103 protein-coding genes (1 of these 103 cut by a window edge) are annotated in these 112,203 nt (G+C 68.3%); 45 read left to right on the top strand and 58 right to left on the bottom strand.

The features are described from left to right. The first annotated feature begins 138 nt into the window (after positions 1–138). Positions 139–591, top strand: coding sequence for a RidA family protein (locus AC1Q7H_RS08490; RefSeq protein WP_010810824.1), 453 nt, complete (start codon positions 139–141; stop codon positions 589–591). A 157-nt stretch (positions 592–748) separates the two neighbouring features. On the opposite strand, the gene AC1Q7H_RS08495 is transcribed toward AC1Q7H_RS08490, so the two are convergent. Further along, positions 749–1,135 carry a nuclear transport factor 2 family protein gene (locus AC1Q7H_RS08495; RefSeq protein ID WP_013953899.1) on the bottom strand — a complete coding sequence of 129 codons (387 nt, stop codon included), beginning with the start codon at positions 1,133–1,135 and terminating at the stop codon, positions 749–751. A 107-nt stretch (positions 1,136–1,242) separates the two neighbouring features. After that, the gene (locus tag AC1Q7H_RS08500; protein WP_153954124.1) at positions 1,243–2,136 is read right to left on the bottom strand and encodes a LysR family transcriptional regulator; all 894 of its coding nucleotides are present in this window, start codon (positions 2,134–2,136) and stop codon (positions 1,243–1,245) included. A gap of 87 nt (positions 2,137–2,223) precedes the next feature. Here AC1Q7H_RS08500 and AC1Q7H_RS08505 point away from each other — a divergent pair, with 87 nt between their 5' ends. Next, a complete protein-coding gene (locus AC1Q7H_RS08505; RefSeq protein WP_013953897.1) occupies positions 2,224–3,000 on the top strand; it encodes an NAD(P)H-dependent oxidoreductase in 777 nt (258 codons plus the stop codon). Positions 3,001–3,030: 30 nt separating this feature from the next. Here AC1Q7H_RS08505 and AC1Q7H_RS08510 read toward each other — a convergent pair whose 3' ends face one another. Together AC1Q7H_RS08510 and AC1Q7H_RS08515 are read right to left on the bottom strand one after the other, a co-directional pair. Continuing rightward, positions 3,031–4,020 (bottom strand): Bug family tripartite tricarboxylate transporter substrate binding protein, encoded by a 990-nt coding sequence (locus tag AC1Q7H_RS08510; protein WP_153954125.1) that lies wholly within the window; start codon positions 4,018–4,020, stop codon positions 3,031–3,033. 80 nt (positions 4,021–4,100) lie between these two features. Then, positions 4,101–5,555 carry an amidase gene (locus AC1Q7H_RS08515; RefSeq protein WP_153954126.1) on the bottom strand — a complete coding sequence of 485 codons (1,455 nt, stop codon included), beginning with the start codon at positions 5,553–5,555 and terminating at the stop codon, positions 4,101–4,103. Positions 5,556–5,673: 118 nt separating this feature from the next. Here AC1Q7H_RS08515 and AC1Q7H_RS08520 point away from each other — a divergent pair, with 118 nt between their 5' ends. Then, entirely contained in the window at positions 5,674–6,600 is a 927-nt protein-coding gene (locus AC1Q7H_RS08520; RefSeq protein ID WP_013953894.1) for a LysR substrate-binding domain-containing protein, read from the top strand. Between the two features lie 36 nt (positions 6,601–6,636). On the opposite strand, the gene AC1Q7H_RS08525 is transcribed toward AC1Q7H_RS08520, so the two are convergent. Continuing rightward, positions 6,637–7,572, bottom strand: a complete 936-nt coding sequence (locus AC1Q7H_RS08525) for a BON domain-containing protein (RefSeq protein WP_153954127.1) — start codon at positions 7,570–7,572, stop codon at positions 6,637–6,639. Between the two features lie 309 nt (positions 7,573–7,881). Beyond that, positions 7,882–8,496, bottom strand: coding sequence for an OB-fold protein (locus AC1Q7H_RS08530; protein ID WP_153954128.1), 615 nt, complete (start codon positions 8,494–8,496; stop codon positions 7,882–7,884). Positions 8,497–8,890: 394 nt separating this feature from the next. Here AC1Q7H_RS08530 and AC1Q7H_RS08535 point away from each other — a divergent pair, with 394 nt between their 5' ends. Both AC1Q7H_RS08535 and AC1Q7H_RS08540 read left to right on the top strand, forming a co-directional pair. Continuing rightward, a complete protein-coding gene (locus tag AC1Q7H_RS08535; RefSeq protein ID WP_013953891.1) occupies positions 8,891–9,565 on the top strand; it encodes a response regulator in 675 nt (224 codons plus the stop codon). 48 nt (positions 9,566–9,613) lie between these two features. Continuing rightward, positions 9,614–11,461, top strand: a complete 1,848-nt coding sequence (locus AC1Q7H_RS08540) for a sensor histidine kinase (RefSeq protein ID WP_492377925.1) — start codon at positions 9,614–9,616, stop codon at positions 11,459–11,461. Between the two features lie 54 nt (positions 11,462–11,515). Here AC1Q7H_RS08540 and AC1Q7H_RS08545 read toward each other — a convergent pair whose 3' ends face one another. Then, the gene (locus AC1Q7H_RS08545; protein ID WP_153954131.1) at positions 11,516–12,736 is read right to left on the bottom strand and encodes an MFS transporter; all 1,221 of its coding nucleotides are present in this window, start codon (positions 12,734–12,736) and stop codon (positions 11,516–11,518) included. A gap of 106 nt (positions 12,737–12,842) precedes the next feature. Between AC1Q7H_RS08545 and AC1Q7H_RS08550 the strand changes: the two genes are divergently transcribed. Next, positions 12,843–13,865 carry a LysR family transcriptional regulator gene (locus AC1Q7H_RS08550; protein WP_013953888.1) on the top strand — a complete coding sequence of 341 codons (1,023 nt, stop codon included), beginning with the start codon at positions 12,843–12,845 and terminating at the stop codon, positions 13,863–13,865. A 265-nt stretch (positions 13,866–14,130) separates the two neighbouring features. Next, a complete protein-coding gene (locus AC1Q7H_RS08555) occupies positions 14,131–16,080 on the top strand; it encodes a methyl-accepting chemotaxis protein (protein WP_153954133.1) in 1,950 nt (649 codons plus the stop codon). 15 nt (positions 16,081–16,095) lie between these two features. On the opposite strand, the gene AC1Q7H_RS08560 is transcribed toward AC1Q7H_RS08555, so the two are convergent. Further along, positions 16,096–16,296, bottom strand: a complete 201-nt coding sequence (locus AC1Q7H_RS08560; RefSeq protein ID WP_041228724.1) for a DUF2905 domain-containing protein — start codon at positions 16,294–16,296, stop codon at positions 16,096–16,098. A gap of 469 nt (positions 16,297–16,765) precedes the next feature. Between AC1Q7H_RS08560 and AC1Q7H_RS08565 the strand changes: the two genes are divergently transcribed. After that, positions 16,766–18,148, top strand: coding sequence for an MFS transporter (locus AC1Q7H_RS08565; protein ID WP_211979443.1), 1,383 nt, complete (start codon positions 16,766–16,768; stop codon positions 18,146–18,148). Here AC1Q7H_RS08565 and AC1Q7H_RS08570 read toward each other — a convergent pair. Continuing rightward, positions 18,142–19,095: a LysR substrate-binding domain-containing protein gene (locus AC1Q7H_RS08570; protein ID WP_013953883.1), complete on the bottom strand. Its 954-nt coding sequence runs from the start codon at positions 19,093–19,095 to the stop codon at positions 18,142–18,144. The two genes, AC1Q7H_RS08565 and AC1Q7H_RS08570, sit on opposite strands and share 7 nt — an antisense overlap. Positions 19,096–19,189: 94 nt before the next feature. On the opposite strand from AC1Q7H_RS08570, the gene pcaH reads away from it, so the two are divergent. From pcaH to pcaDC, 4 genes are all read left to right on the top strand, one after another. After that, on the top strand, positions 19,190–19,891 hold the full coding sequence (gene pcaH / locus AC1Q7H_RS08575; RefSeq protein ID WP_013953882.1) for a protocatechuate 3,4-dioxygenase subunit beta: 702 nt from the start codon (positions 19,190–19,192) through the stop codon (positions 19,889–19,891). Between the two features lie 4 nt (positions 19,892–19,895). Next, entirely contained in the window at positions 19,896–20,465 is a 570-nt protein-coding gene (gene pcaG, locus AC1Q7H_RS08580; RefSeq protein ID WP_013953881.1) for a protocatechuate 3,4-dioxygenase subunit alpha, read from the top strand. Between the two features lie 107 nt (positions 20,466–20,572). Continuing rightward, positions 20,573–21,928: a 3-carboxy-cis,cis-muconate cycloisomerase gene (locus tag AC1Q7H_RS08585; RefSeq protein ID WP_228772415.1), complete on the top strand. Its 1,356-nt coding sequence runs from the start codon at positions 20,573–20,575 to the stop codon at positions 21,926–21,928. Positions 21,929–21,998: 70 nt separating this feature from the next. Beyond that, positions 21,999–23,174, top strand: coding sequence for a bifunctional 3-oxoadipate enol-lactonase/4-carboxymuconolactone decarboxylase PcaDC (gene pcaDC, locus AC1Q7H_RS08590; protein WP_153954135.1), 1,176 nt, complete (start codon positions 21,999–22,001; stop codon positions 23,172–23,174). Between the two features lie 4 nt (positions 23,175–23,178). Here the strand turns inward: pcaDC and AC1Q7H_RS08595 are convergent, their stop codons facing one another. Continuing rightward, a complete protein-coding gene (locus AC1Q7H_RS08595; protein WP_211979441.1) occupies positions 23,179–24,084 on the bottom strand; it encodes a helix-turn-helix domain-containing protein in 906 nt (301 codons plus the stop codon). A gap of 126 nt (positions 24,085–24,210) precedes the next feature. Here AC1Q7H_RS08595 and pobA point away from each other — a divergent pair, with 126 nt between their 5' ends. Next, the gene (gene pobA, locus AC1Q7H_RS08600) at positions 24,211–25,380 is read left to right on the top strand and encodes a 4-hydroxybenzoate 3-monooxygenase (RefSeq protein ID WP_492381119.1); all 1,170 of its coding nucleotides are present in this window, start codon (positions 24,211–24,213) and stop codon (positions 25,378–25,380) included. A gap of 126 nt (positions 25,381–25,506) precedes the next feature. Here the strand turns inward: pobA and cobA are convergent, their stop codons facing one another. The 12 genes from cobA to AC1Q7H_RS08660 form a co-directional block, all read right to left on the bottom strand. Further along, a complete protein-coding gene (gene cobA, locus AC1Q7H_RS08605) occupies positions 25,507–26,280 on the bottom strand; it encodes a uroporphyrinogen-III C-methyltransferase (protein ID WP_153954137.1) in 774 nt (257 codons plus the stop codon). Between the two features lie 35 nt (positions 26,281–26,315). Further along, positions 26,316–27,815 carry a cytochrome D1 domain-containing protein gene (locus AC1Q7H_RS08610; RefSeq protein ID WP_492377930.1) on the bottom strand — a complete coding sequence of 500 codons (1,500 nt, stop codon included), beginning with the start codon at positions 27,813–27,815 and terminating at the stop codon, positions 26,316–26,318. Beyond that, positions 27,812–28,975, bottom strand: coding sequence for a heme d1 biosynthesis radical SAM protein NirJ (gene nirJ / locus AC1Q7H_RS08615; protein ID WP_492381120.1), 1,164 nt, complete (start codon positions 28,973–28,975; stop codon positions 27,812–27,814). The genes AC1Q7H_RS08610 and nirJ overlap by 4 nt, the downstream gene beginning before the upstream one ends. Positions 28,976–28,987: 12 nt before the next feature. Further along, entirely contained in the window at positions 28,988–29,488 is a 501-nt protein-coding gene (ahbB, locus tag AC1Q7H_RS08620) for a siroheme decarboxylase subunit beta (protein ID WP_013953873.1), read from the bottom strand. After that, positions 29,488–29,952, bottom strand: a complete 465-nt coding sequence (locus AC1Q7H_RS08625) for an AsnC family transcriptional regulator (RefSeq protein ID WP_153954140.1) — start codon at positions 29,950–29,952, stop codon at positions 29,488–29,490. Before AC1Q7H_RS08625 ends, ahbB (AC1Q7H_RS08620) begins: the two co-directional genes overlap by 1 nt. After that, positions 29,949–30,938, bottom strand: a complete 990-nt coding sequence (gene ahbB, locus AC1Q7H_RS08630) for a siroheme decarboxylase subunit beta (RefSeq protein ID WP_013953871.1) — start codon at positions 30,936–30,938, stop codon at positions 29,949–29,951. Before ahbB (AC1Q7H_RS08630) ends, AC1Q7H_RS08625 begins: the two co-directional genes overlap by 4 nt. 7 nt (positions 30,939–30,945) lie before the next feature. After that, on the bottom strand, positions 30,946–32,181 hold the full coding sequence (locus AC1Q7H_RS08635) for a cytochrome D1 domain-containing protein (protein WP_492381121.1): 1,236 nt from the start codon (positions 32,179–32,181) through the stop codon (positions 30,946–30,948). Further along, the gene (locus AC1Q7H_RS08640; RefSeq protein ID WP_153954142.1) at positions 32,121–32,483 is read right to left on the bottom strand and encodes a c-type cytochrome; all 363 of its coding nucleotides are present in this window, start codon (positions 32,481–32,483) and stop codon (positions 32,121–32,123) included. Before AC1Q7H_RS08640 ends, AC1Q7H_RS08635 begins: the two co-directional genes overlap by 61 nt. A 12-nt stretch (positions 32,484–32,495) precedes the next feature. Continuing rightward, positions 32,496–34,160: a nitrite reductase gene (locus AC1Q7H_RS08645; RefSeq protein ID WP_153954143.1), complete on the bottom strand. Its 1,665-nt coding sequence runs from the start codon at positions 34,158–34,160 to the stop codon at positions 32,496–32,498. 220 nt (positions 34,161–34,380) lie between these two features. After that, positions 34,381–35,025: a 3-isopropylmalate dehydratase small subunit gene (gene leuD, locus AC1Q7H_RS08650; protein WP_153954144.1), complete on the bottom strand. Its 645-nt coding sequence runs from the start codon at positions 35,023–35,025 to the stop codon at positions 34,381–34,383. Further along, positions 35,018–36,436: a 3-isopropylmalate dehydratase large subunit gene (leuC, locus tag AC1Q7H_RS08655; RefSeq protein WP_013953866.1), complete on the bottom strand. Its 1,419-nt coding sequence runs from the start codon at positions 36,434–36,436 to the stop codon at positions 35,018–35,020. Before leuC ends, leuD begins: the two co-directional genes overlap by 8 nt. A 20-nt stretch (positions 36,437–36,456) precedes the next feature. Continuing rightward, the gene (locus tag AC1Q7H_RS08660) at positions 36,457–37,419 is read right to left on the bottom strand and encodes a tripartite tricarboxylate transporter substrate binding protein (RefSeq protein ID WP_211979436.1); all 963 of its coding nucleotides are present in this window, start codon (positions 37,417–37,419) and stop codon (positions 36,457–36,459) included. Between the two features lie 102 nt (positions 37,420–37,521). Between AC1Q7H_RS08660 and AC1Q7H_RS08665 the strand changes: the two genes are divergently transcribed. Beyond that, positions 37,522–38,448 carry a LysR family transcriptional regulator gene (locus AC1Q7H_RS08665; RefSeq protein ID WP_013953864.1) on the top strand — a complete coding sequence of 309 codons (927 nt, stop codon included), beginning with the start codon at positions 37,522–37,524 and terminating at the stop codon, positions 38,446–38,448. Between the two features lie 117 nt (positions 38,449–38,565). Continuing rightward, entirely contained in the window at positions 38,566–39,138 is a 573-nt protein-coding gene (locus tag AC1Q7H_RS08670; protein WP_041228722.1) for a DUF2889 domain-containing protein, read from the top strand. Here the strand turns inward: AC1Q7H_RS08670 and mobB are convergent. The 9 genes from mobB to AC1Q7H_RS08715 form a co-directional block, all read right to left on the bottom strand. Next, complete coding sequence (gene mobB, locus AC1Q7H_RS08675; protein ID WP_013953862.1) at positions 39,104–39,661, bottom strand: molybdopterin-guanine dinucleotide biosynthesis protein B; 558 nt, start codon at positions 39,659–39,661, stop codon at positions 39,104–39,106. The two genes, AC1Q7H_RS08670 and mobB, sit on opposite strands and share 35 nt — an antisense overlap. Before the next feature lie 4 nt (positions 39,662–39,665). Further along, positions 39,666–40,373 carry a carbonic anhydrase gene (locus AC1Q7H_RS08680; RefSeq protein ID WP_153954147.1) on the bottom strand — a complete coding sequence of 236 codons (708 nt, stop codon included), beginning with the start codon at positions 40,371–40,373 and terminating at the stop codon, positions 39,666–39,668. 15 nt (positions 40,374–40,388) lie between these two features. After that, the gene (locus AC1Q7H_RS08685) at positions 40,389–41,141 is read right to left on the bottom strand and encodes a peptidylprolyl isomerase (RefSeq protein WP_013953860.1); all 753 of its coding nucleotides are present in this window, start codon (positions 41,139–41,141) and stop codon (positions 40,389–40,391) included. A gap of 27 nt (positions 41,142–41,168) precedes the next feature. After that, positions 41,169–41,852 carry a respiratory nitrate reductase subunit gamma gene (gene narI / locus AC1Q7H_RS08690; protein ID WP_153954148.1) on the bottom strand — a complete coding sequence of 228 codons (684 nt, stop codon included), beginning with the start codon at positions 41,850–41,852 and terminating at the stop codon, positions 41,169–41,171. 48 nt (positions 41,853–41,900) lie between these two features. Then, positions 41,901–42,575 carry a nitrate reductase molybdenum cofactor assembly chaperone gene (gene narJ / locus AC1Q7H_RS08695; protein ID WP_153954149.1) on the bottom strand — a complete coding sequence of 225 codons (675 nt, stop codon included), beginning with the start codon at positions 42,573–42,575 and terminating at the stop codon, positions 41,901–41,903. Positions 42,576–42,604: 29 nt separating this feature from the next. Then, positions 42,605–44,155, bottom strand: a complete 1,551-nt coding sequence (narH, locus tag AC1Q7H_RS08700) for a nitrate reductase subunit beta (RefSeq protein WP_013953857.1) — start codon at positions 44,153–44,155, stop codon at positions 42,605–42,607. Continuing rightward, positions 44,152–47,889, bottom strand: coding sequence for a nitrate reductase subunit alpha (locus tag AC1Q7H_RS08705; RefSeq protein ID WP_492377932.1), 3,738 nt, complete (start codon positions 47,887–47,889; stop codon positions 44,152–44,154). Before AC1Q7H_RS08705 ends, narH begins: the two co-directional genes overlap by 4 nt. Positions 47,890–48,077: 188 nt before the next feature. Beyond that, positions 48,078–49,463, bottom strand: a complete 1,386-nt coding sequence (locus AC1Q7H_RS08710; protein WP_013953855.1) for a NarK family nitrate/nitrite MFS transporter — start codon at positions 49,461–49,463, stop codon at positions 48,078–48,080. A gap of 36 nt (positions 49,464–49,499) precedes the next feature. Continuing rightward, on the bottom strand, positions 49,500–50,780 hold the full coding sequence (locus AC1Q7H_RS08715) for an MFS transporter (protein ID WP_013953854.1): 1,281 nt from the start codon (positions 50,778–50,780) through the stop codon (positions 49,500–49,502). A gap of 259 nt (positions 50,781–51,039) precedes the next feature. On the opposite strand from AC1Q7H_RS08715, the gene AC1Q7H_RS08720 reads away from it, so the two are divergent. Next, the gene (locus AC1Q7H_RS08720; protein ID WP_153954150.1) at positions 51,040–52,266 is read left to right on the top strand and encodes an NnrS family protein; all 1,227 of its coding nucleotides are present in this window, start codon (positions 51,040–51,042) and stop codon (positions 52,264–52,266) included. Between the two features lie 21 nt (positions 52,267–52,287). Continuing rightward, positions 52,288–52,452 carry a hypothetical protein gene (locus tag AC1Q7H_RS08725; protein ID WP_420872283.1) on the top strand — a complete coding sequence of 55 codons (165 nt, stop codon included), beginning with the start codon at positions 52,288–52,290 and terminating at the stop codon, positions 52,450–52,452. Between the two features lie 11 nt (positions 52,453–52,463). Here AC1Q7H_RS08725 and AC1Q7H_RS08730 read toward each other — a convergent pair whose 3' ends face one another. Continuing rightward, on the bottom strand, positions 52,464–53,486 hold the full coding sequence (locus tag AC1Q7H_RS08730; RefSeq protein ID WP_228772408.1) for an AraC family transcriptional regulator: 1,023 nt from the start codon (positions 53,484–53,486) through the stop codon (positions 52,464–52,466). A 445-nt stretch (positions 53,487–53,931) separates the two neighbouring features. Between AC1Q7H_RS08730 and AC1Q7H_RS08735 the strand changes: the two genes are divergently transcribed. Further along, positions 53,932–54,549 carry a hypothetical protein gene (locus tag AC1Q7H_RS08735; RefSeq protein ID WP_228772409.1) on the top strand — a complete coding sequence of 206 codons (618 nt, stop codon included), beginning with the start codon at positions 53,932–53,934 and terminating at the stop codon, positions 54,547–54,549. A gap of 77 nt (positions 54,550–54,626) precedes the next feature. Here the strand turns inward: AC1Q7H_RS08735 and AC1Q7H_RS08740 are convergent, their stop codons facing one another. After that, entirely contained in the window at positions 54,627–54,935 is a 309-nt protein-coding gene (locus AC1Q7H_RS08740) for an H-NS histone family protein (protein WP_010810880.1), read from the bottom strand. 283 nt (positions 54,936–55,218) lie between these two features. On the opposite strand from AC1Q7H_RS08740, the gene AC1Q7H_RS08745 reads away from it, so the two are divergent. After that, positions 55,219–55,629, top strand: a complete 411-nt coding sequence (locus tag AC1Q7H_RS08745; protein WP_013953848.1) for a VOC family protein — start codon at positions 55,219–55,221, stop codon at positions 55,627–55,629. A 181-nt stretch (positions 55,630–55,810) separates the two neighbouring features. Here the strand turns inward: AC1Q7H_RS08745 and AC1Q7H_RS08750 are convergent, their stop codons facing one another. After that, on the bottom strand, positions 55,811–57,205 hold the full coding sequence (locus AC1Q7H_RS08750) for an NCS2 family permease (RefSeq protein WP_013953847.1): 1,395 nt from the start codon (positions 57,203–57,205) through the stop codon (positions 55,811–55,813). Positions 57,206–57,672: 467 nt separating this feature from the next. Here AC1Q7H_RS08750 and AC1Q7H_RS08755 point away from each other — a divergent pair, with 467 nt between their 5' ends. Further along, positions 57,673–57,879 (top strand): hypothetical protein, encoded by a 207-nt coding sequence (locus AC1Q7H_RS08755; RefSeq protein WP_013953846.1) that lies wholly within the window; start codon positions 57,673–57,675, stop codon positions 57,877–57,879. A gap of 14 nt (positions 57,880–57,893) precedes the next feature. Here the strand turns inward: AC1Q7H_RS08755 and AC1Q7H_RS08760 are convergent, their stop codons facing one another. Both AC1Q7H_RS08760 and AC1Q7H_RS08765 read right to left on the bottom strand, forming a co-directional pair. Continuing rightward, complete coding sequence (locus AC1Q7H_RS08760) at positions 57,894–58,517, bottom strand: hypothetical protein (protein ID WP_013953845.1); 624 nt, start codon at positions 58,515–58,517, stop codon at positions 57,894–57,896. A 167-nt stretch (positions 58,518–58,684) separates the two neighbouring features. Further along, a complete protein-coding gene (locus tag AC1Q7H_RS08765) occupies positions 58,685–58,870 on the bottom strand; it encodes a hypothetical protein (protein ID WP_013953844.1) in 186 nt (61 codons plus the stop codon). 222 nt (positions 58,871–59,092) lie between these two features. Here AC1Q7H_RS08765 and AC1Q7H_RS08770 point away from each other — a divergent pair, with 222 nt between their 5' ends. The 3 genes from AC1Q7H_RS08770 (at position 59,093) to AC1Q7H_RS08780 (ending at position 61,738) form a co-directional block, all read left to right on the top strand. After that, complete coding sequence (locus tag AC1Q7H_RS08770; RefSeq protein ID WP_249221138.1) at positions 59,093–60,253, top strand: beta propeller repeat protein; 1,161 nt, start codon at positions 59,093–59,095, stop codon at positions 60,251–60,253. Between the two features lie 27 nt (positions 60,254–60,280). Beyond that, positions 60,281–60,541 (top strand): MoaD/ThiS family protein, encoded by a 261-nt coding sequence (locus tag AC1Q7H_RS08775; RefSeq protein WP_013953842.1) that lies wholly within the window; start codon positions 60,281–60,283, stop codon positions 60,539–60,541. A gap of 228 nt (positions 60,542–60,769) precedes the next feature. Next, complete coding sequence (locus tag AC1Q7H_RS08780; RefSeq protein WP_153954152.1) at positions 60,770–61,738, top strand: chemotaxis protein; 969 nt, start codon at positions 60,770–60,772, stop codon at positions 61,736–61,738. 278 nt (positions 61,739–62,016) lie between these two features. Here the strand turns inward: AC1Q7H_RS08780 and AC1Q7H_RS08785 are convergent, their stop codons facing one another. Together AC1Q7H_RS08785 and AC1Q7H_RS08790 are read right to left on the bottom strand one after the other, a co-directional pair. Then, entirely contained in the window at positions 62,017–62,673 is a 657-nt protein-coding gene (locus AC1Q7H_RS08785) for a peroxiredoxin (RefSeq protein ID WP_013953840.1), read from the bottom strand. Between the two features lie 94 nt (positions 62,674–62,767). Then, the gene (locus tag AC1Q7H_RS08790) at positions 62,768–63,205 is read right to left on the bottom strand and encodes a universal stress protein (RefSeq protein ID WP_153954153.1); all 438 of its coding nucleotides are present in this window, start codon (positions 63,203–63,205) and stop codon (positions 62,768–62,770) included. Positions 63,206–63,417: 212 nt separating this feature from the next. Between AC1Q7H_RS08790 and AC1Q7H_RS08795 the strand changes: the two genes are divergently transcribed. Next, the gene (locus tag AC1Q7H_RS08795) at positions 63,418–65,091 is read left to right on the top strand and encodes a SulP family inorganic anion transporter (protein WP_153954154.1); all 1,674 of its coding nucleotides are present in this window, start codon (positions 63,418–63,420) and stop codon (positions 65,089–65,091) included. A 1-nt stretch (position 65,092) separates the two neighbouring features. Here AC1Q7H_RS08795 and AC1Q7H_RS08800 read toward each other — a convergent pair whose 3' ends face one another. From AC1Q7H_RS08800 to AC1Q7H_RS08820, 5 genes are all read right to left on the bottom strand, one after another. Then, on the bottom strand, positions 65,093–65,287 hold the full coding sequence (locus tag AC1Q7H_RS08800) for a hypothetical protein (protein WP_013953837.1): 195 nt from the start codon (positions 65,285–65,287) through the stop codon (positions 65,093–65,095). A gap of 190 nt (positions 65,288–65,477) precedes the next feature. Continuing rightward, the gene (locus AC1Q7H_RS08805) at positions 65,478–66,596 is read right to left on the bottom strand and encodes a dihydrolipoamide acetyltransferase family protein (RefSeq protein ID WP_153954155.1); all 1,119 of its coding nucleotides are present in this window, start codon (positions 66,594–66,596) and stop codon (positions 65,478–65,480) included. A 34-nt stretch (positions 66,597–66,630) separates the two neighbouring features. After that, positions 66,631–67,608, bottom strand: coding sequence for an alpha-ketoacid dehydrogenase subunit beta (locus AC1Q7H_RS08810; protein WP_013953835.1), 978 nt, complete (start codon positions 67,606–67,608; stop codon positions 66,631–66,633). Positions 67,609–67,653: 45 nt separating this feature from the next. Then, a complete protein-coding gene (gene pdhA / locus AC1Q7H_RS08815) occupies positions 67,654–68,739 on the bottom strand; it encodes a pyruvate dehydrogenase (acetyl-transferring) E1 component subunit alpha (RefSeq protein WP_013953834.1) in 1,086 nt (361 codons plus the stop codon). Between the two features lie 255 nt (positions 68,740–68,994). Further along, a complete protein-coding gene (locus tag AC1Q7H_RS08820) occupies positions 68,995–69,816 on the bottom strand; it encodes a MetQ/NlpA family ABC transporter substrate-binding protein (RefSeq protein ID WP_492381122.1) in 822 nt (273 codons plus the stop codon). A gap of 184 nt (positions 69,817–70,000) precedes the next feature. Between AC1Q7H_RS08820 and AC1Q7H_RS08825 the strand changes: the two genes are divergently transcribed. Genes AC1Q7H_RS08825 through AC1Q7H_RS08835 form a run of 3 tightly spaced genes read left to right on the top strand, consistent with a single transcriptional unit; the run spans position 70,001 to position 71,611 of the window. Continuing rightward, positions 70,001–70,366, top strand: a complete 366-nt coding sequence (locus AC1Q7H_RS08825; protein ID WP_013953832.1) for a hypothetical protein — start codon at positions 70,001–70,003, stop codon at positions 70,364–70,366. 40 nt (positions 70,367–70,406) lie between these two features. Next, complete coding sequence (locus AC1Q7H_RS08830) at positions 70,407–70,655, top strand: hypothetical protein (RefSeq protein WP_153954157.1); 249 nt, start codon at positions 70,407–70,409, stop codon at positions 70,653–70,655. Continuing rightward, positions 70,652–71,611, top strand: a complete 960-nt coding sequence (locus AC1Q7H_RS08835) for a lysylphosphatidylglycerol synthase domain-containing protein (RefSeq protein WP_013953831.1) — start codon at positions 70,652–70,654, stop codon at positions 71,609–71,611. Before AC1Q7H_RS08830 ends, AC1Q7H_RS08835 begins: the two co-directional genes overlap by 4 nt. 105 nt (positions 71,612–71,716) lie before the next feature. On the opposite strand, the gene AC1Q7H_RS08840 is transcribed toward AC1Q7H_RS08835, so the two are convergent. The 7 genes from AC1Q7H_RS08840 to AC1Q7H_RS08870 all read right to left on the bottom strand — a co-directional run bounded on the left by AC1Q7H_RS08840 (position 71,717) and on the right by AC1Q7H_RS08870 (position 79,226). Next, positions 71,717–72,988 carry an O-acetylhomoserine aminocarboxypropyltransferase/cysteine synthase family protein gene (locus AC1Q7H_RS08840; protein WP_013953830.1) on the bottom strand — a complete coding sequence of 424 codons (1,272 nt, stop codon included), beginning with the start codon at positions 72,986–72,988 and terminating at the stop codon, positions 71,717–71,719. 230 nt (positions 72,989–73,218) lie between these two features. Next, positions 73,219–74,592, bottom strand: a complete 1,374-nt coding sequence (locus AC1Q7H_RS08845; RefSeq protein ID WP_211979430.1) for an LLM class flavin-dependent oxidoreductase — start codon at positions 74,590–74,592, stop codon at positions 73,219–73,221. 31 nt (positions 74,593–74,623) lie between these two features. Next, on the bottom strand, positions 74,624–75,586 hold the full coding sequence (locus AC1Q7H_RS08850; protein WP_153953284.1) for a TauD/TfdA dioxygenase family protein: 963 nt from the start codon (positions 75,584–75,586) through the stop codon (positions 74,624–74,626). 30 nt (positions 75,587–75,616) lie between these two features. After that, complete coding sequence (locus AC1Q7H_RS08855) at positions 75,617–76,411, bottom strand: ABC transporter ATP-binding protein (protein WP_013953827.1); 795 nt, start codon at positions 76,409–76,411, stop codon at positions 75,617–75,619. 33 nt (positions 76,412–76,444) lie between these two features. Then, positions 76,445–77,242, bottom strand: a complete 798-nt coding sequence (locus AC1Q7H_RS08860; RefSeq protein WP_492381123.1) for an ABC transporter permease — start codon at positions 77,240–77,242, stop codon at positions 76,445–76,447. A gap of 12 nt (positions 77,243–77,254) precedes the next feature. Then, a complete protein-coding gene (locus AC1Q7H_RS08865; protein WP_013953825.1) occupies positions 77,255–78,091 on the bottom strand; it encodes an ABC transporter permease in 837 nt (278 codons plus the stop codon). Positions 78,092–78,095: 4 nt separating this feature from the next. Beyond that, on the bottom strand, positions 78,096–79,226 hold the full coding sequence (locus tag AC1Q7H_RS08870; RefSeq protein ID WP_013953824.1) for an ABC transporter substrate-binding protein: 1,131 nt from the start codon (positions 79,224–79,226) through the stop codon (positions 78,096–78,098). A 215-nt stretch (positions 79,227–79,441) separates the two neighbouring features. Here AC1Q7H_RS08870 and soxC point away from each other — a divergent pair, with 215 nt between their 5' ends. The 7 genes from soxC to AC1Q7H_RS08905 all read left to right on the top strand — a co-directional run bounded on the left by soxC (position 79,442) and on the right by AC1Q7H_RS08905 (position 86,005). After that, positions 79,442–80,683: a sulfite dehydrogenase gene (gene soxC / locus AC1Q7H_RS08875; RefSeq protein ID WP_153953286.1), complete on the top strand. Its 1,242-nt coding sequence runs from the start codon at positions 79,442–79,444 to the stop codon at positions 80,681–80,683. Further along, positions 80,670–81,257 (top strand): c-type cytochrome, encoded by a 588-nt coding sequence (locus tag AC1Q7H_RS08880; protein ID WP_492381124.1) that lies wholly within the window; start codon positions 80,670–80,672, stop codon positions 81,255–81,257. The genes soxC and AC1Q7H_RS08880 overlap by 14 nt, the downstream gene beginning before the upstream one ends. A gap of 153 nt (positions 81,258–81,410) precedes the next feature. Next, positions 81,411–82,340: a TauD/TfdA dioxygenase family protein gene (locus tag AC1Q7H_RS08885; protein WP_041228944.1), complete on the top strand. Its 930-nt coding sequence runs from the start codon at positions 81,411–81,413 to the stop codon at positions 82,338–82,340. A 79-nt stretch (positions 82,341–82,419) separates the two neighbouring features. Continuing rightward, positions 82,420–83,430 (top strand): ABC transporter substrate-binding protein, encoded by a 1,011-nt coding sequence (locus AC1Q7H_RS08890; RefSeq protein ID WP_492381125.1) that lies wholly within the window; start codon positions 82,420–82,422, stop codon positions 83,428–83,430. A gap of 2 nt (positions 83,431–83,432) precedes the next feature. After that, positions 83,433–84,269 carry an ABC transporter ATP-binding protein gene (locus tag AC1Q7H_RS08895; RefSeq protein WP_492381126.1) on the top strand — a complete coding sequence of 279 codons (837 nt, stop codon included), beginning with the start codon at positions 83,433–83,435 and terminating at the stop codon, positions 84,267–84,269. 16 nt (positions 84,270–84,285) lie between these two features. Continuing rightward, positions 84,286–85,167, top strand: a complete 882-nt coding sequence (locus AC1Q7H_RS08900; RefSeq protein ID WP_013953818.1) for an ABC transporter permease — start codon at positions 84,286–84,288, stop codon at positions 85,165–85,167. 67 nt (positions 85,168–85,234) lie between these two features. Beyond that, positions 85,235–86,005: a class I SAM-dependent methyltransferase gene (locus AC1Q7H_RS08905; protein WP_013953817.1), complete on the top strand. Its 771-nt coding sequence runs from the start codon at positions 85,235–85,237 to the stop codon at positions 86,003–86,005. A 276-nt stretch (positions 86,006–86,281) separates the two neighbouring features. Here AC1Q7H_RS08905 and AC1Q7H_RS08910 read toward each other — a convergent pair whose 3' ends face one another. Beyond that, on the bottom strand, positions 86,282–86,515 hold the full coding sequence (locus tag AC1Q7H_RS08910) for a hypothetical protein (protein ID WP_010810922.1): 234 nt from the start codon (positions 86,513–86,515) through the stop codon (positions 86,282–86,284). A 450-nt stretch (positions 86,516–86,965) separates the two neighbouring features. Here AC1Q7H_RS08910 and AC1Q7H_RS08915 point away from each other — a divergent pair, with 450 nt between their 5' ends. Both AC1Q7H_RS08915 and AC1Q7H_RS08920 read left to right on the top strand, forming a co-directional pair. Then, positions 86,966–87,715 carry an IclR family transcriptional regulator gene (locus AC1Q7H_RS08915; protein ID WP_013953816.1) on the top strand — a complete coding sequence of 250 codons (750 nt, stop codon included), beginning with the start codon at positions 86,966–86,968 and terminating at the stop codon, positions 87,713–87,715. A 204-nt stretch (positions 87,716–87,919) separates the two neighbouring features. Next, entirely contained in the window at positions 87,920–89,173 is a 1,254-nt protein-coding gene (locus AC1Q7H_RS08920; RefSeq protein ID WP_249679014.1) for a GGDEF domain-containing protein, read from the top strand. A 5-nt stretch (positions 89,174–89,178) separates the two neighbouring features. Here the strand turns inward: AC1Q7H_RS08920 and AC1Q7H_RS08925 are convergent, their stop codons facing one another. The 3 genes from AC1Q7H_RS08925 to nfsB form a co-directional block, all read right to left on the bottom strand. Further along, positions 89,179–90,063 (bottom strand): citryl-CoA lyase, encoded by an 885-nt coding sequence (locus AC1Q7H_RS08925; RefSeq protein ID WP_013953814.1) that lies wholly within the window; start codon positions 90,061–90,063, stop codon positions 89,179–89,181. Then, entirely contained in the window at positions 90,060–91,259 is a 1,200-nt protein-coding gene (locus AC1Q7H_RS08930; RefSeq protein ID WP_013953813.1) for a CaiB/BaiF CoA transferase family protein, read from the bottom strand. The genes AC1Q7H_RS08925 and AC1Q7H_RS08930 overlap by 4 nt, the downstream gene beginning before the upstream one ends. Positions 91,260–91,404: 145 nt before the next feature. Further along, entirely contained in the window at positions 91,405–92,049 is a 645-nt protein-coding gene (nfsB, locus tag AC1Q7H_RS08935; RefSeq protein ID WP_492381127.1) for an oxygen-insensitive NAD(P)H nitroreductase, read from the bottom strand. A 251-nt stretch (positions 92,050–92,300) separates the two neighbouring features. Between nfsB and AC1Q7H_RS08940 the strand changes: the two genes are divergently transcribed. Continuing rightward, complete coding sequence (locus AC1Q7H_RS08940; RefSeq protein WP_013953811.1) at positions 92,301–93,560, top strand: Hsp70 family protein; 1,260 nt, start codon at positions 92,301–92,303, stop codon at positions 93,558–93,560. A gap of 18 nt (positions 93,561–93,578) precedes the next feature. On the opposite strand, the gene AC1Q7H_RS08945 is transcribed toward AC1Q7H_RS08940, so the two are convergent. From AC1Q7H_RS08945 to AC1Q7H_RS08960, 4 genes are all read right to left on the bottom strand, one after another. Then, a complete protein-coding gene (locus tag AC1Q7H_RS08945) occupies positions 93,579–94,265 on the bottom strand; it encodes a phosphorylase (protein WP_013953810.1) in 687 nt (228 codons plus the stop codon). Continuing rightward, on the bottom strand, positions 94,262–96,280 hold the full coding sequence (gene shc, locus AC1Q7H_RS08950) for a squalene--hopene cyclase (RefSeq protein WP_492381128.1): 2,019 nt from the start codon (positions 96,278–96,280) through the stop codon (positions 94,262–94,264). Before shc ends, AC1Q7H_RS08945 begins: the two co-directional genes overlap by 4 nt. A gap of 59 nt (positions 96,281–96,339) precedes the next feature. Beyond that, positions 96,340–97,209 (bottom strand): presqualene diphosphate synthase HpnD, encoded by an 870-nt coding sequence (hpnD, locus tag AC1Q7H_RS08955; protein ID WP_013953808.1) that lies wholly within the window; start codon positions 97,207–97,209, stop codon positions 96,340–96,342. Between the two features lie 227 nt (positions 97,210–97,436). Next, complete coding sequence (locus tag AC1Q7H_RS08960; protein WP_010810931.1) at positions 97,437–97,640, bottom strand: cold-shock protein; 204 nt, start codon at positions 97,638–97,640, stop codon at positions 97,437–97,439. A 1,016-nt stretch (positions 97,641–98,656) separates the two neighbouring features. Between AC1Q7H_RS08960 and AC1Q7H_RS08965 the strand changes: the two genes are divergently transcribed. The 8 genes from AC1Q7H_RS08965 to AC1Q7H_RS09000 all read left to right on the top strand — a co-directional run. Further along, the gene (locus AC1Q7H_RS08965; protein ID WP_492377943.1) at positions 98,657–101,557 is read left to right on the top strand and encodes a bifunctional glycoside hydrolase/polysaccharide deacetylase family protein; all 2,901 of its coding nucleotides are present in this window, start codon (positions 98,657–98,659) and stop codon (positions 101,555–101,557) included. Continuing rightward, entirely contained in the window at positions 101,520–105,608 is a 4,089-nt protein-coding gene (locus AC1Q7H_RS08970) for a tetratricopeptide repeat protein (protein ID WP_492381129.1), read from the top strand. The genes AC1Q7H_RS08965 and AC1Q7H_RS08970 overlap by 38 nt, the downstream gene beginning before the upstream one ends. 59 nt (positions 105,609–105,667) lie before the next feature. Beyond that, positions 105,668–106,234, top strand: coding sequence for a transporter (locus AC1Q7H_RS08975; RefSeq protein WP_041228943.1), 567 nt, complete (start codon positions 105,668–105,670; stop codon positions 106,232–106,234). 66 nt (positions 106,235–106,300) lie between these two features. After that, positions 106,301–107,740: a PelD GGDEF domain-containing protein gene (locus tag AC1Q7H_RS08980; protein WP_013953804.1), complete on the top strand. Its 1,440-nt coding sequence runs from the start codon at positions 106,301–106,303 to the stop codon at positions 107,738–107,740. After that, entirely contained in the window at positions 107,733–108,719 is a 987-nt protein-coding gene (locus AC1Q7H_RS08985) for a tetratricopeptide repeat protein (RefSeq protein WP_492377945.1), read from the top strand. The genes AC1Q7H_RS08980 and AC1Q7H_RS08985 overlap by 8 nt, the downstream gene beginning before the upstream one ends. Continuing rightward, positions 108,716–110,314, top strand: a complete 1,599-nt coding sequence (pelF, locus tag AC1Q7H_RS08990) for a GT4 family glycosyltransferase PelF (RefSeq protein WP_492377946.1) — start codon at positions 108,716–108,718, stop codon at positions 110,312–110,314. Before AC1Q7H_RS08985 ends, pelF begins: the two co-directional genes overlap by 4 nt. A 2-nt stretch (positions 110,315–110,316) precedes the next feature. After that, complete coding sequence (gene pelG, locus AC1Q7H_RS08995) at positions 110,317–111,687, top strand: exopolysaccharide Pel transporter PelG (RefSeq protein WP_013953801.1); 1,371 nt, start codon at positions 110,317–110,319, stop codon at positions 111,685–111,687. A gap of 310 nt (positions 111,688–111,997) precedes the next feature. Continuing rightward, positions 111,998–112,203, top strand: partial view of a response regulator transcription factor gene (locus tag AC1Q7H_RS09000; protein ID WP_013953800.1) — the 5' portion only. It continues 523 nt past the right edge of the window; the window shows 206 of its 729 coding nt (coding positions 1–206); its start codon is at positions 111,998–112,000; the stop codon falls past the right edge of the window.

A 112,203-nucleotide genomic window follows, 5' to 3' on the forward strand; every position in this document is an offset into this window, starting at 1 on the left:
CCATGCTACCACCAAGGCCGCGCTTGACCTCAAGCTAAGTTGAGGTTTGATACTTGCGACTCCACTGTTCGCCACGCCTCAAATACAGAGCTGATGATCATGTTCCCCTTCTCGCCCTCATCCTTGCGTTCACCCTCGATGCCCGCGCTGCCTTCCATGCCCACCATGCCGGTCGCCCGCCCCAATCCCTCGCTGAGCCTCATCAATCCCGAGGGGCTGTACGACCCGCGGCCCAACGGCTATTCGCATGTGGCCATGGTGGAAGGCCCGGCCCGCATCGTCTATATCGCGGGGCAGGGCGGTGAGGACGCGGCCGGTTGCCTGCCGCTCGATTTTCCGCGCCAGGTGGCGCGCGCCATGCAGAACCTGCGCATCGCGCTGCAAGCGGCAGGTGCCGACGTGGGCGATGTGGCTAAGCTCACGGTGCTGGTGGTCGACCACTCGCACGACCGCCTGCGCACCTTCGGCGCGGCGCTGCGCGAGATGTGGGGCGACAAGCCAACGCCGGCCTGCACGCTGATTCCGGTGCCGCGGCTGGCGCTGGACAATATGCTGTTCGAGATCGAAGCGACGGCGGTGCTGCCGGGCTGAACGCAACTCAACGACTGCGTGATTGCCGAAGTGGCGCGCGTGGTCGGGCGCGGGCGGATGAAGGCAATGTTCTTCGGGCCGATGTCAAAGGCAGGATTGCCTGCAGCCGCAAAGTAGGCCTGTGCTGCGGCGCTTTGCCGCAGCGGATGTCCTATCTTCAGCGCGGTGCGGCGCTGAAAGTCTTGTTGACGATCTTCCAGACGCCGTCGATCTCCAGCAGCGTCATATAGTCGGTGAAGGTCACGCCCGGGTATTCCAGCACCACCTTGGCGACGCCGGCATTGCCCACCACATCGAACTGCGTGATAAGGCGCTTGCGCTGCGCCTCGTCCGCCGCGGGATGGCCGGGGCAGCGCGCCGAGGTGAACTCCTCAACCGTCAGCGAATGCAGCTTGCCGTCACGGAACGAGACGATGCGCGCGTCGGCGGCAAACGCCTTGTACATGAATTCGGCCTTGCCGGTGATATGGCCCTGCAGATAGTCCTCGATCGGCGCGAGCGCGGCCACGTGGCGGGAAGTCAGGCCCGTTTCTGAATACGTCATGGTCTCCTCCAAAACTGGGGCGGCACCGGGTTATCCACCCCATGCCGCGGCGTTGAAAGCGTTGATTGTATTCTAGGTTTGTATGCAAAAGTACAGGGCGCTGTCGGCTAGACCAATGTGGCGATGAGTTCACGCAGCCAGCGGTGTGCCGGATCGCGATGCACGCGCTCTGGCCACAACATCGACATCTCATAGCCCGGCACTTCGACTGGCGGTTCCACCACCTTTACTGCCGGCACGCCGCGCACCAACCGCTCGGGCAGCATCGCCACCAGATCGGTGCTGGCGACGGCCGACGTGACAAACAGGAAGTGGGGCACGGACAGCACGACACGCCGCTGCATGCCGGCCAGCGCCAGCGCCTCGTCGGTGACGCCGTAAAAGCCGCCGCCGTCCGGCGACACGATCACGTGGTCGAGCGCGCAGAACTGCGCCAGCGTGGGCCGCCGCTTCAGCCGCGGATGACCGGCGCGACCCACCAGCACATAGCGCTCGGTGAACAGGGCGCGCCGGTGCAGGCCCGGCGGCGAGCCATCGGTGGTGTGGAGGGCCAGGTCCAGTTCGGCACGCTCGGCCTGCCGGGCGATGCGCGGCGGCACCATCTCCACTACGGCCAGGCGCGCGCCGGGAGCCGCCATGCGCAGCGCCTGCAGCGCCGGCAGCACGATGGTCAATTCGCCGTAGTCGGTCGCGGCCACGCGCCAGGTGTGGGTCGAGGCAGCGGGATCGAACGGACTATCGGACGAGACCGCGTGCTCCAGCGCGCCCAGCGCTTCACGCAACGGTTCGCGCAGCGATTCGGCCTTGGCGGTGGGGCGCATGCCGCGCGGGCCCGGCAACAGCAACGGGTCGCCGAAGTAATCACGCAGCCTGGACAGGTGGACGCTGACCGAAGGCTGTGACAGGTGCAGCCGCTGCGCCGCGCGGGTCACGTTGTGCTCGGACAGCAGCACATCCAGCGTCACCAGCAGGTTCAGGTCCAGCCGCCTGAGATTAGTCATGACAATACCAGGGATATTGGATATTCATTTCTAATATAGCGGACGACGGCCTATGCTGGCTTCACTCAATCATTGGAAGCCGCTGTCATGAACGTATTGCTTGTCTATGCCCATCCGGAACCGAGGTCGCTCAACGGGGCGATCCGCGACTTTGCCGTGCAGCGCTTGCGCGATGCCGGGCACCAGGTCCAGGTCTCGGACTTGTATGCGATGCAATGGAAGGCGCAGATCGACGGCGCCGACACCAAGGCGCAGCCGGGCGATGCGCCCTTCCACCCGTCACTGGATTCCAAACATGCCTTCGAGAACGGGCTGCAGAGCGATGACATTGCGCATGAGCAGGAAAAGCTGCGCTGGGCCGACACGGTCATCCTGCAGTTCCCGCTGTGGTGGTTCTCGATGCCGGCCATCCTGAAGGGCTGGGTCGAGCGCGTCTATGCCTATGGTTTTGCCTACGGCGTAGGTGAACACTCCGACGAGCGTTGGGGCGACCGCTATGGCGAAGGCAGTCTCGCTGGCAAGCGTGCCATGCTGGTCGTCACCACCGGCGGCTGGGAATCCCACTACAGCGCGCGAGGCATCAATGGCCCGATCGACGACATCCTGTTCCCGATCCACCACGGCATCCTGTACTACCCCGGGTTTGACGTGCTGCCGCCGTATCTGGTTTATCGGACCAGCAAGGTCGATGAGGCGCGCTTCGCGGAGATTCGCGAGGAACTGGGCCAGCGGCTGGATACCCTCAGGACTACCCCACCGATCCCGTTCCGGCGGCAGAACGCGGGGGACTACCGGATTCCGCAGCTGACGCTGCGCGAGGAGGTGGCGCCGGGAACGGTGGGGTTCGCGGCGCATGTGGAGTAAGGGCGGCAACCGATGGCCGCCCCGGTGGACTTAGTCCGCCCGAATATCCGCCCGCGCCGCCACCGCCCGCATCTCCGGCAATTCCTTCTCCACCCGCGCCTTCACTGCTGCGCCATTGCCATAAGCCGGCGTCAGCGCCAGTTCGACCATGCGCGCCTTGGTAGCCGGCGCGTTGGCGACGTCGGCCAGGGCCTTCTCCAGCTTCTGCTGCACCGGCGCGGGCAGGCCCGCGGGTGCCAGCAGCGCGAACCACGTGCCCATCTGGAAGCCGGGGTAGCCACTCTCCGCGACGGTAGGCACCTGCGGCAACGCTGGCAGTCGCTGCGGCGACAACACCGCCACCGGCCGGATCTTGCCGCCCTTGATCAGCGGCAGGGTGGCCACCACGGTATCGACCGCGACCGGCACCTGGCCGCCGGCCAGCGCGGTCAGGCTGGGGGCGCTGCCGTTGAAGGGCACGTGGACCATGCGGATGCCGGTGGCGGACTTGAGCATCTCCGCACCGAAATGCACCGAAGACCCCGCGCCGAACGAGCCATAGGAGAACTTGTCCGGGTGGGCTTTGGCCTGCGTCACCAGATCCTTGAGCGAGGTGATCTGCATGTCCGGGTTGGCCACCAGTACCAGGCTCATGTCGGCGACCAGGCCCAGCGGGGTGAAGCTCTTGATGGGGTCGTAGCCCAGGTGTTGGCGGATGGCCGGGTTCAGTGTCAGCGTGGTGCTGGCCGCCAGCAGCAGCGTGTAGCCGTCGGGCGCGGCCTTGGATACCTGGGTGGCGCCGATCACGGTGCTGGCGCCGGGCTTGTTCTCGACCACCACTGACTGGCCGAGTTTTTCGCCAAGGCCGACCGCCAGCAGGCGGCCCAGCACGTCAGTGGCGCCGCCCGCGGCGAACGGCACCACCAGCCGGATCGGGCGGTCCGGCCAGGATTGGGCCTGCGCGGCGGCGGGCGTTGTGGACAGCACCGCGGTCAGGGCGGCGGCGCAGGCGAGAAACAGCTTCGGGGGCATTGCGGTCATCGTTGGCACTCCTGCCGGCAGTTGTAGGAATAGAAGGCAATCGGAAGCAATACGAAGCGGGGCCAGGACTAGCCGAAGGCTCAATCGAGCCAGGGGCTGCGCACGCGCGAGAAGCCGCCGGCCTGGTCATAGGCATGGCCGAGCTGCAGCACGGCGGCGTCGGCCTGCGCCGGGCCGATGATCTGGATGCCGGCCGGCAGGCCCCGGGGGCTGAAGCCGGCTGGTGCGGCCAGGGCCGGCAGTCCGGCCATGGTGGCCGGCACCACCACCTGCATCCAGCGGTGGTAGGTGTCCATGTCGCGGCCGTCGATGACATGCGGCCAGTCCCAGTCGGCATTGAACGGGAACACCTGCGCGGCCGGCAGCACCAGGTAGTCGAAGCGCTCGAACAGCGCGCGCAGTGCCTGGTACCACGCGCTGCGCTCGCACAGGGCCTCGTACACGCGCGTGCCCGGCAGGGCCAGGCCTCGCTCGATCTCCCATGCGGCCTCGGGCTTGAGCAGCGCGCGCCTGGCCGGGTCGTGGTACAGCGCCGCGCTGGCGCCAGCCACCGAGAAGCTGCGCAGGTCGATCCACGCGCGCCACAGGCGCTCCAGGTCGAATTCGGGCAGCGCGGCGTCCACGGTGCAGCCGAGCGTGCGCAGGTGCGCGAGCGCCTGCTCGCAGGTATCGAGCACGCCGGCTTCGGTCGGCAGGTGGCCGCCCAGGTTGCCCAGCCAGCCGATGCGCACGCCGGCCCAGTCGCGTTCGGGCGGCAGCTTGAAGGTGCCGGGTGCTTCGGCGCGGTGCGTCAGCGGCAGGCGCGCGTCGAAGCCGGCCTGCACCGACAGCAGCAGGGCCAGGTCCGGCACGTTGCGCGCCATCGGGCCGGCCACGCTGAACTGCTGGAAGAAGACCTCGTCGCCCGGGCCGTGCGGCACGCAGCCGACCGAGGTACGCAGGCCATACACGTGGTTGAACGCCGCGGGCGTGCGCAGCGACCCCATCATGTCCGAGCCATCCGCCACCGGCAGCATGTGCAGCGCCACCGCCACCGCGGCGCCGCCGCTGCTGCCGCCGGCGGAGCGTGCCGGGTCGAAGGCGTTGCGAGTGGTGCCGTAAACCGGGTTGTAGGTATGGCCGCCCAGGCCGAACTCCGGCGAGTTGGTGCGCCCGACAAAGACCGCGCCGCCGGCGCGCATGCGCTCGAAGATCACGGCGTCGGCCTCGCTGACCTGCCCGGCGAAGATCGGCGAGCCCTTGGTGGTGACCATGCCCGCGGCCGGGCTGATGTCCTTGGGCGCCTGCGGGAAGCCATGCAGCGGGCCGCGGCTGGTGCCGCGTGCCAGTTCGGCGTCGAGCCCGGCGGCCTGCGCGCGCAGGGTGTCGCGCTCCATCGGCGCCACGATGGCATTGACGCGCGGGTTGTGGCGGTCGATCTGGCCAAGGAAGGCATCGAGCACTTCCACGCACGAGACCTCGCGTCCATGGATGGCGCGCGACAGGGCGACGGCATCGAGTTCGGTGATGGGATCAGGGGTCTGGGTGGGCGCCATGGCTCGGGTGTCTCCTGTGGTGTCGGGAAAAAGCATACGGGCGGCGCACGGTTTCCCGCAATCGATGTTTTTTTCAAATATCCTTGCGTAAAACGCAAACCAGCCGCCGGAGCCGCCCATGCTGTCGCATCGCCTGCAGGAAACCTCGCTGCGCTATTTCCTGGAGGTGATACGCAGCGGCTCGCTGACCGAGGCGGCGCAGCGGCTGAATGTCACCGTGTCGGCCGTGAGCCGCCAGGTCGGCGCGCTCGAGGCATTGCTCGGGGTGCCGCTGTTCGACCGCCGGCCGCGTGGCATGGTGGCCAGCGCGGCCGGGGAGTTGCTGGCGGCCTATGCCCTGCGCGGCGCGCTGGAAGCCGATCGGGTGGTGTCAGAGATTGCCGCGCTGCAGGGCCTGCGCCGGGGCCGGGTGCGGCTGGCCAGTTCGGCGGGATTTGCGATCGAGTTCCTGCCGCGCATCATTGCCGAGTTCCGCCAGCGCTATCCGGGCCTGCAGTTCCATGTGCGCGTGGCGCCGCCGGCCGAAGTCACCGGCATCGTGCTGCATGGCGATGCGGACATCGGTATCACCTATAGCCGCGCCGCGGAGCAGGGCATCCGGGTGGAGCACCGCCAGCCCGCGCCGGTGATTGCCATCATGCGTCCGGACCATCCGCTGGCGCGCTTTCGCAGCGTCACGCTGGCGCAGATGCAGCCTTACCCGCTGGCGCTGCCGGAGGGCGACAACACCGTGCGCCAGCTGTTCGACATCGCTTGTGGCGAACGCGGCATGGTGTTTGAACCGGTGCTGGTGACCAATCACTTCGAGACCCTGACCAACTTCGTGCTGCACGGTGGCGGGCTGTCGATCTCTGGCGCCGTCACCGTGGGCGACAGGTTGCGCCGCGGCGAACTGCGCGCCGCCTCGATCCGGGAGCGCGGCATGCGCAGCCGCGCGGTCGAACTGCAGACGCTGGCCGGCCGCACGCTGCCTGAGGGCGTGCGTGCGTTCCTGGGGTTTATCCGCGAACGGCTGGCGGCGGAGGTTGGTGTGGCGGGCGCCTAGGCCGAAGCTGGCCTGCGGCGCCCGCCATCGCTGGCGTCATCCGCGCCAGGTGCTGCCGGTCACATCGCCGGTGCTGCGGGCTTCGGGGAGCTCGCGGCGCACGCGGATGTCGTTGTTGACCTCCTTGACGCCGTAGGTGCCGTCGGCCAGGTCTTCGATATAGAACTTCTGGCCGCGGTCGCGCACGGTGCCGGTCAGTGACACCACGCCTTCGCTGACGTCCACACTGACGTCGCTGACGTCAACGCCGCGCGCATAGCTCAGCTGCTCGCAGATCTGGTCGCGGATGCGTTCGTCGCTGCGCTGGTAGCCGCGCGGGCCAGTGTGGCGTTCGGAGGTGCCGAACCAGTCGCCCACGGCTTCACCGATGCGGCGGCCCAGGTTGTAGAGCACGCCATGCGAGCCTTCGCGCTCGTCATCGAGATCGTCGGTTTCCCAACCGCGGCGCTGCGCATATTCCCGGTAGCCCGGGCTGTGACGCCGTGCCTCATAGCGCTGCTTTTCTTCCCAGTCCTCGTGCGGGTCGACCCAGTAGCGGGTGTCGCTGCGCAAGTCGCTGAAGTAGGTGTCATGGCCGCGCGCGTGAGGCGATTCACGCGGATCCCGTGCGCGTTCGGCGCTGCGGCGCCACTGGCGCTCGGCGTACTCGTCGTCGCGTTGCCATGCCTGCGGATCGCGCCATTCGCTGGCGCGTTCCCAGCCATAGCCGCCGTTCAGGCCGTAGCGCAGGTTGCTGCCGGAGCGTGCGCCGGAGGGGTGTTCCGGGTACCTGCGGGCGCCGTACGCTTCGTTGAAATCCCGGTCCGGGCGGGCGGAGCCGCCGTAGCTGGTCTGGCCCGGGGCCATTTGCTGGCGCCGACGCCGCGCTTGCCAGCGCTCCTGTTCGGATTCAGGTTGCCAGTCATCGTCTTCCCATGCCTGGCGGCGTTGGCGCGCGGCGCGCGCATTGCGCTCATCGTAGTAGTAGCCCATGCTGTTTTCCTGACAGTGTGCGTGTGGCGCCATGTGCGGGCGCAGGCGCACACGCCGTGCGCGAACCGCTGGCGGGTAATCAAGAAGGGGCAAGATTCGTACCGTGCGGCGGGATGCCCCGCGGACGGGGGTTTGCCGGCACTTTGGCGCATTGCCATCCATGCAAGGGTTTCAGAGCTTGTAAGGGATGCCGGTCCGGATGGGCGGGGCGTGCCGCAGTATCCACATGGCGCGAGGCAGGGCGCCACGCGCACCGGGGCAGGCGTGCTGGGCGGCCGTACTGCCGCCCGTCGCCACCTTTTTGCCGGTTTACTTCGTGCTGCTGGTCTTGGTCGACTTTGTCGATTTGGTCGACTTGGTGGCCATGGCTTTCGCAGGGGCGGCTGCGCTGCCAGCGGCCGTGGTCGCCGGGGCCGGTTCGATCTTCGACTTGGCGAACGCAAAATAGCATTCGGTATTGCTGTTGTTGTACGTTTCCGAATCGCTTGTGGCCAGCACGCCGGTGACGTTGATCTTGTCCCCGGTCTGCAGGTTGCTGATCTTCTTCTGGTTGACCATCAGCGCGTCGCGCATTAGCGCCTTGCCGGTGCACTGCGGATTGACCGAGTCCTTGAAGTAGACGGCAATGGTGTCGTCCGACTTGCGCAGGCCATCCACCTTGGTGATGCGGGCGACCGTACCCGTTACCAGGATCGCCTGCGAATCCCACTTCTTCTTCGCGGTGATTTCGTTCTTCTTCCAGTCCGACCAGATATCGCCCAGCGAAGCCGGCTTCGGATCCGCCAGCATGCGGAAGTCGCCGCTCAGAACGTCGCCGGTGCCGTCGAGCACGCCGCTGATGGAGGACATTGCGCCGTCCATCGATTCACACCCCGCCAGCAACCCGGCTAGCGCTAGCCCTACCACCAGTTTTCCCGTCTTCATTCTTTTTTTCTCCAGGTCCGCCAGCACCCTCGGCCAGCGCCGGGGCATTGTATTCGTACAGCCTGCAAAATCCAACAGAACTGGCAAAAACGCTCTATTTTCGGCAAAAATGGGGTGGCATCCCCCGAATGGGGCTGTCCCGGCGCAAGCTCAGGAGCCGGCCGGTTCGACGCCTCCCCAGAATATGGGATGGGCAACGACGCGCGGCTATGCGATGAGTAAGCGCGGGGGCGTTTACCCTGAAGGGATCCGCCCGGCCGTCCCATGCGCGGGCGGATATGTCAGAATCCGCCGTCGTGCCCGGAGCACAGCATGCAGTAGTACGGGCAGCAAGACTGGCCCGACAACGGGCAGCACAACGGGCAGCACAACGGCATGGCTCGGGAACACAGGCATGGCAAGCACAACAAGAGTCCTGATCGTCGAGGACGATCCCGCGGCACTGAGCCGGCTGGTGCAGGCCGTTGAGATGCATGCGCCGGCCACCGTGGTGGCAGGCTGTACCGCCAGTGCGGCGGAAGCCCTGGCCTGGCTGGCGCAGCACCAGCCCGACGTGCTGCTGTGCGATCTCGGCCTGCCGGACGGCAGCGGCATCGACGTGATCCGCGACGCGCGCGAGCGCTATCCCGCCTGCGACTGCATGGTGGTCACGGTGTTCGGCGACGACCAGCACGTGCTGGCCAGCATCGAGGCGGGCGCCATCGGCTACCTGCTCAAGGACGAAACCACGGACCGCATCGCCGCCTCCATCGGCGAGCTGCGCGCGGGCGGCTCGCCGATGAGCCCGCTGATCGCGCGACAGGTGGTGAACCGGCTGCGCGGCGCGCCGGCCGAGGCGGTTGCGCGCGATACCGCGGCCACCGGCGCCGTGGTGCTGTCGGTGCGCGAGAACGAGATCCTGGACCTGATCTCGCGCGGCTATACCTATGCCGAGACTGCCCGCTACCTGGGGCTGAGCGTGCATACCGTGCAATCGCACATCAAGAACATCTACGGCAAGCTGGCAGTACGCTCGCGCGGCGAGGCCGTGTTCGAGGCGGCCAAGCTGGGCCTGCTCAAGTCCTTGTGACCCCACCTAATGCTGCATCGGCCGCGCCACCTCCGGACCTTGCTTGCCGTGCTGCTGGCATGGGCCTGCCTGATGCTGTCCGGCATGGCGGCAGCCGCGGGCACGATGGAACTGGCCGCGGCCACGCGCTCGGCCACGCTGACCGACGGCACGGTGCTGCCGGCGCTCCCGCTGACGCTGCCTGATTACTGGGACCGGGAGATGCCGGGCAAGTCCGGCACGCTAGTCTACGAACTGCGCTTTGACCGCAACTGGCCCGCGGCTGACCCTGGGGGGCTGTTCGTACCATGGGCCGGCGGCAGCTACGAGGTGCGGCTCAATGGCGTGCTGATCGCTGCCGGCGGGCGCCTGGACGCACCCTCGTCGGCGCTGGCCAAGCGACCCTACTACGTGGCCATGCCGCCCGAGCTGGCAAGCACGCACGGCAACCTGCTGCGCATCACCGTGGCGGCGCGCGCCTATGCGCGCTCGGGCCTGCTGCTGGTGACGGTGGGCCCGGCCGCCGAAGTGCGCGCGCAGTTCGAGCAGGCCTTCCGCCTGCGCGTGGTCGGCCCGTTAATCGCGGCGGTGCTCAGCGTCGTGCTGGGCGGCCTCGCGCTGCTGATCTGGTGGCGCCAGCGCGATCCGCTGTTCGGCCTGTACGGGCTGGCCGAGGTCGCGTGGAGCGTGCGGCTGCTCGACTACTTTGTCGATGACCTGGCGATTCCCGCGGAACTGCGCAGCTATATCGTCGCCGCCGCGCGCGAGGTGTTCCTGGGCGCCATCGCCCGGTTCTGCCTGCTGGTGATCCGCGTGCCGTGGCGCTGGCTGCATCGCACGCTCAATGCCTACCTGTGGCTGGCGCTGCCGGTGATCGCGCCGCTGGCCGCCGTGTCAAGCCACCCGATGGTCTTTCCGCTGAGCTGGCTGGTCAAGGTGGGCATCATCCTGACCGTGGCCGGCGCGATGGTATGGGGCGCATTGCGCCGGCCCAGCCGCGAGGCAACGCTGCTGGCCGCCACCGTGGGCGTGTCGGCGGTGCTGTTCCTGGCGGACTGGATCAAGGTCTGGCTGACCGGCGACTACTACTGGGTCCATTCCATGACCCGCTATGTGTCGGTGCCGTTCAGCGTGGTGATGGCGTGGATGCTGGTGGAGCGCTACACCAGCGCGGTGCAGAGCCTGCAGGACGCCAACCAGGTGCTGACCGAGCGCGTCGCGCAGCGCGAGGCGCAGCTGCGCGCGGCCTTCGCACGCACGCAGAAGATCGCTGCCGAGGAGACCGCCCTGCGCGAGCGTGGCCGCATCCTGCGCGACATGCACGATGGCCTGGGCAGCCAGCTTGTCACCACGATCTCGATGCTGGAATCCGGCAAGGCCAGCTCGCCGGAAATCGCCGTGCAGGTCCGGCACGCCCTGGATTCGCTGAAGCTTTCCATCGACGCCATGCAGGACACCGGCGGCGACCTGGCGGCGGTGCTGGGCAACCTGCGCTACCGCCTGGGGCCGCGCATCGCCGATGGCGGCCTCGATATCCACTGGGAGGTCGAGCGCCTGCCCACGCTGGCGCATTTCACCGCGCGCAAGGTGCAGGAGCTGCAATACCTGCTGCTCGAAGGCATCACCAACGTGCTGCAGCACGCACGGGCAACCGCCCTTACCGTGACCGCCCATGCGGACATGGACGCGCAGGTGATCCGGATCACGCTGGCCGACAACGGCCGCGGCTTCGACACCGAGGCCACGCGCGGCGGGCGCGGGCTGCGCAATATGCAGGTGCGCGCGGCGGCCATCGACGGGCGGTTGCAGATCCGGTCGGCGCCGGGCAGTACGGCGCTGACGGTGGAGGTGCCGCTGGCGCCGGGAGACGGCGATGAGGCTGGCGCCGACCGGGAGGGCATCGCGCCCGCCGCGTAGAGGCCCGGGCGGGCTGGGCGCGAAGGCTCAGCATGCCAGGCCGGGGGCTGGCGCTCAGCGCGCGCCACGCCGCGGCGCCAGCCGCACGGCCAGCGCAGCCAGCGCGGCGGCGGTCGCCAGCGCGGCCACGCCGGTCCAGCCGAAACGCGCCAGTGCCAGGCTGCCGAGCGCGGCGCCGACGGCCATGCCGGTGAACATGCAGACGAACAGCACGGCATTCAGGCGGCTGCGCGCGCCCGGATCGATGCCATAGACGATGGTCTGGTGCGCGACCAGGGCGATCTGGACACCTAGGTCGAACCCGATGGCGCTGGCGCCGATCAGCCACAGCTGCGCATGCGGCGATACCAGCGGGGTCAGCAGCATGCCGGCAAACGACAGCGCCGCCAGTGCCGCGCCCAGCCGGGTCACCCGCTCCGGCCCGCTGCGGTCGGCAAGGCGCCCGGCAAGCGGCGCGCCCAGCGCGCCGGCGGCGCCGGCCAGGCCGAACGCGCCCGCGGCTTCACTGCCAAGATGGAACGGTGCGCCATGCAGCATCACCGCCAGCGTCGACCAGAACGCGCTGAAGCCCACCGACAGCAGCCCCTGCGCCAGCGCAGCGCGGCGCAAGGCGCCATGCTCGCGCCACAGGGCCGCCAGCGAGGCCAGCAGCGCACGATACGGCAGCACCGTGGTGGGCGTGAAGCGCGGCAACTGGCGCCGGGCAACCAGCGCGACCGCCGCGATGCTGGCCGCCGCAATCATGAACATGGCGCGCCAGCCGAAGTGGGCGGCGACGAAGCCGCTCACCACCCGCGACAGCAGGATGCCCAGCAGCAGTCCGGTCATGACCGTCCCGACCACCTTGCCGCGCTGCGCCGCGGGCGCCAGCGCCGCTGCAGCGGGCACGATGTCCTGGGCCATGGTGGCGGCCAGGCCCACCACCAGGCTGGATACCAGCAACGCGCCAATGCCGGGCGCCAGGCCCGCCAGCAGCAAGGCGCCGACCAGCGCCACCGCCTTGGCCACGATGATGCGGCGGCGGTCATAGCGGTCGCCCAGCGGCGCCAGCAGCAGGATGCCCAGCGCATAGCCGAGCTGCGTCAGGGTCGGGATGGCGCCGGTTGCTGAATCGGAAGCACGCAGGTCGGGTGCCATCACCCCGAGCATGGGCTGGCTGTAGTACAGCGAGGCGACTGAAAGGCCTGCGCCGACGGCAAGCAGCAGCACCAGGCGTGCCGGCAAGGACGGGCTGGCAACGGTGGCGGCGGATGGGGTGGCGGGAGCAGAGGACATGTTGGGGTTGCGTGGTCCGCAGGCGGGTTTGGATGGCTCGAAGTGTTGTCCACGCGGGCGGATTCTGGTAGACGTGCGGGATGAACAATGGTTATACGAGATACGTATGAAACGCCAGCCAGCATTGCCGCGAACTCCCGCCACGCAGGGCAGGGCAGCTGCCCGCGGCGCCACCAGTGCCGACCGCATCGAGCTGATGCAGACCTTTGTGCGCATCGTCGAGGCGGGCAGCCTGTCGATGGCGGCAGCGCAGCTGCAGACGACCCAGCCCACCGTCAGCCGGCGCCTGCAGACGCTGGAGCGGCTGCTCGGCGTGCGCCTGCTGCAGCGCTCCACGCATGCGATGAAGCTGACCGAGGACGGCGAACGCTGCTATGAGCGTGCCAAGGGGCTGGTGGCCGACTGGACCATGTTCGAGGCCGACGTGCGCGGGGTCGGGCATGCGCCGGCAGGCACGTTGCGCGTGGTGGTGCCGCACGCTTTCGGGCAGGAGCTGCTGGTCGGCCCGCTGGCCGGCTTCCTGCAGCAGTACCCCGAAGTCTCGGTGGAATGGCTGCTGCATGACCGTACCCCGGATTTCATCGCCGAGGCCATCGATTGCGCGATCCATGTAGGCGAGGTGCATGAACCCGGCGTGGTGGCGGTGCGGCTCGCCGACGTGCCGCGCGCGGTCATTGCCGCACCGTCGCTGTTTGAGGGTAAGCCGCTGCCACGCCGGCCGGAAGACCTGGAGGGCCTGCCATGGCTGGCGCTGCGCACCTTCTATCGCAATGAGGTCGTGCTGCAGAACACGCAGACGCAGGCGCGCCAAGGCATCGCATTCCAGCCGCGCATGAGCACGGACAGCCTCTACGCGCTGCATTCGGCGACCCGGCTGGGGCTGGGTGTTGCCGTCGGCTCGGCCTGGATCTTTGCCGACGACATTGCCAGCGGCAGGCTGCTGCACCTGCTGCCGCAGTGGCAGGCCGATCCCTTGCCGATCTACCTGGTCTACCCCTATGCGCGCTTCTATCCGGCGAAGCTCAGGTCGTTTGTCGATGCCATGCGGCAAGCCATTCCCACGCCGGGTATGGTCGGGAGCGCGGGCCCGCGGCGGCGCGAGCGCGGCGAGCGGACCCGTCGCGCATGAGCGCGCTAAGGGAGGCGCGGAAGACGACGCCGTCAAGGGCACAAGGCCGGACAGGCCGCTGTGACCCTTTGCCCAATGCCCCACACCTCTTCGGTGCAGGTGGGCAGGCAGCGGTGCCGACGCTGCCCGCAACCCGTGCTTTTTGCCCCACTTCAGCGCGTTTTCTGCACCGGATTTGCGCATTATCAAGGCCTTCGAAATCCGCGCTTCAGGCCTGCAAATCAAGGCCGATAGGAGGAAATCCAAGCCAGGTTCTGTGACCGCCATGAATCCCTTTTTCCTTCCCGCCGAGCGCCTGATGGCGCGCCTGAATATCAACCGCAAGCTCGCGCTGATCGCCGTGCTGTTCCTGGTGCCGCTATGCGGCGCGATGTACGTGGTGCTGAGCGATGCGGCGCGATCGATCCGCACCACCGGCGATGAAGTGCGGGGGCTTGCCGTGGCCGGGCATGCGCTCGACTTCATGCGCGAGACCCAGGTCCGGCGCGGCGCCGGCAATGCGGTGTTGTCGGGCAATGCGGCCTTTCGCGCCACCTTCGACGCGGCCGACAACAAGGCCGCGGCCAGCCTGGCGGGGCTGATGCGCAGCATCGCGGAGAATCCTGCCTTTGAACTGGCGGCCGGGGCGCGCAAGCTGGAGCAGGACTGGCAGCATCTGCGCGGGCTTGGCCTGGACACCACGGCGGGGCCGCTGTTCGAGCGCCACAGCGCGCTGGTGCGGCAGACGCAGGCGTTTATCGGCGACGTGGCCGAGCGCTCGCAGCTGGCGCTGGACAGTGAAGCGGGCTCGTACTACCTGCTCAACCTGTTGGTGGGCCCGATGCCGCGCCTGGCTGAGCTGAGCGCGCTGGCGCGCGGCCGCGGGGCCGGCATCATCGCGCAGGGCGGCTATGCCGATGCCGCGCAGCAGGCGGGCCTGGGCGCGCTCGCCGAGCAGATCCACGAGGGGCTGGAAACGGTGCGGCGCGACATCGCGCGCGTCGGGAACGCGGCACCCGCGTACCGGCCGCGCATCGATGCCGCGCTGGCGCGGCTCGCCGCGATGGACAACTTCCATCGCACGCTCAAGGTGCGGATGCTGGGCGCGACCGGCATCGATATCGATGCCAAGACCTACTTCGACGAGGCCACCGCGGCCATCGAAGGCGTGGCGGCCGCCAACAAGGCGTTTGCCGGGATCGTGGACACCATGCTGGCACAGCGTGTCGCGGCGCAGGAAGGGCAGTTCGTATTGCTGGCGGGCATTGCGCTGGTGACCGTGGCCGCAGCGTTCTACCTGTTCATCGGCTTCAGCCGCGGCATGCGCGGCGACGTGCGGCAGGTGGCGGAGATGGTCGAGCGCATCAACGCGGGCGACCTGACCCTGCGCATCGCGGTGCGCGGGCGCGACGAACTGAGCGAGATCAAGCGGCACCTGCTGTCGCTGGTGGACAGCTGGCGCGCGCTGATCGGCGACACCAAGGCCGGCGCGCACAACGTGCTGGCGGCGGCGGGCGATATCGCGCAGGGCAATATCGACCTGTCGCAGCGCACCGAGGAGCAGGCCTCGTCGCTGGAGCAGACCGCGGCCAGCATGGAGCAGCTGACTGCAACCGTGCAGCAGAACGCCAGCAATGCCGGCCAGGCCAGCGAGCTGGCGCGCGAGGCGTCTGGCGTGGCGCGCGCCGGCGGCGATGCGGTCGGGCGCATGCAGCAGACCATGCAGGAGATCGAGGCCGATTCGCGGCGCATCGTCGACATCATCGCGGTGATCGACGGCATTGCCTTCCAGACCAATATCCTGGCGCTGAACGCGGCGGTGGAGGCCGCGCGCGCGGGCGAGGCAGGCCGCGGCTTTGCCGTGGTGGCGACTGAAGTGCGCGGGCTGGCGCAGCGCGCCGGCAGCTCGGCCAAGGAGATCCGCACGCTGATCTCGCAATCGGCGCAGCGCGTGGCGTCGGGCAACACGCTGGCGCTGGACGTTGCCGCGACCATGGAGAACACCGTTGCCGCCATCGGCCGCGTGACGGCGATGATGGATGAGATCAGCCATGCCTCGCGCGAGCAGAGCAGCGGCATCGCCCAGGTCAACCAGGCGGTGACGCAGATGGATCAGGTCACGCAGCAGAACGCGGCGCTGGTGGAGGAGGCCGCCGCGGCGGCGCAGTCACTGCAGGAGCAGGCGCTGCATATGCAGCGGGCAGTGGCGGTGTTCCGGACCGAGGCGCATGCCTAGTGCACCTCGCAGTGCTCAGCGCCGGAAGACCCAGATCACGACCGACACCAGCACCGACACCAGGATGCAGGTCGTGATCGGAAAGTAGAAGCTGAACCCGTCCCGGACGATATGGATATCGCCGGGCAGCCGCCCGAGCGGCAGCTTCGACAGCCAGGGCCAGGCAGCGGCGGCTGCGATCAGCAGGCAGCCAAGGATGAGAAGCAGGCGTTGCATGATCGGATGGATTTGTTCGGGCCGGCGGCTTGTGGCGCCCCGGGTCCTGAGACGTTGGACAGGCACTTCGCCGCAGGATTGCATCGGCTCGGCGCACCGGGGGCAGGGACTATAGGTCGCGGGTTTCGGAATGTAAATTGAGAGTTGGCGCTCTTTGCATGAAATTTGGTTATACCGCCGGAATGCCGCAAGGTTAGTCTGATAGTAAATTTCACGATCAGCCGGTTTTCTGATAGAAAGCACTGTTCCGTGATCCAGATGTTCAGTCTGGTTCCACAAAAATGGCGCCTTCCGGCGAAATCCACACGCTGGATGGCCAATTTCCCGCCGGGTTAACGCTAATTCTGAGTCCCAACGCCCGTTGCCTAAGATTCCGTTCAATTGGAGAACAGCAGTTCGCAATTAGAACAATATCGCATGTCCGGCCCACAGGACGGCTCGTGCGATTTCCAGGCAAACGGAGACAGCAGTGCAACATCCCACCCAAACGAAGGGCGGCGTCACGGACGTCCAGGCCCTGATCGACGGACAGCGATTCACTGGTTACCAGTGGCTCATTCTTGTGCTGTGCTTCCTGATCGTTGCCATTGACGGTTTCGATACCGCCGCAATCGGATATATCGCGCCGGCGCTGGTGCAGGAATGGGGGATCGAGAAAGCCGCCCTCGGGCCCGTCATGAGCGCGGCGCTGTTCGGTCTTGCTTTCGGTGCGATCTTCGCCGGTCCGCTGGCTGACCGTGTCGGCCGCAAGAAGGTGCTGGTGCTGTCCGTCTTCTTCTTTGGCGCCTGCAGCCTCGCCACCGCGTTTGCGCCCACGCTGGGCTGGCTCACGGTCTGGCGCTTCCTGACCGGCCTGGGCCTGGGTGCCGCCATGCCCAATGCCGTGACGCTGACATCGGAGTTTGCGCCGCAACGCCGCCGTGCCGTGCTCGTGAACACCATGTTCTGCGGCTTTCCGCTTGGTTCCGCGGCCGGCGGCTTTGTCGCCGCCGCGATGATTCCGCACTTCGGCTGGCACAGCGTGCTGCTGCTTGGCGGCATCGTGCCGCTTGCGCTCGCGCTGTTGCTGGTGGTGCTGCTGCCGGAGTCCGTGCGCTACATGGTCCTGCGCAACTATCCTGCCACCCAGATCCGCAACGTGCTGCGGCGCGTGACTGGCGCAGACCTGTCCGAGGCCAACAACTTCATCATCGGCGAGCAGGCCCCTGCGACCCGATCCGCCATCGGCACCGTGCTGGCGCCCGGCTATCGCCTGGGCTCGGCGATGCTGTGGACCACTTACTTCATGGGCCTTGTCATCTTCTACCTGCTGACGAGCTGGATGCCGACGCTGATGAAGGACGCCGGTTTCTCGATCCAGCACGCGTCATTCCTGACGGCGCTGTTCCCGCTCGGCGGCGGCATCGGCACCATCGCGGCCGGCTGGTTCATGGACCGCTTCAATCCGAACAAGGTCATCGCCATCACCTACGCTGCAACCGGCGTACTGATCTACGCCGTGGGCCACGGCACCGGCAGCCAGGTGCTGCTGGGCGTGCTGATCTTCCTCGCCGGTACGGCCATGAACGGCGCCCAGTCTTCGATGCCTTCGCTGGCCGCGGCCTTTTACCCGACGCAGGGCCGCGCCACTGGCGTTGCCTGGATGCTTGGCATCGGCCGTTTCGGCGGCATCACCGGTGCGCTGCTCGGTGCCGAACTGCTGCGCCTGCACCTGGGCTTCGACACGATCTTTACGCTGCTCACCGTGCCGGCATTCCTTGCCGCCGGAGCGCTGCTGGTGAAGCATTTCAACAGCCGCCCCGTGGCTGCCGCCGACTCGGTCAATGGCGGCGCAAGCGTGGCAAGTCACTGAGCGGGAGCAGGCTGCGCCGCGGCGCGAATGCAGTTCGCCAGCGCCTCGGCCATCGGCGTGAGCGTGCGGTCGCCGTGCCGCAGCAGGCCGATCGGTTCCTCGGTGCCCTGCGTATCGATTGGCAGGAGTACCAGATCCCCCTCGGATACCGCACGGCTGGTGGCCGAGAGCGGCGCTGCCCACACGCTGTCGCTCTGCCGGGCCAGCAGCCGTCCGAGATAGGCGTCCGAAGTTTCCACGCAGCCGTCCGGCAGCGGCAGGCCGTGCCGGGCGAGCAGGCTTTCGGTGTTGTGGCGGGGAATCGAGCCTGCGGCCGGAATCACCAGCGGCCACGCCAGTGCGTCAACCAGCGTTGGCCGCGATACGGCGGCGAGGGGATGCCCGGGACGAACCGCCAGTGCCAGCGAGTCCGGGCCCAGCGACTCGAACCACAAGCTCTCCATGGCCACCGGGTCGTCCATCCGGCCAATGACCAGATCGAGCACATCCGCCTTGAGCTGGTCGATGAGGTTGCGGTTCATGCCGGTCTGCACGGCCAGACCGACCTCGGGATGCGCGGCGCGGAAACGCAGCAGGGCATCAGTCAACACCGCCGGCACCACGCTTGGCAGCGCACCTAGCCGGATGCGCTCCTGCGGCAGCGCATCCGCGCCGGCCATGCTGTCCGCCGCGGCATCGATATCCGCGAGGATGCGCAGGGCGTGGCGCAGGAAGCGCGTGCCGGCGGTGGTCAGTTCAGTGCCGGCCCGCTGCCGGACCAGCAGGCGGGTGCCGGCCAGTTCCTCGAGCTCGCTCAGTGTCTTGGAGACAGCCGGCTGCGTCAGCCCCAGGCGTTCGGCGGCGCGGCCCAGGTGCTGGGTCTGGGACACGGCCACGAAACAATAGAGGTGCCGCAGCCGCACGCGATTGCGGAAGATTTCGAGCGCGAGTGGGCCTTGGAGTTTCATGTCAAAAAGTTATCGTATTTCGACGAATTCTTAATTTACATGACTTTATGTGTTGTTTAAAGTCAAACCATTCCAATGACAAGGAGACTGCGCGATGACCCGTCTTGCCCAGTACCGCCGTCCCTACTGGGACACCCAGCCCGAATACCGCTTCGATCCCTATGCCTCGACGCAGAAGCGCTCGCCGGGCCAGCCGCTGATTGCGCTGCCGCAGTCGCTGTCTGAAGTGACCGGTCCCACCTTTGGCGCCGAGTTCGTCCGTGAAGGCGATAACGACCTCACCGTCGGCAACGGCGGCGAGCCCATCGGCGAGCGCATCCTCGTGACCGGCCGCGTGCTGGACGAGAATGGCAGGCCGGTGCCGAACGCGCTGATCGAGGTCTGGCAGGCCAATGCGGCCGGCCGCTACGTGCACAAGCGCGACCAGCATGATGCGCCGCTCGACCCGCATTTCTCGGGCGAGGGCCGCACCGTCACCGATGCCAGCGGGCGCTACCAGTTCAAGACCATCAAGCCGGGCGCCTATCCCTGGCGCAACCACCACAATGCCTGGCGGCCGCAGCATATCCACTTCTCGCTGTTCGGCAACGCCTACGCCACGCGGCTGGTGACGCAGATGTATTTCCCCGGCGATCCGCTGTTGCCGTTCGATCCGATCTTCAACTGCGTGCCGGACGAAAAGGCGCGCGACCGGCTTGTGGCCAGCCTCGACTGGGAGACGACCCAGCCCGAATACGCGCTCGGCTACCATTTCGATATCGTGCTGCGTGGCCGCGATGCCACGCCGATGGAGTAAGACCATGCTTTACGCCACCGCATCCCAGACCGTCGGCCCTTATCTCCATATCGGCCTGAACGGCCTGAACTGCGCCGACCTGACCGCCAGCGCGCCGGAACTGGCTGGCCAGCGCATCGTGATCGAAGGCCGCGTGACCGACGCCGACGGCGAGCCCGTGCCGGACGGCATGGTCGAGATCTGGCAGGCCAACCCCGCCGGCCGCTACCGCCACCCCGACGATGCGCGCGAGCTGCCGCTGGTGCCTGGCTTTACCGGCTTCGGCCGCGTGCCGACCGAGGCCGACGGCTCGTTCCGCTTTGTCACCGTCAAGCCCGGCACCGTGCCCGGTCCGGACGGCCGGCCGCAGGCGCCGCATATCATGGTGTCGGTGTTCATGCGCGGGCTGGTCAAGCATGTCGCCACGCGCATGTACTTCCCGGACGAAGCGGCCGCCAATGCTGCCGATGCCGTGCTGGCGCTGGTCCCCGCCGAGCGCCGCGGCACGCTGATTGCCAGCGATGCCGGCAACGGCACGCTGCGCTGGGACGTGGCGCTGCAGGGGCAGGGCGAGACGGTGTTCTTCGATATCTGAAGGCCCCGCTGCCGGCAACAGACGCATAATCGGGTGGCCGTCGATGTCACGGCCACTCACGCTACCCATCGCCCCCAATGCCAACCGCTATGCGTCTTACCGATCCCATGTCCGGCAGCCCGGCCGTGCTGGACATTTTCTCCGACGCCGGCACGGTGCAGCGTATGCTTGCCGTGGAGGCCGCGCTCGCGCGCGCCGAAGCCGACAGCGGCGTGATCCCTGCCGCGGCCGCGGCCGTGATTTCAGACGTCTGCCGCGACCCCGGCATCATTGACCGCGACGCGCTTGCGCAAGCCGCTGTCGCTGCCGGCAATCTCGCCATTCCCTTCGTCAGGCAACTGACCGCCGCCGTGGCCGCGCGCGATGCCGAGGCGGCGCGCTTTGTCCACTGGGGCGCCACCAGCCAGGACATCATCGACACCGCACTGGTGCTCCAGGCCGGCGACGCGCTGCGCGCGCTGGATGCCGACCTGGTGCGCCTGGGCGAAGCCTGCGCCGCGCTGGCTTCGGCGCATCGGGCCACGCCGATGGTCGCGCGCACCTGGCTCCAGCATGCCCTGCCAGCCAGCTTCGGCCTCAAGGCCGCGGGCTGGCTCGATGCGCTGCGCCGCGATCTCGGCCGTCTCGATGCCACCCGTGTCCAGACCCGCGTGCTGCAGTTCGGCGGCGCCGCCGGCACGCTCGCCAGCCTTGGCCAGGCCGCGCCCGCGGTGACCGCCGCGCTGGCCCGCGAACTGGACCTGGCCGCCCCTGTGCTGCCGTGGCACGCACATCGCGACCGCATGGCCGAGATCGCCACCACGCTGGGCATGCTGATCGGCACGCTCGGCAAGATGGCGCGCGATATCTCCCTGATGATGCAGACCGAGGTGGCGGAAGTGGCCGAGCCAGCCGGCCCCGGCCGCGGCGGCTCCAGCACCATGCCGCACAAGCGCAACCCGGTCGGCTGCGCGGCAGTGCTGACGGCCGCGGTGCGCGTGCCCCCGCTGGTGGCGACGATGCTGGCGGGCATGGTGCAGGAACATGAACGCGCCCTGGGCGGCTGGCAGGCAGAGTGGGACACGCTGCCGCAGATCGTGACGCTGGCCGCCGGCGCGCTGCGCCAGATGGGCGAGGTCGTGGCGGGGCTGCAGGTCGATACGGCGCGCATGCGTGCCAACCTCGGCCTCACCCATGGCCTGATCCTCGGCGAGGCGGCGATGCTTGAACTTGGCAGCAGGATCGGTCGGCTGCCAGCGCACCATCTGGTAGAGCGTGCCTCGCAACGTGCGGTGGCCGACGGCACCAGCCTGCGCGACGCGCTGGCCCTCACGCTGCAATCCGACCCGGCGCATGCCGGCCTGCTCGATGACGCCGTGCTGGACCGCCTTGCCGACCCGGCCAACTACGCGGGCCAGTCAGCTGCCTTTGCGGACGCCGCCGTGCAGGCCTGGCAATCCGCGCTGGCGGCGCGCCAGTCCTGAGACTGCCCTGAGCCCGGAACTACCGCGATGCGCCGGCCACGCCGCCGGCCGCGCACCCAAGGAGACTGTATTGCCCTACCTCGACCACGCCGGCGCCCGGCTCTTCTACACCGTTGACGGCCCCGATTCCGCGCCGGCCATCCTCTTCTCGAACTCGCTCGGCACCGACCACACCATGTGGGAGCCGCAGGCTGCCACGCTGGCCGGGCGCTTTCGCGTGGTGCGCTACGACACCCGCGGCCACGGCCGCTCGACCGCGCCTGGCGATGCCTTTACCGTGGCGCAGCTCGGGCAGGACGTCATCGCCATCCTGGATGCGCTGGGGATCGGGCAGGCGGTGTTCTGTGGCCTGTCGATGGGCGGGCTCACCGGGATGTGGCTGGGCATCCATGCGCCGCAGCGGTTCTCGCATATCGTGCTGGCCAATACCGCCGCGAAGATCGGCAATGCCGACGGCTGGAATACCCGCATCGACACCGTGCTGCGCGAAGGCATGGCCGTGATGGTCGCGCCTTCGGTCGAACGCTGGTTCACGCCGGGGTTTGCCGCCACGGCGGAGCGCGCCCTGGACGGCTTGCGCGATGTGCTGGCCGGGCTCGATCCGCGCGGCTATGCGGCCAATTGCGCGGCCGTGCGCGACGCCGATTTCCGCGAGTCGGTCGCGTCGATCCAAGTGCCGGTGCTGGTCATCGCCGGCAGCCAGGACCCGTCGACCCCTGCGCAGGAAGGCCGCGAGCTGGCTGATGCGATTCCCGGCGCCCGCTTTGTCGAACTGCCCGCCGCGCATATTTCCAGCTTCGAGCAGCCCGGCCGCTTCACGGCAGCGCTGCTCGATTTCGTGCGCGGCCGGCTGCCGGTGACCGATGATCATGCGCGCTACGACGCCGGCCTTGCCGTGCGGCGCGAGGTGCTGGGCAGCGCGCACGTGGACCGTTCGCTCGCGCGGCTGACCCCGCTCAACGAGGAATTCCAGAACCTCATCACGCGCTATGCCTGGGGCGAGATCTGGACGCGCGAAGGCCTGCCGCGGCATACGCGCAGCCTGCTGACCATCGCCATGATGGTGGCGCTGAACCGCCCGGAGGAGCTCAGGTTGCATCTGCGCGCCGCCGCCAACAATGGCGTGACGCGCGACGAGATCAAGGAGGTGCTGCTGCAGACCGCGATCTATTGCGGCGTGCCGGCGGCGAACTCGGCCTTTCATCTGGCCGAGGAGGTGTTCGCCGGGATGGACCAGGCCGGCTGACCGGTCACCCCGCCGCATCCGCGGGCGGCGGCATGGCTGCCGGCAGCCGCGCGCGCCCCGATTGCCGGAACTCTGTCGGCGACTGTCCTACCAGCCGCGCGAAGAAGCGCGAGAAGTAGGCGGCGTCGGAGAACCCGAGCGACAGGGCGATGTACTTGACCTCCAGGTCGCTGAAGAGCAAGTCGCGCTGCGCCTCGGCCAGCACGCGCGCATGGATCATCTGCAGGGCCGACTGCCCGCACGCCTGTCGGCACACGCGGTTGAGCTGTGTGGGCGTGATGCCGATGGCGCCGGCATAGTGCGCGATTTCCTTCTGCTCACGATAAGCTGACTCGAGCATCTGCTGAAAGTGCTGGAAGTGCCGCGCGGGCCGGCTGTTGCTGCGCACCGCGGCCGGCGCGGTGGCATTGGCCAGCCGCGCGATGCCGATCAGCAGCAGCGTCATCAACGCCGACAGCGACGCCCCCGGCCAGGCGGACACAGTTTCCATCTCGCCACGAACGAGCGCCAGCGTATCGGCCAGCGCGTGGCCCCGGCGCACGCGGTCGTGGCGCGGACGGGCGAACAGCGGCAGCGCATCCGGCACACCGGCCAGCAGCGTGCGCAGGTGGCTGTCGGTCATGGTCACAACCATGCCGTCGGTGTCCGGAGTGAAGACAAAGCCGTGGATGTGCCGTGGCGGCATCGTCACCAGCGAACCGCTGCGCAGCGGTTCGCGCCGCTCCTCCAGCAAGGCTTCGCCGGCGCCTGAGTGAATGTACAGAATTTGCAGGAAGCGCTCATGCCGGTGTGGCTTGATCTCCCACCCGTGCAGGCGGCTGCGCGCGGCGATGGACTCAAAATGCAGCTGGTTTGACAGCAATTCCGAGGGATTGGTGCCGTACAGCGAGTACGTCGGGACAGGTCTCACGGTGGCTTCAGTGTTTACCAGCGATGTTCCGATTGTCCTGTCATTGGTTCGATCTGTCCATTCCTTGGCGGGCCACCGCCGACTATCTTTAGCGGCAGAAGACGGATACCCACAAGGAGACAAGACATGCGCACCCAGGTTGCCATCATCGGCGCCGGCCCGGCCGGCCTGCTGCTCGGCCAGTTGCTGACACGCGCCGGCATCGACAACATCATCATCGAACAACGCAGCCCCGAATACGTGCTTGGCCGCATCCGCGCGGGCATCCTGGAGAGCGTCACCGTCGACGCTCTGGAACGCGCCGGCGTGGCCCGGCGGCTGCATGCGGAAGGCCTGGTCCACCACGGCATCGCACTGTCGTACGGCGGGCAGCGCCACCATATCGACCTGCATGCGCTGATCGGGCGCAGCGTCACCGTGTACGGGCAGACCGAGGTCACGCGCGACCTGATGGAAGCGCGCCGCGCCGACGGCACCCCCACCATCTATGAAGCGCAGGAAGTCAGCGTGCAGGGCTTCGACGGCAGCACGCCGTCGGTGCGCTATCGCAAGGATGGCGCCATGCACGAGGTTGCCTGCGACTACATCGCCGGCTGCGACGGCTTTCACGGCATCTGCCGCGAGAGCGTGCCGGTGGCGGCGCGGCAGGTGTTCGAGCGCGTCTATCCGTTTGGCTGGCTGGGGCTGTTGTCGGAGACGCCACCCGTTGCCGATGAGCTGGTCTACGCCAGCCATGAGCGCGGCTTCGCGCTGTGCAGCATGCGTTCACGCCACCGCAGCCGCTACTACGTGCAGGTGGCGTCGAGCGAGCGCGTGGAAGACTGGTCCGATGAGCGCTTCTGGCAGGAGCTGCGCAGCCGGCTCGATCCGCAGACGGCAAGCGCGCTGGTGACCGGGCCCAGCATCGAGAAGAGCATTGCGCCGCTGCGCAGCTTTGTGTGCGAGCCGATGCGTTTTGGCCGGCTGTTCCTGGCGGGCGACGCGGCGCATATCGTGCCGCCTACCGGGGCCAAGGGGTTGAACCTGGCGGCCAGTGATGTGCTGGCGTTGTCCGAGGGTTTTGAAGCCCGTTACCGCCATGCCGATGCCAGCGGCCTCGATGGCTATTCCGCGCGTTGCCTGCAGCGGGTGTGGAAGGCCGAGCGCTTCTCGTGGTGGATGACTTCGCTGTTGCACCGGTTTCCGGATGCGGATGCGTTCTCGTTGCGGATGCAGCGGGCGGAGCTGGAGTATTTGGTGGGGTCGGAGGCGGCGTCGCGGGCGCTGGCGGAGAATTATGTGGGGTTGCCGTATTGAGCTGAGTGCGCTGCGCGATTGCTGACAGCTTTTGCATGCTGCGGGTTTGCTCCCTCTCCCGCGAGCGGGAGAGGGAGCAAACAATCGGGTTCCCGGAACTCGGTAGCACCTTGCCGGCAGCCAACGCTACGCTACCAGCGCGCCGGCACCCGGCACCATCGCCTGCACCGCCTGCAGCGTGTCTCCGACCACCCCACCCACCAGCACCACGGCCGGGCTGGCCAGCCCCGCTGCGAGCGATTCGGCGAGCGTGCCGAGCGAGCCGGTCCAGCTGCGTGCCTGCTCGCTGCCGGCATGCATCACCACCGCCGCTGGCATGTCGCTGCACATGCCCGCCGCCAGCAAGCCGTCGCGGATCGCCGCGATCCGGCTCATGCCCATATAGATCACCAGCGTGGTGCCGCCACGCACCAGCGCCTGCCAGTCGGGCGAGCCGTGCGCGCTGGTATGGCCGGTGACAAAGGTCACGCCATGGCAGTGCGCGCGGTGGGTCAGCGCAATCCCCAGTGCCTGCGCGGCGGCCATGCCGCTGCTGATGCCGTTGACGATCTCGACGGCCATGCCCTGGCCGCGCAGGAAGGCCGCTTCTTCGCCGCCGCGCCCGAACAGCAGCGGATCTCCGCCCTTGACGCGCGCCACGTTGCGGCCGGCCAGCGCATGCTGCAGCGTCAGCTGCTGGATGCGTTCCTGGCTGACCGAGCAGCGCCCGCCGCGCTTGCCGACCCACTCCACATGGGTGCCGGGGCTGGCATAGCAGGACATCTCCGGCGCGACCAGGTCATCGACCAGCCAGACCTCGGCCGCGGCCAGCGCGCGCATGGCGCGTACCGTGACCAGGTCCGGGCTGCCGGGGCCGACGCCGACCAGCCAGACCTTGCCGGGCTTCAGGGGGGAATTCATCTTGGCCTCCTGCAATGGGGCATCACCACGCCGGCTCAGTGGCTGGTGCCGGCCGAGCGCGTGGTCTTGTTGAAGACGTTGTACTTGCCGATTGGCTTGTCCATCGGCAGGCGCCTGACCTCCTGCAAGGTGGCCGCGTCGTACACGACGATGGCGCCGTCGCGCTCCATCAGGCTGACCAGCGCGTAGCGCCCGTCGCGCGTGAATTCGACGTGGGCGGCGGTGCGCCCAGGGCTCGGCGTGACGCTGCCGACCACCCGTAGGCTTTGCTTGTCGATCACCTGCAGCGTGTCGCGCTTCGGGCTCATCATGGCGTCGGCCCAGGCGTAGGGGTTGTTTTCATGGCTGCGCAGGAAAAAGCCCGGGCCGTTGGTTGGTATGGTGGCGATCGTATGCCAGGCCTGCATGTCGATCACCGTGATGCGCCCCTGCCCGAGGTCGGGCGAGGCCATCACTTCACGGCCATCGCGCTGCCAGGTGATGCCGCTGCCCAGGTGCGGCATGCCGCCAAGCGCAAGCGCCGCAACCTTGCGGCCCTTCTGCAGGTCGATCACTTGTCCGCCACCTTTGCGCGAAGCGCCCAGGATATGGCGATAGGACTGGTCGAAGAAGAAGTCATCGAGCACATCATCCAGCACCACCACGCGCGGTGCCAGCGCGGGCAACGGCGCGCCGGCCGCATCGGCATACGGAATCTCCCAGACCTCGGCGATATCCTTCAGCGCGGCAAAAAAGCTGTGGCGCGGCGCGGCGTCGTAGACGGCGGAGACGCGCGAGGCCTCGCCATCGCGCCCCCTCACGTCGATCACCCGCGCCAGCGACAGGTCTTCGGCATGGAGCAGCACCAGCGTGCGCGGCAGCGTATTGCCGGCCAGCACCCAGCGGCCGTCGTCGCTGACGGCGACGTTGCGCGTGTTCACACCGGCCCGGATCTCCGCCACATAGGCCAGGTTCCACACGTCGTATTTGCTGACCCAGCCATCGCGGCTGGCCATGTAGACATAGCGGCCGTCGCGGCTGAACTTGGGGCCGCCGTGCAGCGCAAAGCGGGTGGCAAAGCGATGGACCGGTGCCAGCCGATCCCCGTCCAGCACGGTCACATGATGGCTGCCGGCCTCCACCACCACGAACAGGTTTTGCGGATCGGCGCTGAACACGGGCCGTGCCGGCAGGCTGCCGGGGGCGTGGTGGACGATATGGCTGGCGCGAATGGCCTCTGCGTTCCATTGCGGCGTGGCTGCGGGCGCCGTGCGCAGCCAGCGCGCCAGCGCCTGCAAGTCGGGTTCGGCCAGCGTGCCGGCGAATGCCGGCATCTGCGTGGCGGCACGGCCATCGTGCAGCACCTGGTCAAGTTCGCTGGCGCGCAGGCGTTCCAGGCTCTCCGGCAGCAGCGCGGGGCCCATGGCGCCGAGGCGGTCGGTGCCATGGCAGGTGGCGCAGTGCTGGCTGTAGACCGCCGCGGGTTCGGCGGCCATGGCGGATTGCGCGGCGCCGGCAAAGGCCAGGGCGATCAGCCATCGGAGCACGGTCTTCATGCTGCGACCTCCGTGCCCGGCGTATGCGCGATCTCGTCATCGCTCAGGTAGCAACCCGGGTCCTCCGCCCAGGGGTTGCCCGTCAGCGCAAAGGCGCGCACCCGGGTGTTGCCGTTGCAGATGGCGCGATATGCGCAGCCGGCGCAACGCCCCTGCAGCGGACGCGGCGTGCTGGCCAGGCCCGCCATCAGCGGATCGGCGCGGCTGGCCCAGATATCGCCGAACGGCCGCTCGCGCACATTGCCCACGGTCACGTGCCACCACATCGTGTCGGGATGGACATTGCCCAGGTTGTCGATATTGGCCACGCCGACGCCGGTGGCGTTGCCGCCCCAGTGTTCCAGCCGCTGGCGCAAATCGGCCAGGCGATGCGGCAGGCGCCTGGCGATCCAGTACAGCAGGTACACGCCATCCGCATCGTTGTTGCCGGTGACGAAGTCGCCCGCATGGCCCTGCTGCGTGCGCTGCCAGACGTGGTCGAACAGCCAGTCGAGCGCGGCGCGGGTGCGGGCATGGTGCGCGTCTTCGGCGCGATGGCTGCGCGCACGGCCGGCATAGTTGAAGTGAGACAGGTAGAACTTGTCGATGCCCTCGCATTCGGTCAGGGCCACCAAGTCGGGCAGTTGCGCCGCGTTGGCTTCGGTCAGCGTCATGCGCACGCCCACGCGCAGGCCGGCCGCACGCGCGGCGCGCAGGCCGGCCTGCGCCTGCGCGAAGGCGCCGTCGCTGCGGCGGAACCGGTCGTGCGTGGCGGGCAAGCCGTCCAGGCTGACGCCGACGTAGTCGAAGCCCGCTGCCGCGAGCCGGGCGGCATGCCCTGCATCAAGCAGCGTGCCGTTGGATGACAGCGACAGGTGGAAGCCGAGCGCGCGCGCCCGTGCGGCAATCTCATAGAGGTCAGGCCGCAGCAGCGGTTCGCCCCCGGACAGGATCAGCGCGGGCACGCGCGCATCGCGCAGCTGGTCGAGCACGCGCAGCGCCTCGGCGGTATCCAGCTCGCCCTTGAAGTCCGTGTCGGCGGAGGTGGCATAGCAATGCCGGCAGTTGAGGTTGCAGCGGCGGATCAGGTTCCAGATCACCACCGGGACGGCGGGCTTGCGCGGCGGCGGCACCGGGCCGGCATCGCGCAGGGCTTCCATGAAGCGGGACAGGCGGAACATGGGCGGGGTTTCCTATTGGTCTGGGCCGGGCGACGGCAGGCGCAGCCCGGTTTTCTTGAGGATGCGGGTGGACCACAGCACGTCGTGCGCGCGGCAGGCGTCGCCAAGCAGTGCCGCGATCGCGGCAACCTGCGGCGCGGCGTCTTCGCGGGAGCGCGCATGGACCATCGCGAACAGGTTGTAGGGCCAATTCGGCAAGTGGCGCGGACGGCGATAGCAATGGCTGACGAAGGGCAGGGCGCCGATGCGCTCGCCCAGCGTGTCAATGCACGCATCGTCCACGTCCCACACGGTCATGCCGTTGGCGCGCCAGCCCAGCCGGTAGTGGTTGGGCACGGCGCCGATACGGCGCAGCACGCCGCGCGCCTGCATCGCAGCCAGCCGCGTGATCACCTCGTGCTCGGTCAGGCCGAGTTCGCAGGCCACCGCCGCATAGGGCGCCGGCACCAGCGGCAGGCCGGCTTGCGTGGCGCGGATCAGCGCCAGGTCGACGGGATCGACAGGCTCGGACATCAGGCGGGCAGGTAGAGGTTGACGAAGAACTCGCGTTCCTTCGGGAACGGCAGGATCTCGACGCCGGCCGCCGCGGCAATGCGCGCGAGCACCGGTGCGACCTCCCCCGGCCTTGCCACCGCCAGCACGAACCACAGGTTCAGGTGATGCGTCCGCGCATAGTGGTGGGCGACCTCGGGGTGCGCGTTGACGGCGGCGATCACAGCTTCAATCCGTTCGGCTGGCGTATGGCAGGCGCACAGCACGAAGCTTCCGCCTGCGCGCTCGATCTGGTACAGCGGGCCGACGCGCGTCAGCACGCCTGCGGCAAGCAGCGCGCGCAGCCGCTCCAGCAGTTCGGCCTCGGTGATGCCGAGGGCCGATGCGGCTTCGGCATACGGATGCGGCACCAGTGGCAGGCCGCGCTGCAGCGCGTTGATGATGCGGCGGTCGAGCGGGTCGAGTGCTGCGATTGCACGGGTCATGCCGACACCTGCATGGCATAGCGTGTGCCGCGCTGCTTGTAGCAGCGCGTGCCGACCAGCACGGTCCCGGGCGCATGTTCCAGCCCGGCGGTGGCGTGGATGCGCGCCAGCGCGGGCTGCAAGTCCTCCGCATTGCGCGCATGGACCATCGCAAACAGGTTGTAGGGCCAGTCGGGCAGCCGGCGCGCGCGGCGGTAGCACAGGGTCACGCGCGCCTGCCGGGCCAACCGCATGCCGATGGCGTCCACGTGCGCGTCGGGCACGTCCCACACGCACATGGCGTTGTGGCCGAAGCCGAAGCGCCCATGCTGCAGCACCACGCCCAAGCGCCGGATCACGCCCTGCGCGGACCAGCGCGCCAGCCGCTCCAGGACCTGCGGCATCGGCATCCGCGCTTGCGCCGCCAGCGCGTGGAACGGGCGCGGCGTCAGCGGCAGGCCGGTTTCCAGTGCTGCCACCAGGCGCCAGTCGTCATCGTCCAGGGCGACAGGTGCGGCGGGAGCGGCCGCGCTGGCTGCGCGGCGGGCGCGTGCGCTGCCCGGGCGCGCGAGCGGGAAACCGAGGTCGATGTGATACTCGCGGGCCATGGGCAGGTCCAGCGGCGCCAGGCCGGTCATGTCCCCGATCGACGCCAGCGTGACGTCGAGCATGCGTCGCTCGCGCGCGCCCGCGACAAACCACAGGTTGTACGGGTGGCCGCTGCGCGCATAGTTGTGGCTGACCGCCGCGCAGGCGCTGACGCGCGCCGCCACGCGGTCCAGCTGGGCCGGCGGCACGGACAGCGCCGCCAGCGTGCTGACGCCGATCACGTTGGGCGCGAACACGGCGCCGACGCGGCTGATGCGCCCGCTGCCCAGGTCGCGCGCCAGCAGGCTCAGCAGCGTGTGTTCACACAGGCCGAGCTTGCCGGCCAGCGCCTGGTAGGGCCGCGGCTGCAGCGGGAAATCGCGCTGCAGGGTGTCGTAGAGGTTCAGTTCATCGTACATGGGGCCCTTACATGCCGAACCGTTGCGCGCGCACGGTGAAGAAGATGCCGCTGGGGTTGTCGGCGGGCAGCGTGGCAATGCGCGCCAGGCTGGCGGTGTCGTAGACCTCGACACGGTTGTCGTCGCGGCAGGACAGCCACAGCGACTCGCCCTTGGGTGTGAACTCCATGTGCAGCACGCCTCGGCAGGGATGCAGCGTGCGCACCACCTGGCGCGTGGCGGTGTCGATCACCTGCACCGTGTCGTTGTGGGGGAAGGCGAAGTTGACCCAGACCTGGCGCCCGTCTGGCCGTGCCATCACAAAGACCGGCTGGCCGGCCAGCGGCACGCGCGCGGCCTGCTGCCAGCCGTTGGCGGGGTCGGCCACCAACACCTCATGACGGCCGATCGCCGGCAGCCAGGCCATGCCCTGGGCCATGGCCCAGCCGCGCAGGTGCGGCATCTTGTAGACCGGCAGCGGCGCGCTGCCGCGGCCGTAGCCGGAGAGCACGCGGCGCGACAGCAGCGGCGCCTGCCACAGGTCGACCAGCGCCAGGCCGTCCTCACCGAACAGGCCGGCCAGGTACCAGCGGCCATCGGGCGTGACCAGTCCGTCGTACGGCTCGCGGCCGGCGGGCAGGCGTGTCACCTGCGGCCGGCGCGGATCGCTGGCGTCGATGATCCAGATCTCGCCGGATTCGAACAGGCTGGCGGCAAAGCGGCGGCCGGGCAGGTCGGCCAGGCCCACCACCTTGGAGCGGCGGCCGTCATTGCCGATCGCCGGCAGGTCAGCCAGCGGTTCAAGGGTCTGTGCGTCGAACAGGCGGATGCCGCCAGGCGCGTAGTTCTGCGCGGCCACCACGCGGCCATCCTGCGAGATCGCGCCGCCGATGCTGTTACCCGCCTGCAGCATGCGGTGGGTGATGCGGGCGCTGAGCAGGTCCACGCGCGTCAGTCCCCCGTCGCGGCCGAAGACATAGGCGTAGCGTGCATCGCGCGAGAACACCACGCTGGCGTGGGACAAGTCGCCGAGTCCTTCCACCGTTGCCAGCCGGGTCATGCCGGTGGTCTCGACAATCTGCAGCTGCCCGGCGGCGCGCTCCACCACCACGCCCAGGTCGCCGGTGCCGCGCACGGCGCTGGCACAACCCGCCACCAGCGCGGCGGCAACGGTGGCGCACAAGGCCGCGGCCAGGCCGCGGATCAGTTGCCTTGCGGCGAGGCGGCCGGTGGCTTGCCGGCCTGCAGTCGATCGATCAGCCATTGGGCTTCATCCTGCGTCATGAAGGGTTGCCAGGGCGGCATCGCGGTGCCGGGGCGGCCGTACAGCACGGTGGCGATCAGGCCCGCGGGCGGCTTGCCGGACAGCGCCTCGCGCGTCAACGGCGGGCCCAGCCCGCCGCGCAGCGTCATGCCATGGCAGGCGCCGCAGTCATCGCGCAGCCAGTGCGCAAGCTGCGCCTGCCGGGCAGGGGTGGGCTGGGCCGCCGCGCCGGGCGCTGCGCCCAGCAAGGCAGCTGCCAGCCCCGCCAGTGCAGCGCGCCGCCAGGCGATGTGATCACGCATGGTGGTGCCGGCTCAGTACACGTCGTGCTGCGTGTTGTAGGCGTTGAACTTGCCGGTCGGGGTGACCAGGCGCTTGTCCTTGATCACGGTCTTGAGCGTGCGGGTCTTGTCATCGACCACCACCAGCGCGGACTCGCCGTCCTTGGTGCCCCAGACCGAGAACCAGACCTCGTCGCCGGCCTTGTTGTATTCGGCCTGCACCACGCGCCTGGCGCCCGCGCCCTTCAGCTCGGCCCATTCAGCGATCGGCAGCACCTTGTAGCCGGCTTCCAGGTTGCGCGTGTCGAATACCGCCACCGACTGGTTGAGCTTGGCGTCAGGGTTCAGCGGCGTGTCGACCCACAGGTTGGACGACTTCGGGTGGGTCTTGATGAAGAGCGAGCCGCCGCCCTGGCCCTTGATGGTCTGCACCACCTTCCACGCCTGCGCCGGGTGTCCGACCGGATCGGTGCCGATCAGGCTGATCGTCTCGTCGCCAAGGTGGCTGGTGGTCCAGACCGGGCCGAACTTCGGATGCGTGAAGTTGGCGCCGCGTCCCGGATGCGGGGTCTTGCCCACGTTGATCAGTGCGGCCAGCTTGTTCTCCTTGGTGTCGACCACGGCGATCTTGTCGGACGCATTGGCGGCCACCAGGAAGTAGCGGCCGGTGGCGTCGAAGCCGCCGTCATGCAGGAACTTGGCTGAATCAATCGTGGTGGTCTTCAGGTTGGACAGGTCCGAGTAGTTGACCATCAGGATCTTGCCGGTCTCCTTGGCGTTGATCACGAACTCCGGATGGAAATGGCTGGCGACGATGGCCGCCACGCGCGGCTCGGGGTGGTATTCGTTGTCCACGGTCATGCCGCGCGTGGAGACCACCTTGAGCGGCTTGAGCGTGTCGCCTTCCATGATCACGTACTGCGGCGGCCAGTAGGACCCGGCCACGGCGTACTTGTCCTCATAGCCCTTGTACTTGGAGGTCTCGACCGAGCGCGCCTCCATGCCGACCTTCACTTCCGCGACGATATCGGGCTTGGGCAGCCACAGGTCGATCAGGTCCAGCCGCGCATCGCGGCCGATCACATACAGGTAGCGCCCGGACGCCGACATGCGCGAGATATGCACCGCGTAGCCGGTCTTGACGATATTGATGATCTGCTTGCTGTCGCCGTCGATCAGCGCCACCTCGCCGGCATCGCGCAGCGTGACCGAGAAGAGGTTGTCAAGGTTGTACTGGTTCATCTTCCTGGTCGGGCGCTGGGCCACCGGCAGGATGTCCTTGCGGCTTTTCTCGATATCGGCCAGCGAGTACTCGGGCGGGGTCGGCGGGTCGAGCTGGATATAGCGCGCCATCAGGTCGACTTCCGGGTCGGAGAGATCGCCCGAGGTGCCCCAGTTCGGCATGCCGGCGGGGCTGCCGTACTTGATGAAGGTCTTCAGGTACTCGGTGCCGCGCGCGCGGGTGATGTCCGGCGTCAGCGCCTTGCCGGTCGCGCCCTTGCGCAGCACGCCGTGGCAGCCGGCGCAGCGCTCGAAGTAGATCTGCCGGGCGTGGTCGAACTCAGCGGCAGTGAGGGTGGGGATGGCGGCCTTCTGTTCCGCCTTCGGTTCTGCCTTGGTGGCTGCATGTGGCAGCCCGAGCCAGAGTGAGAGCGGCAATGCCGCGATTGCCGGGTACAGCCAGTTTTTTGCTTTCATGGGTGCCGTGGATCAGCGGTGAGGAAAGCGGTTTCGCGGTGCCCATGCCTGGGTGGCGGGCACCTGTCGTCATGTGGGAAGCATGCGGACACACTGACGACATGGAATTGACTGGCATCAAACGGCGGCGGTGGTGCGGGAACGAAGTGTGGGTGGTTGATGTTTGTCGTTTGCGATGGTGCAAGCGCACCGTGGAGGCGATGCGCTTGCAAGGCAGGGTTCAGGTCGGGCCCAAGCGGTCGCGCGTGCGCCTGGCCACGTTCGTTGTCCACGGGAACGCGCCCCGGTACTGCTGGATGAACTGCTCGATCTCGCCGCGCTGCCGCAGCGACAGGCCGATCATGTCCAGCCCTTCGATAAACATGCGGCGGTGCCGTGCCGACAGGTCGAAGGCGTAGTCGCCAGACGGAGTGCGCACCCGCATCGCCTCGACATCGATGCTGATGGTGTTGCCCGCGTCCGCATCCACGTCGTTCATCAACGGCTCGATCACCTCACGCGGCAGCATCACCAGCAGCAGCCGGTTGTTCATCGCGTTCGAATAGAAGATCTCGCCGAAGCTCGGCGCAATCACGGCGCGGATGCCAAATTGCTGCAGGCCCCAGACGGCGTGCTCGCGGCTGGAGCCGCAGCCGAAGTTGGCGCCGCTCACCAGGATACTGGTGCCGGCGTACTCGGGCCGGTTCAGCACGAAGCCAGGGCGCGGCGCGCCGCTGGCATCGAAGCGGTGGTCGTAGAGGATGCCCTCGGCCAGCCCGGCCTTGTCGATCCCGCGCAGAAACTGCTTGGGGATGATCTGGTCGGTATCGAGGTTCTCGAAGCGGATGGCGGCGCCTTTGCCGGCGATGCAGGTGTGTTCAGGCATGGGTGATCTCCAACTTGCGGACGTCGGTGATGACGCCGGTGACCGCTGCCGCGGCGGCCATGGCCGGGCTCATCAGGTGGGTGATGGCACCGCGTCCCTGCCGGCCCTCGAAATTGCGGTTGGTGGTGGAAGCGCAGCGCACGCCGTCGGCGAGCACGTCGTCGTTCATGGCCAGGCACATCGAGCAGCCCGGTTGCCGCCATTCAAAGCCGGCGGCGGTGAGGATCCCGGCCAGGCCCTCGCGCTCGGCCTGGGCCTTGACCGCGCCCGACCCAGGCACCACCATGGCCCGGACCCCTGCAGCGACCTTGCGGCCGCGCACTACGCTGGCCACCGCGCGCAGGTCCTCGATGCGGCCGTTGGTGCAGGAGCCGATGAAGACGTGCTGGATCGGCGTGCCTGCCAGCGCGGCGCCCGGTTGCAGGTGCGTGTACGCCAGCGCGCGCTCGACCGAGCGCTGCTCGGCCTCGTCGATCTGGTCTTCCGGGAACGGGATCTGCCCGGAAACCGGCAGCACCTGGTCCGGGCTGGTGCCCCAGGTGACGTAGGGCTCGATCTCGCTCGCGTCGAACACGAAGTCCATGTCGAACACGGCGTCCGGATCGCTCTGCAGCGTGGCCCAGTAGCTGAGCGCGGCGTCGCGCTGCGGGCCTTCGATATCCACGGCGCGGCGCAGCACATAGTCGGTGGCGACCGCGTCCGGCGCGATCAGCGCGCCGCGCGCCGCGGCTTCCACGGTCATGTTGCACAGCGTGAAGCGGGCCTCGACGCTCAGGTCGCGGATCGCCGATCCGCAGTACTCCACCACGTAGCCGCGCGCACCTTGCGCGCCGATCGCGCCGATGATCCTGAGGATCAGGTCCTTGGCGGTGGTGCCGGCGGGCAGCTTGCCGTCCACGCGGATGCGCATGGTCCTGGCCATCCGGTAGACCAGCGTCTGGGTGGCCAGCACATGCTCGACCTCGGACGTGCCGATGCCGAAGCCCAGCGCGCCGAGCGCGCCGTAGGTGGTGGTATGGCTGTCGCCGCAGATCACCACCATGCCCGGCCGGATCATGCCGTGCTCGGGCGCGATCACGTGCTCGATGCCCTGCAGCGTGTCGTTGGTGTCGAACAGCGGGATCGCGTGCCGCTCGCAGTTGGCACGCAGGTTGGTGGCCTGCAGCGCCGAGGCCGGGTCCGCGATCACGCGGATCGCTGTGGGGTGCGTCGGGATGATATGGCTGACCACCGAGACGTTCTGTCCCGGCACCAGCACGCCGCGGCCCTGTTCATGCAACCCGGCGAAGGCCTGCGGGCTGGTGTACTCGTTCATCAGGTGCAGGTCGCAGTACAACAGCACATTGTCGTCGTCGATCCTGGCCACGGTATGGGAGTCGACCAGCTTCTGGTATAGCGTCTTGGGGGTCATGGCAACTGCCTTGTCTGTCGTTATTCCGCGGTGATGCCGCGCTGCCTGATCAGGTTGGCCCACACAGGCATCTCCTTTTCCAGGCGCTGGCGTGCCGCCTCGGGCGTGGTCGGGGTGGGCTCGAAGCCTTCCTTGAGCATGCGGTCACGGGTTGCCTGCGCGGCCAGCGCGGTGTTCAGTGCCGCGTTCAGCTTGTCGATCACGGGCTTGGGCGTGCCGGCCGGGGCAAACACCATGAACCAGGTCTCGAAGGCATAGCCGGGCAGGCCCGCCTCGGCCGCGGTCGGCACATTGGGCAACTGCGGCGAGCGCCTGGTGCCGGTGACGGCGAGCGCCTTGAGCTTGCCGCCCTGCACATGCTGCTGCGCGGCCGAGACCACCGGGAAGCTCATGTCCACCTGGCCCGCAATGGTGTCGACCAGGGCCGGGCCGCCGCCGCGGTACGGCACGTGGACGATGGAGACGTTGGCCACCGACTTGAACAGCTCGGCCGACATATGGAAGGTGCTGCCGTTGCCCGCGGACCCGTAGGTCAGCTTGCCCGGCGTAGCCTTGGCCGCCGCGATCAGTTCCTGCAGGTTCTTGGCGGGCACGTTGTTGTTGACCACCAGCACATGCTGCGAGCTGGCGACCATGCCGATGGGGGCCAGGTCTTTCAGCGTGTCGTAGGGCATGCGCGGGAACAGGCCCGGGTTGATCGCCAGGGACACGGTCTGCAGGCCGATGGTGTAGCCATCGGCGGCGGCCTTGGCCACGGCATCGACGCCGATATTGCCGCCGGCGCCGGCACGGTTCTCGACCACGATGGTGCCGCCCAGGCTCTTCGACCAGGCATCCGAGACCAGGCGCGCGGCGATGTCGGCGCTGCCGCCCGGGGCGTACGGCACGATCAGGCGTACCGGGCGCTGGGGATAGGACTGCGCCGCGGCCGTGCCGATCGACGCGGCACACAGCAGCAAGGCCGTGAGGTGGGCAACTTTCATGAGTGTCTCCTGGTTTAGGAATCGTTATGGAAACCATCGTATCATTCACTCAGAAGCACATAATTCAAACTCAGTTACTTCTTTGTTTCCTGGTATTCACTAATGGATAACCTCTCGGACGTCGCGTTCTTCGCGTGCATCAACAAGCACGGCAGCCTGGCCGGCGCAGCGCAGGAGCTTGGCGTGACGCCGCCCGCGGTCAGCAAGCGGCTGGCGGGGCTGGAGGCACGGCTGCGCGTCCGGTTGCTGCACCGGACCACGCGCCGCATCAGCCTGACGCCGGAAGGGGAAAGCTATCTGGTGGAAGGGGCGCGGATCCTTGCGGAGATGGAGGCGCTGGAGCGATCGATCGCGGGCACCGGCAGCACCCCGCACGGCTTGCTGAAGATCGGCGCAACGCTCGGCTTCGGACGGCGGCATATCGCGCCGGCACTGTCGGGGTTCTCGCGCCGCTTTCCGAATATCGAGGTCCAGCTCTACCTGAGCGACCGGCCCCTGAACCTGGTCGAGCAGGGCCTGGACGCCATGATCCACTTTGGAGAGATGCCGGACGTGCGGCTGACGGCGCGCCTGCTGGCCAGCAACCGCCGCCTGCTCTGTGCCGCGCCGTCCTACCTGGAAGCGCGGGGCGAGCCGTCGAGCCCGCGCGAGCTGGCGCGGCACAACTGCATCTTCATCCGCGAAGCCGACGAGACCTTCGGCACCTGGCACCTGCGCCATGGCGCACAGCAGGAGACCGTCAAGGTCCGCGGCACCATGAGTACCAATGACGGGGAATCGGCGCTGGCCTGGGCGCTGGATGGCCAGGGCCTGATCGTGCGCTCCGAGTGGGATGTTGCGGAGCACCTGCGCAGCGGCGCCCTGCGCCGGGTGCTGCCGCAATGGCAGTTCGCGCCCGCGGATATCCATCTCGTGTTCCCGGCGCGCAACCATCGTCCGGACAAGGTGCGGGCGCTGGTGGACTTCCTGCTGGACCACTTTGCCAGCCACCGTGCGTCCGGCGCGGGCAGCGCGGACAACTGCTGGTAGCCATCCGGCGGCGATCATGCGCGGTATCGGGGCCGCGCCACCCGATACTGGGGGGCGATTCCAGCGCCACTAGCGTCCATCATGACTGGCAATACCAGAAGCCTGATGGAAACGCGCATGGAAACAGCCCCCACGCCCCAACCCGGACGCACGCTGCGTCACACCCGCCAGATCGAATGCCGCGGTTATCTGCGCGACGATGGCCTCTATGACATCGAGGCCGATATGCATGATATTTCCGCCGACGCCACCGAATTGCCCTTTGTCAGCGTGCCCGAAGGTGGCCTCATTCACCAGATGCGCCTGTGCATGACCATCGACGCGGACCTGGTGATCCGGCGTTTCGAGGCCCGCACCGAGACCGGCCCGACGCCGTACTGCGCGGAAATCAACGCCGCCTATCGGCAGCTGGAGGGTCTGCGCATCGGCGGTGGCTTCCGGCAGCAGGCCAGGGCGCGCCTGGGGGGCGCCAAGGGTTGTACCCACCTGACGGAACTGCTGGGGCCCCTGGCCACCACCGCGATGCAGACCATGATGTCGGTCCAGCGCGAACAGACGCCGTGGGATGCCAAGCTGGCAGGAGACGAGCCCGTACCCCGGCCCTGGATACTGGACACCTGCCACGCCTACCGCAACGACGGCGAGGCCGTGAACGTCATATGGCCGTTGCACCGTCGCGCGAGCGACTGAACGCGGCAGCCGCGGTCGCCGCCCCCGCCTCGTCCTTCATGGCGAGGATGAAGCCCCCCACCTGTGCAATGTCATCAAGAGCCATGCAGGGCAGCACCGTGTCCATGCGCGCATCGGTGGCCAGCGCGATGATCGAAGGATCGCCCGGATAGTAAGGCGCGCGCCCGTGCGCCGGCCGGTAGACCTCGATGCGCGGAATCGCCTCGCGCCGGAAGCCTTCCACCAGCGTGATATTGGCCGGCCGCAGGCGCGCCACCTGCTCGGCCAGCGTCGGCTCGGCCTCGTCGGCCAGTTCGCGCACGATGGCAAAGCGATAGGGCGATGCCACCATCACCTCGGCCGCGCCGGCGGCGCGAAAGCGCGCGCTGTCCTTGCCCGGCGGTTCCAGTTCCAGCGGATGATGGCTGTGCTTGATCACGTTGACGGTCAGGCCCTGTGCGCGGAACCACGGCAGCAGCGCCGTGATCAGCGTGGTCTTGCCGCTGCCGGAGGTGCCGGTGATGCCTAGGATGAAGGGATGCATGGTGTCAGGGTTCGCAGGATTCGCGGAGTTCAGTTTGGGCGGGCAGCGGGCACACCAGCGGCAGGAAGCTGTCGGCACGCTGCGAATAGGCCAGCAGTGCGCCGGCCTGCAGGTCGAAATACCAGCCGTGCAGCGTCAGCCTGCCGGCCTCCAGCGCACGCCGCACGAATGGGAAAGTCTGCAGGTTGCGCAGCGACACCAGGGTCGCCGCCTGCTCGCAGCCGCGCTGGCGCTCGGCGGCGCTGGCCGTGGCCAGGGTTTCCTCTACCTGCCTGCGCGCCGGTGCGGCGATGCGCACCCAGGCGCCGATGTAGTCGGGGTCTTCGCCTTCATCGGGCGGATGGTCGCCGGCGTCGGCCGGCTGCGCCAGCAAGGCGCGGATGCCGCCGCAGCCGCCGTGGCCCATCACGATGATGCGGGCCACGCGCAGCTGCTGCACGGCAAACTGGATCGCTGCGGATACGCCGTGCAGGCTGCCTTCATGGCGGCCGGTGCAGGGCGGCACCAGGTTGCCGATATTGCGCACGGTAAAGAGCTCGCCCGGATCGCAGCCCAGCAGCAGGCCAGGATCGACGCGTGAATCGCTGCAGCCGATCAGCAGCGTGGGCGGGCGCTGGCCGGTGCGCAGCGTGTCGAACAGCCCGGGCTCGTCGTCGAAATAGCGTTGCTGGAAGCGTTCGAAACCTTTGAGCAGTTGTTCGATGTGATGCATGGCGGCATCCAGGCACTACTGCACCAGCGGGCTGTCGGCGCCTTCCAGCTCGATGCCTTCGATGCGCGCGCGCCCGATCAGCAGGCTGGCGTATTGCTTCCAGGCACGATCGCGCGCGGCGCTGGCCAGGGCGCGGGCAATGTCGCCGCGTACCGCATCAAAGGGCAGGCGCGTGCCGGGGCAGCGTTCCAGGACGCGCACGATATGCAGGCCGAAGCGGGTTTCCACCAACTGCGGCAGCACGCCGTCCTGCTGCGCGGCGAACAGCGCGCGCTCGAATTCCGGAGCGGTCTCGCCGCGGAACACGCGGCCAAGCCGGCCGCCGTTGGCGCCGCTCGGGCAATTGGACAGCGCGCGGGCGTGCTCGGGGAAGGTGGAAGGATCGCCCCGCACCAGTGCCAGCGTCTGCGCGGCGATCTCGCGCAGCGCGTCCAGCGGCACGCGCGGCGTGACCTGGAACAGGATATGGTCGGCCTCGACCCATTCGCCGTCGCGAAAGCGCTCCGGGCGGCTGTCGTAGTGGCGGCGGCAGCTGGCTTCGTCGGGCTCGGGGATGCCGGCCTCGCGTTCCAGCAGCGCCAGCGCCAGGGCGTCGTCGTCCAGCCCTTCGGCGGCGAGGCCGATGCGGTCGGCTTCGGCACGTACCAGCTGGCGCAGGATGGCCGAAATGGTGGCCAGCCGCGCCGGGTTGGCCGCATCGTGATGGTGGTCCAGTTCGCGTTCGATATCGGCGTCGCGCAGTTCCACGCCATTGACGGTGACAGGCATGCTGTTCTCCTTGTCGGGTTGCGGCGCTCAGCGGCTACGCACCAATTGCCAGGCGCGGCCGAGATAGCCGACCGAGGCAAAGCCGCTCCACACATGCACCAGCCGCGTGAACGGGAAGATCGCGAACAGCGTGATGCCCATGAACAGGTGCGCCTTGAACAGCAGCGGCGCATCCGCGACATAGCCGGCGGCGTCGCCGCGCAGCGTGACGATGTGCTGCGCCCAGGTCATCAGCTGCACCATCATGTGGCCGTCCATGTGGCTGGCGGATTCGAAGATGGTGGACAGGCCCAGCAGCAGCGTCACCAGCAGCCACAGCAGCAGCACCTTGTCGCCGGTGCGGGTGACCGCCGACACGCGGGCGTTGGTCAGGCGGCGGTGCAGCAGGATCAGCAGCCCGGCCAGGCACATGGTGCCCATCACGCCGCCGGCGGCCATCGCCACAGCCTGCTTGAAGCCGTGCGAGACACCCAGCGCATCCCACACCGCCACCGGCGTCAGCAGGCCAACCAGGTGCCCGAAGAACAGGCCCAGGATGCCGACATGGAACAGGATGTTGCCGGTGCGCAGGTTGCCGCGGTACAGCACCTGCGAGCTGTCGGTCTTCCAGGTGTACTGCTCGCGCTCGAAGCGCGCCAGGCTGCCGAACAGGAAGATGGCGGCAGCGATATACGGGTAGATGCCGAAGAGGAATTGGTGGATCGTTGCCATGGTGTGTTAACCCATTGTCTGGTGTTCAGTTTGCATTGCCATGCCCGGTCAGCAGGCAGCCGGCACTGGCGCCCTGACACGCGGATCGCGCGGATAGAATTTCACCGCTTGCGGACCCGTCTGCGGCGCCAGCAACGGTTCCACGCCGTCGGCTCCCGGCCCGAAGGTCTCCAGCGCCTCGTCCATGTCGCGCACCGGCGGTTCCTGCTGCGGTTGCGGCTGCACGTCGGTCAGCGTGCGCAGCACCGCGAACACGCTGGCGTAAGGGCTCTGGTTGCGCGTCAGGCGCTCGCCGATCGCGGCCAGCACGTGGATGGCCTCGCCCAGCAACTGCTCGGCGCGTGCTTCCTTGCCGTCGGCCACCAGTGCGCCGAGGAACTCCAGGAACAGCGGCACGTAGTCGGGCAGCTCGGACGCCGCGGGTTCAAAGCCGTCGCGCCGGTACTCGTCGATCAGGTCGACCATGGCCTGGCCGCGGTCGCGGCTCTCGCCGTGCACGTGCTCGAACAGGTGCAGCGAGTGCGCCGGGTTGCGGTCGAAGGTGGCGACGTAGTTCTCCTGCAGCGCGATCAGCGACTCGCTGCGCAGCAGGCCGGTCACGGGGGCCAGCAGCTCGCGCGCCTGCGGCCATTCGGCCAGCGCGGCATCGATCTCGGGCAGGGCGTCCAGCAGATCCTGCTCGGGATAGCCGAGCAGGGCGCTGAGGATGGGATAGAGGGGCATGTTGTTCTCCGTGCGGTTCGTGGGACGCATCAGCTCATCACGGCGTTCTTGCGCGACTTGGGCATGTCGACAAAGTGGACGCTGCCCTGCGGCTTCTTGCCGAACAGCGAGCCGTCCGAAGTACCGCCCGAGCAGCCGTTGCCAAAGGTGAAGCCGCAGCTGGCCTTGTCATTGAAGCTGTCCTCGACCATCTCCTTGTGCGAGGACGGAATCACGAAGCGGTCCTCGTAGTTGGCGATGGCCATGGTCTGGTACATGTCCTCGACTTGGGCGGGCGTCAGGCCCACCTGCTCCAGCACACCCAGGTCCTGCACACCGTCCACCACCTGCGAGCGCTTGTAGGCGCGCATCGCCAGCATGCGGTCCAGCGCGGACAGCACCGGCATCACATCACCCGCGGTCAGCAGGTTGGCCAGGTACTTGACCGGGATGCGCAGGCTCTTTACGTCCGGGATCACGCCGTTCAGGCCCATGTGGCCGGCCTCGGCCGCCGACTGGATCGGCGACAGCGGCGGGATGTACCAGACCATCGGCAGGGTGCGGTACTCCGGGTGCAGCGGAAAGGCAACCTTCCACTCGCACGCCATCTTGTAGACCGGAGACTTGCGCGCGGCATCCAGCCAGCTTTGCGGAATGCCCTGGCGCAGCGCCTCGGCCTGCACCGCCGGGTCGTGCGGATCGAGGAAGACGTCGAGCTGCGACTGGTACAGGTCGCGCTCATCGGCCACCGATGCCGCCTGCTCGATGCGGTCGGCGTCGTACAGCATCACGCCGAGGTAGCGGATGCGGCCGACGCAGGTCTCGGAGCAGACCGTGGGCTGGCCGGCCTCGATGCGTGGATAGCAGAATAGGCATTTCTCGGCCTTGCCGCTCTGCCAGTTGAAGTAGATCTTCTTGTACGGGCAGCCCGAGATGCACATGCGCCAGCCGCGGCACTTGTCCTGGTCGACCAGCACGATGCCGTCGTCCTCGCGCTTGTAGATCGAGCCCGAGGGGCACGAGGCCACGCAGGCCGGGTTCAGGCAGTGCTCGCACAGGCGCGGCAGGTACATCATGAAGGTGTTCTCGAAGGTCGAGTACATCTCCTTCTGCACGTCGTCGAAGAGCTTGTCGCGCCCGCGCGAGCTGAATTCGCCGCCGAGGTCGTCTTCCCAGTTCGGGCCCCACTCGATCTTTTCCATCTTGCGGCCGGTCAGCACCGACACCGGGCGAGCGGTGGGCGGGGTCTGCACCAGCGGCGCCTTCTGCAGGTGCTCGTAGTCGTAGGTGAAGGGCTCGTAGTACTCGTCGATCTGCGGCAGGTTGGGGTTGGCGAACAGGTTCGCCAGGATCTTCAGCTTGCCGCCCTGGCGCGGCTCCAGCGTGCCGTCGGCGTTGCGCTTCCAGCCGCCCTGCCACTTGTCCTGGTTCTCCCATTCCTTGGGGTAGCCAATACCGGGCTTGGTCTCGACGTTGTTGAACCAGGCGTACTCGACGCCGTCGCGACTGGTCCAGACGTTCTTGCAGGTCACGGAGCAGGTATGGCAGCCGATGCACTTGTCGAGGTTCAGCACCATGGCCACCTGGGCACGGATCTTCATTGCGAGGCTCCTTCCTTAGTCTTTTCCACGAGCGGCCCTTCCAGCCAGTCGACCTTCTTCATCTTGCGCAGGATCACGAACTCGTCGCGGTTGCTGCCCACGGTGCCGTAGTAGTTGAAGCCGTAGGCCAGCTGCGCGTAGCCGCCGATCATGTGGGTGGGCTTGGTCACGGCGCGCGTGACCGAATTATGGATGCCGCCGCGCATGCCACTGGTTTCGGCGCCGGGCACGTTCACGATCTTTTCCTGGGCGTGGTACATCAGGCACATGCCCTTGGGCACGCGCTGCGACACCACCACGCGGGCGGTCAGCGTGCCGTTGACGTTGAACACTTCGACCCAGTCGTTGTCGCGGATGCCGTTGGCCTTGGCCTCCGTCTCCGAGATCCACACGTGCGGGCCGCCGCGCGACAGCGTCAGCATGCGCAGGTTGTCCGAGTAGGTGGAGTGGATGCCCCACTTCTGGTGCGGCGTGATCCAGTTCAGCACCAGCTCCGGATTGCCGTTGGGCTTCTTGCCCAGCATCGGCGCCACGGTCTTGGTGTCGATGGCCGGCTTGTACACGCACGCGCCTTCGCCGAAGTCCAGCATCCAGCGGTGGTCCTGCCAGAACTGCTGGCGGCCGGTCAGCGTGCGCCAGGGGATCAGCTCATGCACGTTGGTGTAGCCGGCGTTGTAGCTGACCTCTTCCGATTCCAGGCCCGACCAGGTCGGCGCGGAGATGATCTTGCGCGGCTGCGCCTGCACGTCGCGGAAGCGGATTTTGTCGTGCTCGCGGCCTTCGGCCAGGTGGGTGTGGTCGCGTCCGGTGATCTTCGACAGCGCTTCCCACGCCTTGACGGCGACATGGCCGTTGGTCTCGGGCGCGAAGGTCAGGATCATCTCGGCGGCGTCGATCGCGCTTTCCAGCCGCGGGCGGCCCTGGCTGACGCCTGGTTCCTTCACGGTGTGGCTGAGCTGGCCGATCTCCTTCACTTCATGCTGGGTGTTCCAGTTGATGCCCTTGCCGCCATTGCCGAGCTTGTCCAGCAGCGGCCCGATCGAGGTGAACTTCTTGTAGATGTCCGCATAGTTGCGTTCCACCACGGTCATCGACGGCGCGGTCTTGCCGGGGATCAGGTCGCATTCGCCGGCCTTCCAGTCCTTGGGCTCGAACGGCTGGCCCAGTTCGCCCGGGGTGTCGTGCAGCAGCGGCGTGCACACCAGGTCCTTGCGCGTGCCGAGGTAGGGCCCGGCGATCTCGCTGAACTTCTTCGCGATGGCCTTGTAGATCTCCCAGTCGGTCTTGCTTTCCCAAAGCGGCTGCACGGCTTCGGACAGCGGGTGGATGAACGGGTGCATGTCGGACGTGTTGAGGTCGTCCTTCTCGTACCAGGTCGCCGTCGGCAGCACGATGTCGCCATACAGGCAGGTGGTGCTCATGCGGAAGTCCAGCACGGTCAGCAGGTCCAGCTTGCCTTCGGCGGCCGGGCGTACGTTGACCTCGCTCGGCGTGATCGCATCGTTCTCGTCGCCGAATACGGCGTTCTGCGTGCCGAGCAGATACTTCAGGAAGTACTCATGGCCCTTGCCCGAGCTGCCCAGGATGTTCGAGCGCCACACGAACATATTGCGCGGGAAGTTGGCCGGGTTGTCGGGGTCGTCGCAGGCGAACTGCAGCTGGCCGGACTTGAGCTGTTCGACGGTGTAGGCCACCGGGTCCTGGCCGGCGCGCTCCGCCGCATCGACCACGTCGAGCGGATTGCTGCCGAGCTGCGGTGCCGACGGCAGCCAGCCCATGCGTTCGGAGCGGGCGTTCAGGTCCAGCAGCGAGAGGCCGTCGTAGCGCTTGCGGTCGGCGGTCGGCGACAGGATCTCGTCGACGCCCAGCTTCTCGTGGCGCCACTGGCTGGTGTGGTTGTAGAAGAACGAAGTGCCGTTCATCTGGCGCGGCGGGCGCGACCAGTCGAGGCCGAAGGCCAGCGGGGCCCAGCCAAACTGCGGGCGCAGCTTTTCCTGCCCGACGTAGTGGGCCCAGCCGCCGCCGCTCTTGCCGATGCAGCCGCACATCATCAGCAGGTTGATGATGCCGCGGTAGATCATGTCGTTGTGGTACCAGTGGTTGAGCGCGGCACCAACGATCACCATGCTCTTGCCTTGCGTGCGGTCGGCGTTGTCGGCGAACTCGCGCGCTACCTGCGTTACCAGGCGGGCCGGGACGGTGGTGTGCTTTTCCTGCCAGGCAGGGGTGTAGGGCACGTCATCGTCATAGGAAGCGGCAACGTTCGGGCCGCCGAGTCCCTGATCCACGCCGTAGTTGGCCATCTGCAGGTCGTATACGGTGGCCACCAGCGCGGTACTGCCGCCAGCCAGCGTCAGCCGGCGGGCCGGCACGCGGCGGCGCAGCAGCTCGTCGTGTTCGCCGCCGAAGTAGGGGAAGCCGACTTCGACCACTTCATCCTGCTGGCTGACCAGCGACAGGCGCGGATCGATCGTGCGGCCGCTGCCGCCATCCTTCATCTCCAGGTTCCAGCGGCCCACCTTCTCACCGCCGTTGTGCGCGGCTTCACCCCAGCGGAAGCCGATCGAGCCGTTGGGCGCGACGATCTCGCCGGTGGCGTCGTCAATCTGCAGGGTCTTCCACTCGGGATGGTTGGCTTCGCCGAGGTTATTGGCCAGGTGCGAGGCGCGCAGGAAGTGATCCGGCACCAGCGTGCCCTGGTTCTCACGCAGCAGCACCAGCATCGGCATGTCGGTGTACTGCTTCACGTAATCGCGGAAGTACGCGGACTTGCCGCTGGCGTGGAATTCCTTCAGCACCACGTGGCCCATGGCCATCGCCAGCGCGGCGTCGGTGCCTTGCTTCGGCGCGAGCCAGATGTCGCCGAACTTGACCATCTCGCCGAAGTCGGAAGAGACCGCCACGGTCTTGGTGCCCTTGTAGCGGACTTCGGTGTAGAAGTGTGCGTCCGGGGTGCGCGTCTGCGGCACGTTGGAGCCCCACACCATCAGGTAGGTGGAGTTGTACCAGTCGGCCGATTCCGGCACGTCGGTCTGTTCGCCCCAGACCTGGGGGCTGGCCGGCGGCAGGTCGCAGTACCAGTCATAGAAGGACAGGCAGGCGCCGCCCAGCAGGCTCAGATAGCGTGCGCCGGCGGCATAGGACACCATCGACATGGCGGGAATCGGCGAGAAGCCGATCACGCGGTCCGGGCCGAACTTCTTCACGGTGAAGGCATTGGCCGCCGCGATCATCTCGGTCGCCGTGTTCCAGTCCGCACGCACGAAGCCGCCCAGTCCGCGCACGCTTTTGTAGCGGGCGGCCTTGACCGGGTCCTGGCTGATCGATTCCCACGCGGCGACGGGGTCCATGGTCTTGCGGGCCTCGCGCCACATCTCCATCAGGCGGCCGCGGATCATTGGGTACTTGACGCGCTGCGCGGAGTAGACGTACCAGCTGTACGAGGCGCCGCGCGGGCAGCCGCGCGGCTCATGGTTGGGCAGGTCCGGGCGCGTGCGCGGATAGTCGGTCTGCTGGGTCTCCCACGTGATCAGGCCGTTCTTCACGTAGACCTTCCACGAGCAGGAGCCGGTGCAGTTCACGCCGTGGGTCGAGCGCACGATCTTGTCGTGCTGCCAGCGGCTGCGGTAGCCGTCTTCCCACTTGCGGTCCTCGTTCACCACCGCGCCGTGGCCGTCCGCATAGGTGGACTTGACGCGCGACATGAACTTCAGTCGATCCAGGAAATGACTCATTGCTTTGTTCTCCGCGAGTGCTTTGCTGCGGGCGCTCCGGTGGTTTCAGGCGCTTTGCAGGGACACCCTCAGCTTATGGGGGAGGCGGGCGGCAGCCAATTCGCTGGTGGAACAGCCGCCGCATGGCGATCGGGCTAGGTGCCGCGCGCGGGACTAGTTCGACAGAACTAGTCCGGCCGGCGAGACGGTCAGCAGGGCATGGGGGCGTTGCGGCGCGCGTAGTGCCACCACGTCACCAGCACGCAGCTGACGTAGAAGGCGATAAAGCAGTACAGCGCGGCATCCGGTGCGCCGGTTAGCTCCAGCGAGGTGCCGAAGCTCTTGGGGATAAAGAAGCCGCCGTACGCGCCGATCGCGCCTGAGAAGCCCAGTACCGCCGCGGATTCCTTGCCGGCCTCCTGCAGCGCTTGCCGCTGCGCGGCATCGCCCTTGCCTGCGGCAGCGCGCTGGCGCTCCGTCAGGAAGATCACGGGGATCATGCGGAAGGTCGAGCCATTGCCGATGCCGGTTAGCGCGAACAACGCGATGAAGGCGGCCAGGAAGAAGGTGAAGTTGCCGCCGGCGCCGTCATGCGGCAGCGTCGCCAGTACCGCGAATACTGCCGCGATCATGCCGACGAAGGTCCACAGCGTGACGCGCGCACCGCCGAGCTTGTCGGAGATCCAGCCGCCCACCGGCCGCGTCAGCGCGCCCACCAGTGGCCCCAGGAAGGCATAGGCGGTCGGGTTCACTCCGGGGAACTGCGACTTGGTCAGCAGCGCCAGCCCCGCCGAGAAGCCGATGAACGAGCCGAAGGTGCCCACGTACAGCCAGCACATCAGCCAGTTGTGCTTGCGCTTGAAGATCACGGCCTGCTCGGCAAACGAGGCCTTGGCGTCCGCGATGTCATGCATGCCGAACCACGCCGCCAGCGCCGAGACGATGATGAACGGCACCCAGATGAAGCCGGCGTTCTGCAGCCACAGGTCGCGCGTGACGCCATTGGCCTGGTACTGCTGCGGCTCGCCGCCAAGCGCGCCGAAGATGGCCACCGACACCACCAGCGGCGTGACGAACTGCACCACCGACACCCCCAGGTTGCCGATACCCGCATTCAGCCCGGTGGCAAGCCCCTTCTTCGCCTTGGGGAAGAAGAAGCTGATATTGGCCATCGACGAGCTGAAGTTGGCCCCGCCCAGCCCGCACAGCAGCGCCAGCACCAGCAGCGTCGGGTAGCCGGTGGACGGGTCGCGCAGCGCGAAGCCCATGCCCAGCGCCGGGATCAGCAGCAGCGCGGTGGAGATCGCGGTGAAGCGGCGCCCGCCGAACACCGGCACCAGGAACGAGTAGAAGATGCGCAGCGTGGCGCCGGACAGCGCCGGCAGCGCGGTCAGCCAGAACAGCTGGTTCTTGGTGAACTGGAAGCCGGCGCGGTCGAGGTTGACCGCGACCACGCTCCACAGCATCCAGACCACGAAGGCCAGCATCAGCGCCGGGATTGAGATCCACAGGTTGCGGTAGGCGATGCGTTCGCCCTGGGTTTGCCAGAAGGCCTTGTTCTCGGGCTCCCAGCGGGTGAGTACGGAAGATGACATGACAGTGTGCCTTGGTTGTTTGCGTGACGGGGGCCGTCAGGCGGCCTGGGTGAGGCCGACGGCCTGTTCTTTGTGCCGGCGCTCGCCGCGCTGGCTGTAGTGCATCCACACCAGGCTCACGCACACGGTGCCGTACATCAGCATGAAGCAGCTGCTGCGCACGCCGGTCAGGTCGGCCAGCATGCCGAACAGGATCGGCAGCACGAAGCCGCCCAGCCCGCCGGCCAGGCCCACCACGCCCGAGACCGCGCCGATGTTGTGCGTGAAGTCGTTGGAGATGAACTTGAAGACCGAGGCCTTGCCGATGGCAAAGGCGATGCCGACCACGAACAGCAGGAAGGTGAAGACGGTGGGCGTCAGCGCGATGCGGAAGGCCTGCGGGCCACTGATGGTCTGGATGATGAAATCCGTCTGCGGATAGCTCAGCAGGAAGAAGCCGACCCAGCTCACCCACATTACCCACCAGGTGGTGCGGTGCGCGCCGTAGCGGTCGGAGATCCAGCCGCCGATGGCGCGCAGCACGCCGCCGGGCAGCGAGAAGCAGGCAGCGAGGATGGCCGCGGTCTTGATGTCGAAGCCGTATTCGCCGATGTAGTACTTGGTCATCCACAGCGACAGGCCGACATAGCCGCCGAACACCACCGAGTAGTACTGCGAGTAGCGCCACACGCGCGGGTCGCGCATCACGGCGAGCTGCTCGCGCCAGCCGACGCTGGACTTGACCAGGTGCGCCGGGTTGCTGCGCGAGCACACCCAGAACAGCAGCGCGGTGACCAGCATCGCCACCGAATACACGCGCGGCACCACGGTCCAGGTGCCGGCGGCCAGGATCATCGCCGGCGCGACGAACTTGGTCAGCGCCGCGCCCGAGTTGCCGGCGCCGAAGATACCCATCGCCAGCCCCTGGCGCGAGCGCGGAAACCAGCGCGCCACATACGGCGTGCCGACCGAGAACGAGCCGCCCGCCAGGCCGACGAACAGGCCCAGCACCAGCAGCTGCCACAGCGTGTGCGCATACGAGATCAGCCAGATCGGGATCACCGTGGCCAGCATCAGCACGAAGAAGACGATACGGCCGCCGTAGCGGTCGGTCCAGATGCCCAGCGGCACGCGGATCAGCGAGCCGCTCAGCACGGGGGTTGCCGCCAGCAGCCCGAATTCGGTGTCGTTGAGGCCGAGTTCCTGCTTGAGCGGAATGCCGAGGACGGCGAACAGCATCCAGACGGCAAAGCAGATGGTGAAGGCGAAAGTGCTCGACGCCAGCGTGATTGCGGCACCGGGCGGTACGGGCTCGGGCGCGCGTGGTTGGGTGGCCATGGCCATGCTCCTGTGTCAACTTTGGCGGGGGTGATGCCAGAGTAGGGGCGGCCACTGGTGCTGCCTATTCGCCGGCAGCACAGCGCACACGGGTGCGCAGCCTGCCTTTGGAGGTAGTTCTACCGGCGGAGGTCTTCGGCGCGGCGGCGGTGCTATCGTGCAGTCAGCGTGAATGGCATCCGTTTGCGCACCTGCGGCAAGCCGTGCGCCGGATCAAGAAGCCGGCGCGCGCCGCATCACCTGATTCCCGTAGCCAGCCATGGACACCATCCCTATCCTCCCCGCGCGACGCTCGCCGCCCCCCGGCAAGGCACCCGCCGGGCCGCCGCCGCGCGGCTTTGCCTTGTTTGCGCTGGGTTTCCGGCCGTTCTACCTGGGCGGGGCGGTGTTCGCCGCGCTGGCCATCGCGGCGTGGTCGGCGATGCTGGCGGGCGTCGCCGCAGCCGGCCCGGCGCCGGTGATGCCGGCGATGTTCTGGCATGCGCACGAGATGGTGTTCGGCTTTGCCGCGGCCATCGTGGTGGGCTTCCTGTTCACCGCGGGGCGTGCCTGGACCGGTCAGCCGACGCCCACCGGCGCCGCGCTGGCCGCGCTCTTCCTGCTGTGGCTGGCCGGGCGCGTGGGCATGTGGGTGGCGCCGGGCACGGCGGCCTTCGTGATCGAGGGCGCGTTCCTGCCGCTGGCGGCGCTGGCCTTCACGCGCACGCTGGCCCGCGCCGGCAACCGCCGCAACTATCCGCTGGCCCTGGCGCTGTGGCTGCTGGCCACGGCCGATATCGCCAGCCTGTGGCTGCAGGCGCGCGGCCATGACGCCGGTGCGATGCTGGCCTGCCGCGCCGGCGTGGCGCTGGTCACGCTGTTCGTGGTGGTGATCGGCGGGCGCGTCATCCCGATGTTCACGACCAACGCGATCCCGGGGTTCCGCCTGCGCCAATACCGGCAGGTGGACCGCATGGTGGTGCCGGCCGCGGTGCTGGGACTGGCCGCAGGGCTGCTGCCCTTGCCGGGCTGGCTGGCGGCGGCACTGTCATTGCTGGCCGCGGCGGTGCTGGCCGTGCGCGTGGCTGGCTGGCGCAGCCATGCGGTGGGCAACCGGCCGATCCTGTGGGTGCTGCACCTGGCCTACGCGTGGCTGCCGGTGGCGCTGCTGCTGCAGGCGCTGGGTGCGCTGGGGCTGGTGATGGCGGGGCTGGCGACGCATGCATTCACGGTGGGCGTGCTCGGCGTGGCGATCATCGCCATGATCACGCGTACCGCACTGGGCCACACCGGCCGCATGCTGGTGGCCGGCCGCGCGGAAACCGCGGCGTACTGGCTGGTGGCTGCGGCAGCGGTGTTGCGCGTGTTCGGGCCAATGCTATGGCCGGCCGGGTATTTGCATTGGATCTGGGGGGCGGGCGCGTGCTGGGTAGCGGGGTTTGCTCTCTACGCGCTGACCTATGCATCGCGGCTTGCGCGCCCGCGGGTGGACGGCAAGCCGGGCTGAAGCGCGGGATCAGGGGCAGGCTTGCGCCACGGACACGGCGAACTGTTGTCCGATGCGGCGCTGGCGGTCTTTGGCATCGCCCTGCATTCCACCTGGGATATCAGCGCCGACCTGCGCGCCTTTGTGGATTTCCTGGCCGGGCGCTTCGGCGACAACCCGCCGTGGGAGCAACCCGACGGCGGGTGAGTCGGCCTGCGCTAGGCGGGCGGATGCACCGCCGCGCGTCGGTAGTCGCCCGGCGTCATGCCGGTCCAGCGGCGGAAGGCGCGGAAGAACGAGTTGGCATCGTCAAAGCCGAGCCGGAACGCGATTTCTCCCAGCGACATCGTGCCCCCGGCCAGGTAGCCGCCAGCCAGGTCGCGGCGCGCCTCCTCGCACAGCGTGCGAAAACTCGTGCCCGCTGCCATCAGCCGGCGCTGCAGCGTGCGCTCGCTGATGTCCAGGTGGCGTGCCACCGCGGCCAGGCTGAGGGCGCGCTCGCCGGCCAGCGCCTGCAGGGCCGCGCGCACATCGTCCAGCGAAGCGGACGCCGGCCGCGCTTCGCGCATGGCGTGGCCCGGGCCGGCCGGTCCGCTGCGCACGCGGGCAGCCAGGCGCAAGGCCAGGTCGCGGCGGCCGAACACGATGGCGTCTTCCGGCTCGCCAAAGCGCACCGGGCAGTCGAATGCCTCGGTATAGCGCAGGTGCCAGTCGGGCTGGCCGATGCGCAGCGACACCCGCAGCGGATGCAGCGGCTTGCGCGTGAACTGGCGCCCGAAGGCCAGCAGCGAGCACAGCTCCATGTCGATGCGCGGGCGGGTGTCGGGCGCCTCGGGGTCGCTCGGGCGGATGCAGACCCAGGCTTCGTCGCCCTGGCGGCGCAGTTCGATGCGGTCGCCGGCGAGCAGCTTCTGGTAGCGCGCGATGCGCCGCAGCGCGGTGCCCAGCGACGGCCCGGCCATGGCCGGCAGGCCCGCCAGCCCGAGCAGGTCGGTCTGCATCCGGCTGCCCAGCCATAGGCCGATGGTTGGATCGCCGGTGGCGCGGTAGACCGCGCAGAGCACGTGGCAGGCCTGTTGCGGGCCTGGCGCCGGCACGGCAGGCGTGAGGTCGCTGGGGTCGGAGTCGGAGTCGGATTCCGGGGCAGGCGCGAGTCCCGATACGTCGTAGCCGCCATCACGCAGTGCGTGCAGCAGGTCACGAGGCAACGGCCCGGCCTGGATAGGCTCTTGTTGTGTCATTGTCATTATCTGGCTGGCAAGTTGGCGCAAGTGCGCCAGAGCAGCCCCCGGTAACAACGAGATTACGCGGTGCCGGTGACCCCTTCAAGGGCATGCGGGGGGACGAAGTGTGGCCTGGGCAGCGCAACGGCGTGGTGGCGGCGGGCGGTGCCGTACCGTTGCCGGGTTCCGGGGCGCCTGCAACCCGTTGCCTAAAATTTGGGCGCTCCGGTGGGTTCCCGCACAGACCGGGGCTTTCGGGGAGGGTAGGGGGAGGATATCCACAGATTCTGTGGATATCACATGGAGGTTTTCAACATGGGTTTGTGCGGCTGCCGCAAGGCATCGGATACGGGGTATGCTGGGTAGTTTGAGCGCGCGGCATCTGCGCGGCCGGGCCTGCCCGCGCTGTCATCGTGTGGCATCCCTACAAGATTTGCCGCCATCGTGCCGCCAACGCCCGCTGTTGGGCCAATTTCGACTCTACCTGCCCGCCGCCATGCGCCATGACCGGTCGTCCGCAGTCCTGCCTCGCCTTGCCTTGTTGCCGATGCTTGCCGCCGCGCTGGCGCTGTCCGGCTGCGTGGCGCAATACCGGGTGCCCGCTGGCGCCCCGGCCGCCAGCGTGCGGCTGCTGACCAGCACCGACGACAACACTTCGTTCACCGTGGTCGATCCGGCCAAATGCCCGGTGCCCGCGCGGCCGCTGGTGCTGGCGGGAACCGGCAGGCAGTTGTCTGCGATGGGGCGGGACCGGAGCCTGGACATGGCCGGGCGCTCGCCCGAGCCGCCGGCGCGCACCCGCGAACGGCTTGTGGAGGCGGGCCGGCGTATCTACGTGGCGGTGACGTCGGCCGCGGTGCCGCCGCTGCCTGAGCTGCGTTGCGCGGCGGGCGTGTCATTCGTGCCGGCTGCCGGCGGCCAGTATGAGATCCGCTACCAGCGGGACGAAACCGCGAGCCAGTGCTCGGCGCAGGTATTGCGCATGCAGCCGCTGCCCGACGGCGGTGCGCGCCTGACGGCGGAGCCGACCCAGCAGGGCTTCAGGGCGCTGCGCAAGGACTATGTCTGCCAGGCGCAGTAGCGCGCGCCCGGCAGACCGATGGCACCATCGATTGAAGCGGGCGTTTGAGGCAGGCGCCCGCTGGCCGCGCAGGCGGCTTACTGCTCGATCAGGAAACGCTCCGGGCGCTTGCCCAGCCATGCCGGCGCACGGCCGCGGCCCGACCAGGTCTTGCCGGTCTTGGGGTCCATGTACTTCGGCGGCAAAGCGGATGCAGGCTTCTTGGCGCTCGAACCAGCCGGGCGGCCACGCTTGCGGCGGGGCAGGATGTCTTCGGCGGTCAGGCCGTATTCAGTCATCAGGTCCCGGATTTTGTCGATTACGCCGGCGACTTCCGTCGCACGCACTTCATTCAGCTTGGCTTCCAGCGCTTCCTTCTCAGCCAGGAGTTGCTTGTATGTCGCCATTTATATCCCCTTTCTGCAAATAGGCCGCTGCATGGTACTAGAAGTTGTGGTGTCGGTTCACCTAAAAAAATTTTACAAAAAATAACGGAGAATGCACGGACTGATTGTTTGCCGGCCTGAATTGACGGTTGCACAGCCCATGATGCAGCCGGTATTGGGCGGTTCATCGGCCGTTTTGCCTGCATTTAAGGACAATGAAAATACGCACGAGCCGAGACTTTAGCGCCTAGACTGCTTGTCTGCGCCCGGCGCAGCCCCCCTGACACGACTACCGGAGCCCCTGATGAGCCAGCAGATCTTTGTCAATTTGCCCGTCCGCGACCTGCAAAAGTCGATCGCTTTCTTTACGCAGTTGGGTTTTTCCTTCAATCCGCAATTTACCGACGACACTGCCACCTGCATGATCGTCGGTGACAACATTTTCGTGATGCTGCTGACGGAAGCCAAGTTCCGCAGCTTCTCGCCCAATGAAATCTGCGATGCACGGAAATCGACGGAGGTGCTGGTTTGCCTGTCGATGGAAACCCGTGCCCGCGTGGATGAAATGGTCAATGCCGCGGTCGCGGCGGGTGGCAATACTTACAAGCCGCCGATGGATTTGGGATTCATGTACGGGCATGGATTCCAGGATCCGGATGGCCATGTCTGGGAACTGGTGTACATGGATATGGCCGCAATGCAGGCCGGGCAATGAAGGCGATTTAGCGAAACCCCATTCACCATCCGCGGGAGCTTTCAGGCAAGCCACCAAAAAAAACAGCCCGGGAAAGCAGGAAGCCCGGGCTTGAAATCCACCTGGATCACGGTGGAGGAGACATCTGGTTGTCAGCGTCCCGGGCGTGGCGCCCGGGACGCGGCAGTAGGTTTCGGCAGGGTCAGATGGCCCAGCCCCCGGCATAGAACGCAGCCAGCATGACCGCGATGGCCACCGTGCCGACATTGAGCTTGCGCCATTCGCCAGCCACCACGCGGCCCACCACCAGGGTGCAGAAGCCCAGCATGATGCCGGTCACGATATTGCAGGTCAGCACGATGAACACGGCGCAGACCAGGCCTGCCATCGCGTCGACCATGTCGTCCATGTGCAGGCGGCTCACGCTCGACAGCATCAGCAGGCCCACGTACATCAGCGCGGGCGCGGTGGCGTACGACGGCACCAGCCCGGCCAGCGGCGAGAAGAACATCACCGCCACGAACAGCAGTCCCACCACCACCGCGGTCAGGCCGGTCTTGGCGCCGGCGGCCACGCCGACGGTCGACTCGATATAGGCCGCGGCCGGAGCACCGCCGAACATCGCCGAGAAGATCGAGCTGACCGAATCCGCGGTCAGCGCGCGCCCGCCGTTATGCATATGGCCGGCTGCGTTGAGCTGGCCGGCTTGTCCGGCGACAGCGCGGATCGTGCCGGTGGCGTCGAACACCGCGGTCATCACCAGTGCCAGCACGCTCGGCAGCACCGCGGCCGTCAGCGCGCCGCGCATGTCCATGGCGCCGATCAGCGATTCATGGCCGGGCGCGCTCAGCGACGGCAGCGCGAACACGCCGGTGAACTTCACCGCCGGGTCGAAGGCCAGGCCCAGGGCGGAGATCGCGATGATCACCAGCAGGATGCCGCCCGGCACCTTGCGGCGCTCCAGGCCGAAGATCGCGGCCAGGCCCAGCACCGACATCACCACCGGGAACGAGGTGATCTTGCCCAGCGACACTGGCAGGCCGGGGTGAGCGTTCTTGACCACCAGGCCGACTTCATTCGAGGCGATCAGCAGCAGGAACAGGCCGATGCCGATGCCGGTGCCGTGCGCCACGCCGGCGGGCAGGTTGCGCAGGATCCAGGAGCGCACGCCGGTGACGGAGATCGCGGTGAAGATCACGCCCATCAGGAACACGGCGCCGAGCGCGACCGCCGGCGACAGGCCCTGCCCCAGCACCAGCCCGAAGGCCATGAATGCGGTCAGCGAGATGGCGCAGCCGATGGCGATCGGCAGCTTGGCCCACAGGCCCATCAGCAGGGAGCCGAAGGCGGTGGTCAGGCACACCGCGACAAAGACCGCGCTGGTGTCAAAGCCGGCCTTGCCCAGCATGCCGGGCACGACAAAGACGGCGTACACCATCGCCATAAAGGTGGTCACCCCGGCAATCACTTCCTTGCGCTGGGTGCTGCCGCGCGCGGTGATCTCGAAGAACGCGTCGAGCCGGCTCCGGACTTCGGGGACTTGGGGGCGTGCGGCATCGGCTTCCGTCGCGGGCGACGGATAGGGCTGTTCGATCATGATGAGCTGTCTCCTTGCGGGCGCTGCAACGTCCGTCGTACGGACTGTCGTCAGGCTTGTCTCACGTGGTTCTGGTCTGGGCTGGAGGCGCAAACCTGGCCAACCCGCTGTTATCGGTGTGCCGCTTGTCGGTGCCTCTGCGGGCGCGATCCGGGCAAGGCTGAAGGCTAGGTGACCACGCGCCATGCATCATCACCGGCAGACAATGCGCGGCATGTGCATCGAGGAATATCGAATGTGATGATTAATTTACTTCGATTGGCGGATTCGCATCAGGTGGCGCTTGCGGCAGGCGGCCATTATCACGCACTCCATATACGGCCTATAGGTACAGACCCGGATGATTCAGGCGCAACTTCTCTATACTAGGGATAACCCTGAACTGCCTCCCGATCCGGGCCGAATCACGGCTGGATGTGCTTCGTGAGGCGCACCAACTTCCATCCCAACCGGAAAGGATATTCGCCATGCAAGTACTCGCCGACACCCTCTATCGCCAGCCCGCCCAAGCCAAGGCATCGAAGCCCGCCGCCCAGCCGGCACGCGATGTTGCCTACTACGCCCGCGTGGGCGGTGGCCTATCGCTGGCCGCGCGGGTGCGCGCTTACTTTGCCCAGGGCTGGGCCCTGTACGCAGCCAATGCCCGCGAAGGCGCGCCGATCCGCTGGCTGTAAGCGGGCGCGCTGCCTCAGTACATGCCAGTGCGGGCCATGAACGCGTCCAGCGTCCAGCCGCGCCCGAGCAGCAGCATGCGCGTATGCAGGCCCTCACGCACGGGCGCATCGACGGCCTGGCCCAGCCAGGTCAGCGTCTTGTGGCGCAGGTCCACATAACCCATCGGGTGATCGGCGGCCAGCGCCTGCCATAGGGCGTTGGCACTGGCCGACTGGCGCGCCCCGCTCAGCAGGCACAGCCCGCCGTCCAGCGCCCAGCAGTACAGCGCTCTGGCCAGGCCGCGGCGCTGGTAAGCGGGCGCAAACTTTGTGTGCGGCGCCCGTACCCATGGGTCAGCGCGGCGGCCGACCTCGATCAGCCGGTTGAAGACCGTATAACCGGCCAGCCGGCGCTGCATCACATCTTCCACATACACGTAGTACTCGCCGTCGGCCTCGCGATAGCGCAGACGCAGGCCCGGCGCGCCCGCGGGCAGCGCCGGCATCGCATGCAGGCGGTCGCCGGGTTGGCCGATGCGGTCGTGCAGGGCACCCAGTTCGCGTTCGATATCGCCCGGCGCCAGCTCAACGTCGATGCGCAGCTCGAGCGCGCGCGGCAAAGCCGGCGCCGGCACGCGCAGGGCATGGAAATTCACCATGGCAAGACTCCGCCGGGGCTCAGGGATTGAGGATCAGGTAGAGGGCGGCAAGCGCCACCATGGCGCAGAAGGTATGGCGGTAGAGCGGGGACATGTCTGGCTTTCTCCTGGCTGCATGATCAAGCGGGTGCCGGATGGCATCCGCGACATGGGCCGTGCGGGAAAGCTCAGGACTGGAGGGTGGTGCCCCGAGCTGCCCGCACGGCCAGGAAAAGCACGGCGCGGCGGACTTGGGCGTACGCGTGGAAGCGGTCGGCCAGGTCGATGGCGACACCCGGGCGCTGCGCCGCGCGCACGCCTGCCGCCGGCAGGGCCGGGCGGTTCAGGGTGGCGAAGCGGGCAGTGCGAAGCATGGGTGTCGGGGCGCGAAAGCATCGGGGGAACATTGCTTATGCCACACTTCGTGCATAATGTCCAGCTAAGTCGCCAGCTTCCGCATTTAACTCCGTTCTACTTCGCAGTCTTTGTGGCTGCCGCTGACCTGCCGCCGACAGCTTTGGTCATCCTTCAATTGTGAACACTGTCTACATGTACTAGACTCGGAAGCATCGTTCGCCGGCCTTCTTGCAGGAGCCATGATGACGACTTCCCCCATTCCCGAAACCGATAGCGGCCCCGTCTGGCTGCTGGTGGCCACCACCAAGGGCGCCTGGTTCCTGACCAGCGACGCCGCCCGCCGCAGCTGGCTGATCGAGGGCCCGATGTTTCTCGGCCATACCATCCACCATATCGTGCAGGACCCGCGCGACCTGTCGCGCATGCTGATGGCGGCGCGCACCGGCCACCTGGGCCCGACCGTGTTCCGCTCCACCGACGGCGGCCGCAACTGGACCGAAGCCGCGCGCCCACCCGCCTTCAACAAGGCGCCGGAGGGCGAGGCCGGCCGCGTCGTCGACCACGTGTTCTGGCTCACGCCCGGCCATGCCAGCGAGCCCGGCACCTGGTACGCCGGCACCTCGCCGCAGGGGCTGTTCCGCAGCGCCGACCATGGCGCGACCTGGGAGCCGGTGTCCGGCTTCAACGACCACCCGAACTGGCGCACCTGGACCGGCGGCGAGCAGGACGGCACGCCCGACGGCCCCAAGATGCATTCCGTGCTGGTCGATCCGCGCGACGCGCGCCACCTGTATATCGGCATGTCCAGCGGCGGTGTGTTCGAGAGCACCGACGGCGGCGCGGACTGGAAGCCGCTGAACCGCGGCAGCCTTGCCACTTTCCTGCCCGATCCCAACCCCGAATACGGCCAGGACCCGCACTGCATGCTGCAGCATCCCGCCGATCCGGACATCCTGTACCAGCAGAACCACTGCGGCATCTATCGCATGGACCGCCGCGAAGGCGTGTGGAAACGCATTGGCAAAGCCATGCCGGCGGAGGTGGGCGATATCGGCTTCCCCATCGTCGCCCACCGCCGTGATCCGCGCACGGTGTGGGTATTTCCGATGGACGGCAGCGACGTCTGGCCGCGCGTCAGCCCGGGCGGCCGCCCCGCGGCCTATGTCACCCGCGATGCTGGCGAGACCTGGCAGCGCCAGGACCGCGGACTGCCCGCTGAACAAGGCTGGTTCACCGTCAAGCGCCAGGCCATGGCCACCGACGGCCACGCGCCGGTGGGCGTGTACTTCGGCACCACCGGTGGCGAGATCTGGGCCAGTGCCGATGAGGGCGAGGGCTGGCAATGCATCGCCCGCAACCTGCCGCAGGTCTACGCGGTCACCGTGGCGCGCCCTGCCTGAATGCCATCAGCCGACCGGAGAACTTCCATGCAGGTCCGTATCGCGACGCCGCTCTTCTCCTATACCGGACAGCGCGAATACGTCGAAGCCCGCGGCGCCAGCATTGCTGAACTGCTCGACGATCTCGACCGCCAGTTCCCCGGCATGCGCTTTCGCATCGTCGATGAGCAGGGCAAGCTGCGGCCGTATATCCGCGTCTTCGTCAATCGCACGCAGCTGATGCGGCTGGACGCGGCGTTGAAGGAAACCGACGAGGTGCATATCCTGCAGGCGCTGGCGGGCGGGTAAAGCCGATCGCCGGCGACGCGGCATCACGCAGCATCACGATGCCGCATCACGTCGGGCATCGAGCGATGCGCCTCATGCCCATCGCTGAGGACAGGCCATGCCGCTCTCAACTCCCAACGGCCCGCCGCCGATATCCAGTCATGAACCCTGCCGTCCGCCATCCGCCGCGGCCGCAGGCAGACGACAACGACGGCGGCAAACACCACACGCACGGCACGGGAGCAACGCATGAGCAGTTCCATGAGGGACATCGACGAACGGACCAACCTCACCAACAACAACCAGTTCGAGCTGCTGCTGTTCCGGCTTGGCGATGCCGAGCACTCCGGCCAGACGGAGCTGTTCGGGATCAATGTCTTCAAGGTGCGCGAGATCCTGGTGATGCCGCACGTGACGACCGTGGTGGGGGCCGATCCGTCGATCTTGGGCATGGCGGATATCCGCGGCCAGGTGATTCCGGTGATCGACCTGCCCAGGCTGGTCGGGTGCAAGCCGCGCAGCGGCCTGGGCATCCTGCTGGTGACGGAATATGCACGTTCGACACAGGGCTTTGCGGTGGAAGCAGTGGAGGAAATCGTGCGCCTGGAGTGGAACCAGGTGCATTCGGCCGAGGCCAGCGTGCGGACCGGTCACGTCACCAGCATCGCCAAGCTGGACGGGGACACCGCGGGGAGCACGGACCCGTCGCGGCTGGTGCAGGTGCTGGACGTTGAGCAGATCCTGCGCGATGTGCTGCCGACGCGGCAGCCGGACGTGGACCCGGGCACGGTCGGCCCGCAGCTGAGCCTGCGCCCGGGCGCCAAGGTCATTGCCGCCGACGATTCGGCGCTGGCGCGCGGCCTGATCGAGCAGGGGCTGAAGGCGCTGGGCGCGCCGGTGGTGATGACCAAGTCCGGCAAGGAGGCGTGGGAGCTGCTTGACCGCATCGCCGCCGAGGCGGCCAGCCATGGCAAGTCAGTGCAGGATGAGGTGGCGCTGGTGCTGACCGACCTGGAGATGCCGGAGATGGACGGTTTCACCCTGACCCGCAAGATCAAGGCGGATAGCCGGCTGAAGTCGCTGCCGGTGGTGATTCACTCGTCACTGTCGGGAGAGGCCAGCGAGGAGCATGTGCGCAAGGTGGGCGCGGACGCCTATGTGGCGAAGTTCGTGGCCAAGGAACTGGCTGACACCATCCGCGACGTGCTGACGCGCTGAGCGCCTGATGGCGGAAGAATCGCAACAGGCACAAAATTCAGACGCCCGCAACCATTCCCGTATCCCGGCGGGTTGCCTATAAAACGGGCACTCCAGTGAGTTCCAGCGCCGGCGCGCCCTTTGCGGTTGTCAAGAGGGGGGATATCCACTGAAGCTGTGGATAGTTCCTGTGGACAAGTCGGGCCTCCCGGCCGTGACTGACCGGGAGGCCCGGCGGCGGCCGGCGTGACCTCCACGCCTGGCCGCACTCCCTGGTGCTGGCGCTCCTCGCTCCCCCCTTATTTGGGTTGCTCCACCGTGCGCAGGTAGGGCTTCAGGGTCTTGAAGCCCTGCGGGTACTTCTTCTTGGCATCCTCGTCCGAGACCGAAGTCGGGATGATGACGTCCTCGCCCGGCTTCCAGTTCACCGGCGTGGCCACGGTGTGCTTGGCATTGAGCTGCAGCGAATCCAGCAGGCGCAGCACCTCGTCGAAATTGCGCCCGGCGCTCATCGGGTACACCAGCATGGCCTTGACCTTCTTGTCCGGGCCGATGATGAACACCGAGCGGATGGTGGCGTTGTCTACCGCCGTGCGCGGGCCGCTGCCGCTGGCCTCGGGGTGGATCATGTCGTAGAGCTTGGCCACGGTCAGGTCGGCGTCGCCGATCATCGGATAGTTGATCGCATGGCCTTGCGTTTCCTCGATGTCCTTGGCCCAGCGCTGGTGGTCGCCGACCGGGTCGATGCTCAGGCCGATGATCTTGGTATTGCGCTTGTCGAACTCGGGCTTGAGCCCGGCCATATAGCCCAGTTCGGTGGTGCACACCGGCGTGAAGTCCTTGGGATGCGAGAACAGGATGGCCCAGTTGTCGCCGATCCACTCATGGAAGCTGATCTTGCCTTCCGTGGTGTCGGCGGTGAAATCAGGGGCTTGCTCGCCCAGTCGAATCGCCATGGTTGCGCTCCTTGCAGTTGGCGTGGTTTGGAAACGCGCGTCGCGCGCACTGTTGCCCGCTATCTCGCTATCTCGTTCTTCGCCCGACCGCCGCCTAGCGGAAGACCAGCACCGGGATCGTGCTGTGGGTCAGGACCTTGTGGGTCTCGCTGCCGATCAGCAGCGCCTGCAGCCCGCGCTTGCCATGCGACGACATCACGATCAGGTCGCAGTCGCGCTGGTGTGCGCACTGGATGATGGCCTGCCAGGGATGGTCGTCGGTGGCGGTGACGGTCTCGCAGGCCACGCCGGCCTGCGCGGCGGCGTGGCTGAGCGTGGCCAGAAAGGTATCCGCGTGGCGCGCGGCCTCTGCGGCAAAGGTGTCCTTGGTGTCCTGCAGGCTGGTCAGCCGGTAGGTCAGTACGTGGTACTCGGGAATCACATGCAGCCCGGTCACGCGGGCGCCGATGCGGCTGGCGAAGGCCATGGCGCGGGCCGCCATCGCGTCGGCGCGTGCGGAGCCGTCGGTAGGCACAAGGAGGTGCTTGAACATGATGGGCCTCCGATTGCAGAAGATTGCCGCGTCCGCCTGGGCCCGTACCCCGTGCGCCCCGGGCGAGCCAATCCAGTATAGGAATTGAGTGGCATAAGCGACAGGGCAGACATGGCGAATATCACGGCGCAAGCCGCAAGCCGGCGGGCATTAACATGCTGTTATCATCCAATGCACCATCATCATCCTGTACGAACCCGAGGGATTGACGCATGAGCGCGCTGCGCGAAGCTTGGCTGGCCGGACTGTTCCGACGCGGCAACTGGCTGCCGAACATCGTGTCGGGCGTGATCGTCGGGGTGGTGGCGCTGCCGCTGGCCATGGCGTTTGCGATCGCGTCGGGCGCCAAGCCGGAGCAGGGCCTGTACACGGCCATCGTCGCCGGGCTGGCGGTGTCGCTGTTCGGCGGCAGCCGGCTGCAGATCGCGGGACCCACCGGCGCGTTTATCGTGGTGTTGTCCGCCGTGACCGCGCGCCACGGCATCGACGGCCTGCAGATCGCCACCCTGATGGCGGGCCTGATCCTGCTGGCGATGGGGCTGACGCGGCTGGGCAGCGTGATCCGGTTCATTCCCGCGCCGGTGATCGTCGGCTTCACGGCTGGCATCGGCGTGATCATCTTCGTCGGCCAGTGGCGCGATTTCTTTGGCCTGCCACCGGTGGCAGGCGAGCATTTCCACGAAAAATTCTGGCACCTGCTGCAGGCGCTGCCCCAATGGCACCCGGCCACCACCGCGCTGGCGCTGGGCAGCCTGGCGCTGGTAGTGGGCGCGCCGCGCGTGCGCTGGCTGCGGCGCATCCCCGGGCCGCTGGTGGCGCTGCTGGTGGCCACCGCGGTGCAGGCGCTGTTCCGCTTTGACGGCGTCGCCACCATCGGCACCGCCTTTGGCGGCCTGCCGCGCGGGCTGCCCGTGCCAGCGCTGCCGGACATCACGCTGGCGCGCGTGCTGGAACTGGCCGGGCCGGCCTTCACCATCGCCATGCTGGGCGCAATCGAGTCATTGCTGTCCGCGGTGGTGGCCGACGGCATGGCGGGCACTCGGCACGATTCCAACCAGGAGCTGGTCGGCCAGGGCATCGCCAATATCCTGGCGCCGCTGTTCGGCGGGTTTGCCGCCACCGGCGCCATCGCCCGCACCGCCACCAATATCCGCAATGGCGGCAACAGCCCGCTGGCCGGCGTGGTGCATGCGCTCACGCTGGTGATGGTGCTGCTGTTCCTGGCGCCGCTCGCGGCCAGCGTGCCACTGGCGACGCTGGCCGCGATCCTGTTCGTGGTGGCCTACAACATGAGCGAGGGGCGCCAGTTCGCGCGCATGGTCCGCCGCGCGCCGCGCGCCGACGTGGCCATCCTGCTGATCACCTTCACCCTGACCGTGCTGACCGACCTGGTGGTGGCGGTCAATATCGGCGTGATCCTGGCCATGCTGCAGTTCCTGCGGCGCATGTCGGCGTCAGTGGAGGTGGCGCGCCAGGATGCCGTGGACGTAGAGCGCGAACTGGGCGACGCCGGCACCGGCCCGGCCGCGCGGATGCCGCCGAGCGTGCTGGTCTATGTGATCGACGGGCCGTTCTTCTTCGGTGCTGTGGAAGCCTGCGAGCGCGCGCTGGTGCAGACCCATACCGAGCCGCGCGTGCTGCTGATCCGCCTTGGCCGCGTGCCCTTCATGGACATGACCGGCCTGCAGACGCTGGAGGCCGTGATCGTGACGCTGCAGAAACGCGGCGTGGCGGTGGTGCTGGCCGAAGCCAACGAGCGGGTCAGGGAAAAGCTGGCGCGCGCGGGCGTGCTGGCGGCGCTGGGGGAGGGCAACTATGTGGATTCGCTGGCGCAGGCGGTGCAGCGCTGCAGCGAACTGGCAGGCGAAGGTAACGCCCCGCGCTGAGTTACTTCTTCTGTCGCGTGCTGCCCGCAAGCTTGGCCTTGGTGGCGTATTCCACGCCATGCTGGGCCAGGTATTCGCGGATCAGCTGGCGCACGACCTGCGACGGTGTCAGGTCCTGCGAGGCGCACAGGGTTTCAAAGGCCTTTTTCTTGACCGGATCGATCAGGATGGTAAGGCGGGCGGTCTTGGATTCCATGAGGGGTGTCCGGCTGTCCGGATAGGTCCGGCTTGACGGCAGCGGCGATCGGAAACGCATTATATACAGGGCCGCCGCAGCGCCCGATTGGTGCCAGCACACCGGCGGTCTGCACCCCTCTCCCGCTTACGGGCGAGGGGTGCGTTCACGAGGGGCTGCGGTGTTCGCAGACGCCCTGATCCGGCCACCCCTACACCGCCATCTCCAGATCCGCAATCACCGCCGCCAAAAACCGCGCCGCCTCCCCACCCGTCACCACCCGATGGTCAAAAGTCAGGCTCAGCGGCATCACCCGGTGCACCGCCGGCACGCCGCTGGCCGCCACCACTTCTTCGCGCACGCGCCCGGCACCAAGGATTGCCACGGTCGGCGGCACCACGATGGGCGCGGCATAGCGTCCCGCGATCATGCCGAAATTGGACAGCGTGATGGTGTTGCCGCGCATCTCCTCCGGCGCGATGGTGCGCGCGCGGATATCGGCGCGCATGCGGTCCAGGCCGTGGCGCAGGTCTGCGGCATCGCGGTTGCCGACGTCGCGCAGCACCGGCACGAACAGGCCTTCGGGCAGGTCCGCCGCGATGCCGACGTCGATCTTCTTCAGCACGTGGCGGCGGGCGGTCTGGCCTTCGTACCAGGCATTGAGGCCGGGCTCGGCGCGGCAGCCGGCCACCAGGGCGCGCACCAGCCGGATGGTGACATCGGCGCCGGGCTGCCAGGCGTGGATGTCGGCGTCGTCCATCACGGTGGCGGCGGCCACTTCGGCTTGTGCACGGGCCATGTTCTGCGCCATCGCCCGGCGCACGCCGCGCAGCTGTTCCGGCGCGCCCAGCTCGGCCAGCGTGCTGGCTACCCGCTCGACGTCGGCGGCGGTGACCACGCCCTCGGGGCCCGATGCCGTGGCCATTGCCAGGTCCACCCCCAGCTGGCGCGCCAGCGCGCGCACAGCCGGCGTGGCCTTGATGCGCGCGGCCATGGCCGCGGCGGGTGCCGCGGTGCCCGCAGGCGCGGCTTCATTGACCACGTGCGTGCCGACCTGGACCGAGCCCACCACGGTGCCGGCGTCGGCATCCTCGCCCGCACCCTCGAAGCCGACCAGCGGTGCGCCCAGGTGGACGATATCGCCGGGCTGCGCAAACAGCTTGTCGATGGTGCCGGCATACGGCGACGGGATTTCCACGATGGCCTTGGCCGTCTCCACTGACAGCAGCGGCTGGTCAGCGGCCACGGTCTCGCCGGTCTTGACGTGCCAGGTCACGATCTCGGCCTCCTGCAGGCCTTCGCCCAGGTCGGGCAGCTTGAAGACTCTCATCGGCACTCCTTGCCTATCGTCGGCAATTCCCGCGTTATGCCGCCATCGCCTTGCGCGCCGCGTCGACGATGCGGGCGACGCCAGGCAGGTAGGTATATTCCAGCCGCGCCAGCGGCACCACGGTGTCGAAGCCGGTCACGCGCTGCACCGGCGCTGCCAGTGAGTAGAGGCCCGCGTCGGCCAGCTGCGCCGCGATCTCGGCGCCGAAGCCGGCGGTGCGCGGGGCCTCGTGCACGATCACGCAGCGGCCCGTGCGTGTCACCGATTCCAGGATGGTCTGCATGTCCAGCGGCTTGAGCGTGGCCACGTCGATGACCGTGGTCGTCACGCCCTCGCCGGCCAGTGCGTCCGCGGCGGCGAGCGTCTCCTGCACCATCGCGCCCCAGCTCACCAGCGTGATGTCGCTGCCTTCGCGCAGCGTGAAGCAGGTGTCCAGCGGCAGCGCCGCGCCGTCGTCGGCCACTTCCTGGCGGAACAGGCGGTACAGCCGCGTGGGTTCGAGGAAGATGACCGGGTCCGGGTCGGCGATGGCCGCCAGCAGCAGCCCGTACGCGCGTGCGGGCGATGAGGGCACCACCACGCGGATGCCGGGCATATGCGCGAACATCGCTTCCGGGCTTTCGGAATGATGCTCGGGGGCATGGATGCCGGCACCGCAGGGGGAGCGCACCACCATCGGACACGACAGGCGCCCGCGCGTGCGGTGCCGCATGCGTCCGGCGTGGTTGATGATGTGGTCGACCGCCGGGTAGATAAAGCCGGTGAACTGGATCTCGGCCACGGGCTTGAGCCCCATTGCCGCCATGCCGATCGCGGCGCCGACGATGCCGCCTTCGGCCAGCGGCGTATCCATGACGCGCGCCGCGCCAAAGCGCGCCTGCAGGCCCGCGGTGGCGCGGAACACGCCGCCATTGACGCCGATATCCTCGCCCAGCAGCAGCACATCGGGATCGTGATCCAGCGCATGGGCCAGCGCCAGGTTGACTGCTTCGACCAGATTGATTTCCGCCATGGTTCGCTCGTTGTGGTCGCTACGTGGAGGCACAGGGTTCGCTGTTTATCCGTGCGGCGCCGGGAAGCGCCGGGCAATCTCCAGCTGCGCCTGCAATTCGGCCGGCATGGCCGCGTACAGGCAGTCGAACATCGCGGCCGGATCCGGCGGCGGCATGGCCAGGTAAGTCTCGACGGCCTGCGCCACCTGCTGTGAGCAGGCCTTGACCAGCGCTTCCTCGCGCGCCGCGTCCCACGCGTGCAGCGCCAGCAGGTGCGTGCGCAGCCGCAGCAGCGGTTCTTCCTGCCAGTGCGCCTTGACGCTGGCCTCGTCGCGGTAGCGCGAGGCGTCGTCGGCGGTGGTGTGGTCGCCCAGGCGGTAGGTGATGGCCTCGATCAGCGCCGGGCCGCCGCCATCGCGCGCGCGCGCGATGGCCTCGCCGACGCGGTGCCGCACTGCGACCACGTCGTTGCCGTCAACCTGCTCGCCGGGGATGCCGGCGGCAATGGCCTTCTGCGCCAGCGTCTGCGCCGCGGTCTGGCCGCTGCGCGGCATCGAGATTGCCCACTGGTTGTTGTTGATTACGATCACCAGCGGCGCGTGCCACGCGCCGGCCATGTTCATGCCCTCATAGAAATCGCCCTTGGAGGTGCCGCCATCGCCCAGCAGGCAGACCGCCACGCGCGGCTCGCCGCGCAGCTGGAACGCATAGGCGGCTCCGGCCGCGTGGCAGACCTGGGTGCCGATCGGCACGCAGTTGGCAAAGTCATGCGGCGCCGCCGCAAAGCCGCTGCCGCGTTCGTCGCCGCCCCAGTACAGCAGGCTCTCGGTCATGGTGACGCCGCGCACAAACTGCGCTGCGTGATCGCGGTATGAGGGCACCAGCACGTCTTCGGGCCGCATCGCAAAGGCCACGCCCACGCCGATGGCTTCCTGGCCGAGTGCCGAGGCAAAGGTGCCGATCTTGCCGGTGCGCTGCAGCGCAATCGCTTTCAGGTCGAACTGGCGCGTCAGCACCATCGCCTGGTACAGCGGCAGCAGCGCGTCGGGGTTGCTGGCAAGGGGTGGGGGAGGGGATGTGGGGGAGGAGGTGTCGCCCGGCGGGGCAAGGTAGCGCGTGTAGCCGATCTCGAAGCTCGCAACCGTGGACATGGCAGGTCTCTCGATGCTTGTCTCGACAGGATCCGCAGGGACGGCCGCGAGGATCTTCGCAGCGCTGTCCGCAGCAATGATCGCGTTGTGATCCCCGCCATGCTTTTTGGGCGCGGGGGGACTTGAGCTTGAGTGTAGGGCATTTGCGCGGCGGGCGCGGCGCAAAATCGTCTTGCTGTGCACAATGCGGGTGGTGCTGCCCACAACGCAGAAAAGCGCCTGACGGCGCTTTTCTGCTGGCAACAGCGGTGTGCCTCAGCGCTGGTACGGCGGTTGCACGAAGCCCGCAAAGCGCTGCTGCGTCACGGTCTTGAACTCCGCCGACTCGTAGGCCTCTCGGATGTCCTTGACGAAGGGCTTGTTCAGGTCCGCCGTCTTCACCGCGACCAGGTTCATGTAGTAGTCGGGAATCTTCTCCAGCGCCAGCGCCGAGGTCAGCTTAAGGCCGGAGGCCAGCGCATAGTTGCCGTTGACAAAGGCATAGTCCACGTCATCGAGCGAGCGCGGCAGCTGGGCGGCTTCCAGCTGGATCAGCTTGAGCTTGTGCGGGTTGGCGTCGATGTCGCGCTCGCTGGCGCGGATCGGGTCGGTGCCCGGCTTGAGCGTGACCCAGCCGATCTGCTGCAGGATGGCGATGGCGCGCGCCAGGTTGGTGGGATCGTTCGGCAGCGACACGGTATTGCCGGGCTTCACCTCGGCCAGGCCCTTGTGCTTGCGGCTGTAGATGCCGATCGGCGCGGTCGGCACCTGGATCACGTCGGTCAGCGCCAGCTTGCGGTCGGCCGAGAACTTCTTCAGGTAGGCCACGTGCTGGAAGGCATTGGCGTCGATGGCGCCGTCGGCCAGCGCCAGGTTGGGCTGCACGTAGTCGCTGAACTCAATGATGGTGACCTTGTAGCCGCGCTTTTCCAGCACCGGCTTCACGCCATAGCGGATCTGGTCGGCGTAGGGGCCGGCGGTGGCGCCGAAGCGGATTTCCTTCTTGTCCGGATCGGCCGCGCCCGCACCCTGCATCACGCCCAGTGCCAGCACTGCCGCGGCCAGCCGTGCGACGAGGCCGAATTTCCCATATTGCATCTGATGCTCCCCGTCATGTTGTTGGAGGCCTGCAGCGTCCCGCTGCGGCGTCGGGTCATTGTATGGAAAGGCAGGCAATAGGCGAACGAGTTATTCCGCATGGTCATATGCCGCTGGTGAATAAGGGTGCCGGCAGCCTGGCTGCACTACGCTGAAGGACAGCGTCACCGGTTTGGAGGCGGCCATGCCCGAACAACTTACCCGGCATCCCGAAGTCACGATCCAGGTCTTGCGCAGCGCCGGGGCCAACTGCGGCGAGGGCGCCCCGCAGGCCATCCTCAAGGCCTGCCCGCGCGAGCGCTTCTGCAAGCTGCCGGGCGGGGAGATCTGCGTGTACGGCCTGGACGGGGCGCAGGCGATGACGCAGTTCACGGCTGTCGACTGGCAGTCGCTCGCGCCCCTCGCGCGGGGCCGTGCGGATGTGGGCGCCGCGACGGGCTGGGCGGGGACCACTGCCGCGGTGTTCATTGCCGGGCTCGCCGCCGGTGCGCTGGCGTCCGCGGCCCTGGCACGCTGGCGGCGCAGCCGTGGCCGGGGTTTAGGGGGGTGACGCACCCGCGCTGGCACGTTGTTTGCGGCTTTCTCAGGTCATGACACCGATGCAGTCCGCCTCCAATCGTTTCCACCGGCCAGGGCACGGCGCGGAGCGCCGCCTGTCGTGCGGGTTCGGCGCGAACCCGTGCGCGCGCGAAAGCGCACTGCCGGAAACTTTTATCCTGTTTGAAGCCGAGGTAGGCCAGAAATTGCATGCCGGGCTGACGGACGCAGGCCTGCATTCCTGCACATCCCTGCTGCGGCCGGCCTTGCGGCGCGCGGCGACGAGGGGAGGCGCGCAATGATGGGCGCGACGACCTTCTCGGCCATCCGCGAGCACGCGCACTGGCCCGCGTGGCGCCGTGCCATCGGCATCCTGTTCATTGCCGCGGTGCTGGCGCTGATCGCGCGCAAGCTGGGCACCATCGACTGGGACGCGGTGCTGGCAGCGCTGCGCGGCTTCAACGCCCGCACGCTGGTGCCGGCGGCGGCCTTCGTTGCGCTGAGCGGCTTGCTGTACAGCCAGTTCGATCGGCTTGGCTGCCACTATGCCGGACACCCGTTGCCGGCGCGGCGGGTGATGGCGATCTCTTATGTCAGCTACACGCTCAGCCTCAACCTCGGGGCCACGCTGGGGGGCGCGGGCGTGCGTTATCGTCTGTACACGCGCGCCGGGCTGACCCTGCCACAGATCTGGAGCCTGTTCGTGGTGGTGGTGAGCAGCAACTGGCTCGGGTATGCCTTGCTGGCGGGCGGCATCCTGGTGGCGCAGCAGGTGGTGCTGCCGCCGGAATGGGGCATTCCCGCGGCGCTGACACGGGTGCTGGGCGCGCTGATGCTGGCGGTGCCGGCTGCCTACCTGGCTGCCTGTGCTATCTGGCACGGCCGGCACCGGACCGTGCGCGACCATGACATCCATGTGCCGTCGGTGGGCTTCGCGGCGCTGCAGTGCCTGTTGTCGGCGGCCCACTGGATGGCGATGGCGGCCATCCTGCATTCGCTGCTGCATACGCATGCGGGGTACTTCACGGTGCTTGGGGTGTTGCTGGCCTCGGGGCTGGCGGGCGTGGTGGTGCGGATCCCGGGGGGCCTCGGCGTGATCGAGACCGTGTTCCTGACGATGCTGGGCGGGCAGGTGCCGCACGGGCTGCTGCTGGCGGCGCTGATTGTCTATCGCGCGTTGTATTACCTGATTCCGTTGATGATCGGGTCGATCAGCTACTTTGTGCTGGAGGCGCAGGGCAAGCGTGGTGACGGGTAGGTTGTGCTGGCGGTATGCCACCGCCTGCCCTCACCCCGTGCCCCTCTCCCACAAGCGGGAGAGGGGAGCAAATCAGCCGGTCGCTTTGACGCCTGTGGCCTGGGCTCAGGCCGCGAGCGCGCGGTCCAGGTCCTCGATCAGATCATCGATATGCTCGATGCCGACGGAAAGCCGCACCATGTCCTCACTGACGCCAGCCGCCTTCAGTTCATCCGCATTGAGTTGCCGGTGCGTGGTCGACGCCGGATGCGTGGCCAGCGACTTGGCATCGCCGATATTGACCAGCCGCGTGAACAGCTGCAGCGCATCCAGGAAGCGCGCGCCGCCTTCGCGGCCGCCTTGCTTCAGGCCGAACGACAAGATGCCGGGACCTCGCCCGCCCAGGTACTTCTGCACCAGCGCGTGGTCGGCATGGTCGGGCAGGCCGGCAAAGTTGACCCAGTCCACCTTGGGATGCTGCTGCAGGTGGCGGGCGATCGCCAGCGCGTTCTCGGTGATGCGGTCCAGCCGCAGCGCCAGGGTCTCGATGCCCTGCAGGATCAGGAAGGCATTGAACGGCGACAGCGCCGCGCCGGTATTGCGCAGCGGCACCACGCGCGCGCGGCCGATATAGGCCGCCGGGCCCAGCGCCTCGGTGTAGACCACGCCGTGGTACGACACGTCGGGCTCGTTCAGGCGCTTGAAGCGCTCCTTGTGCTGGGCCCACGGGAACTTGCCGCTGTCGATGATGGCGCCGCCGACGCTGTTGCCATGGCCGCCCAGGTACTTGGTCAGCGAATGCACGACGATGTCCGCGCCATGCTCGAACGGCCGGCACAGGTAGGGCGACGGCACCGTGTTGTCGACGATCAGCGGCACGCCGTGGTTGTGCGCCACGCGCGCAATGGCTTCGATATCCACGACGTTGCCGAGCGGGTTGCCCACCGACTCCACGAAGATCGCCTTGGTGCGCGCGTCGATCAGGTCGCCGAAGCTGGCCGGGTTGCGGCCATCGGCAAAGCGGGTCTCGATGCCGGACTGCGGCAGCGTGTGTGCCAGCAGGTTGTAGGTGCCGCCATAGAGCTGGCTCGACGAGACGATGTTGTCGCCGGCCTCGGCAATGGTCTGGATCGCATACGTGATCGCCGCCATGCCGGACGCCAGCGCCAGCGCGCCCACGCCGCCCTCGAGCGCGGCCAGGCGCTGCTCCAGCACGTCGTTGGTCGGGTTCATGATCCGGCTGTAGATATTGCCGGCCACCTTCAGGTCGAACAGGTCGGCGCCGTGCTGGGCGCTGTCGAAGGCGTAGGCCACCGTCTGGTAGATGGGCACGGCCACCGCGCGCGTGGTGGGATCGGGCGAATAGCCGCCATGGACGGCCAGGGTTTCGAGTCTCATCTTCTTCTCTCTTCGTCTCGCTGTTGGGTGCCGGACCGGCGCGACGGGGCAAGGCCTGCCGTGGCGCCGGGCATGCCGAGCGGTGCGCCGCGCGGGCGCACCAGGCCGTGCGATGGTAACAGCCGGCCCGCGCACGCCCCTGCGGCGTGGCCGCTATGGTTGCCGACGGCGCTCGCGCGAGGCAAGGAAACTTATTGCATTTGGATATGCGCGGCGCCGCAGCGCACGGGTCATGCCCCGACCGCGAGCGGCGGTTCTTCCTGCTGCCAGCGCAGGTTCTCCGGCCGGCGCAGCCCCAGGTGCTCGCGTAGCGTGGTGCCCGTATAGCCGTCGCGAAAGAGCCCGCGCCGGCGCAGCTCCGGCAGCACCAGTTCGATGAAGTCATCGAGCCCGCCCGGCAACCAGGGCGGCATGACATTGAAACCATCGGCGGCCTCGCCCTCGAACCACGCCTGCAGCTGGTCGGCGATGGACTGTGGCGTGCCGTGGATCGACCAGTGGCCGCGTGCGGTGGCCACGCGCAGGCACAGCTGGCGGATGGTGAGCCGCTCGCGCCGGGCCAGGCCGGTAACCAGCTGGAAGCGGCTCCTGGCGCCGTTCGGTTCGGCCAGGTTGTCGGGCAGCGGGCCGTCCAGCGGATAGCCGCTCAGGTCGATCCCGCCCAGGTGCTGCGACAGCAGGGCCAGCCCCACCGACGGATGGATCAGGCTTTGCAGCGCTTCGAATTTCTCCCGCGCCTCGGCCTCGCTGCGGCCTACCACCGGGAACACGCCAGGCAGGATCTTGAGCTGGTCGGGCGTGCGGCCATAGCGCGCGAGCCGCGCCTTCAGGCCACGATAGAAGGCCTGCGCATCGGCCAGCGACTGCTGCGCGGTGAAGATGACCTCGGCGGTGCGTGACGCCAGCTCCTGCCCCGCCTCGGACGAGCCGGCCTGCACGATCACCGGATGGCCCTGCGGCGGGCGTGGGACGTTGAGCGGCCCGCGCACCTGGAAGTGCGCGCCGCGATGGTCCAGCGTGTGCAGCTTGTCCGCATCGAAATGCCGGCCGCTGTCCTTGTCGTACAGGAAGGCATCGTCCTCCCAGGTGTCCCACAGCCCGGTCACCACGTCGACGAACTCCTCGGCACGGGCGTAGCGGTCAGCATGCGCGGGATGACGTTCGAGGCTGAAGTTGCGTGCTTCGGTATCCGACCACGACGTCACCACATTCCAGCCCGCGCGGCCGCCGCTGAGGTGGTCGAGCGAGGCGAACTTGCGCGCCACATGAAAGGGCTCGTTGTAGGTGGTGGAGACGGTTGCCACCAGGCCGATGCGCTGCGTCACCGCCGCCAGTGCCGACAGCAGCGTCAACGGCTCGAAGGTGGCGGCGCGCGCGGTGCGCGGCAGGGTGGCATCGTCCATGCCGCGGATGGCGACGCCGTCCGCCAGGAACAGCGCATCGAACCCCGCGGACTCGGCGCGCTGCGCCAGCGCGATGTAGTGCGCCAGGTTGCGCCCGGCATCGGCCTGCGCGGCCGGATGGCGCCACCCGGCGACATGGTGCCCGGTGGCCTGGAGAAAGGCGCCCAGATGCAGCTGGCGCGGCGGCTTTTGCTGTGACATCGATCGTGCTCCCCGGAAGACACTGGCTGGATCAGGCCGCTTGCCGTTGCGCGGCAGCGGCGGACTGGTTGGCCGGCGCCGCGCCCTCGCCGCGCACGCCCGCCTTCACCGCCTTGCTGCGGCGGCCATCCACACCGACCGGTATATCGCCGGCCACGGTGGCGCGGCGCACCACGCGGTGCGCGTCGCCATAGTCGTTGATGGCGTAGTGCTGGGTGGCGCGGTTGTCCCAGATGGCGACGTCGCCCGCGCGCCAGCGCCAGCGCACGGTGTTCTCCAGACGGTGCACATGGCCCTGCAGCACGGCAATCAGGTGCGCCGAATCGGCCGACGCGTAGTCCAGCAGCTTCTTGACGAAGTGGCCCAGCACCAGCGTGCGTTCGCCGGTTTCCGGGTGCACGCGCACCACCGGGTGCTCGGTCTCGTAGAGCGCCGAGGTGAAGACTTCGCGGTAGCGCTTCAGCCCTTCGTCGCTCGGATTGACGCGCGTGGCCGCGTAGTCGTAGTCGTTGGTGTGCAGCGCCCGCAGCTTGTCGGCCAGTTCGCGCAGCGGCTCGGGCAGGTCCTGGTACGCGGCGGCGGTGTTGGCCCACACCGTGTCGCCGCCGGCGGCGGGAACGGTCACGGCGCGCAGCACCGAGACCGCGGGGTAGGCCAGGTCGAAGGTCACGTCGGTATGCCAGGAGTTGGCGCGGCCGCCGTGCTGCGAGTCGAGCTCTAGCAATTGCGTGCCGTCGCGCGAGGGCACGGTCGGGTGCGGCACGGTGTCGCCGAACAGGCGCGCAAAGCCCTGCTGTGCGGCATCGTCCAGATGCACCTGGTCGCGGAAGAACAGCACCTTGTGCCTGAGCAAGGCTGCGCGGATGGCGGCGAAGGTGGCGGGCGGCAGGTCGCCGTGCAGCGTGACGCCGCGGATCTCGGCGCCGATGCGGCCGGCAACCGGGTGGATGTCGAGCTGGACGGTCTGGTCTTGCGTAGCGTTGGCTTGGGTCATCACGAAGCTCCGGAGGGGATCAGGGTTGGGTCAGGCGAGTTCAGGTTCGGGCGCCCGCTGCACGACAGGCTCCTGCCCGGCGAATTCGCGCAGCACGGCATCGCGCACGCGCGCGAACGGAAGTCCGGCGCGTTCGCGCGGATGCGGCAGGTCCACCGGCAGGACGCGGCGGATGCGGCCGGGCCGGGGTTCCATCACCACCACGCGGTCGCCCAGGAAGACGGCTTCCTCGACGTCGTGCGTGACCAGGATCATGGTGATGCCCTCGGCCTGCCAGATCCGCTGCAGTTCCTGCTGCAGGTGGGCCCGCGTCATGGCATCGAGCGCGCCGAAGGGCTCGTCGAGCAGCAGGATCTCCGGCCGCGTCACCAGTGCCCGCGCAATCGCCACGCGCTGCGACATGCCGCCAGAAAGCTGGTGCGGATGGGCCTGCTCGAAGCCGCGCAGGCCAACCAGCGCGATATGCTCGGCAACGTTGCGGTCTTTCTCCGCATCGCTGCCCGGCGTGTTGAGCAGCGCCAGCCGGATGTTCTGCTCGACTGTCAGCCACGGGAACAGGCGGTGCTCCTGGAACACGATGCCGCGCTGCAGGCTGGTGCCCGATACGCGCTTGCCGTCCAGCAGGATCTCGCCGCGGTAATCCTCTTCCAGGCCCACCACCAGCCGCAGCAGGGTGGACTTGCCGCAGCCGCTGGCGCCGACGATGCTGAAGAACTCGCCCGGGGCGATGGTCAGGGTGATGTCCTCGAGCACGGGCAGCGCCCGGCCCTCGACTTCGTACTGCTTGTGCAGGTGCGCGATGCTTAGCGTGCCGGCGTGTGGCATTTGTGGTCTCCGTTCAATAAGGGGCTGCGTGGTTCAGCCCGCGGCTACCGAGCGCCCGCGCCAGGCAAGCAGGCGGGATTCGATGCGGCTGGCGATCCAGTTCAGCGTGAAGCCGACCAGGCCGACCACGATCACGCCGAAGATCACCAGGTCCATCCAGAAGTTCTCGCGGCCGTCGGTCATGGTGTTGCCGATGCCCTTGCCGGATACCAGCAGGTACTCCGCGCCGAGCGTGGCCAGCCACGCATAGATCAGCCCCAGGTGGATGCCGGCGAAAATCGACGGGGCCGCCGACGGCAGCACCACGCGCCACAGCACCTGGGTGCGGCTGAATCGCAAGACGCGCGCAACCTCGAGCAGGTCGGCCGGTACGGCGCGGATGCCTTCGAAGGTGTTCAGCACCACCGGGAAGAATGCGGCCAGCGACAGGAACACCACCTTGGCGGCATCGCCCAGCCCGAACCAGACCGAGATCAGCGGGATCCATGCAAACAGCGAGATCTGCTTGACCGTGTGAAAGCTCGGGCCGACCAGGCGTTCGAACAGGCGCGACAGGCCCAGCGCCGTGCCGAACACCAGCCCGGCGCTGGTGCCGATGGCAAAGCCGGCCAGGTCACGCCACAGGCTGGCGGCCAATGCCGTGGCCAGCGCGCCGCTCTGCACCTGACGCACCGCGGTGTCCCAGACGCTGGAGACCGGCACCAGCAGCGGCGAAGTGGTCCAGCCAAAGCGCACGGCGGCCCACCACAGCGCGAGCAACGCGAGCGGCAGCACCCAGCCGCGCAGGGCGCGGGGCAGGCGGATACGGGGGCGGATTACAGAAGTGGTCATCGCGGCCTCGCCTCAGAAGCCCGGCTTGCGCCAGCGCAGCACCGCGCCTTCGGCCAGCGCCAGCGCCTTGTCCAGCGCAAAGCCCACCACCCCCACCACCACCACGGCGGCCAGCACCATGTCGAGCTGGAACAGCTGGCGCCCGTAGACGATCATGTAGCCCAGCCCCTCGGACGAGGCCAGCAGCTCCACCACCACCAGCGCCAGCCACGCGTGCGTCAGGCCGTAGCGCACGCCGTTCCACACCGGCGCGGCCGCGGCGGGCAGCACCACGCGCGACAGCGTCTGCCAGCGCGTGAGCTGCAGCACCCGCGCCACTTCCAGGTAGCGGGTCGGCACGCTGCCGATGCCCTTGTACGTGTTCAGCGCCACCGGCACGAAGGCGGCCTTGGCGATCAGGATCACCTTGAGCGCCTCGTCGATGCCGACCAGCAGCATCAGCAGCGGCAGCCAGCCCAGCACCGGCACCTGGCTGAAGGCCTTGAAGGTCGGGTAGACGTAGTCGCGCAAGGTCGGCGACAGGCCCATGGCCGCGCCCAGCGCCAGCCCACCGGCCAGGCCCACGGCAAAGCCGCCGGCCACGCGCAGCGCGCTGATCGCCAGGTTGGCCTGCAGCTCGCCGCTTTGCCACAGGTCGGCCAGCGTGCGTGCGACGTCTTCGGGGGCGGGCAGCACCTGCGGCGGAATCCAGGCATTGCGGGCAGCCACATACCAGACCAGCAGCAGCGCCAGCGGCACCGGCCAGGCCAGCAGCCAGCGTGTGGCATCCTGCCAGCGCAGTGGCTTGCGCGGAGCAGCCACGCGCGGCGCTGCGGCGGCGGGCAGTGAAAGCGAATCGGCGACGGACATGATGTCAGGCTCCCAGGATCTTGCCGTTGGGTTGGTAGACGGGCCAGTAGCTCTGCAGGCTCAGGTCGGTGAGCGCCGCCTTCAGGAAGCGCTGGTCGATCCACTGGTCCACGTCAAATCGCGCACGGCTCAGCTTGAAGCGATAGGCCTGCTCGACCGCATCCTTGTAGCGGCTGACCAGGAAGGGATCGAAATTCGGGTTCAGCCGCACCCGCAGCGGCTCGCCGTCAAAGTCTTCCTTCCAGTGGTCATAAGGCGTACCCGCACGCGCCCAGGTGCGCAGCACTTCTTCTCGATGGCTCTCGTCCGAGGCCCACCGCGCCGCCTCGACCGCGGCCTTCACCAGGTGCTGCGTGGCCTCCGGATAGCGCCCGGCGAATTCGTCGCTCACCAGTACGTGGCTTTGCCGTGTGTAGATCGGCGACTGGTTCTTGCTGGAGTACAGGATGCGCACCGCGCCCTTGTCGCGCAGGCGCAGGATGTCCATGGCGCCGATGGCGGCGTCGATGTCGCGCGTGGACAGCGCCGCCAGGTAGCCGGCCGTGTCCAGGTTCAGCAGACGCAGGTCCTTGTCGGAGAGCCCGTTCGCTTCCAGCAGGCGCAGCGCCGGCAGATGCATATTGGTGCCCTTGAACAGCGACACGCGCTTGCCGCGCAGGTCGCTGACCGTCTTCAGCGGCGAATCGGGTGGCACGCCCACGTAGATGTTGGCGCGCACGCCGGTGGCCAGCACCAGCCGCGTTTTCAGGCCGGCGGAGCGGGCCACGATGGACGGCAGGTCGCCCTGCAGCGCAAAGTCGAGCTGGCGGTTGGCCAGCGCCTCGTTGACGGCGGGGCCGGCGCCCTTGAAGAAGAACCACTCCACGCGCGTGCCGGTCGGTTTGAACGATTCCTCCAGCCAGCCGCGCGCATGGGCAATCGCCAGCGAACTGCCGGCAAAGCTGGGCGGGGTGCCGGTGGCGGGCTGGGCCACGCCGACGCGGATCACGTCGGGACGCGCGGCCGGGCTTGCGCTGAACGCGGACAGCGGCGACAGCGAAGCCGCCATGCCCAGCCCGGACCAGGCCACGCAGCGCAGCAGCTCGCGGCGGGTCAGCGTGGGTGCAGCGGTGGCATGGGGGCGCGGGGTCGTCATCGTGCAGACCTTCTTGAAGTGGAGGACGGCTCCACGATAAGCGGCGCTGCGCGCGGACCAGAACGAATGATTCCGACTTTGGTTATCGGCCCCGCGCATATGGCGCGCAGCGCGGCGTTGGCATATCGGCATGCAATCTTCTTCGTTGGCCGAGCGCCGGTGCTGTCCTACAGTCTGCGCATTTTGATCCCTGCCAGGCTGACCAAGCCCTCACGATGAGCAATGACCTGACTTCCGGCCGCCGGCGCTTCCTGCAGCGCGGGGCGGTGCTGGGCGCCGCCGCGGCTGGCGCCGCTACTGCGGCGCGCGCAGAACCCCTGACGGTTGCGCCGTGGACGCGCACGCCGGGCGAGCCCGTGCTGTGGCATCCGTATGGCCAGCCGTCCCCGTTCGAGAAAGACGTGGTGCGGCGCAGCCGCAGCGCGGCGCCGCTGCCCGGCGCCAACTCGTCGATGACGCCTTTGCAGGACCTGCGCGGCATCATCACGCCGACCGGGCTGGTGTTCGAGCGCCATCACGCCGGCATCCCGCTGATCGACCCGGCGCAGCACCGGCTGGCGGTGCATGGCCTGGTGGCGCGCCCGCGCATCTTCACCATGGACGACCTGGTGCGCCTGCCGTCGGTGTCGCGCATCCATTTCCTGGAGTGCTCGGGCAACACCGGGCGCGAGTGGAAGGCGCCCGGTGCGAAGTCCGTGCAGATCAGCCACGGCTTGTTGTCTTGTTGCGAATGGACCGGCGTGCCGTTGTCCGTGGTGCTGGACGAAGTCGGCGTGGCGCCGGAAGCTGTGTGGGTGCTAGCCGAGGGCGCCGATGGCGCAGCGATGACGCGCAGCGTGCCGCTGGCCAAGGCGCTGGAAGACGCACTGCTGGTCTATGCGCAGAACGGCGAGATGCTGCGCCCCGAGCATGGCTATCCGCTGCGGCTGTTCCTGCCGGGCTATGAGGGCAACATGTCCATCAAGTGGCTGCGGCGCCTGAAGCTGGGGCGCGCGCCGTTCATGTCGCGCGAAGAGACTTCGAAATACACGGATTCCCTGCCCGACGGCAGCGCGCGGCAGTTCACCTTCCTGATGGACGTGAAGTCCGTGATCACCTTCCCCGCGCCGGATCACAGATTGCGTGAGCGCGGCTTCTACGAGATCGCGGGCCTGGCGTGGTCGGGCCACGGGCGTATCCGCCGCGTCGAGGTGTCGGTCGACGGCGGCCGCAGCTGGCGCGAGGCGCAACTGCAGGAGCCGGTGCTGGACCGCGCTCTGGTGCGCTTCCGCCTGCCGTGGCGCTGGGATGGCGGGCCAGCTTCGCTGGAGAGCCGCGCCATCGACGAAGCCGGCAACGTCCAGCCCACGCCGGACCAGCTGGTGGCCGCGCGCGGCGTGGCTTCCACCTATCACTACAACGCGATCCAGCGCTGGCGCGTGGCCGCGGACGGGAGCATTGCCAATGCGCGCGCTTGAACGATTCAGCGGTGCCGTCGCCGTGCTGGCGCTGGCCTGCGCTGCGCAAACGGTCCTTGCGCAGACCTTCGGCAAAGGCCGCCCCGCCAGCGAGCGCGATCTTGCCGCGTGGAATATCGACGTGACCCCGGACGGCACTGGCCTGCCGCCAGGCAGCGGCACGGTCGCGCGGGGCCAGCAGGTCTATGCGCAGCACTGTGCCGCATGTCACGGCGTCAATGGCGAAGGCAAGCCGGCCGATGCGCTGGTGGGCGGGCAGGGCACGCTGAAGGACGCCGCCAGGGGCAAGGACCCCGTCAAGACCATCGGCAGCTTCTGGCCCTACGCGACCACGGTATTCGACTTCATCAACCGCGCCATGCCCTACAACGCGCCGCAGAGCCTGGCGCCGGACGAGGTCTATGCCGTCACCGCGTGGCTGCTGCACAGGAACGGCGTCCTGCCCGCAGATGCGGTGCTGGACGCGAGCACGCTGCCGCAGGTGAAGATGCCGAACCGCGATGGCTTTGTCGCCGACGCGCGCCCGGATACGGCCAACGTGCCGTGCCGCAGCGGTTGCCCCGGCAAGCCCTGATGGCCCGCAAATGTCGAGACATGGATATGCGATAAGCGGATAAGGGCCAGCGATATGATTCGTTGACCGGGCGATGGCCGGCTCTCTACAGTGCAAGCTTGTACGCGGCATCCCCGATGCCGCATCGGCTTCCCCCGTATGCCAGAGCTTGCCATGACGACCGCAACCGCCCACGCCAGTGTTTCGCGCCAGCAGAGCGCGCCGCTTTCCACCGCATTTTTCGCAGATGCGGGCAACTTCGAGATCCGTGCGCTGGACGCGCCGCTGGGCGCGGAAGTGATCGGGCTCGACTTGTCGCAGCCGCTGTCCGACGCGGATTTTGCCCGCATCCATCGCGCCCACCTCGACTACCACGTGGTGGTGTTCCGCGACCAGCAGATCACGCCCGCGCAGCAGATCGATTTCAGCCGCCGCTTCGGCCCGCTGCAGATCCACGTGCTGCACCAGTTCCAGCTGCCGGGCCATGCGGAAGTGCTGGTGGTGTCCAACGTGGTCGAGAACGGCAAGCCGATCGGGCTGGGCGATGCCGGCCACTTCTGGCATTCGGACCTGTCGTACAAGGAAAAGCCCAGCCTCGGTTCGTTGCTGCATGCGCGCGAGCTGCCCGCCGAGGGAGGCGATACGTTGTTCGCCAACATGCACCTGGCCTGGGACACGCTGCCGGCTGCGCTGCAGCGCGCCGTCGATGGCCTGCAGGCCGAGCACACCTACCTGGCGCGCTATGCCGAGCTGCAGCAACGCAGCCCGTGGCGGCCCAACCTGACGCCGGAGCAGATTGCGCAAGTCAGGCCGGTGCTGCAGCCGGTGGTGCGCACCCATCCGGAAACGGGGCGCAAGGCGCTCTTTGTCAGCGAGCATTTCACCACCCGCATCGTCGGCCTGCCCGAGAAGGAAAGCCGCGACCTGCTGGACCAGTTGTTCGCGCACAGCGTCAAGCCCGCCCACATCTACCGCCACCAGTGGCAGCCACATGACCTGGTGTTCTGGGACAACCGCTCGCTGCTGCATCTTGCCGCGGGCTGTCCGCCGGAACTGCGGCGCGTGATGTACCGCACCACCATCGAAGGTGACGTGCCGCGCTGAAGGCGGCAGCAGTATCGCAAGTCACCGTACGCGCTTGCACTGGCAAGCGCTCATCCACGTATTCCCCGGAGTTTCGATCATGTTCTCTCGTTTTTCCCGCAGGCTCGGCCTGCTGGCGCTGAGCGCCGGCCTGGCCATCACCGGCACCGCGCACGCCGAAGGCAAGCTGCGTATTGCCGAACAGTTCGGCGTGGTCTACCTGCTGCTCAACGTGGCGCGCGACCAGCAGTTGATCGAGAAACACGGCAAGCAGCAGGGCGTCGACATCAAGGTCGAATGGACTCAACTGTCGGGCGGGGCCGCGGTCAATGACGCGCTGCTGTCCGGTGCCATCGATATCGCCGGCGCCGGCGTGGGCCCGCTGCTGACGCTGTGGGACCGCACCCACGGCAAGCAGAACGTGCGCGGCGTGGCGTCGCTGGGCAACTTCCCGTACTACCTGGTCAGCAACAACCCCAAAGTGAAATCGATTGCCGATTTCACGGAGAAGGACCGCATCGCGCTGCCGGCGGTGGGCGTGTCGGTGCAGTCGCGCGTGCTGCAACTGGCTGCGGCCAGGCAATGGGGCGACAAGGAGTACAACCGCCTCGACAAGTGGACCGTGGCGGTGCCGCACCCGGATGCGGCCGCGGCGATCATTTCCGGCGGCACCGAGATCACCGGGCACTTCGGCAATCCGCCGTTCCAGGAGCAGGAACTGGCCGGCAATCCGAACGCGCGCATCGTGCTGAACTCGTATGACGTGCTGGGCGGCCCCAGCTCCTCCACGGTGCTGTACGCGACCGAGAAATTCCGCAACGATAATCCCAAGACCTATCGCGCTTTCGTCGATGCGCTGGCCGAGGCCGCGGCCTTTGCCACCGCCAATCCGGAAGCGGCCGCCGACATCTACCTACGCCAGAGCAAGGCCAAGACCGACCGCGCGCTGCTGCTGCGCGTGCTCAAGAACCCGCAGGTGCAGTTCCGCGTGGCGCCGCAGAACACCTTTGCGCTGGCCGCTTTCATGCACCGCGTGGGCGCGATCCGCAACCAGCCCAAGTCCTGGCAGGACTATTTCTTCCAGGACCCGGTCACCGCGCAGGGGAGCTGAGCATGGCCACCCACAACCTGCGCGTGGTGTCGGACCGCGCCACGCCCCTGCTGCAGTTGGATGGCGTGTCGCTGGAGTACTGCACGCCCGAGCGCATCGTGCGGGCCACCCATCGCGTCAGCTTCGACGTGCATGCCGGCGACCGCTTCGTGCTGCTGGGCCCGTCCGGCTGCGGCAAGTCCACGCTGCTGAAGGCGGTTGCCGGGTTCGTTCCGCCCAGCGAGGGCGAGATCCGGCTGGAAGGCCGGCGTGTGCTGCAGCCCGGCCCGGACCGCATCGTGGTGTTCCAGGAGTTCGACCAGCTGCCGCCGTGGAAAACGGTGGTGCAGAACGTGATGTTCCCGCTGCGGCAAGCGCGCAAGCTGTCGCGGGCAGAGGCGCGCGAGCTGGCGCTGGACAGCCTGCACAAGGTGGGGCTGGCCGATTTTGCCGATGCCTACCCACATACGCTGTCGGGCGGCATGAAGCAGCGCGTGGCGATCGCGCGCGCACTGGCGATGCGCCCCAAGGTGCTGCTGATGGACGAGCCCTTTGCCGCGCTGGACGCCCTCACGCGCCGGCGCATGCAGGAAGAGCTGCTGGCGCTGTGGGACGACGCAGCCTTCACCTTGCTGTTCGTCACGCATTCGATCGAAGAGGCGCTGGTGGTGGGCAGCCGCATCCTGCTGCTGTCGCCGCACCCGGGCCGCGTGCGCGCGGAACTCAACAGCCACCAGTTCAGCCTGGCCAGCCAGGGCGGCGCCGAATTCCAGGCCGCCGCGCAACGCATCCATACCTTGCTGTTCGACGAGCCCGCCGCCGAGGCCGCGCCGCGTGCGCGCAGCGCGGCGGGCCGCTGATCCGGGACATCGCATCATGACGCAACCGACACTGACACTGGCCGACACGCTTCGGCCCGAATACGAACGCGAGCCTGAACCCTTCACCGAAGCCCCGCTTGCGCGCGCGCTGCCGTGGCACCAGCGCCTGTGGCAACACGGCTGGCTGCGCAAGGCGGTGATCCTGCTGGCGCTGGGGCTGATCTGGGAGCTGGTGGCGCGCGTGCAGGACAACGACCTGCTGCTGCCGTCCTGCCTGGCCACGATGCGCGCCTTTGCCGAGGCGGTGGGCAGCGGCGAGCTGCCGGGCAAGGCGGCGATTTCGCTGTCGGTGCTGCTGCGCGGCTATGCGGCCGGCATCGTGCTGGCGTTCGTGCTGACCTCGCTGGCCGTGTCCACGCGCTTTGGGCGCGATGTGCTGGATACGCTCACCGCCATGTTCAACCCGCTGCCGGCGATAGCGCTATTGCCGCTGGCGCTGCTGTGGTTCGGGCTGGGCACCAGGAGCCTGGTCTTCGTGCTCGTCCATTCGGTGCTGTGGCCGCTGGCGCTGAACATGTACGCGGGCTTCCAGTCAGTTCCGCCGACGCTGCGCATGGCGGGCCGCAACTACGGCCTGCGCGGGCTGCGCTATGTCGCGCTGGTGCTGGTGCCGGCGGCGCTGCCGGCGATCCTGTCGGGCCTGAAGATCGGCTGGGCCTTTGCCTGGCGCACGCTGATCGCGGCCGAGCTGGTGTTCGGCGCGTCGTCGGGGCAGGGCGGGCTGGGCTGGTTCATCTTCCAGAACCGCAATGAGCTCTACACCGACCGCGTTTTTGCAGGGCTGGCCGCGGTGATCCTGATCGGGTTGCTGGTGGAGGGGCTGGTGTTCACCACGCTGGAACGGCTCACGGTGCGCCGCTGGGGCATGCAGCAGTAGCCGCCCGCTTGCCGTGTGCCGGCATGGGGCGTAGGCTACGCCTCCGGTACGCAACCGGAGCCCACCCATGACCGCCATCCACCAGGCCGCCGCACAGGGATTCGCCAGCCAGGCCGATACCTACGCGCGCGGACGTCCCGAGTATCCCACTGAAATCGACACCTGGCTGCGCGGCACGCTGGGCCTGCGCGCGGGCCGCACCGTGCTGGACCTGGGCGCGGGCACCGGCAAGTTCACGCGCCGGCTGGTGGAGACGGGGGCGACGGTGATCGCGGTCGAACCGGTGGCGCAGATGCGCGCGCAGCTGGCCACGGTGCTGCCGTCAGTGCAGGCGCTGGAAGGCAGTGCCGAGGCCATCCCGCTGCCCGATGCCAGCGTCGACGCCGTCGTCTGCGCGCAGGCCTTCCACTGGTTTGCCAATGCGCGGGCGATGGCGGAAATCGGCCGCGTGCTGCGCCCCGGCGGCCGGCTAGGGCTGGTATGGAACGTGCGCGATGAAAGCGTGGACTGGGTGGCGCAGCTGACGGCCATCATGACGCCGTATGAAGGCGACGCGCCGCGCTTCTACAAGGGCGACTGGAGGCGGGTCTTTCCCGCCGAGGGCTTCGGGCCGCTGGCGCTGCAGCGCCTGCCCTACACGCATGTAGGGGCGCCGCAGCAGGTGATCGTGGACCGGGTGATGTCGGTGAGCTTCATTGCCGCGCTGCCGGCGGCGGAGCAAGCCCGCGTGCGTGAACGGCTGCAGGCGGTTATCGACGGGCATCCCGCGCTGGCGGGCCGAGCCGAGGTTGCTTTCCCTTATCGCACCGAGGCCTATTGCTGCGAACGGCTGGCCTGACGCTACGTCGTCGCCTGCCGCACCCAGAATGCGGCGCCGTGGCGCGCAACGGCGCCGGGTTCGGGTTTCCGGGCCGTCGCGGGAAGCTGACGCGCCGGTTGTTTGGGTAAGCCATGCCTGGGCCGTGGCCGGGGCATGCTTGGCGCTTGACTGGAAGCACGGTGCCCGGCGAATCGAAAGTGGATCGATCGTAGCGGGACGCAGGCTGGCTGGAGGGTGCGGCTTTCCGAAATGACCCCGGGAAATTTCTGCAATGCGGGGTGGTGCGAGCCGGGCTCAGTGCATCGGCAAATGGCCGATAGCGGTCAGCGCCTGCACCACTTCGGGCGACAGGCGGCGTTCCCTGCATGGCACGCCCGCGGTCTCGAGCGTGGTCCACAGGTCTGCGTCGCCGGTGACGATACGCTGCCGCAGGTGGGCCAGGTATGTGTACTCCGCGGAGGTCAGCGGGCGCGGGGCGCTACGCAGGTCATCCAGGATGGCGCCAAGCGAGAGGGCGGGAACGGTCATACCAGGGTCGGGAAAAGCACGGCGGTGAGACATTGCAGCGAGGGTACGGAAAGCAGCGCAGGGATTGCGCAGAGGTCAGGCAACGCATGATTTTATCCACGCCGTGCAGCGGCTGCTTAATCAAAAGCAGGTAACTTTCCCTCTAATTCCACTTGCAAACTGGGGAGTGGCGAGTACGCGCACGCAATGTGGCGCATGCGGTAGCCGGGGGGCCGGCGAAGGCGCTTGGGCGACGGCCTGGGCGGCAGGAGGCACTGGCCACGTGTTGCAGAAAAACGCCAGCGCGCCGCCGCCCGGATCCATGAATGCGTGCAGCGTCGTTTGCGCGGCTCCGCCGCACGTGTGCTGCTTCCTTGACACGCAGCAGGGCGGATTGACAAGCCGGGATGCGTTCTATACGTTGGCGCATCGTTCCGTCATCCAGTCCAGCCAGGATCGCCGCCGTCCGCCATGCCACGCAAAGCCGCACAGGTTTCAGAAGCCGACAAGCACGCCGCCGCGGGCGGCGCCATCGCCGTGGACCGGGCGCTGTTCGTGCTGTCGGTGTTCCGCCTTGGCGATACCGCGCTGGGGCTGGCCGAGCTGGCGCAGCGCAGTGGCCTGTACAAGAGCACGCTGCTGCGCTTGCTGGCCTCGCTCGAGCACGCCGGGCTGGTGCGGCGCCAGCCGGACGGGCGCTATGGGCTGGGTCCCGAGGTGGCGCGGCTCAATGCCGTCTACGCGGCGTCGTTCTCATTGGAGGCGGTGGTGATGCCGGCGCTGCGCGAGCTGGTGCGCATCACGCGTGAAAGCGCGGCCTTCCATGTCGAGCAGGGCGAGCACCGACTGTGCCTGTACCGCGTCGATTCGCCGCAGCCGGTGCGCGACCATGTCCGCGCCGGCGAACTGCTGCCGCGCGACCGGGGCGCCGGCGCGCGCGTGCTGCGCGCCTTTGCGGGCGAGTCCGGCTCGCTCTACGAGCGCATCCGGCACGAGGGCGTGGCGGCTCTGGTGGGCGACCGCAGCCCCGATCTTGCCGGGGTGTCGGCGCCGGTGTTCGGTCCCGGCGATGTGCTGTGCGGCGCGCTGACGCTGACCTGCCCGGCCTCGCGCTACCGGGAAGACTTCCGCGTCGATGTGCTGCATGCGGCGCGTGTGCTGACCCAGGCGCTGGGCGGCTCCTTTCCGGACAGCATTGCGGACAAGGCCACCCCGGACTGAGCTGCGTGTGCAGCCGGCCCGACCCGGCTTGTCGGGGGTGCCACGGCCCGGCATGTGCGGGCTATCATGCGGCTGGCATTGAAAACAACGCACGTCACATGTTGTGAAAACAAGTGCGGGAGATGCCTGCTTCGCGCCCCTGTGGCCTGATGCCCGCTGCTCGATATTGACGGCGCGGCAGACGGCATCCTTGAGGAAATCCCCGTGCACCTGGACCAGCAGACCATTGCGGTGGTGATGATGGTGTTTTTCTGCAGCACGCTGATTATTGCGGCGGGGCTGGTGTTCGCGCTGCGCGCGAGCGAGGCGGGGCGGCTGTGGGCGTTCGGGCACGTGCTGGTGTCGGCCGCGGGCCTGGCGCTGGCCATCAGCGCTGCCAGCGGCACGGGCCATCTGGGCACGCTGGGTGCGTTGGCGTTCGTGGCTGGCTGGCTGCTGATCTACCGCGGCGTGCGGGTCTATTACGGGGTGCCGGCCCATCCCGCGGCGCTGGCCGCCGCGGGCGTGATCGTGCTTGGCCTGATCGCGGCCACCAGCGGCATGCCCGACGGGCAGCAGGTGGTGCTGCGCATTGTCTACGGCTTGCTGGCGCTGGTGTCGCTGGCCACCTTTGCCACGCTGGCGCGCGCCGGGCGCGGGCGCCGCAGCATCGGCGCGCCGCTGGTGCTGGTGGCCAGCCTGGTGCATCTGGCCACGCAGCTGGCCGGCTTCAGCCATGCCATGAACCTGCCCGTGGCGGGCGGTGCGGGCGCCGCGCCGCTGACGCTGTTCTTTGCCGGCCCGGCCGGCTCGGCCTGGCTGCTAGCGCCGCTGATCGCCACGCTGCTGGGCCTGTTCGGCTTCACCATGATGGCGATGGAGCAGATCATCGCGCACAACGAAAGCGGCGCGCGCGTGGATGCCCTGACCGGGCTGCTCAACCGCGGGGCGCTTGAGATGTCGGCACTGTCGCTGGTGGCGCGCTGGCAGCGCGACGGGCAGGCGCTGTCCTGCCTGGTGATCGACATCGATTATTTCAAGCAGGTCAACGATACCTTCGGCCACCACGCCGGCGACGCCGTGCTGCGCGAGGTTGCGCATGCGCTGGACAATTCGCGCCGCGCCTCGGACGTGGCCGGGCGCTATGGCGGCGAGGAGTTCTGCGTGTTGTGCCCGCATACCGACGAGCAGCAGGCCTCGGCGCTGGCCAACCGGATCCTGCGCAAGGTGCGCGCGATCGAACTGCCCGCCGGCCATGGCCATGCCAGCGTCAGCATTGGCATGGCGCAGCTGCGCGGCGGCCCGGGCAGCAAGGAAGCGCTGTGGCGCCTGTTGTTCGCCGATGCGGATCGCGCGCTCTACCACGCCAAGGAACATGGGCGCGACCGCTACGTGCTGGCCTCGTCCATGGTGGCGCCGGCGGCCGCGAGCGCATCGCCGGCGTCAATGCTGGCGCCTGAGCCCGACCTGGCCGGCTGACCCCGTTATGCCTGCCGGCCTGGCTCTGGCACATCGCGCTGCGGCGCACCGTCATAGGTCCACAGGAACTGGCGCGGCATCGGGCCCTTGTTGCGCCCGCCCTCGCAGGTCTGTTCCCAGGCATGCGCCAGGATGCCGACCGAGCGCGACAGGCAGAACAGCCCCCGCGCCAGCGGTGCGGCAAAGCCCAGTTCGGCATAGATCACCGCGGTGGCGCCATCGATATTCATTGGGATGGGTTTGCCGCGGCCGGCACCCAGCGCTGCCTCGACCGCGCGCGCGATCCCCGCGTAGCGCCCGCTGACCACGCCGTTGGCCGCGGCCTGGTCGACCAGCGCCAGCAGCCGCGGCGCACGCGGGTCGACCGGGTGGAAACGGTGGCCAAAGCCGGCAATGAACTTGCCGTGCAGGTCGCGGTAGTGCTGCAGCGCGGCGGCGACGGCGTCGTCCATGGCGCTGCTCGCATCCAGCCGCTGCGCCACGTCCTGGTAAAGCGCCACCGCCTGTTCACCGGCGCCGCCATGCACGTCGCCCAGCACGTTGACGGCGGAAGCCATGGCGTTGTTCAGCCCCACGCCGCAGGTGGCCGCCATGCGTGCGATGGCAATGCTGGGCGCCTGCGGGCCGTGGTCGACCGCGGCCATCAGCGCCGCGTCCAGCAGCTCGCCCTGCCCGGGGCCGGGCAGCTCGCCGCGCAGCATCAGCCAGATCATCTGCGCAAACGAGACCCGGCCGATCAGTTGTTCGATGGGGTAGCCGCGGTAGCGGATCTCGCCCGGGCGCATGTCGATGATGCCGGTGCGCCACCAGTCCTGCGACAGGCGCTGGCCCGGGTCCATGGCGTCATCCCGGGTGTGGCCGGGGTGGCTGCTGGTGTCGATGCCGCTCATATCGCGCGCTCCTCGCTCAGTTGGTCGATGTCCGCATTGCTGTAGCCCAGGCTGGCCAGCACCTGCCGCGTATGCTGGCCCAGCTCCGGCGGCGGCGTGTCCACGGCCGGGGCCTCGCGGTTGAGCTTGAAGCCGGTGCGCACCACGCGGATATCGCGGCCTACGCCGGGCGCATCGGCAAATTCGCCGATCATGCCGCGCTCGCGCACCTGCGGATGGGCCAGCGTCTGCGGCACGTCCAGCACCGGGCCGGCGGGCACGCCGGCCTCGGTCAGCAGCGGCCACCATTCGGTGGCCGGCTTCTTCGCCAGCTCTGCTTCCAGCGCCTGTGTCAGTTCCCCCCGGTTGGCCAGCCGTGCCTGGCGCTGCGCGAAGCGCGCATCGGCGGCCAGCTCGGGACGGCCCAGCACGCGGCACACGGCTTCAAACTGTTCCTGCTTGTTGGCGGCGATATTGAGCAGCCCGTGCGCGGTGCGGAACGTGCCCGAGGGGCTGGCGGTCATGTTCTCGTTGCCCATCGGCGCCGGCACCTTGCCGGCGATCAGGTGGTTGGACACCACCCAGCCCATGGTGGCCAGCGTGGCTTCCAGCATCGATACGTCGATGAAATAGCCTTCGGTGCGCTGGTGGTCCGCCAGCGCCGCCGACACCGCCAGCGCCGCGGTCAGCCCGCCGATGGTGTCCGAGACCGGATAGCCGACCCGCAACGGTGCGCTCTGCGCATCGCCGGTAATGCTCATCACGCCGGCCATGCCCTGGATGATCTGGTCATAGGCCGGCAGCCCGGCCAGCGGCCCGTCCTGGCCGAAACCGGAAATCGCGCAGTAGATCAGGCGCGGGTTGTCCTGCTTCAGGGTCTCGTAGCCCAGCCCGAGCCGGTCCATCACGCCGGGGCGGAAGTTCTCCACCAGCACGTCGGCGCTTTGCACCAGCTTGCGGAACACCTCCTTGCCGCGCGCGTGCTTCAGGTTCAGGGTGAGCGACTGCTTGCCGGGGTTCTGGGCCAGGAACGACACGCCCATCAGGCGCTGGTTCAGCTCGGCATCGGCGCCCAGCTGGCGCGCCAGGTCGCCGGTGCCGGGGGTTTCCACCTTGATGACTTCGGCGCCCAGGTGGGCAAGCTGGTGGCAGCAGAACGGCCCGGCCAGCACATTGGTGAGGTCGAGCACGCGGATATGGCGCAGGGGCTTTTGCATGGGGCTACGTCCGGCCGTACGTTCTTGACGTTCCGTAGAACAGAACAATGGTCTTTAATAAAGAACAGACGCAGCATAGGAGGCGCATGCTGGCGTGTCAAGGCACGCGCCAGCCCCTGCCGGGGCCGGACTTGCTGGAACGGAATTACAGGAACGTGAACACTTCTTCCCGCGACAGCCGCGACTTCGGCAGCGCGGCATTGAAGTCCTGCGCGCTGCGGTAGCCCAGGCTGACCAGCGCCACGCTGGTCAGTCCGCGCTCGCGCAGGCCCAGTTCGAGGTCGAGCGGGCCGGTATCGATGCCTTCCATCGGCGTGGCGTCCACGCCCAGCGCGGCCGCGGCCATCAGCAGGCCGCCCAGCGCCAGGTAGACCTGGTGTGTCATCCAGTGCTGCAGGTCGTAGCGGTGCAGGTCGACAAAGCCGCGGCGGATCTTGTCCATGCCGGCGCGGGCAGCGTCATCGGCAAAACGCCCGTCGCGCTGCTCGGCCGCCAGGATGCCGGCCAGGTGGGCGGCATCCATTTCCGTGCGCACGCACAGCGCGATCACATGCGAGGCGTCCTGGATCTTCTGCGTGTTGTAGGGATGGCGGTCGACGGTGGCGCGCGTCATCCGTGCCCGGCCTTCGGGCGTGGCGGAAACCACGAAGTGCCACGGCTGGGAATTGACCGAGGACGGGCTCTTGTGCAGCACGGCGAGCAGCTGGTCCACGGTGGCCTGGGGCAGGGTGCGGCCTGCCTCGAAGGCTTTGGTGGCATACCGGGTATCGACGATGTCGGAGAGATTCATGACCAGGCTCCAGTTGGAAAGTGGGTGATGCAGGGAGCACCACGCCGAGGTCACCATGGTCCCAGTTGCCATGTCATTGAAAAAGAGGCATTTGATTAGTACTGCCTTCAATGCATGTTTGAAAATAGCTTCCCGACAACATCGTCTGCCCCTCGGGCCTCCACGGTCAGCGCGACTGCCCTACAATGACGCCCCCGCCCGCGCCGGCCTTGCGCCGCGCGGGCTACTTTGTCTTGCAGGGAACGGAATCGATGATGTCAAACGCATGCGGCCTGGACTTCGGCACGTCCAATTCAACGGTCGGCTGGAGCCATCCGGAGCGGCCGGCGGCGCTGCTGCCGCTGGAGGACGGCAAGGTGACGCTGCCCTCGGTGATCTTCTTCCATGCGGAGGATCCGCTGGTCAGCTATGGCCGCGCCGCGCTGGGTGATTACCTGGCTGGCTATGAAGGCCGGCTGATGCGTTCGCTCAAGAGCCTGCTGGGCACCTCGATGATGGACGACAGCACCGAGGTGATGGGCCAGGCGATGCCGTTCCGCAAGCTGCTGGCGCACTTCATCCGCGAGCTGAAGACGCGTGCCGAGCAGGCTGCCGGCACGGAGTTTTCGCGCGCCGTGCTGGGCCGCCCGGTATTCTTCATCGACGAGAACCCGGCCGCCGACCAGCTCGCCGAAGACACCCTGGCCGAGATCGCGCGCGACGCGGGCTTCGGCGAGATCGCGTTCCAGTACGAGCCGATCGCCGCGGCCTTCGACTACGAGGCCCGGATCACGCGTGAGGAACTGGTGCTAGTGGCCGACATCGGCGGCGGTACCTCGGACTTCTCGCTGGTGCGGCTGTCGCCCGAGCGCGCCGCGCGCAGCGACCGGCGCGACGACATCCTGGCCAATGGCGGCGTGCATATCGGCGGCACCGACTTCGACCGTGCGCTCAGCCTGGCGCGCGCAATGCCGCTGCTGGGCCTGGGCAGCGCGCTGCGCAACGGCAAGGCGATGCCGTCCAGCCAGTATTTCGACCTGGCCAGCTGGCACACCATCAACCTGGTCTATACGCGCAAGGCGTGGTCGCTGGTGATGGACAACTACCGCGACGCGGCGGATACGGTCAAGCTCGACCGCCTGGTGCGGCTGATCCGCGAGCGTGCCGGGCACTGGCTGGCCATCCAGATGGAAGCCGCCAAGATCGCCTTGTCCGATGACGGCAGCACCGACGTGGACCTGCACCGGCTGGAGCAGGGGCTGACGCTGACCATCACGCGCGACGAGTTCGATGCGTCGATCGACAAGCTGGTGGTGAAGACCGAGCAGACTGTGCAGAAGCTGCTGGTGGACGCCGGCGTGGATGGCGCCGCGGTAGATACCATCTTCTTCACCGGCGGCTCCAGCAGCGTGCCGCTGCTACGGCAGCGGCTGGCGGCGCTGTTGCCGGAAGCGCGTTGCGTGGAAGGGGACCGGTTTGGCAGCATCGGCAGCGGGCTGGCGCTGGATGCTGTGCGGAAGTTTGGCGGCTGACGCCGTCAGGGGATCCCCTCAGCCGGCCAGCGTTCGCATATCGCGCAAGCCGTATTCATCCCCCAGCGCCAGCCGGGCCGCCCGCAGCGCGCCGCGCGCGGCCGCCGCATCGCCCGCCAGCCGCAATAGCGCCGGCAGTTCCCACGGCGCGCGCAAGAGCCTGCCCAGCACCGCGCCCACATCGGTCTTGCCGTCATCACCCATGCCCGCCGCCGCGGCAGCCGGGACCGCGCGGCTGGCCGGGTCGATCACCACGCGGCAAGCCGCGAACGGCAGCCGGCAAGCCGCCGCCATGCGCGCGGCGAGGTGTGATTCCATGTCGACGCAAAGCGCCCCCGTGGCCCGGTGCAGCATCTGCTTGGCGGCAACCGAAAGCACCGGCTGGTCCGCGCCGGCAAGGACCCCGACCCTGGCATGCGGCAGTGCCGCGTGCATTGCCCGGGTCCAGGTCATGTCGGTGTCGTAGCGTTCGCCTGCCGCGCAGACCGAGTCCGCCAGCACGAGATCGCCCGGCGCCAGCGCGGGATCCAGCCCGCCCGCCACGCCAAAGCTGAGAATGCCCATGCAGTACCGGCTCGCCATCGCGGAAACGCCTTGTTCCAGCGCAAGGCCGCGCAGGCCGTGCACCACGCGGCAATGCGGGCCGGCGGCGATGCGCGCCTCGAACGCCATGCCGGTGACGACCAGCACGAACGGTGCCGTCATAGCCCCCAGGACACCTGGTGCGCGCCGCCGCGCTGCAGGTTGCGGTAGCGCGCCAGCGCCCACAGCGGGAAGTAGCGCGCATAGCCGTGATAGCGCAGGTAGAACACGCGCGGAAAGCCCACGGCGGTAAAGCGTGGCTCATGCCACAGCCCGCCGGATTGCTGCGTGCGCAGCAGGTAGTCGATGCCGCGTGCCACCGCCGGATGCCGCGCGGCGCCGGCTGCCATCAGCGCCAGCAGCGCCCACGCGGTCTGCGAGGCCACGCTCGGCGCCGGCTCGTAGCCGCGGTAATCGAGCCGGTAGCTGCTGCCGTCCTCGCCCCAGCCGCCGTCGGCGTTCTGGATCTGTTCGAGCCAGGCCACGGCGCGGCGCATCTCGGGGGCTTCCGGGGCCAGGCCCGCGGCGTTCAGCGCGCACAGCGCGCTCCAGGTGCCGTAGATATAGTTGGTGCCCCAGCGGCCGAACCAGCTGCCGTCGGGCATCTGCTCGGCCAGCAGGTAGCGCAGCGCGCGCGCGGCGGGTTCGCTCTTGCCCGGCGTGGCGCCGATCTGGCACAGCATCGACAGGCAGCGCGCGGACACGTCCGCGGTGGGCGGGTCCAGCAGCGCGCCATGGTCGGCAAAGGGGATGTTGTTCAGGTAGAGATGCGTGTTCTCGGGCTCGAACGCGCCCCAGCCGCCGTCGCTGCTTTGCATGCCGACGATCCACTCGGCGGCGCGCGCCACGGCTTCGTCATAGCGGCCCGGCACATCGTGCGCGCGCATGTAGCGGTCCATCGCGGCGGCCACCACGGCAGTGTCGTCCACGTCCGGGTAATAGGGATTGGCGTACTGGAAGGCCCAGCCGCCGGGGCGCACCCGTGGGCGGCGCACGATCCAGTCGCCGCGCACGTCCAGCACCTGCAGCGGCCTGAGCCAGTCCAGGCCGCGCCCGGCCGCGGCGGTTGCGCGCGCCTCGCCGGTTTCCAGCAGCGCGTGCGCGGCCAGCGCGGTATCCCACACCGGCGACAGGCAGGGCTGGCAATAGGCTTCGTCGCCGTGCTCGACCAGCAGCCGCTCGATGGATTGCCGCGCCACCGCGCGCGCCGGGTCGTCGGGCGGCACGCCCAGCACGTCGAACATCATCACGCTGTTGGCCATTGCCGGGAAGATGGCGCCCAGGCCGTCCTCGCCGTTGAGCCGCTCACGCACGAAGGCCTGCGCCGCGGCAATGGCGCGCCGGCGCAGCGTGCGCGGGACGAGCGGCTCGGCCACGCGCAGCAGCGCGTCCAGGCCGCGGAACACGGTGTACCAGCCGGCGTGCTGGTGCGCCGCGCGCGGCGGCAGCCGCACCGTATGGCAATTGCCGACGAACAGCTCATTGATGCCGACCCCGCGCGGGTTGCGCGCCTGCGGGCGCAGGCTGTTCAGCACCAGCAGCGGCACGATCACCGTGCGCGCCCAGTACGAGACCTTGGACAGGTGGAACGGGAACCACTGCGGCAGCAGCATGATCTCGACCGGCATCATCGGCACCGCCGACCACGGCATCACGCCGTACAGGGCCAGCAGCGTGCGCGTGAATACATTGCTGGCCTCGGCGCCGCCCAGCGCGTGGATGGCCCGGCGCGCGCGCTGCATATGCGCGGCCTGGGGATCGTCGCCGGCCATCTTCAGCGCGAAATAGGCCTTCACGCTGGCGCTGACGTCGGAGCGGCCTTCATGGAACAGCGGCCAGCCGCCATCGGGATTCTGGATGCGGCGCAGGTAGCGGGCCAGGCGGGCTTCAAGCTCCAGGTCCGGGGCTTCGCTGAGGTAGTGCACCATCAGCACGTATTCGGCGGGAATGGTGGCGTCGGCTTCCAGTTCATAGACCCAGTGGCCGTCGGGGCGCTGCTGGTGCAGCAGCGCGTCGATCGCGCGGCCGATGCCGTGGTCCAGTGCCTGCGCGGCGCCGCGCGGCGAGGGGCTGTCGCCCGCGCTGGCCGGCGCGATCCGTGGCACTGCCGTGGCAAAGGCGGTCTCATTCATCGACATGCAGACTCCTTATGCCGGTGCGCGGCGCGGCCGCGCCCGGCATGCATCGGGTGCAGCGCTCAGCCAATGGCGTGGCGCAGCACGATCCAGAGCAATTGGGCGCGCGGCAGGCGCACGCGCTGGCGCGGCGCGCGCCAGCCCTGCGTGCGCAGCCGCGCCAGGATGCGGTGGTAGACCTCGGCCATGATGCGCGGCGAGCGCACCTGCCGGGATGGGCAGCGCGCCATGATGGCATAGGCCTGGTCATAGTGCGCCTGGGCCTCGCGCGCCACGGCCGCGCAGGCCTGGCCGACGGCGGGGTGGGCCACCACGGCCTGGGGCGTGTCCGCCCCGATGCCGGCCGCGGCCAGCGCTTCCGCCGGCAGGTAGAGCCGGCCGATGGCAGCGTCTTCGTCGATATCGCGCAGGATATTGGTCAGCTGCAGCGCGCGGCCCAGGTGGTGCGCAAGCGCAATGCCGCACGCTTCTTCCAGGCCGAACACGCGCACCGCCAGCCGGCCGACAGCGCTGGCGACACGATCGCAATACAGGTCGAGGGTGGCCGCGTCGGGGGCACGGATGTCCTGCACCACGTCCATGGTCATGCCGTCGATCACGGCGAGGAAATCCTGCTGCTGCAGGTGGAAGGCCCGGATCTGCGCGCTCAGCGGCTGCAGGGCGCGAGGCGGATTGCCGGCGTAGCAGGCGGCGATGTCGTGGCGCCAGGCATCGAGCGCGGCAAGGCGCTCGGCGTGCGGTGCGTTGCCGTCGGCGATGTCGTCGACCGCGCGGCAGAACGCATAGATCTCGAACATGGCCTGGCGCTGCGCTGACGGCAGGATGCGCAGCGCGGCATGGAAGGAACTGCCGGCCGATGCCGCTGGGCCGGCCTGGCCGCCATGGTCGGCGGCGACAGGGGCGTCTTGCGTTGCGATTTGAGTACCGGCCACGTAACTCCTCGACACGCTGCATACCGTCCCGCACTGACCGCGCAGCATCCGTGCGCGCCCACTGGCGGGAGGGTGGTTGTGGGTCGGCCGATTATAGCAATTTCACCCGTTGCAGGATCGCAGTCTCCACCGCCCCGGTGCCGGCGCGCCAATAAAAAAGCCCCGCGCCGAAGCTGCGGGGCTTTCCTTCCGGCCGGTCCGCTGGACCGGCCCGGACTCCACCGGTATCAGAGGGCCTGAATCTTGGTGGCTTGCTCGCCCTTCTGGCCCATGGCCTTGACGTAGCGTACCTTCTGGCCTTCCTTCAACGACTTGAAGCCATTGCCTTCAATTGCGGAGAAGTGCGCGAACAGATCATTGCCACCTTCATCCGGCGTGATGAAGCCGAAGCCCTTGGCGTCGTTGAACCACTTAACGGTACCGGTTTCCATATCTATCTCAACCTTGAATTTCAAAATGAGCGAAAACGCTCGTTATACACCGTGTGCAACGCACCCAGCGGATCCTTTTTATGTTCCCCGCCAGCGCATTCCATATGACTTCGATATGTCGCTGTCGTGACAACCGAAAACGTCACGGAACGACAACACCAAAAGACACACCGCATGGGCGCTGCACAAGTGGGAATCATTCTGCCGAATTTTCCCGGCGTGTCAATCAGGCTAAGCGCCTAATCATGATGAGAGGTTCCGATAGGAGATGTTAGCGTTTTCTACTTCGGCTTCAGTTCAGTGAATTCCCTGATTTTCTATTGGCGGATTTGGTTGTGCGTGCACCGTCAGCGAGCGCGATGCCACGCCCCCGGGCATAATGGCTTCCGTCCGGTGCATGGGCGTGCCATCTTTTTTACAAATTCTTACGGCAGCCAATGCCTACCGCGTTCGGGGGAAGCGGGCGCGGCCCGGAGATATCATTATGCTGGCAATAAAGGCCAGGCCGGTGGCCGCGCTCGCGTCATGCACAGACATACATGAGCGCGCTCACTGTATGCGGGCCCATACATAAAAGATCGGAACGGGGAATCCATCATGGCGTTTCAAACCTAGCTGTCCGGCATTGCGGTTGCGGACAGCCCCACCACCCGTCGCGCACGGGGCCTGGACTGTTTCCGTTGTTTGCATTTGAGACTGAGGGCCGCTCGCGGTGCGCCCGTACCACGAGCGTGGCTGGCGCGTGCCCTGCGGCGCTGCGGCGCGCGTTAATGCGCGAGCCGGCTCAATGTCTCAGTGTTGGGACAATTGTTGACAATGTGATCCATGCGTCTGTCCTAGCATTCGTTTGCCGGATACCATCGGATTTTTCCGATTCTGAGGTCCACAGTCGGACACAAGGCGGCGACGACCGCATCAGGAAATGTTGTGCGTGAGGCACTTGCCGGCGTGCGCAGAGAAGAGGAAGCAAGCCTGTGAAGCAGCTGGAGGAAGCACAAGGGAGCCGGGGCGGTCGCATGCCGTTCCGATCGGGGTGGGTAGGGATGCGCATGGCGCAGCGGGTGCAAGGCATCGCGCTGGCCCTCGGGGCGGCGACGGCTGCGGCCGCGCCGGTGCCCGCGGCGCAGACGGCATCCTTGCCGTCGATCGCCTTGCACTACGGCGCCAAGCCGCCGGTTGACGCCCTGCAGGCCTTCGACATCGCCGTGGTCGAGCCCGACAGCGGCTTCGACCCGCGCCAGGCGGCGACGCCGGCCACCGCCTGGTTTGCCTATGTCAGCGTGGGCGAGGTGCTGGAGAGCCGCCCCTACTTCAAGGACATCCCCAAGGCCTGGTTCGTCGGGCGCAATGACGCCTGGAACGCCCCGGTCATCGACCAGGCAGCCGACGGCTGGCCCGCCTTCTATGTCGACAAGGTGATCGCGCCGCTGTGGCAGCGCGGCTTCCGCGGCTTCTTCCTCGATACCCTCGATTCCTACCAGCTTGCCGCCAGGACCGACGCCGAGCGCGCGCGGCAGGAAGCCGGGCTGGTGCGCGTGATCCGCGCCATCAAGGCGCGCTACCCCGAGGCGCGCCTGGTCTTCAACCGCGGCTTCGAGATCCTGCCGCAGGTGCACGACCTGGCCCATGCCGTTGCCTTCGAATCGCTGTTCCGCAGCTGGAACCAGGCCCAGGGCCGCTATGTCAATGTGCCGCAGGCGGACCGCGACTGGCTGCTGGCGCAGGCGCGCACCATCCGCGAGCAGTACCGCCTGCCGGTAATCTCCATCGACTATTGCCCGCCGGCGGACCGCCGCTGCGCACGCGAAACCGCGCAGCGCATCCGCGCGCTGGGGATCACGCCCTATGTGGCCGATCCCGGGCTGCAGACGGTTGGCATCGGCAAGGTCGAGGTGCTGCCCCGGCGCGTGCTGGTGGTGCAGGAGCGCCGCCCCGGCGTGTCGATCGATGATTCCGAGGGCGTGCGCTTTGTCTCGATGCCGCTCAACTACCTTGGCTATCGCGTGGATTTCGCCGAGACCAGCGAGGACCTGCCCGAGATCGGGCCGGACCGCTACGCCGGCGTGGTGGTGTACCTGTCAGGCAATGTCACGGCGCAGCCGGGACGCTTCTATACCTGGGTGCAGGCGCGCATGGCGCAGGGCATGCCGGTGGTGTTCCTCAACGACTTCGGCACCAACGTGAGCGGCGCGGTGGCGCGCAGCTTCGGGCTGAAGACCGTCAAGGGCCGCGTGTCGGGCCCGGTCGAGGTGCTGGCCAAGGACCGGATGATGGGCTTCGAGATGCCGGTGGCCCCCGACCGCACCCAGGCCGAAGCGATCCAGGTGCCGGACGGCGATGGCTACCGTTCGCTGCTGCGCCTGCGCTCGGGCACGCTGACCTATGACGCCGCCGCGATCACGCCGTGGGGCGGCTATGTGCTGGGGCCGTATGCGGTGCGCCAGAGCGGCAACGGCAACCCCCAGAGCCGCTGGGTGGTGCAGCCGCTGGACTTCCTGCGCGAGGCGCTGCGCCTGCCCGCCATGCCCGTGCCCGATGTCACCACCGAGAACGGCCGGCGCCTGCTGACCATCCATATCGACGGCGACGGCTTTGCCTCGCGCGCCGAGATTCCCGGCGGCGGTTTCTCCGGCGAGGTGCTGTTCCGCGAGATCTTCGACCGCTACCGGCTGCCGATGACGATGTCGGTGATCCAGGGCGAAGTCAGCAAGGACGGCATGTACCCCAGGCTCAGCGCCGAGCTTGAGCCGATCGCGCGCAAGATCTTCGCGCAGCCTTATGTCGAGGTGGCCAGCCATACCTTCTCGCATCCGTTCGAATGGTCGCGCACGGTGCCGGCACCGCCAGGGCAGGCAGCGCAATCCAGCGGGGCCGCCGTGGTCGAGGGCGACGAGGCCTTCCACCTGAGCATCCCCGGCTACAGCATGGACCTGAACCGCGAGATCGGCGGCTCCATCGACTACATCAACCGCACGCTGGCGCCGGCCGGCAAGCCGGTCAGCATGCTGCTGTGGTCGGGCGACTGCCAGCCGCCGGCCGAGGCGCTGCGCCTGACCGACAAGGCGCGCGTGCTCAACATGAACGGCGGCGATACGCTGATCACGCGCAGCAATCCCAGCTGGACCGCGATTGCGCCGCTGGGCATCAACAAGCCCGGCGGCACCTTCCAGGTATTTGCGCCCAACCAGAACGAGAACGTCTACACCAACCTCTGGCACGGCCCGTTCTACGGCTTCGAACGCGTGATCGAGACCTACGAGCTGACCGACAAGCCTTATCGCTTCAAGCCGGTCAATATCTACTACCACAGCTATTCGGGCACCAAGGCCGCGTCGCTGAAGGCACTGCGCAAGGTCTATGACTATGTGCTGGCGCAGCCGCTGCTGCCGCTGCACTCGACCGACTACGTGCGCAAGGTGCTCGACTGGCAGGACATGGCCGTGGCGCGGGACGTTGGCGACGGCGGGCCGGGCAGCACCGGTGCCGAATGGATCGTGCGCGGCGACGGCAACCTGCGCAACCTGCGCTGGAGCGGCGCGGGCATGCCCGACGTGGGCGCGGCGCACGGCGTGACCGGCACCTCGCCGGCACCGGGCGGCGGCATCTACCTGCACCTGGATGGCGGCGATGCGCGCTTTGCCGTGCGCGACACCGTCACTGCCCCGGCCGCGCCGCAACTGGCCGAAGCCAACGGCATCGTGCGCGACTGGTCGCAGCGCGATGGCGTCACGCGCTTCGCCTTCAGCGGCTACTTCAAGCCATTCTTCCGTCTTGCCAACGCCGGCAACTGCCGTGTGAGCGTCGATGGCAAGCCCGTACAGGCCGTCCGCGAGCGCGACACGCTGCGCGTGGACACCGCACCCGTCACCGATCCGAACCATGCCAGGCAACAAGTCGAAGTCCGCTGCGCCGGTTGAGCGCGAGCGGCTGCTACCGCCGGCGCTGGTGCTGACTTTCACCGCGATGGTGGGGATCGGCCTGGCGTTGATGTTCCCGCGCGAGACCCTGCGCGAACGCCTGCTGGGCCAGGGCCGCACCATCGACGGGCTGACCATGGCCTACCTCGAAGCCTGGTGGAAGGTCACGCCCGACGACCCCGCTTTCATGGGCGTGCTGGCCGAACAATACGCGCGCACCGGCCGGCTGGAAGAGGCGCAGGCCATGCTGGCGCGCATGCAGGCGGTGCAGGGCACCGACCTGTCGGGCCAGATCCTGCGCACCCGCATCGAGATCGCGCAGCAGCGCGCCTGGGCCGCGCTGCCGGATACGCCTGAGCGCGAGCAGAACCTGGTGCAGCTGCGCAGCCTGCTGGACCAGGCTGCCGGGCGCAGCTGGGGGCTGGCCGACCTGCAAACGCTGGCCACGCAGTCCAGCCAGGCGGGCGCCCAGGACGCCATGCGCAAGTTCTATGCGGCGCTGGCCAGCCAGGACCGTAACAACGCGGCCTTCTGGAACCGCCAGCTGGCCGATATGGCGATCGCGGGCGGCGATTATCGCGACGCCGCCAACGCCTTGTTCGCGCAACAGGCGGCCGCCACCACGCTGGCCGAGCGGCGCGCGCTGTTCCTGAAGGCGGTGCAGACGCTGCAGTCAGGCAACCTGCTGGACGAAGCGCTGGCGCAGGCCGAGCGCCACGGCGGCAAGCTGCTGGACGATCCGGAGGTGCTGCGCTACCTGACGAAGCTGGCGCTGGCGGCCAACAAGCCGGAGCAGGCCAGCCGCTATGTGGAGCGGCTGCTGAAGGTCTCGGCGCGCATGCGCGATGCCGGGGACATGGCGTTGGCCGCGCGCCAGGTCGAGGTGCGGCGCATCGCCGCCAGCCAGCCTTGGGCCGAGCGCGGCCTGGTCTTCCTCGACGGGCCGCGCGGCCTTGCCTTGCGTGAAGCGCTGGCCGCTTCCGGCCAGCTGGGTACGCGCAAGATTGCGGCGCGAGCTGCTGCTCCCGCGCAAGCACCGGCGGAGCCAGCCGACAAGCCGTTCAACGCCGACGACTACGAGCTCGCCTATCGCGTGTTCCTGTCGGCCGGCAAGCTCGACCAGGCGCAGCGCGTGGCCGAGACCGCGGTGCGCCGGCTGCCGGGCGAGGCGATCTGGCGCGAACGGCTGGCCCAGGTGGCCGAATGGAACCGCCAGCCCGCCGTGGCCCTGAAGAGCTGGCTCGACTATGCCCGCGCCACCAACGACGAGCGTGCGTGGGATGCGGTGATGCGGCTCGCCCCCGGTCTGTCCGACGATCGCGCCTACCTGGCCGCGCTGCGCCACCGCGCGGGCGGCTCGGACCTGAAGACCGTGGACGAGGTGGTGGCGGCCTACGAACGCCTGGGCGAACCGGAAGAGGCCATGCGCTTTCTCGAAGGCCTGAGCCACGGCCCCAGGGCGCGCGACATCATGGAGCGCCACGCCGCGCTGGCCGAGCGCGCCGGCAACGACGAGCGCGCGTTCCAGATCTATACGCAGCTGCAGCAGCGCTTTGGCCCACGCCCTGCCTATGCCCTCAAGCTCGCCAACCTGCTCTATGTGCGCGGCAAGCTGGCGCAGGCGCTGGACGCCATGCTGCCGGCGCGTGCCACGGCCGGGAAGGAAGACATCCTTTACTGGCGCACCTTTACCGAGCTGGCGCGGCTGAACCAGCGCGACGACCTGCTCAAGGACGGCTATCGCCAGCTGATGCTGGCGGCGGCACAGACGCAGGACGAACACTGCCTGCAGATGCCGGCGGGCCCGGCGCGCAACGACTGCCTGGACGAGGTCCGCGACACGCAGGAGGCGGATTTCTCCAACCTGATCGCCTACTACGACAAGACCCCGATCGACGCCGGGCGCATCGCCGAGGCCGACTGGCGCCGCAGCGGCAAGCCGGCATCGCTGGAGCTGGCGCTGTACTACTACACGCGTGCCCATGCCTACCCGCGTATCGAACGCCTGCTGCGGGACATGACGCCCGGGCAGCGCCAGGCGGCAGCGCAGTCGAGCCGCTTCCTGATGCGGCGCGCGGAGTACTACCGCGTGACCGGCCAGCGCGACCTGGCTCTGGCCGACCTGCGCCACGCCGCTGGCCTGCGCGATGCCGACAGCGAAACCCTGGCGGCGCTGCTGTGGACGCTGGTCGACCAGGGCAGCGCTACCGAGGTGCGCGCGGTGATGCGCCGGGTGAAGGACGACGCGGAAGACAACCCCGACCTGTGGGGCGCCTTTGCCGCGGGCCATATGCGCTTCCAGGACGGGCGCGCGGCCATGCACTACCTGCGCAGGCTCAATGACGGCAAGAGCGCCGATCCGCTCTGGCTCAGCCTGATGGCCGATGCCTATGAAACCATCGGCCAGACCGACATGGCCTGGCGCGTGCGCCGCCAGGCCTGGATCGACCTGCACCACGGCTGGTCCCAGGGCGGGGTGCGCTATGCCAGGCTGAGGCCCGACAACACCGACGGCGACGAGGAGTACGAGAACGAGTCCGGCGCGCCTTCGCGCGCGGACCTGCGCCGCCAGACCGTGGCGCTGGGGCAGATCTTTGCCTCGGGCGATGTCTCGCGCGCGCTGGTGATCCAGATGCTGCGCGCGGACCGCGCTTCCACCGCGGCGCGCGAACTGGCGCCGCCGATGGCGGGCGCGCCGTCGCAGTTGGGCGAGGTGGCCGGGCTGCCGCCGCTGCATGAGGCGGCAACTGCGCCCGCGGAGGTCGTGCGCAACGCGGCCCGCCGCGATGCCGCGCTGTCCGCGGCCGGTCGCGATGCCGCTTTGGCCTGGGCGATGTCCGCGGAATCCAACGAACTGGCGCGCGGCTGGCTGGCCCGCCAGTATGTCAACCGGCTGCAGCGCCCGGCCTATGCCGAGGTGGCGATAGCGCTGGACCAGCAGGACATGAACAGCCTGGACCGCATCCTGGAGCGCCAGGCCGGCCGCGTGCCGGTGGCCAACCAGATCGAGGCCAACCAGCAACTGAACCGCATCGGCGCCGCGCAGACGCTGGCCTTCGAGACCCAGGAGCGGGCCCGTTCCGACGACACGCTGCAGGACACCTTGCAGGAGACGCTGCTCTACAACGCCCAGGCGATCGAGCCGCGCGTGAGCTTCATGCACCAGAAGCCGCTGGAATATACCGAAGGCAGCCTCGCGGGTGGCGTGCGCCTGTGGGACGGGTATGACCTGAACCTACGCGGCACCTGGCGCGACCAGCGCAGCACCGACCCCCAGCAGCTGGTGAACGTGCCGTCGTCCGACCGGCGCGCCGACCTGTCGCTGGGTTATCGCGACGACAGCAAGCGCTGGCGTGCCACTGCAGGCTACCGCGAGGGACTGGACACGATGGCGACCGCGCGCTTCTTCGGCGAGTGGAACCAGCAGGGTCGGCTGCAGTTCAGCACCCTGGCCGGGCTGAACCAGCCGGCCGATGAATCGGCGCCGCTGCGCGTGGGCGGGGCCAAGGACGTGGTGGGGCTGGGCGCAACCTGGCGCTTCAGCCTGCGCGAGTTCGTCGGCGCGCGCATCGAGTACAGCAGCTTCCGCGGGCAGGACCGCAGCGCGCTGGGGCATGGCATGGTCTATGACGTCGAGGCCGGCTACAGGATCCGCACCTCGTATCCGGACTACACCGTGCGTGTGGTCGGCACGCATGCCAACTACAGCGCCAACGGCGGCAGCCTGACGCCGCGCATGGCGTCGCTGGTGCCGGTCGGCGACGAAGCCACGCCGGCGTTCTACATGCCGCAGGGCTTTACGCAGGCCGGCGTGCTGTTCGGCTTCGGCACTGAGCTGCTGGATGAGTACACACGCAAGTGGCGGCCGTTCGGTGAAGTGGGGCTGCTGCGCGACACGCGCGCACGGCAGAACTTCCGCGTGCAGGGCGGGCTGGCCGGATCGGTGTTCGGCAACGACCACCTGGCGCTGTATATCTCGCATGAGACCGCGGCGCGCAACGGTGGCAAGCCGCTGACGGAACTGGGAATGCGCTATCGCTGGCTGTACTGAGCCGGCGGCAGCGGATGGCACGGATCGGGTAACAACAGGACATGGAAAAGGGGATGAAGATGAACAAGCAAACCACGGCAGTGACGGGCAAGACGGTGGCCAGGCGGCTGGCGGCATGGTGCGGCGCGCTGGGCGCGGCACTGTGGCTGGCGGGTTGCGCGGTGACGGATGTCGGCCGCGCGCCGGCGCTGGCCCGCGGCGAGACCATCGCGGTGCTGCCGATCGTGAACTACACCGAGACGCCGCAGGCCGGCCTGCGCGCCGAGGCGATTGCCGAGAGCCTGCTGAAGACCGGCGGCGTGGCCAGCCTGAAGCGCTATCCGGCCAGCCTCAATCCGGAAACGCTGTTCGAGCCGGCCGAGCGCGAGGCCGTGGGCAAGGCGCTGGAATGGGCGCGTGCCGAGAAGGCCCGCTACGCGCTGACCGGCGCGGTGCAGGAGTGGCGCTACAAGGTGGGCGTGGACGGCGAGCCCGCGGTCGGCATCTCGCTGCAGCTGCTGGACGTGGCCAGCGGTGAAGTGGTGTGGTCGGCCACCGGCAGCGACAGCGGCTGGAGCCGCGCGTCGCTGTCGGGCACCGCGCAGAAGCTGCTGCGCCGCCTGCTGGCGCCGCTGATGCAGGGCTGAGGCGGCGGCAAGCCATCAGGACGAGGCTGCACACCGATGCGGCGATGGAATGGTTGAAGCAAGGGGATGAGCGTGGCCAATACGGCTGACAAGACATATCGCGCGCGGCAAGGACAGGGCATCGGCCTGGGTGGGCGCTATGCGCGCCTGCTGGCGCCGGCGGTCAGCGGGCGCGCGGCCGTGGTGGAACTGGTGGTGGCCATGCTGGCGGCAATGGGGCTGGCGTGGCTGGCGCTGCCGCAGAACCCGCTGCTGCTCGGCATGGGCTTTCCGTGGGCCTGGCTGCTGCCGGTGATCCTGGCACTGCGCTACGGCACGCTGATCGGCGTGGGCAGCGTGCTGATGCTGCTGGGCGGCTGGTACTTCTACCAGCAGACCGGCGTGATGGCAGGGCCTTTCCCGCGCCTGTTCTTCCTCGGCGGGCTGCTGCTGGTGCTGGTGGCCGGGCAGTTCGGCGATATCTGGGGCACGCGCCTGGCGCGTGCCCGCGCCGTGAACCGCTACCTGGACGAACGCCTGGCGGCACTGACCAAGAACCACTACCTGCTGCGCATCTCGCATGCGCGGCTGGAGAACGACCTGCTGGCGCGGCCCACCACGCTGCGCGACACGCTGTCGCAGCTGCGCAGCGTGGCGCTGGACGAGGCGGCACGCACCGGCCAGGTGCTGGCCGGCGCGCAACCGATGCTGCAGGTGGTGGCGCAGGCCTGCCAGCTCGAGGCAGCCGCGCTCTATGCCTGCGATGGCGAGCACGTGGACGGTGCCCCTGTCGCCAGCGTCGGCCCGGAATTCACGCTCGATACCACCGACCCGCTGGTGCGCCACTGCTTGGACACGCGCCAGCTGGCGCACCTGCGCGCCGACGGCCTGCAGCATGGCGCGCAGACGCGCTACGTGGCGGTGGCGCCGGTGCTGGCCGGCTCCGACCACCTGATCGGCCTGCTGGTGGTCGAGCGCATGCCGTTCCTGTCGCTGACCTACGAGAACCTGCAGATGCTGATGGTGCTGCTGGGCTACTACGCCGACGGCGTGGAGCACGCCGGCGCCACCCGCACCATCCAGGCTGCGCTGCCGGCCTGCCCGTACCCGTTTGCGCTGGACTATGCGCGGCTGTCGCGGCTGCGGCGCGAGACCGGCATCGAAAGCTCGGTGGTGGCGCTGGTGTTCGACGCGGATCCGGAGCGCGATGCGCTGTTCGAGCAGGTGGTGCGCAGCCGGCGCGCGCTGGATGTGGCGTGGCCGGTGGTCAACGCCCATCACCGTGCCATGCTGACGCTGATGCCGCTGTCCGATGCGCAGGCGGTGGCGGCCTACCTGGTGCGCATCGAAGACATGCTGCGCGCGCAGTTCGGCACCGACTTCACCAGTGCGGGCATCGGCGTCTATACGCTGGCGGTGCCCGGCGCCGGCTCGGAAGACGCGCTGGTCAAGCTGCTGCGCCGGGCCCAGGTCGATGGCGCGATCGCCCCCGCCACGCTGCCGGCCGGGGAAGCGCCCCATGTTTAAGCTCGGCGCCAGCGGGCTCGCCGCCCAGATCGCCGCGCTGGCGCTGCTGGCGCGCGCCGGCAACAGCACTGCGCTGCTGCTGGCCTTCTTCGGCATGCAGGCGGCGGCTGCCGCGCTGACGGCGCTGCTGCTGTGGCGCCTGCTGCCGCGGCGCTTTCGCGTGCCGTTCGCGTGGAGCTATGGCTTTCTCGCGCTGTTCTGCTTCTTCGTGCCGCTGGGCGGCGCGCTGGTGTGCCTGGGCAGCTACCTGTTCTCGAAGCTGTTCCCGCGGCGCGTGGACACCAGCGGCATCGGCACCGTGGGCTTGCCCGAGTTCGTCACGCACCTGATGTCGCGCGTCACCCACGGCGGCGGCGCGCGCCTGCGTGCGCAGCTGGGCAATGCGCGCGCGCCGCTGCCCGAGCGCATGACCGCGCTGGTGGCGATGCAGTCGATGCCGGCGCGCACCGCCAGCCCGGTGCTGCGCGAACTGCTGGCCGACAGCGTCGACGACGTGCGGCTGCTGGCCTACGGCATGCTGGATGGCGCCGAGAAGCAGCTGACCCAGCAGATCCTGGCCGAGCTGCCGCGGCTGGAGAGCGCCAACAGCGCCAGCGAGCGCGCCGAGATCAGCAAGCGGCTGGCCGACCTGTACTGGGAACTGATCTACCAGAACCTGGTGCAGGGCGACGTCTACCGCTACACCGCCGGCCAGGTCGAGCGCTACGCCAGCGCGGCGCTGGAGTACGACGACAGCAATGCCTCGCTGTGGTACATGCGCGGGCGCCTGGCGCTGGCGCGCAATGCCCCGCGCGAGGCGCGCGACTGGCTGCAGCGCGCCGAATCCCTCGGCTTCGCGCGCGAGCGCGTGCTGCCGCACCTGGCCGAAGCCGCCTACCTGGAACGCGACTACGCCGCGGTGCGCCAGCTGATGGCATCGTTTGACAGCCCCTCGCCGCTCCCGCTGGTGCGGCCCCTGCTGCGGTACTGGCAATCATGAGCGAGATCTTGATGAAAGGGACGTCGGCCGACGTCATGCTGCTGCTCGAAGGCACCTTCCCGTATGTGAGCGGAGGGGTGTCGAGCTGGGTCAACCAGATGATCCGCGCGTTCCCGGACCTGCGCTTCGGCATCGTCTTTATCGGCAGCCGGCGCGAGGACTATGGCGACATGGCCTACCAGTTGCCGCCCAACGTGGTGCACCTGGAAACGCACTACCTGTACGACTTTCCGCCGCCGCCGCTGGTCCAGGGCAGCACCGGCGATGCCAGGGCGTTCGACGCCTCGGACCGCCTGCACGAGCTGCTGCGCGACCCGGGCCGCGAGGCCGAGGCCGGCGCCATGATCCGCGAGCTGATGCCGACGCTGCGCGAGGGCGGGGCGCTGGGCGAGGACGCCTTCCTGTACAGCCGCCGCGCCTGGCAGACCATCACCGAGCAATACCGGCGCTTCTGCACGGACCCGTCGTTCACGGACTATTTCTGGACCGTGCGCATTATGCACAAGCCGCTGTGGCAGCTGGTGCGCATTGCCGACAACCTGATCCCGGCGCGCGTCTACCACACGGTTTCCACCGGCTATGCGGGCTTTCTCGGGGCGCTGCTGCGCCACCGCAACCAGCGCCCGCTGCTGGTGTCGGAGCACGGCATCTACACCAAGGAACGCAAGATCGACCTGTTCCAGAGCCAGTGGATCCGCGACAACCGCAATGTGTTCGAACGCGACATCTCCCAGATCAGCTACTTCCGCGAACTGTGGGTGCGCTTCTTCGAGACCATTGGCCGGGTCTGCTACGACGCCGGCGACGACATCGTCGCGCTGTACGAGGGCAACCGCCGCCGCCAGGTGCAGGACGGCGCCCCTGAGGCGCGCACGCGCAGCATCCCCAACGGCATCGACCTGCCGCGCCTGGCGCCGCTGCGCGCGCGCCGCAAGCCGGGCGTGCCGCCGGTGCTGTGCCTGATCGGCCGGGTGGTGCCGATCAAGGACGTCAAGACCTTTATCCGCGCCATGCTGACGGTGGTGCGTGAGTACCCCGATGCAGAAGGCTGGATCGCCGGGCCCGAGGACGAGGATCCCGACTACGCGCGCGAATGCTGCAGCCTGGCCGAAAGCCTGGGCCTGGGGCAGAAGGTCAAGTTCCTGGGCTTCCAGCGCATTGACGCGCTGCTGCCGCAGGTGGGCGTGCTGGTGCTGAGCTCGATCAGCGAGGCGCTGCCGCTGGTGGTGCTGGAAGGCTTTGCCGCCGGCGTGCCGTGCGTGACCACCGACGTGGGCTCGTGCCGCGAGCTGCTGTTCGGCCTGCCCGGCGAGGATGCCGCGCTGGGCTCGGCCGGCGAGGTGGTGCGCATTGCCGACCCTGCGGCACTGGCCGCGGCGGCGTTAGGGCTGCTGCAGGACCCGGCGCGCTGGCAGGCGGCGCAGGCCGCCGGCGTGGCGCGCGTGGAGCGCTACTACACCCAGGACCGCATGGTGGGCAGCTACCGCGAACTGTATCAACGGCTGATGGCGCAACCAGACGGCGCCGGGCATGGCGGACCTGAGCGGCAGGGCGGCGGCAACCCCGCGCGCTGCCCGGTCCACGGAGGAGCCTGAGCATGGCTGGCATTGGATTCGAGCTGCGCAAGATGCTGCGGCGGGACAACCTGTCGGGCATGCTGAGCGCCTACGCGTATGCCGGCATCATCAGCTCCGGGCCGTGGATCCTGTCGATCGTCGGCATCCTGCTGATCGGCATGCTGAGCCTGCCCTTCGTGGTGCCGGGCTCGCTGATCACGCAGTTCCAGGTGTCGGTGACCTACCTGATCGCCGGCAGCCTGATCCTGACCGGGCCGATGCAGCTGGCGTTCACGCGCTTCACCTCGGACCGGCTGTTCGAGAAGCGCGACCACCTGGTCCTGAGCAACTACCACGCGGTGGCGCTGCTGGCGACGGTGCTGTCGGGCGGCATCGGCGTGGCGTGCGCAGTGTTCAGCTTCGGCGAGCAGTCGGTGCTGTACCGGCTGCTGATGGTGGCGGGGTTCGTGGTGCTGAGCAATATCTGGATTGCCGCGATCTTCTTGTCGAGCATGAAGCAGTACAAGGCCATCGTGTGGACCTTCCTGCTGGGCTATGCGATCTCGGTCGGGGCCGCGCTGGCGCTGCGCGGCCACGGGCTGGAAGGGCTGCTGGGCGGTTTCGCCGCCGGCCAGCTGTGCCTGCTGACCGGCATGGTGACGCTGATCTACCGCAACTACACCAGCCGCCAGTTCATGTCGTTCGAGGTGTTCCAGCGCCGCTATGCCTACCCCAGCCTGGTCGCGATCGGCCTGCTGTACAACCTGGGTATCTGGATCGACAAGTTCATGTTCTGGTACGCGCCCTCCACGGGGCAGCAGGTGATCGGACCGCTGCATGCGTCGATCATCTACGACATCCCGGTGTTCCTGGCCTACCTGGCGATCATCCCCGGCATGGCGGTGTTCCTGGTGCGCATCGAGACCGATTTCGTCGAGTACTACGACGCGTTCTACAACGCGGTGCGCGGCGGCAGCTCGCTCGAGCATATCGAGGACATGCGCAACACCATGGTCCAGACCATCCGGCTGGGTTTGTACGAGATCGTCAAGGTGCAGGCCATCGCCGCGCTGCTGCTGTTTGCGGTGGGCGTGTGGGTGCTGCGGCTGCTGGGCATTTCCGAGCTGTACCTGCCGCTGCTGTACGTGGACGTGATCGGCGCCAGCCTGCAGGTGGTGCTGCTGGGGGTGCTCAATATCTACTTCTACCTGGACCGCCGCCGCGAGGTGCTGCTGCTGACCGCGACCTTCGTGGTGCTGAACTTCGCGCTGACGCTGCTGACGCTGCACCTGGGACCGGCGTGGTACGGCTACGGATTTGCGGTGTCGCTGCTGGTGGTGGTGGCGCTGGCGCTGTACCTGCTGGACCGCAAGCTGGACCGGCTGGAGTACGAGACCTACATGCTGCAATAGGTCCTGCCGGGGCCGCGCCGCCCGGCTCCCCGAGCAGCGCGATGGCGGCAAGGAGGGCGCAGATCGAAAGACGATCGCGGAGGGATCGGCGCAGTTACCGCCGCCACCCCTCGTCGGGGCATCTCGACGAATGGGCCCGCGATTGGGTAACATGGAGGCAGCCGGCGGGCTTCGGCCTGGCCCGTCGGATCAGATCGACGGCCGCGCCCCCCTGGGGGTGAATATGAGGAATGACTTGCCGGCCGAGCCGTCGACATGCCGTGGCAGAGACCGCAGTTGCAGTCGGAAGCTGGCAGAAGGATGTAGAGGTATGCGTATTGCCTCCGTGGAGGATGATCCGGATCAGGCCGAACTGATCCGGCAGATATTGAGCGAAGCCGGCTTCGAGTGCGAGTCCTTCGCCAACGGTGCGGACTTGCTGCGCGCGCTGCGCGAGCGCGCCTATGACCTGTTGCTGGTCGACTGGCAGCTGCCGGGCACCAGCGGCTATGAGCTGGTCAGCTGGGTGCGGCAGAA

This window comes from Cupriavidus sp. GW823-FHT06D04 (assembly GCF_058795055.1).

Coding starts and splice junctions, on each gene's coding strand:
- AC1Q7H_RS08610 (WP_492377930.1), bottom strand. CDS start 27,815: ATGAAGACCGTGCTCCGATGGCTGATCGCCCTGGCCTTTGCCGGCGCC.
- AC1Q7H_RS08910 (WP_010810922.1), bottom strand. CDS start 86,515: ATGACCGTTCCCGCCCTCTCGCTTGGCGCCATCCTGGATGACCTGCGT.
- AC1Q7H_RS08820 (WP_492381122.1), bottom strand. CDS start 69,816: ATGCAATATGGGAAATTCGGCCTCGTCGCACGGCTGGCCGCGGCAGTG.
- AC1Q7H_RS08790 (WP_153954153.1), bottom strand. CDS start 63,205: ATGTTCAAGCACCTCCTTGTGCCTACCGACGGCTCCGCACGCGCCGAC.
- AC1Q7H_RS08515 (WP_153954126.1), bottom strand. CDS start 5,555: ATGGCGCCCACCCAGACCCCTGATCCCATCACCGAACTCGATGCCGTC.
- AC1Q7H_RS08665 (WP_013953864.1), top strand. CDS start 37,522: ATGGATAACCTCTCGGACGTCGCGTTCTTCGCGTGCATCAACAAGCAC.
- AC1Q7H_RS08840 (WP_013953830.1), bottom strand. CDS start 72,988: ATGAGACTCGAAACCCTGGCCGTCCATGGCGGCTATTCGCCCGATCCC.
- ahbB (WP_013953873.1), bottom strand. CDS start 29,488: ATGTCCGAGCCTGTCGATCCCGTCGACCTGGCGCTGATCCGCGCCACG.
- AC1Q7H_RS08510 (WP_153954125.1), bottom strand. CDS start 4,020: ATGACCGCAATGCCCCCGAAGCTGTTTCTCGCCTGCGCCGCCGCCCTG.
- AC1Q7H_RS08925 (WP_013953814.1), bottom strand. CDS start 90,063: ATGAGCGGCATCGACACCAGCAGCCACCCCGGCCACACCCGGGATGAC.
- leuC (WP_013953866.1), bottom strand. CDS start 36,436: ATGACCCCCAAGACGCTATACCAGAAGCTGGTCGACTCCCATACCGTG.
- AC1Q7H_RS08640 (WP_153954142.1), bottom strand. CDS start 32,483: ATGCGTGATCACATCGCCTGGCGGCGCGCTGCACTGGCGGGGCTGGCA.
- AC1Q7H_RS08525 (WP_153954127.1), bottom strand. CDS start 7,572: ATGGGCTACTACTACGATGAGCGCAATGCGCGCGCCGCGCGCCAACGC.
- AC1Q7H_RS08845 (WP_211979430.1), bottom strand. CDS start 74,592: ATGTCACAGCAAAAGCCGCCGCGCCAGCTGCATCTGGGCGCCTTTCTC.
- narH (WP_013953857.1), bottom strand. CDS start 44,155: ATGAAGATCCGTGCCCAGGTGGCCATGGTGCTGAACCTCGACAAGTGC.
- AC1Q7H_RS08805 (WP_153954155.1), bottom strand. CDS start 66,596: ATGAGAGTCTTCAAGCTGCCCGACCTGGGCGAAGGCCTGCAGGAGGCC.
- AC1Q7H_RS08585 (WP_228772415.1), top strand. CDS start 20,573: ATGTCCGGCAGCCCGGCCGTGCTGGACATTTTCTCCGACGCCGGCACG.
- AC1Q7H_RS08865 (WP_013953825.1), bottom strand. CDS start 78,091: ATGTCCGTCGCCGATTCGCTTTCACTGCCCGCCGCCGCAGCGCCGCGC.
- AC1Q7H_RS08780 (WP_153954152.1), top strand. CDS start 60,770: ATGAGCAGTTCCATGAGGGACATCGACGAACGGACCAACCTCACCAAC.
- AC1Q7H_RS08930 (WP_013953813.1), bottom strand. CDS start 91,259: ATGCAAAAGCCCCTGCGCCATATCCGCGTGCTCGACCTCACCAATGTG.
- AC1Q7H_RS08560 (WP_041228724.1), bottom strand. CDS start 16,296: ATGCAACGCCTGCTTCTCATCCTTGGCTGCCTGCTGATCGCAGCCGCC.
- AC1Q7H_RS08535 (WP_013953891.1), top strand. CDS start 8,891: ATGGCAAGCACAACAAGAGTCCTGATCGTCGAGGACGATCCCGCGGCA.
- AC1Q7H_RS08490 (WP_010810824.1), top strand. CDS start 139: ATGCCCGCGCTGCCTTCCATGCCCACCATGCCGGTCGCCCGCCCCAAT.
- leuD (WP_153954144.1), bottom strand. CDS start 35,025: ATGCCTGAACACACCTGCATCGCCGGCAAAGGCGCCGCCATCCGCTTC.
- AC1Q7H_RS08555 (WP_153954133.1), top strand. CDS start 14,131: ATGAATCCCTTTTTCCTTCCCGCCGAGCGCCTGATGGCGCGCCTGAAT.
- pobA (WP_492381119.1), top strand. CDS start 24,211: ATGCGCACCCAGGTTGCCATCATCGGCGCCGGCCCGGCCGGCCTGCTG.
- AC1Q7H_RS08835 (WP_013953831.1), top strand. CDS start 70,652: ATGATGGGCGCGACGACCTTCTCGGCCATCCGCGAGCACGCGCACTGG.
- AC1Q7H_RS08770 (WP_249221138.1), top strand. CDS start 59,093: ATGATGACGACTTCCCCCATTCCCGAAACCGATAGCGGCCCCGTCTGG.
- narJ (WP_153954149.1), bottom strand. CDS start 42,575: ATGCCCCTCTATCCCATCCTCAGCGCCCTGCTCGGCTATCCCGAGCAG.
- AC1Q7H_RS08810 (WP_013953835.1), bottom strand. CDS start 67,608: ATGGCGGAAATCAATCTGGTCGAAGCAGTCAACCTGGCGCTGGCCCAT.
- AC1Q7H_RS08775 (WP_013953842.1), top strand. CDS start 60,281: ATGCAGGTCCGTATCGCGACGCCGCTCTTCTCCTATACCGGACAGCGC.
- nirJ (WP_492381120.1), bottom strand. CDS start 28,975: ATGTTCCGCCTGTCCCGCTTCATGGAAGCCCTGCGCGATGCCGGCCCG.
- AC1Q7H_RS08800 (WP_013953837.1), bottom strand. CDS start 65,287: ATGGAATCCAAGACCGCCCGCCTTACCATCCTGATCGATCCGGTCAAG.
- AC1Q7H_RS08940 (WP_013953811.1), top strand. CDS start 92,301: ATGATGTCAAACGCATGCGGCCTGGACTTCGGCACGTCCAATTCAACG.
- pelG (WP_013953801.1), top strand. CDS start 110,317: ATGGCTGGCATTGGATTCGAGCTGCGCAAGATGCTGCGGCGGGACAAC.
- AC1Q7H_RS08795 (WP_153954154.1), top strand. CDS start 63,418: ATGAGCGCGCTGCGCGAAGCTTGGCTGGCCGGACTGTTCCGACGCGGC.
- AC1Q7H_RS08710 (WP_013953855.1), bottom strand. CDS start 49,463: ATGTCATCTTCCGTACTCACCCGCTGGGAGCCCGAGAACAAGGCCTTC.
- ahbB (WP_013953871.1), bottom strand. CDS start 30,938: ATGTACGATGAACTGAACCTCTACGACACCCTGCAGCGCGATTTCCCG.
- AC1Q7H_RS08945 (WP_013953810.1), bottom strand. CDS start 94,265: ATGACGGCACCGTTCGTGCTGGTCGTCACCGGCATGGCGTTCGAGGCG.
- AC1Q7H_RS08965 (WP_492377943.1), top strand. CDS start 98,657: ATGCCGTTCCGATCGGGGTGGGTAGGGATGCGCATGGCGCAGCGGGTG.
- AC1Q7H_RS08975 (WP_041228943.1), top strand. CDS start 105,668: ATGAACAAGCAAACCACGGCAGTGACGGGCAAGACGGTGGCCAGGCGG.
- soxC (WP_153953286.1), top strand. CDS start 79,442: ATGAGCAATGACCTGACTTCCGGCCGCCGGCGCTTCCTGCAGCGCGGG.
- AC1Q7H_RS08850 (WP_153953284.1), bottom strand. CDS start 75,586: ATGACCCAAGCCAACGCTACGCAAGACCAGACCGTCCAGCTCGACATC.
- AC1Q7H_RS08520 (WP_013953894.1), top strand. CDS start 5,674: ATGCTGTCGCATCGCCTGCAGGAAACCTCGCTGCGCTATTTCCTGGAG.
- AC1Q7H_RS08685 (WP_013953860.1), bottom strand. CDS start 41,141: ATGCCTGTCACCGTCAATGGCGTGGAACTGCGCGACGCCGATATCGAA.
- AC1Q7H_RS08970 (WP_492381129.1), top strand. CDS start 101,520: ATGCCAGGCAACAAGTCGAAGTCCGCTGCGCCGGTTGAGCGCGAGCGG.
- AC1Q7H_RS08720 (WP_153954150.1), top strand. CDS start 51,040: ATGGACACCATCCCTATCCTCCCCGCGCGACGCTCGCCGCCCCCCGGC.
- cobA (WP_153954137.1), bottom strand. CDS start 26,280: ATGAATTCCCCCCTGAAGCCCGGCAAGGTCTGGCTGGTCGGCGTCGGC.
- shc (WP_492381128.1), bottom strand. CDS start 96,280: ATGTCGATGAATGAGACCGCCTTTGCCACGGCAGTGCCACGGATCGCG.
- AC1Q7H_RS08880 (WP_492381124.1), top strand. CDS start 80,670: ATGCGCGCGCTTGAACGATTCAGCGGTGCCGTCGCCGTGCTGGCGCTG.
- AC1Q7H_RS08900 (WP_013953818.1), top strand. CDS start 84,286: ATGACGCAACCGACACTGACACTGGCCGACACGCTTCGGCCCGAATAC.
- AC1Q7H_RS08870 (WP_013953824.1), bottom strand. CDS start 79,226: ATGACGACCCCGCGCCCCCATGCCACCGCTGCACCCACGCTGACCCGC.
- AC1Q7H_RS08755 (WP_013953846.1), top strand. CDS start 57,673: ATGCAAGTACTCGCCGACACCCTCTATCGCCAGCCCGCCCAAGCCAAG.
- AC1Q7H_RS08530 (WP_153954128.1), bottom strand. CDS start 8,496: ATGAAGACGGGAAAACTGGTGGTAGGGCTAGCGCTAGCCGGGTTGCTG.
- AC1Q7H_RS08740 (WP_010810880.1), bottom strand. CDS start 54,935: ATGGCGACATACAAGCAACTCCTGGCTGAGAAGGAAGCGCTGGAAGCC.
- AC1Q7H_RS08705 (WP_492377932.1), bottom strand. CDS start 47,889: ATGAGTCATTTCCTGGATCGACTGAAGTTCATGTCGCGCGTCAAGTCC.
- AC1Q7H_RS08545 (WP_153954131.1), bottom strand. CDS start 12,736: ATGTCCTCTGCTCCCGCCACCCCATCCGCCGCCACCGTTGCCAGCCCG.
- AC1Q7H_RS08500 (WP_153954124.1), bottom strand. CDS start 2,136: ATGACTAATCTCAGGCGGCTGGACCTGAACCTGCTGGTGACGCTGGAT.
- AC1Q7H_RS08670 (WP_041228722.1), top strand. CDS start 38,566: ATGGAAACAGCCCCCACGCCCCAACCCGGACGCACGCTGCGTCACACC.
- AC1Q7H_RS08830 (WP_153954157.1), top strand. CDS start 70,407: ATGACACCGATGCAGTCCGCCTCCAATCGTTTCCACCGGCCAGGGCAC.
- AC1Q7H_RS08715 (WP_013953854.1), bottom strand. CDS start 50,780: ATGGCCACCCAACCACGCGCGCCCGAGCCCGTACCGCCCGGTGCCGCA.
- AC1Q7H_RS08730 (WP_228772408.1), bottom strand. CDS start 53,486: ATGACACAACAAGAGCCTATCCAGGCCGGGCCGTTGCCTCGTGACCTG.
- AC1Q7H_RS08680 (WP_153954147.1), bottom strand. CDS start 40,373: ATGCATCACATCGAACAACTGCTCAAAGGTTTCGAACGCTTCCAGCAA.
- AC1Q7H_RS08855 (WP_013953827.1), bottom strand. CDS start 76,411: ATGCCACACGCCGGCACGCTAAGCATCGCGCACCTGCACAAGCAGTAC.
- AC1Q7H_RS08625 (WP_153954140.1), bottom strand. CDS start 29,952: ATGACCCGTGCAATCGCAGCACTCGACCCGCTCGACCGCCGCATCATC.
- pcaH (WP_013953882.1), top strand. CDS start 19,190: ATGACCCGTCTTGCCCAGTACCGCCGTCCCTACTGGGACACCCAGCCC.
- AC1Q7H_RS08960 (WP_010810931.1), bottom strand. CDS start 97,640: ATGGAAACCGGTACCGTTAAGTGGTTCAACGACGCCAAGGGCTTCGGC.
- AC1Q7H_RS08895 (WP_492381126.1), top strand. CDS start 83,433: ATGGCCACCCACAACCTGCGCGTGGTGTCGGACCGCGCCACGCCCCTG.
- AC1Q7H_RS08645 (WP_153954143.1), bottom strand. CDS start 34,160: ATGAAAGCAAAAAACTGGCTGTACCCGGCAATCGCGGCATTGCCGCTC.
- AC1Q7H_RS08905 (WP_013953817.1), top strand. CDS start 85,235: ATGACCGCCATCCACCAGGCCGCCGCACAGGGATTCGCCAGCCAGGCC.
- AC1Q7H_RS08550 (WP_013953888.1), top strand. CDS start 12,843: ATGAAACGCCAGCCAGCATTGCCGCGAACTCCCGCCACGCAGGGCAGG.
- narI (WP_153954148.1), bottom strand. CDS start 41,852: ATGGCAACGATCCACCAATTCCTCTTCGGCATCTACCCGTATATCGCT.
- AC1Q7H_RS08745 (WP_013953848.1), top strand. CDS start 55,219: ATGAGCCAGCAGATCTTTGTCAATTTGCCCGTCCGCGACCTGCAAAAG.
- AC1Q7H_RS08885 (WP_041228944.1), top strand. CDS start 81,411: ATGACGACCGCAACCGCCCACGCCAGTGTTTCGCGCCAGCAGAGCGCG.
- AC1Q7H_RS08750 (WP_013953847.1), bottom strand. CDS start 57,205: ATGATCGAACAGCCCTATCCGTCGCCCGCGACGGAAGCCGATGCCGCA.
- AC1Q7H_RS08915 (WP_013953816.1), top strand. CDS start 86,966: ATGCCACGCAAAGCCGCACAGGTTTCAGAAGCCGACAAGCACGCCGCC.
- AC1Q7H_RS08505 (WP_013953897.1), top strand. CDS start 2,224: ATGAACGTATTGCTTGTCTATGCCCATCCGGAACCGAGGTCGCTCAAC.
- AC1Q7H_RS08985 (WP_492377945.1), top strand. CDS start 107,733: ATGTTTAAGCTCGGCGCCAGCGGGCTCGCCGCCCAGATCGCCGCGCTG.
- AC1Q7H_RS08570 (WP_013953883.1), bottom strand. CDS start 19,095: ATGAAACTCCAAGGCCCACTCGCGCTCGAAATCTTCCGCAATCGCGTG.
- AC1Q7H_RS08765 (WP_013953844.1), bottom strand. CDS start 58,870: ATGCTTCGCACTGCCCGCTTCGCCACCCTGAACCGCCCGGCCCTGCCG.
- pdhA (WP_013953834.1), bottom strand. CDS start 68,739: ATGTCCACGGTTGCGAGCTTCGAGATCGGCTACACGCGCTACCTTGCC.
- AC1Q7H_RS08760 (WP_013953845.1), bottom strand. CDS start 58,517: ATGGTGAATTTCCATGCCCTGCGCGTGCCGGCGCCGGCTTTGCCGCGC.
- pelF (WP_492377946.1), top strand. CDS start 108,716: ATGAGCGAGATCTTGATGAAAGGGACGTCGGCCGACGTCATGCTGCTG.
- AC1Q7H_RS08825 (WP_013953832.1), top strand. CDS start 70,001: ATGCCCGAACAACTTACCCGGCATCCCGAAGTCACGATCCAGGTCTTG.
- AC1Q7H_RS08635 (WP_492381121.1), bottom strand. CDS start 32,181: ATGGCTGATCGATCGACTGCAGGCCGGCAAGCCACCGGCCGCCTCGCC.
- AC1Q7H_RS08980 (WP_013953804.1), top strand. CDS start 106,301: ATGAGCGTGGCCAATACGGCTGACAAGACATATCGCGCGCGGCAAGGA.
- AC1Q7H_RS08495 (WP_013953899.1), bottom strand. CDS start 1,135: ATGACGTATTCAGAAACGGGCCTGACTTCCCGCCACGTGGCCGCGCTC.
- AC1Q7H_RS08890 (WP_492381125.1), top strand. CDS start 82,420: ATGTTCTCTCGTTTTTCCCGCAGGCTCGGCCTGCTGGCGCTGAGCGCC.
- AC1Q7H_RS08860 (WP_492381123.1), bottom strand. CDS start 77,242: ATGACCACTTCTGTAATCCGCCCCCGTATCCGCCTGCCCCGCGCCCTG.
- AC1Q7H_RS08785 (WP_013953840.1), bottom strand. CDS start 62,673: ATGGCGATTCGACTGGGCGAGCAAGCCCCTGATTTCACCGCCGACACC.
- AC1Q7H_RS08660 (WP_211979436.1), bottom strand. CDS start 37,419: ATGAAAGTTGCCCACCTCACGGCCTTGCTGCTGTGTGCCGCGTCGATC.
- pcaG (WP_013953881.1), top strand. CDS start 19,896: ATGCTTTACGCCACCGCATCCCAGACCGTCGGCCCTTATCTCCATATC.
- mobB (WP_013953862.1), bottom strand. CDS start 39,661: ATGCATCCCTTCATCCTAGGCATCACCGGCACCTCCGGCAGCGGCAAG.
- nfsB (WP_492381127.1), bottom strand. CDS start 92,049: ATGAATCTCTCCGACATCGTCGATACCCGGTATGCCACCAAAGCCTTC.